The sequence below is a fragment of the Pantoea sp. Tr-811 genome, assembly GCF_011752535.1.
Classification (GTDB): domain Bacteria; phylum Pseudomonadota; class Gammaproteobacteria; order Pseudomonadales; family Pseudomonadaceae; genus Aquipseudomonas.
In genome coordinates this window covers 1-113440 of the sequence record NZ_VWXJ01000003.1, presented here as the reverse complement: position 1 = coordinate 113440, position 113440 = coordinate 1, and the positions used below count along the sequence as shown (strand labels likewise).

The 113440-nt window shown below is 64.9% G+C and carries 99 protein-coding genes (1 of these 99 cut by a window edge); 39 read left to right on the top strand and 60 right to left on the bottom strand.

Features of this window, described 5'->3' with window-relative positions; all coding sequences use genetic code 11:
• From lon to F3J44_RS05440, 4 genes are all read right to left on the bottom strand, one after another.
• Positions 1–1422 carry the 5' portion of an endopeptidase La gene (gene lon, locus F3J44_RS05455; RefSeq protein WP_167061908.1) on the bottom strand. It extends 999 nt beyond the left edge of the window, so the window shows 1422 of its 2421 coding nt (coding positions 1–1422); the start codon lies at positions 1420–1422; the stop codon falls past the left edge of the window.
• A 178-nt stretch (positions 1423–1600) separates the two neighbouring features.
• A complete protein-coding gene (locus F3J44_RS05450) occupies positions 1601–4012 on the bottom strand; it encodes a glucose/quinate/shikimate family membrane-bound PQQ-dependent dehydrogenase (protein WP_167061911.1) in 2412 nt (803 codons plus the stop codon).
• Positions 4013–4039: 27 nt separating this feature from the next.
• On the bottom strand, positions 4040–5386 hold the full coding sequence (locus tag F3J44_RS05445; RefSeq protein WP_167271031.1) for a carbohydrate porin: 1347 nt from the start codon (positions 5384–5386) through the stop codon (positions 4040–4042).
• 289 nt (positions 5387–5675) lie between these two features.
• Positions 5676–7679, bottom strand: a complete 2004-nt coding sequence (locus tag F3J44_RS05440; RefSeq protein ID WP_167271029.1) for a TonB-dependent receptor — start codon at positions 7677–7679, stop codon at positions 5676–5678.
• Positions 7680–7844: 165 nt separating this feature from the next.
• Here F3J44_RS05440 and F3J44_RS05435 point away from each other — a divergent pair, with 165 nt between their 5' ends.
• A complete protein-coding gene (locus F3J44_RS05435; protein WP_023378991.1) occupies positions 7845–8066 on the top strand; it encodes a VF530 family DNA-binding protein in 222 nt (73 codons plus the stop codon).
• 1 nt (position 8067) lies between these two features.
• Complete coding sequence (locus F3J44_RS05430) at positions 8068–8703, top strand: Pr6Pr family membrane protein (protein WP_167271027.1); 636 nt, start codon at positions 8068–8070, stop codon at positions 8701–8703.
• Positions 8704–8803: 100 nt separating this feature from the next.
• Here F3J44_RS05430 and F3J44_RS05425 read toward each other — a convergent pair whose 3' ends face one another.
• The 4 genes from F3J44_RS05425 to F3J44_RS05410 all read right to left on the bottom strand — a co-directional run bounded on the left by F3J44_RS05425 (position 8804) and on the right by F3J44_RS05410 (position 14698).
• On the bottom strand, positions 8804–9562 hold the full coding sequence (locus F3J44_RS05425) for a siderophore-interacting protein (protein WP_167271025.1): 759 nt from the start codon (positions 9560–9562) through the stop codon (positions 8804–8806).
• Complete coding sequence (locus F3J44_RS05420; protein ID WP_167061927.1) at positions 9555–10100, bottom strand: PadR family transcriptional regulator; 546 nt, start codon at positions 10098–10100, stop codon at positions 9555–9557. The genes F3J44_RS05425 and F3J44_RS05420 overlap by 8 nt, the downstream gene beginning before the upstream one ends.
• Positions 10101–10186: 86 nt before the next feature.
• Positions 10187–13342 (bottom strand): transglycosylase domain-containing protein, encoded by a 3156-nt coding sequence (locus F3J44_RS05415; RefSeq protein ID WP_167271023.1) that lies wholly within the window; start codon positions 13340–13342, stop codon positions 10187–10189.
• A gap of 234 nt (positions 13343–13576) precedes the next feature.
• Complete coding sequence (locus F3J44_RS05410) at positions 13577–14698, bottom strand: OpgC domain-containing protein (protein ID WP_167271021.1); 1122 nt, start codon at positions 14696–14698, stop codon at positions 13577–13579.
• 212 nt (positions 14699–14910) lie between these two features.
• Between F3J44_RS05410 and F3J44_RS05405 the strand changes: the two genes are divergently transcribed.
• Positions 14911–15873: a glycosyltransferase family 2 protein gene (locus F3J44_RS05405; protein ID WP_167271019.1), complete on the top strand. Its 963-nt coding sequence runs from the start codon at positions 14911–14913 to the stop codon at positions 15871–15873.
• A gap of 17 nt (positions 15874–15890) precedes the next feature.
• On the opposite strand, the gene F3J44_RS05400 is transcribed toward F3J44_RS05405, so the two are convergent.
• Positions 15891–17501: an FMN-binding glutamate synthase family protein gene (locus F3J44_RS05400; protein WP_167271017.1), complete on the bottom strand. Its 1611-nt coding sequence runs from the start codon at positions 17499–17501 to the stop codon at positions 15891–15893.
• 267 nt (positions 17502–17768) lie between these two features.
• Positions 17769–22049 (bottom strand): DEAD/DEAH box helicase, encoded by a 4281-nt coding sequence (locus F3J44_RS05395; protein WP_167271015.1) that lies wholly within the window; start codon positions 22047–22049, stop codon positions 17769–17771.
• 222 nt (positions 22050–22271) lie between these two features.
• Between F3J44_RS05395 and F3J44_RS05390 the strand changes: the two genes are divergently transcribed.
• Positions 22272–22685 carry an NUDIX domain-containing protein gene (locus F3J44_RS05390; protein ID WP_167070861.1) on the top strand — a complete coding sequence of 138 codons (414 nt, stop codon included), beginning with the start codon at positions 22272–22274 and terminating at the stop codon, positions 22683–22685.
• Here the strand turns inward: F3J44_RS05390 and metR are convergent.
• Positions 22669–23586, bottom strand: a complete 918-nt coding sequence (gene metR / locus F3J44_RS05385) for a transcriptional regulator MetR (RefSeq protein WP_167271013.1) — start codon at positions 23584–23586, stop codon at positions 22669–22671. The two genes, F3J44_RS05390 and metR, sit on opposite strands and share 17 nt — an antisense overlap.
• Positions 23587–23783: 197 nt before the next feature.
• Between metR and F3J44_RS05380 the strand changes: the two genes are divergently transcribed.
• Positions 23784–24779 carry an alpha/beta fold hydrolase gene (locus F3J44_RS05380; protein WP_167070859.1) on the top strand — a complete coding sequence of 332 codons (996 nt, stop codon included), beginning with the start codon at positions 23784–23786 and terminating at the stop codon, positions 24777–24779.
• Positions 24780–25270: 491 nt separating this feature from the next.
• Here F3J44_RS05380 and F3J44_RS05375 read toward each other — a convergent pair whose 3' ends face one another.
• The 6 genes from F3J44_RS05375 to F3J44_RS05350 form a co-directional block, all read right to left on the bottom strand.
• Entirely contained in the window at positions 25271–26599 is a 1329-nt protein-coding gene (locus F3J44_RS05375) for a sigma-54 dependent transcriptional regulator (protein ID WP_167070459.1), read from the bottom strand.
• Positions 26596–28458: an ATP-binding protein gene (locus tag F3J44_RS05370; protein WP_205299706.1), complete on the bottom strand. Its 1863-nt coding sequence runs from the start codon at positions 28456–28458 to the stop codon at positions 26596–26598. The genes F3J44_RS05375 and F3J44_RS05370 overlap by 4 nt, the downstream gene beginning before the upstream one ends.
• A gap of 111 nt (positions 28459–28569) precedes the next feature.
• Positions 28570–29304: an amino acid ABC transporter ATP-binding protein gene (locus tag F3J44_RS05365; RefSeq protein ID WP_167070454.1), complete on the bottom strand. Its 735-nt coding sequence runs from the start codon at positions 29302–29304 to the stop codon at positions 28570–28572.
• Complete coding sequence (locus F3J44_RS05360) at positions 29301–29972, bottom strand: amino acid ABC transporter permease (RefSeq protein ID WP_167070452.1); 672 nt, start codon at positions 29970–29972, stop codon at positions 29301–29303. The genes F3J44_RS05365 and F3J44_RS05360 overlap by 4 nt, the downstream gene beginning before the upstream one ends.
• Positions 29973–30719, bottom strand: a complete 747-nt coding sequence (locus F3J44_RS05355) for an amino acid ABC transporter permease (RefSeq protein ID WP_167070450.1) — start codon at positions 30717–30719, stop codon at positions 29973–29975.
• A gap of 142 nt (positions 30720–30861) precedes the next feature.
• Positions 30862–31779 (bottom strand): glutamate/aspartate ABC transporter substrate-binding protein, encoded by a 918-nt coding sequence (locus F3J44_RS05350; protein ID WP_167271011.1) that lies wholly within the window; start codon positions 31777–31779, stop codon positions 30862–30864.
• A 355-nt stretch (positions 31780–32134) separates the two neighbouring features.
• Here F3J44_RS05350 and F3J44_RS05345 point away from each other — a divergent pair, with 355 nt between their 5' ends.
• Entirely contained in the window at positions 32135–36235 is a 4101-nt protein-coding gene (locus F3J44_RS05345; protein WP_167271009.1) for an NEL-type E3 ubiquitin ligase domain-containing protein, read from the top strand.
• 39 nt (positions 36236–36274) lie between these two features.
• Here the strand turns inward: F3J44_RS05345 and glpD are convergent, their stop codons facing one another.
• The 4 genes from glpD to F3J44_RS05325 all read right to left on the bottom strand — a co-directional run bounded on the left by glpD (position 36275) and on the right by F3J44_RS05325 (position 41456).
• Positions 36275–37801 (bottom strand): glycerol-3-phosphate dehydrogenase, encoded by a 1527-nt coding sequence (gene glpD, locus F3J44_RS05340; RefSeq protein ID WP_167271007.1) that lies wholly within the window; start codon positions 37799–37801, stop codon positions 36275–36277.
• Between the two features lie 325 nt (positions 37802–38126).
• Positions 38127–38882: a DNA-binding transcriptional repressor GlpR gene (gene glpR, locus F3J44_RS05335; RefSeq protein ID WP_167070442.1), complete on the bottom strand. Its 756-nt coding sequence runs from the start codon at positions 38880–38882 to the stop codon at positions 38127–38129.
• A 180-nt stretch (positions 38883–39062) separates the two neighbouring features.
• On the bottom strand, positions 39063–40562 hold the full coding sequence (gene glpK, locus F3J44_RS05330; RefSeq protein WP_167271005.1) for a glycerol kinase GlpK: 1500 nt from the start codon (positions 40560–40562) through the stop codon (positions 39063–39065).
• Positions 40563–40604: 42 nt separating this feature from the next.
• Positions 40605–41456, bottom strand: a complete 852-nt coding sequence (locus F3J44_RS05325) for an MIP/aquaporin family protein (protein ID WP_167271003.1) — start codon at positions 41454–41456, stop codon at positions 40605–40607.
• A gap of 302 nt (positions 41457–41758) precedes the next feature.
• On the opposite strand from F3J44_RS05325, the gene ybaK reads away from it, so the two are divergent.
• Positions 41759–42229, top strand: a complete 471-nt coding sequence (gene ybaK / locus F3J44_RS05320) for a Cys-tRNA(Pro) deacylase (protein WP_167070436.1) — start codon at positions 41759–41761, stop codon at positions 42227–42229.
• 122 nt (positions 42230–42351) lie between these two features.
• Here the strand turns inward: ybaK and F3J44_RS05315 are convergent, their stop codons facing one another.
• On the bottom strand, positions 42352–43461 hold the full coding sequence (locus F3J44_RS05315; protein WP_167070434.1) for an ABC transporter ATP-binding protein: 1110 nt from the start codon (positions 43459–43461) through the stop codon (positions 42352–42354).
• Positions 43458–44378 (bottom strand): ornithine carbamoyltransferase, encoded by a 921-nt coding sequence (argF, locus tag F3J44_RS05310; protein ID WP_167070433.1) that lies wholly within the window; start codon positions 44376–44378, stop codon positions 43458–43460. The genes F3J44_RS05315 and argF overlap by 4 nt, the downstream gene beginning before the upstream one ends.
• A gap of 385 nt (positions 44379–44763) precedes the next feature.
• Here argF and F3J44_RS05305 point away from each other — a divergent pair, with 385 nt between their 5' ends.
• Positions 44764–46872: a molybdopterin-dependent oxidoreductase gene (locus F3J44_RS05305; RefSeq protein ID WP_167271001.1), complete on the top strand. Its 2109-nt coding sequence runs from the start codon at positions 44764–44766 to the stop codon at positions 46870–46872.
• A gap of 91 nt (positions 46873–46963) precedes the next feature.
• Positions 46964–47299, top strand: coding sequence for a Grx4 family monothiol glutaredoxin (gene grxD, locus F3J44_RS05300; RefSeq protein ID WP_016713741.1), 336 nt, complete (start codon positions 46964–46966; stop codon positions 47297–47299).
• Between the two features lie 69 nt (positions 47300–47368).
• Here grxD and bfr read toward each other — a convergent pair whose 3' ends face one another.
• Together bfr and F3J44_RS05290 are read right to left on the bottom strand one after the other, a co-directional pair.
• Positions 47369–47842 carry a bacterioferritin gene (gene bfr / locus F3J44_RS05295; protein ID WP_167070429.1) on the bottom strand — a complete coding sequence of 158 codons (474 nt, stop codon included), beginning with the start codon at positions 47840–47842 and terminating at the stop codon, positions 47369–47371.
• Between the two features lie 201 nt (positions 47843–48043).
• The gene (locus F3J44_RS05290) at positions 48044–48265 is read right to left on the bottom strand and encodes a bacterioferritin-associated ferredoxin (RefSeq protein ID WP_027918972.1); all 222 of its coding nucleotides are present in this window, start codon (positions 48263–48265) and stop codon (positions 48044–48046) included.
• 212 nt (positions 48266–48477) lie between these two features.
• On the opposite strand from F3J44_RS05290, the gene F3J44_RS05285 reads away from it, so the two are divergent.
• The gene (locus tag F3J44_RS05285; protein ID WP_027918971.1) at positions 48478–49080 is read left to right on the top strand and encodes a peroxiredoxin; all 603 of its coding nucleotides are present in this window, start codon (positions 48478–48480) and stop codon (positions 49078–49080) included.
• Positions 49081–49301: 221 nt separating this feature from the next.
• On the opposite strand, the gene rnt is transcribed toward F3J44_RS05285, so the two are convergent.
• Together rnt and pyrC are read right to left on the bottom strand one after the other, a co-directional pair.
• On the bottom strand, positions 49302–49913 hold the full coding sequence (gene rnt / locus F3J44_RS05280) for a ribonuclease T (protein WP_240158258.1): 612 nt from the start codon (positions 49911–49913) through the stop codon (positions 49302–49304).
• 59 nt (positions 49914–49972) lie between these two features.
• Positions 49973–51019, bottom strand: coding sequence for a dihydroorotase (pyrC, locus tag F3J44_RS05275; protein WP_060484000.1), 1047 nt, complete (start codon positions 51017–51019; stop codon positions 49973–49975).
• 130 nt (positions 51020–51149) lie between these two features.
• Between pyrC and F3J44_RS05270 the strand changes: the two genes are divergently transcribed.
• Positions 51150–52115: an OmpA family protein gene (locus F3J44_RS05270; RefSeq protein ID WP_167270997.1), complete on the top strand. Its 966-nt coding sequence runs from the start codon at positions 51150–51152 to the stop codon at positions 52113–52115.
• A gap of 470 nt (positions 52116–52585) precedes the next feature.
• A complete protein-coding gene (locus F3J44_RS05265) occupies positions 52586–53803 on the top strand; it encodes an argininosuccinate synthase (protein WP_167070421.1) in 1218 nt (405 codons plus the stop codon).
• A gap of 77 nt (positions 53804–53880) precedes the next feature.
• Here the strand turns inward: F3J44_RS05265 and F3J44_RS05260 are convergent, their stop codons facing one another.
• On the bottom strand, positions 53881–54294 hold the full coding sequence (locus F3J44_RS05260; RefSeq protein ID WP_167270995.1) for a hypothetical protein: 414 nt from the start codon (positions 54292–54294) through the stop codon (positions 53881–53883).
• Positions 54295–54617: 323 nt separating this feature from the next.
• Between F3J44_RS05260 and F3J44_RS05255 the strand changes: the two genes are divergently transcribed.
• Entirely contained in the window at positions 54618–55244 is a 627-nt protein-coding gene (locus F3J44_RS05255) for a response regulator transcription factor (protein WP_167070417.1), read from the top strand.
• 45 nt (positions 55245–55289) lie between these two features.
• Here the strand turns inward: F3J44_RS05255 and F3J44_RS05250 are convergent, their stop codons facing one another.
• From F3J44_RS05250 to metG, 7 genes are all read right to left on the bottom strand, one after another.
• Positions 55290–55466, bottom strand: a complete 177-nt coding sequence (locus tag F3J44_RS05250) for a PA3496 family putative envelope integrity protein (RefSeq protein ID WP_167070416.1) — start codon at positions 55464–55466, stop codon at positions 55290–55292.
• Between the two features lie 104 nt (positions 55467–55570).
• Positions 55571–56209 (bottom strand): endonuclease III, encoded by a 639-nt coding sequence (nth, locus tag F3J44_RS05245; protein ID WP_167070415.1) that lies wholly within the window; start codon positions 56207–56209, stop codon positions 55571–55573.
• 4 nt (positions 56210–56213) lie between these two features.
• Complete coding sequence (locus F3J44_RS05240) at positions 56214–56738, bottom strand: Rnf-Nqr domain containing protein (protein WP_167270993.1); 525 nt, start codon at positions 56736–56738, stop codon at positions 56214–56216.
• Positions 56731–57333 carry an RnfABCDGE type electron transport complex subunit G gene (locus F3J44_RS05235; protein WP_167270991.1) on the bottom strand — a complete coding sequence of 201 codons (603 nt, stop codon included), beginning with the start codon at positions 57331–57333 and terminating at the stop codon, positions 56731–56733. The genes F3J44_RS05240 and F3J44_RS05235 overlap by 8 nt, the downstream gene beginning before the upstream one ends.
• Positions 57330–58301: an RnfABCDGE type electron transport complex subunit D gene (locus tag F3J44_RS05230; RefSeq protein WP_167270989.1), complete on the bottom strand. Its 972-nt coding sequence runs from the start codon at positions 58299–58301 to the stop codon at positions 57330–57332. The genes F3J44_RS05235 and F3J44_RS05230 overlap by 4 nt, the downstream gene beginning before the upstream one ends.
• On the bottom strand, positions 58298–58831 hold the full coding sequence (locus F3J44_RS05225) for an Rnf-Nqr domain containing protein (RefSeq protein ID WP_167270987.1): 534 nt from the start codon (positions 58829–58831) through the stop codon (positions 58298–58300). Before F3J44_RS05225 ends, F3J44_RS05230 begins: the two co-directional genes overlap by 4 nt.
• Before the next feature lie 191 nt (positions 58832–59022).
• The gene (metG, locus tag F3J44_RS05220; protein ID WP_167270985.1) at positions 59023–61065 is read right to left on the bottom strand and encodes a methionine--tRNA ligase; all 2043 of its coding nucleotides are present in this window, start codon (positions 61063–61065) and stop codon (positions 59023–59025) included.
• Between the two features lie 156 nt (positions 61066–61221).
• Between metG and apbC the strand changes: the two genes are divergently transcribed.
• Positions 61222–62316 (top strand): iron-sulfur cluster carrier protein ApbC, encoded by a 1095-nt coding sequence (apbC, locus tag F3J44_RS05215; protein WP_167270977.1) that lies wholly within the window; start codon positions 61222–61224, stop codon positions 62314–62316.
• 157 nt (positions 62317–62473) lie between these two features.
• On the opposite strand, the gene F3J44_RS05210 is transcribed toward apbC, so the two are convergent.
• Entirely contained in the window at positions 62474–62683 is a 210-nt protein-coding gene (locus tag F3J44_RS05210; protein WP_016488765.1) for a cold-shock protein, read from the bottom strand.
• Positions 62684–63010: 327 nt separating this feature from the next.
• On the opposite strand from F3J44_RS05210, the gene dcd reads away from it, so the two are divergent.
• Positions 63011–63577: a dCTP deaminase gene (gene dcd, locus F3J44_RS05205; protein ID WP_003258001.1), complete on the top strand. Its 567-nt coding sequence runs from the start codon at positions 63011–63013 to the stop codon at positions 63575–63577.
• A 98-nt stretch (positions 63578–63675) separates the two neighbouring features.
• Entirely contained in the window at positions 63676–63903 is a 228-nt protein-coding gene (locus F3J44_RS05200; RefSeq protein ID WP_167070401.1) for a hypothetical protein, read from the top strand.
• Here F3J44_RS05200 and pdeM read toward each other — a convergent pair whose 3' ends face one another.
• From pdeM to F3J44_RS05150, 10 genes are all read right to left on the bottom strand, one after another.
• Positions 63904–64563 carry a ligase-associated DNA damage response endonuclease PdeM gene (gene pdeM / locus F3J44_RS05195; RefSeq protein WP_167270975.1) on the bottom strand — a complete coding sequence of 220 codons (660 nt, stop codon included), beginning with the start codon at positions 64561–64563 and terminating at the stop codon, positions 63904–63906. It abuts the gene before it with no gap.
• Positions 64560–67010 (bottom strand): ligase-associated DNA damage response DEXH box helicase, encoded by a 2451-nt coding sequence (locus tag F3J44_RS05190; protein WP_167270973.1) that lies wholly within the window; start codon positions 67008–67010, stop codon positions 64560–64562. The genes pdeM and F3J44_RS05190 overlap by 4 nt, the downstream gene beginning before the upstream one ends.
• A 68-nt stretch (positions 67011–67078) precedes the next feature.
• Positions 67079–68194: a succinylglutamate desuccinylase/aspartoacylase family protein gene (locus F3J44_RS05185; RefSeq protein WP_167270971.1), complete on the bottom strand. Its 1116-nt coding sequence runs from the start codon at positions 68192–68194 to the stop codon at positions 67079–67081.
• Positions 68195–68289: 95 nt separating this feature from the next.
• On the bottom strand, positions 68290–69942 hold the full coding sequence (locus tag F3J44_RS05180) for an ATP-dependent DNA ligase (protein ID WP_167270970.1): 1653 nt from the start codon (positions 69940–69942) through the stop codon (positions 68290–68292).
• On the bottom strand, positions 69939–70955 hold the full coding sequence (locus F3J44_RS05175; protein WP_167270969.1) for a ligase-associated DNA damage response exonuclease: 1017 nt from the start codon (positions 70953–70955) through the stop codon (positions 69939–69941). The genes F3J44_RS05180 and F3J44_RS05175 overlap by 4 nt, the downstream gene beginning before the upstream one ends.
• A 292-nt stretch (positions 70956–71247) precedes the next feature.
• Positions 71248–73692, bottom strand: coding sequence for a penicillin acylase family protein (locus F3J44_RS05170; protein ID WP_167270967.1), 2445 nt, complete (start codon positions 73690–73692; stop codon positions 71248–71250).
• 244 nt (positions 73693–73936) lie between these two features.
• Complete coding sequence (locus F3J44_RS05165) at positions 73937–74140, bottom strand: SEC-C metal-binding domain-containing protein (RefSeq protein WP_012313055.1); 204 nt, start codon at positions 74138–74140, stop codon at positions 73937–73939.
• A gap of 7 nt (positions 74141–74147) precedes the next feature.
• Positions 74148–74624, bottom strand: a complete 477-nt coding sequence (locus tag F3J44_RS05160) for an LEA type 2 family protein (protein ID WP_167270966.1) — start codon at positions 74622–74624, stop codon at positions 74148–74150.
• 2 nt (positions 74625–74626) lie between these two features.
• Complete coding sequence (locus F3J44_RS05155; protein ID WP_167270964.1) at positions 74627–75103, bottom strand: YchJ family protein; 477 nt, start codon at positions 75101–75103, stop codon at positions 74627–74629.
• Between the two features lie 2 nt (positions 75104–75105).
• Positions 75106–75600, bottom strand: coding sequence for a DUF6231 family protein (locus F3J44_RS05150; RefSeq protein WP_167070547.1), 495 nt, complete (start codon positions 75598–75600; stop codon positions 75106–75108).
• Positions 75601–75759: 159 nt separating this feature from the next.
• On the opposite strand from F3J44_RS05150, the gene F3J44_RS05145 reads away from it, so the two are divergent.
• The 4 genes from F3J44_RS05145 to F3J44_RS05130 all read left to right on the top strand — a co-directional run bounded on the left by F3J44_RS05145 (position 75760) and on the right by F3J44_RS05130 (position 78387).
• Complete coding sequence (locus F3J44_RS05145; protein WP_167070549.1) at positions 75760–76455, top strand: OmpA family protein; 696 nt, start codon at positions 75760–75762, stop codon at positions 76453–76455.
• Between the two features lie 60 nt (positions 76456–76515).
• Positions 76516–77262, top strand: a complete 747-nt coding sequence (locus F3J44_RS30215) for an OmpA family protein (protein ID WP_205299702.1) — start codon at positions 76516–76518, stop codon at positions 77260–77262.
• A gap of 98 nt (positions 77263–77360) precedes the next feature.
• The gene (locus tag F3J44_RS05135) at positions 77361–77636 is read left to right on the top strand and encodes a DUF1145 domain-containing protein (RefSeq protein ID WP_167070553.1); all 276 of its coding nucleotides are present in this window, start codon (positions 77361–77363) and stop codon (positions 77634–77636) included.
• The gene (locus F3J44_RS05130) at positions 77629–78387 is read left to right on the top strand and encodes a collagen-like protein (RefSeq protein ID WP_167270960.1); all 759 of its coding nucleotides are present in this window, start codon (positions 77629–77631) and stop codon (positions 78385–78387) included. The genes F3J44_RS05135 and F3J44_RS05130 overlap by 8 nt, the downstream gene beginning before the upstream one ends.
• A 93-nt stretch (positions 78388–78480) precedes the next feature.
• Here the strand turns inward: F3J44_RS05130 and F3J44_RS05125 are convergent, their stop codons facing one another.
• Positions 78481–78945 carry a CopD family protein gene (locus F3J44_RS05125; RefSeq protein WP_167070557.1) on the bottom strand — a complete coding sequence of 155 codons (465 nt, stop codon included), beginning with the start codon at positions 78943–78945 and terminating at the stop codon, positions 78481–78483.
• A gap of 98 nt (positions 78946–79043) precedes the next feature.
• On the opposite strand from F3J44_RS05125, the gene dinG reads away from it, so the two are divergent.
• From dinG to F3J44_RS05095, 6 genes are all read left to right on the top strand, one after another.
• The gene (gene dinG / locus F3J44_RS05120) at positions 79044–81188 is read left to right on the top strand and encodes an ATP-dependent DNA helicase DinG (protein WP_167070559.1); all 2145 of its coding nucleotides are present in this window, start codon (positions 79044–79046) and stop codon (positions 81186–81188) included.
• 81 nt (positions 81189–81269) lie between these two features.
• Positions 81270–83513: a beta-galactosidase gene (locus tag F3J44_RS05115; protein ID WP_167270958.1), complete on the top strand. Its 2244-nt coding sequence runs from the start codon at positions 81270–81272 to the stop codon at positions 83511–83513.
• A gap of 167 nt (positions 83514–83680) precedes the next feature.
• A complete protein-coding gene (locus F3J44_RS05110; RefSeq protein ID WP_167070563.1) occupies positions 83681–84826 on the top strand; it encodes a serine hydrolase domain-containing protein in 1146 nt (381 codons plus the stop codon).
• Positions 84827–84925: 99 nt separating this feature from the next.
• A complete protein-coding gene (locus tag F3J44_RS05105) occupies positions 84926–85900 on the top strand; it encodes an OmpA family protein (protein ID WP_167270956.1) in 975 nt (324 codons plus the stop codon).
• A 19-nt stretch (positions 85901–85919) separates the two neighbouring features.
• Entirely contained in the window at positions 85920–86567 is a 648-nt protein-coding gene (gene pdxH, locus F3J44_RS05100) for a pyridoxamine 5'-phosphate oxidase (RefSeq protein ID WP_167270954.1), read from the top strand.
• 225 nt (positions 86568–86792) lie between these two features.
• Positions 86793–87257, top strand: coding sequence for a glycine zipper 2TM domain-containing protein (locus tag F3J44_RS05095; protein WP_167070569.1), 465 nt, complete (start codon positions 86793–86795; stop codon positions 87255–87257).
• Positions 87258–87483: 226 nt separating this feature from the next.
• Here the strand turns inward: F3J44_RS05095 and F3J44_RS05090 are convergent, their stop codons facing one another.
• From F3J44_RS05090 to F3J44_RS05060, 7 genes are all read right to left on the bottom strand, one after another.
• Positions 87484–89091 (bottom strand): NAD(P)/FAD-dependent oxidoreductase, encoded by a 1608-nt coding sequence (locus F3J44_RS05090; RefSeq protein WP_167270952.1) that lies wholly within the window; start codon positions 89089–89091, stop codon positions 87484–87486.
• Positions 89092–89194: 103 nt separating this feature from the next.
• Entirely contained in the window at positions 89195–89869 is a 675-nt protein-coding gene (locus F3J44_RS05085) for a COG3650 family protein (protein WP_167070571.1), read from the bottom strand.
• Between the two features lie 277 nt (positions 89870–90146).
• Entirely contained in the window at positions 90147–90848 is a 702-nt protein-coding gene (locus tag F3J44_RS05080; RefSeq protein WP_054899483.1) for an ABC transporter ATP-binding protein, read from the bottom strand.
• Complete coding sequence (gene livG / locus F3J44_RS05075; protein ID WP_008097486.1) at positions 90849–91616, bottom strand: high-affinity branched-chain amino acid ABC transporter ATP-binding protein LivG; 768 nt, start codon at positions 91614–91616, stop codon at positions 90849–90851.
• A complete protein-coding gene (locus F3J44_RS05070) occupies positions 91613–92869 on the bottom strand; it encodes a high-affinity branched-chain amino acid ABC transporter permease LivM (protein WP_167270950.1) in 1257 nt (418 codons plus the stop codon). Before F3J44_RS05070 ends, livG begins: the two co-directional genes overlap by 4 nt.
• Positions 92866–93789: a high-affinity branched-chain amino acid ABC transporter permease LivH gene (gene livH, locus F3J44_RS05065; protein ID WP_167070573.1), complete on the bottom strand. Its 924-nt coding sequence runs from the start codon at positions 93787–93789 to the stop codon at positions 92866–92868. The genes F3J44_RS05070 and livH overlap by 4 nt, the downstream gene beginning before the upstream one ends.
• Before the next feature lie 187 nt (positions 93790–93976).
• Entirely contained in the window at positions 93977–95089 is a 1113-nt protein-coding gene (locus F3J44_RS05060; protein ID WP_370526710.1) for a branched-chain amino acid ABC transporter substrate-binding protein, read from the bottom strand.
• Positions 95090–95450: 361 nt separating this feature from the next.
• Between F3J44_RS05060 and F3J44_RS05055 the strand changes: the two genes are divergently transcribed.
• Both F3J44_RS05055 and F3J44_RS05050 read left to right on the top strand, forming a co-directional pair.
• Complete coding sequence (locus tag F3J44_RS05055; RefSeq protein ID WP_167070575.1) at positions 95451–95756, top strand: DUF2288 domain-containing protein; 306 nt, start codon at positions 95451–95453, stop codon at positions 95754–95756.
• Positions 95757–95925: 169 nt separating this feature from the next.
• Positions 95926–96813: an NAD(P)-dependent oxidoreductase gene (locus tag F3J44_RS05050; RefSeq protein ID WP_167270946.1), complete on the top strand. Its 888-nt coding sequence runs from the start codon at positions 95926–95928 to the stop codon at positions 96811–96813.
• On the opposite strand, the gene F3J44_RS05045 is transcribed toward F3J44_RS05050, so the two are convergent.
• Positions 96713–98977: a bifunctional diguanylate cyclase/phosphodiesterase gene (locus tag F3J44_RS05045; protein WP_167270944.1), complete on the bottom strand. Its 2265-nt coding sequence runs from the start codon at positions 98975–98977 to the stop codon at positions 96713–96715. The two genes, F3J44_RS05050 and F3J44_RS05045, sit on opposite strands and share 101 nt — an antisense overlap.
• A gap of 215 nt (positions 98978–99192) precedes the next feature.
• Positions 99193–102039, bottom strand: a complete 2847-nt coding sequence (rapA, locus tag F3J44_RS05040) for an RNA polymerase-associated protein RapA (RefSeq protein WP_167270942.1) — start codon at positions 102037–102039, stop codon at positions 99193–99195.
• A 132-nt stretch (positions 102040–102171) separates the two neighbouring features.
• Here rapA and F3J44_RS05035 point away from each other — a divergent pair, with 132 nt between their 5' ends.
• The 7 genes from F3J44_RS05035 (at position 102172) to F3J44_RS05010 (ending at position 107112) form a co-directional block, all read left to right on the top strand.
• Entirely contained in the window at positions 102172–102867 is a 696-nt protein-coding gene (locus F3J44_RS05035) for a M949_RS01915 family surface polysaccharide biosynthesis protein (RefSeq protein ID WP_167270940.1), read from the top strand.
• Between the two features lie 100 nt (positions 102868–102967).
• On the top strand, positions 102968–103300 hold the full coding sequence (locus F3J44_RS05030) for an aspartate-semialdehyde dehydrogenase (RefSeq protein ID WP_167070579.1): 333 nt from the start codon (positions 102968–102970) through the stop codon (positions 103298–103300).
• 67 nt (positions 103301–103367) lie between these two features.
• Positions 103368–103529, top strand: a complete 162-nt coding sequence (locus F3J44_RS05025) for a hypothetical protein (protein WP_165837386.1) — start codon at positions 103368–103370, stop codon at positions 103527–103529.
• 135 nt (positions 103530–103664) lie between these two features.
• Positions 103665–103781 (top strand): cytochrome c oxidase subunit CcoM, encoded by a 117-nt coding sequence (gene ccoM, locus F3J44_RS30210; protein WP_027918924.1) that lies wholly within the window; start codon positions 103665–103667, stop codon positions 103779–103781.
• Positions 103782–104058: 277 nt separating this feature from the next.
• Positions 104059–106047 (top strand): FUSC family protein, encoded by a 1989-nt coding sequence (locus F3J44_RS05020; RefSeq protein WP_167270938.1) that lies wholly within the window; start codon positions 104059–104061, stop codon positions 106045–106047.
• A complete protein-coding gene (locus F3J44_RS05015) occupies positions 106034–106240 on the top strand; it encodes a DUF1656 domain-containing protein (protein ID WP_167070581.1) in 207 nt (68 codons plus the stop codon). Before F3J44_RS05020 ends, F3J44_RS05015 begins: the two co-directional genes overlap by 14 nt.
• A gap of 11 nt (positions 106241–106251) precedes the next feature.
• Entirely contained in the window at positions 106252–107112 is an 861-nt protein-coding gene (locus F3J44_RS05010) for an HlyD family secretion protein (RefSeq protein WP_167270935.1), read from the top strand.
• A 31-nt stretch (positions 107113–107143) separates the two neighbouring features.
• On the opposite strand, the gene F3J44_RS05005 is transcribed toward F3J44_RS05010, so the two are convergent.
• On the bottom strand, positions 107144–107902 hold the full coding sequence (locus tag F3J44_RS05005) for an SDR family NAD(P)-dependent oxidoreductase (RefSeq protein WP_167270933.1): 759 nt from the start codon (positions 107900–107902) through the stop codon (positions 107144–107146).
• Positions 107903–108015: 113 nt separating this feature from the next.
• Here F3J44_RS05005 and F3J44_RS05000 point away from each other — a divergent pair, with 113 nt between their 5' ends.
• The 3 genes from F3J44_RS05000 (at position 108016) to F3J44_RS29565 (ending at position 109737) form a co-directional block, all read left to right on the top strand.
• Positions 108016–108963: a LysR family transcriptional regulator gene (locus tag F3J44_RS05000; RefSeq protein ID WP_167270931.1), complete on the top strand. Its 948-nt coding sequence runs from the start codon at positions 108016–108018 to the stop codon at positions 108961–108963.
• 81 nt (positions 108964–109044) lie between these two features.
• Complete coding sequence (locus F3J44_RS04995) at positions 109045–109365, top strand: DUF2025 family protein (RefSeq protein ID WP_167070585.1); 321 nt, start codon at positions 109045–109047, stop codon at positions 109363–109365.
• Positions 109366–109524: 159 nt separating this feature from the next.
• Complete coding sequence (locus F3J44_RS29565; protein ID WP_205299701.1) at positions 109525–109737, top strand: hypothetical protein; 213 nt, start codon at positions 109525–109527, stop codon at positions 109735–109737.
• Positions 109738–109822: 85 nt separating this feature from the next.
• Here F3J44_RS29565 and F3J44_RS04985 read toward each other — a convergent pair whose 3' ends face one another.
• A complete protein-coding gene (locus tag F3J44_RS04985; RefSeq protein WP_205299700.1) occupies positions 109823–110899 on the bottom strand; it encodes a diguanylate cyclase in 1077 nt (358 codons plus the stop codon).
• 127 nt (positions 110900–111026) lie between these two features.
• Here F3J44_RS04985 and F3J44_RS04980 point away from each other — a divergent pair, with 127 nt between their 5' ends.
• Positions 111027–112121 (top strand): MBL fold metallo-hydrolase, encoded by a 1095-nt coding sequence (locus tag F3J44_RS04980; RefSeq protein WP_167270929.1) that lies wholly within the window; start codon positions 111027–111029, stop codon positions 112119–112121.
• A 3-nt stretch (positions 112122–112124) separates the two neighbouring features.
• Here F3J44_RS04980 and F3J44_RS04975 read toward each other — a convergent pair whose 3' ends face one another.
• Positions 112125–113000 (bottom strand): formate/nitrite transporter family protein, encoded by an 876-nt coding sequence (locus F3J44_RS04975; protein ID WP_167270927.1) that lies wholly within the window; start codon positions 112998–113000, stop codon positions 112125–112127.
• A 128-nt stretch (positions 113001–113128) separates the two neighbouring features.
• On the bottom strand, positions 113129–113440 hold a 312-nt coding region (locus tag F3J44_RS29560), incomplete at its 5' end, for a hypothetical protein (protein ID WP_205299699.1).

Genomic DNA, 113440 nt, shown 5'->3' with positions numbered 1-113440 from the left:
CGAGGCCGGGTCGCCCTGGTAGCTCTGGCCCATCTTGTCGATCTCGTCGAGCATGATCACCGGGTTCATCACCTCGACCTCCTTCAGCGCCTGCACCAGCTTGCCCGGCTGGGCGCCGATGTAGGTGCGGCGGTGGCCCTTGATCTCGGCCTCATCGCGCATGCCGCCGACGCTGAAACGGTAGAACGGCCGGCCAAGCGACTCGGCGATGGACTTGCCGATGCTGGTCTTGCCCACCCCGGGCGGGCCGACCAGCAGCACGATGGAGCCGCTGATTTCACCCTTCCAGGCGCCCACGGCGAGGAATTCGAGGATGCGTTCCTTGATGTCGTCCAGGCCTGCATGGTGTTGGTCCAGCACTTTGCGCGCATGCTTGAGGTCGAGCTTGTCCTTGCCGTACACGCCCCAGGGCAGGGCGGTGGCCCATTCCAGGTAGTTGCGGGTAACGGCGTACTCAGGCGAGCCGGTTTCGAGGATGGCCAGCTTGCCCATTTCCTCGTCGATGCGCTTTTTCGCCTGGTCGGGCAGGGTCTTGCCTTGCAGGCGCTGCTGGAATTGTTCCAGGTCGGCGCTGCGGTCGTCCTTGGTCAGGCCCAGCTCCTGCTGGATGACCTTGAGTTGTTCCTTGAGGAAGAATTCGCGCTGGTGCTCGCCGATCTGCCGGTTCACCTCGGCGGAAATCTCGTTCTGCAGGCGCGCCACTTCGACTTCCTTGCGCAGCATCGGCAGCACTTTTTCCATGCGCTTGAGCATGGGCACGCAGTCGAGCACTTCCTGCAGCTGGTTGCCGGTGGCGGAGGTAAGCGCGGCGGCGAAGTCGGTGAGCGGCGATGGGTCGTTGGGGCTGAAGCGGTTGAGGTAGTTCTTCAGCTCTTCGCTGTACAGCGGGTTGAGCGGTAGCAGCTCCTTGATCGCGTTGATCAGGGCCATGCCGTAGGCCTTCACTTCGTCGGTGGGCTCGGCAGGCTGGCGCGGGTACTCGACTTCGACCAGGTACGGTGGGCGGTGGTGCTTGAGCCAGGTGCGGATGCGCACGCGGGTCAGGCCCTGGGCGACGAACTGCAGCTTGCCGTTCTCGCGGCTGGCGTGGTGCACCTTGACCAGGGTGCCGTATTCCGGCAGCGCCTTGGTGTCGAAGTGGCGGTGGTCTTCTGGCGGCGTGTCCATGAAGAACAGCGCCAGCGAGTGGTGCTCGGTCTTGGCCACCAGGTCGAGGGTTTCGGCCCAGGGCTCTTCATTGACGATCACCGGCAGCACTTGCGCGGGGAAGAACGGGCGGTTGTGAATCGGGATCACATAGACCTTGTCCGGCAGCTGTTGGCCGGGCAGGGCGAGGGCGTGGCCGGTATCGGCCTTGGCATCGAGGTGTTCGACTTCGCTGTGTTCGTCGGGTTGTTCCGGGAAATCCTGCTGGTCGCTCATGGGGCACCTGCGTGAATGACTATGGTGCTTAGATGGGGCGGGGGGGGATGGGTTTCAATGGTAGATGAAGGGCGCGGGGAGGGTTTCATCTTTGCTGGCCAGTGCCGGCCCTTCGCGGGGCAAGCCCGCTCCTACAGAGGTACGCGATCCTCTGTCGGCGCGGGCTTGCCGGTGGATGTTACTCGGCCAATTTGTAAGCGATGATGTAATCGCCCATCTTGGTGCCCAGCGAGCCGTGGCCGCCGGCGACGATCAGCACGTACTGCTTGCCGTCCTTGCCGGTGTAGGTCATCGGCGTGGCCTGGCCACCCGCTGGCAGGCGGGCCTTCCACAATTCCTTGCCGTTGTTCACGTCATAGGCACGCAGGTACTGGTCGAGGGTGCCGCTGAGGAAGCCGACGCCGCCTGCGGTGACGATCGAGCCGCCCATGCTCGGTACGCCCACTGGCATGCCGATCGGCACCGGGGTGCTGTCACGGGTGGTGCCGTTCTTGCGCTTCCACACCACCTTGTTGGTGAACAGGTCGATGGCGGCCACGTAGCCCCAGGCCGGCGCCTGGCACGGAATGCCGATGGGCGACATGAACGGGTGCATGATGACCGCGTAGGGTGCGCCAGTGTTCGGCTGCACGCCGCTGGTTTCGCTTTCGCGCTTGCTGCCGGCGGCAACCTGTTCGCGTGGCACCATCTTCGACACGAAGGCCATGTAGTTGGGCGAGGTGAACAGCAGTTGGCGCACCGGGTCGACCGACACGCTGCCCCAGTTGAACACGCCGACGTTGCCTGGGTAGACCAATGAGCCCTGCTCGGACGGCGGGGTGTACTGGCCTTCGTAACGCAGTTCGCGGAACTGGATGCGGCACAGCATCTGGTCGAACGGCGTGGCGCCCCACATGGCCTGTTCGGTCAGGTCCGGGCCCAGCAGGTTGAGGTCGGAACGGGCCTGGGTCGGTGCGGTGTGGTCACCCTTGACCGCGCCTTGCGGGGTGGGGATTTCACGAATCGGCACGATCGGCGTGCCGTCGCGGCGGTCGAGCACGTACAGGCTGCCCTGCTTGGTCGGCACGATGATCGCAGGCTTCACGCCGTCCTTGGTTTTCAGGTGTACCAGGGTCGGTTGGCTGCCAACGTCCATGTCCCACAGGTCGTGGTGGGTGAACTGGTAGTTCCAGCGGGCCTTGCCGGTGGCCAGGTCCAGGGCGACCACGCCTGCGCTGTATTTTTCGGCGCCTGGGGTGCGGTCGGCGCCCCATTGGTCGGGGGTCTGGTTGCCCAGCGGCAGGTAGACCATCCCCAAGTCTTCGTCGACGCTGGCCAGCGACCACATGTTGGCCGAGTTGCGGCTGTACTGCTTGCCCGGTGCCAGTGGCTTGGTGTCGTCTGGGTTGTTGCTGTCCCAGTTCCACACCAGGCGGCCATCGTGCACGTCGTAGGCGCGGATCACGCCGGACGGCTCGTTGGTCGACTCGTTGTCGGTGACGTGGCCACCGATGATGACCAGGCTGCGGGTGATGGCCACCGGCGAGGTGGAGTAGTAGCCGCCTGCGGTGAACGGGCCGATGCCGGTGGTCAGGTCGATTGCGCCCTGGTTGGCGAAGCCTTCGCAGACCTTGCCGGTGTCGGCGTTGATGGCGATCAGGCGGGCATCGGCGGTGGGCAGGTAGAGGCGGCGCGGGCAGGCCTGGGCCACGGCCTGGCCTGCATCGGTTACCTTCGGCGCCGGGCTGCCGTCACGGCTGACGTAGCTGTTCTCGTCGTAGTACGAGACGCCGCGGCAGGTCATGTGGGCGAAGCCCTTGAAGGTGCCGACCGGGGTCTTGATCTGCGGGTCGTAGCGCCAGATTTCGGCGCCGGTGTCCGGGTCCAGGGCCAGCACCTTGCTGTGGGCGGTGCAGGCATAGAGCATGCCGTTGGCCTTGAGCGGGGTGTTCTCGTTGGTGAGCTCCACCGGGTCGTTGGCGGTGGGCAGGTCACCGGTGCGAATGCGCCAGGCCTCTTCAAGGCGGTAGGCGTTCTGCGGGGTGATCTGGCGCAGCGGCGAATAGCGGTCGCCGTGCTCGGTGCGGCCGTAGGCCTGCCAGTCGCCGTCCGGCATGGCCGGCGCGGCGCTGCCCATTTCGCTGTTGTCGCGGCCCAGTTCGCCGAACACTTCACCGGGGTGGGTGAACTGGCTGCCCACGGCGCTGGCGCCAGAGGCCAGCACGGCAACGCTCAACAGTGCGGTGTTGAGCCCGGCTGCCGGGCCGATCAGCGGGCGCCGTGCCCAGGGCAGCAGCAAGACCACGCCGATGGCGAACCAGATGGCCAGGCGCGGCACCAGTTGCCACCAGTCCAGGCCCACCTCCATCAGGGCCCACGCAGTGCTGCCCAGCAGCACCAGGCCGTACAGGCCCAGGGCGAGGCGACGCTGGGCCACCAGCAGGGCGCCCGCCACGGCAAAGCCGATCCCGGCGACCAGGTAGTACAGCGATCCGCCCAGCTGGCTCAGCTTGATGCCGCCGGCCAGCAGGGCCAGGCCCATCAGCAACAGCAACACGCCCATCAGGCGGGGTAGCCAGCGGGTTCCAGGGTTGGCACCGTCAGTGCTCATCTTAGGTTCTCCGTTCAGTGCAAGGGGTTAGAAAGTGCTTTGGATCTTCAGGCCGCCGACCACGGCGTCGTCGACCTGCGACACCCCGCCCGGATGGCGGATGTACTGCAGGTTCGGGCGCACCGTGAGCCAGTCGGCCAGGTGAATGCCGTAATAAAGTTCGGCGCTGTACTCGGTGTCTTGCACCGGCAGGTAGCCCGGGTTGTCGTAGTCGTCCAGGCCGGCCGCCTGGTTGGCCAGGCGGGCGTTCTTGCGGTAGGCGGGGTTGGCGTGCACGCGGGCGACGGCAAAGCCGATATCGTCCTTGGCGCGGGCATCGAAGGGGCCTTTGTACACCAGCCCTGCCTGTAGGTAGTTGTCGATGACATTGGTCTTCTTGTCATGCACCGTGGCGTTGGCGAAAAGGCTCAGGCCGCGGGACTGGTCGGAGGCCTGCGAGGTCACCTGCTGCTGCGCGCCGAGCCACATGCCGTGCTTGCTCGAACTGCTGCGGTAGGCGGCGCCGCTGATGGCTGCCGGTTGGCCGTTGCTGTCCTTGAGAACATCCTGTGCCTTGGCATTACTGTAGTAGTAGCCGGCGCGATATTCCCCTTTCAGACCTTGGATGCGCGGGCTCCATACCAGTTCGATCGGCATCACCGCGCCCTGGGTGCCACTGCCGCTGAGCTTGAAGCCGTTGCCGGACTCAAGGTTGGAGGGGTTCTGCTCGTACACGCCAACCTGGGCGTACAGCTCGGGGCTGAGGTTGTACTTGGCCCGCAGGGCCCACTGGCTGACCGGCCAGTTGTACCAGATGCCACCCACCCAGTTGCCCACCTGGGAGCCGCAGAAGGCCAGGTTCTGGAAGTCGCAGGGGAAGCTGTTGAAGTCCTCGCCTTCGCCGAAGCGGCCGAATTTCACATCCAGGGCGCCGTCGAAGTATGTCTGCTTGATCCACAGCTGGGTCAGCCGCCAGGTTTCGCCACGGCCCCAGACTTCCTGGGCAGAGGTGAAGCCGCCGACGCGCGGGTCGTTGATGCGGTCGTTGCTGATGTTGTCGCCATGGCGCTCGGTGACCGTCAGCTGGAACTCGGTGGCATCCCAACCCAGGATTTTCTGCAGGTCCAGGTGGCTGCCAAAGGTGAACTGGTCGCTGTAGCGCGCGGTGCGGTCATGGTCGTAGCCGCCGTGCAGGTTGCTGCCCATCTCGCCGGTGTAGCCGAGGGTGAAGTCGTAGCCTTTTTCCAGCAGGGCGGTGCGGTTGCCGCCCCAGTCGCCGAACATCCAGGGGGAATCCTTGGCGAAGGGTTCGCTTGCACTGGCAGTGTTCGGCAGGCTGGTGGCGAGGGCGATCAATGCCAGGCCGGTGTAGCGGGTTTTGGGCAGTTGGAACATGAGATAGCGCTATCTTCTGATTATTGAGCAAATGCCTAGCGCACCGGGGAGCGGGCTCTTCGGTGGAAATGGCAAAAGGGAATGCTGGGTGAAGCGATTCAGCTTGCGGCGGGGAGGATATAGCGGACGTTGAAATAAAAAAAGACAAATTGTCGCAGGGGATTGTTGCAGGTTTGGCAACAGTGGTTATCCCTTCGCGGGCAAGCCCGCTCCCACAGGGTACTGCACAGGTTTCAATGGCAGTGCAGTAGCGCTGGGAGCGGGCTTGCCCGCGAAGGACAAAAACCCATCAGAAGGTTGTACGCAGCCCTACTTCAACGCTACGCCCTGGCGCCGGGGCGATGTCGCGCAGGATCGAGCTGGCATAGCGCACGGTCTGGTCGGTCAGGTTCTCCCCGCGCACGAACGCCAGCCACTGGCTCTGGCCGATGTCGAAGCGGTAGCCGACACTGGCCCCCAGGGTGGTGTAGCCATCGGTGCTGGTTTCGTTTTCAGGCTTGCGGTGCTGCGCCGCGGCATGTTCCACCTCGACCCGTGCCTGCCAGCGGTCCAGTTCCCAGACCAAGGCGCTGTTCAGGCGCAGTGGCGCGATACGAGGCAGCGGCTCGCCGCTGTCGAGGTTCTTGGCCCGGGTGTAGTCGCCCGAAAGCTCCAGGGCAAAGCTGCCGTAGCGGTTCTCCACCAGCTTCCAGCGGTCCTGCGCCTCGATGCCGTAGAAGCGTGCACGCACGCCCTCGTAGCGGTATTCGGGGATGTCGCCGTCCTCGCCTTCGCGCAGGTTGCCCGTGCCGATCAGGCCGATGTAGTTGTTGAAGTGGCTGTAGAACACCCCCACGCTGCCCTTGTGGGTGCCATTGTCGAAACGCAGGGCCAGGTCGCTGGAAATGGCCTTTTCCTTGTTCAGGCTGGCATCACCCAGCTCGAAGGCGCCGGTGGCCACGTGGGCACCGTTGGCATACAGCTCATAGAAGGTGGGGGCCCGCTCGGTGTAGCCCAGGTTGGCGGCCAGCGACCAGATCGGGTCAAGTTGATACACCGCTCCCGAAGACAGGCTGAACGCGTTGAAGCTGCTGGCGCTGTCGGCGTCGACGAAGTTCTCGTTGCCCTTGGCGTCGGGGTCGACACGGGTGTGTTCGATGCGCGCGCCCAGGCTCAGGTTCAGGCGCTCGGTGGCTTGCCACTGTTCAAGCATGAACAGCGCCAGGCTGTCGGTGTCGGTTTGCGGCACGAAGGCTTCTTCGCCCAGGGCCGAGAATTCGTTGCGGCTGACCTGCGCACCGATCACCCCTTCCAGCGGGCCCAGCGGCTGGTGGCGGGCTTCGATACGGGCCTCGTAGCCTTTGTTCTTGAACGTGGTGCCGACTTCGCCGTCCTCGATTTCGCGGTGCTCGTAGTCGGTGTAGCCGGCGTCGAGTTTCACCGAGCTGAATGGGCCGTCCAGGTCACGGATTTCCGAGGCGAAGGCGTAGTGGTCCTGTTTCATGTCCAGGCGCACGCCGGACTCGGCCACCGAGCCGTAGTTGCTGTCGTAACGGCTGTACGACAGGCCGGCATAGCCATGCTCCCAGTTGTAGGAACCGCCGATTGCGCCCCCGTCCTGGCGGCCGTCGCTGTTTTCCAGGCGATGGCGGCTGCCCGGCTCGTCGGCATCGCGCACCTTGCTGCTGCGGGCGTAGCCAGGGATGCGCAGGTCGTTGAACTGGCGGCTGTTGGCGTCCAGGTGCAAGGCGAAGGTGCCGTCGCCGGCTTCGAGCTTGCCGGCGCTGCTGCGGGTGGTGTCGGCGCCGCCGTAGCGCAGTTCACCGGCCCCGTGGATGCCGTCGATGGGCGAATCGGGGATGCGGTTGTCGAAGGTGTTGATGACGCCGCCGATGGCATTGCCGCCGTACAGCAACGCGGCCGGGCCACGCACGATCTCGACCCGGTCGACGTTGACCGGGTCCAGCGGTACGGCATGGTCGTAGGACAGCGACGAGGCATCCAGGGCGCCGACGCCGTTGCGCAGGATGCGGATACGGTCGCCATCCAGGCCACGGATCACCGGGCGGCTGGCGCCTGGGCCGAACCAGGTGGAACTGATGCCGGGCTGCTTGTTCAGGGTTTCACCCAGGCTGCCGTGCTGCTGTTGCAGCAGGTCGTCACCTTCGAGCACGGTGCTGGGCGCGGCCAGCTGGCTATTGCCCAGCGGGTTGGCGGTAATGACCTGGGGGTCGAGTTCCACTGCCTGGCTGGGCGAGGAGGCCAGCCACAGGGCGATGGCGAGGGGGGAGAGGCGAAGCGGAATGTGCAACATGGGGATGAGGCGTTCCTTGGCAGATGCTTTTGTGTTGTTACTGTATAACATCACTATTTCATCACAGAGGTTTTGCGCCTGGCCAGTGCTTTTTCCGAAGGCTTCACCCATCCCACCTGCCACTACACTCGTGTAAGGTGCGCATCTTTCCTACGGAGCACTGGCATGAGCACGGCCCAACACAACGCGCTGCACGGCAAAACCCTCGAACAGATCCTTACCGAGCTGGTGGCGCACTACCAATGGCAGGGCCTGGCCGAGCGCGTGGACGTGCGCTGCTTCAAGAGCAACCCGAGCATCAAGTCGAGCCTGACCTTCCTGCGCAAAACGCCCTGGGCGCGGGAAAAGGTCGAGCAGCTGTACGTGAAGCTGCAGCGCCAGGCCTGAGATGGCCCAGCGTCCATGGCTGAGCGCAATGGCGCTGCTGGGCTGGTTCGCCCTGGCGGTGCAGGTTTACCTGGTGCTGCTGGCGCGCTGGCAGGAGCAGGCCAGCTTGATCGGTGGGCTGGTGAACGTGTTCGGCTATTTCACCGTGCTGACCAATACCCTGGTGGCAACGGTGCTCAGCTATGCCGCATTTGGCCGCGAGTCCGGCGCCCGGCGTTTCTTCCTGTCGCCGTCGGTGAGTTCGGCGGTGGCTGCCAGCATCGTGCTGGTGGCGCTGGCCTACAGTGTGCTGCTGCGCCACCTGTGGCAGCCGCAGGGCTGGCAGTGGTTGGCCGATGAGCTACTGCACGACGTGATGCCGGCGTTGTTCGTGCTGTACTGGTGGTTCGAGGTGCCCAAGGGCAGCCTGCGCATGTGGCACCTGGTGTTGTGGGCGCTGTACCCGCTGGTGTATTTCGCCTATGCGCTGTGGCGGGGGAATGAGATCGGGTTGTATGCCTACCCGTTCATCGATGTGGCGCGCCTTGGGTATGGGCAGGTGATGCTCAATGCCTTGGGGGTGTTGGCGGGGTTCTGGGGGATCGGGCTGGTGCTGCTGGGGTTGGATCGGTGGCGGGGGCGTTGGAGGTTGGGGTGACCTGGGCCGGCCCTTTCGCGGGGCAAGCCCGCTCCTACAAGCGCATTCCTTTGTAGGAGCGGGCTTGCCCCGCGAAAGGGCCGGCCCAGGAAAGCGCCGATCACTCGTCGTCGGCAGTTCCATCGGCGCGCCAATAGGCCGCCGCTTTCAACGCATCCTCTGCCACGCCCTTGTCCAGCAACAGCGCCTTGGCCTGGCGGGTCAGCGACTTCTCCAGCGCTACCCAGCTGTACAGCTTGCCCGATGGCAATGCCAACCCTTGCAGCAACGCCAGCAGGTCTTCATCGCGCTTGACCCAGCGCACTTCCACTTCGGCCTTGCTCGGCAGTGGCTGGCGCTCCTGTTCATCTTCGATCTGGATCACCGCCAGCACCCGCCGCCCGGCTGGCAGTTCCTCAAGGCGCCGGCCAATGGCCGGAATGGCCGTTTCATCACCCACCAGCAGGTAGCTGTCGAAAATATCCGGCACCACCAGCGACGCCCGCGGCCCGGCGATGTTCAGGGTGTGCCCCGGCGCCGCCTGGGCGGCCCAGGTGGAGGCAGGGCCGTCGCCGTGCAGCACGAAGTCGATGTCCAGTTCGTTGTTCACCAGGTCGATGCGCCGTGGCGTGTACTCGCGCATGGTTGGCCGGGCGCCGCCATCGCGGCCCAGGTTGCGGGCGTCGATGGCCTGCTGCTGTTCGGCGGTTTCGGCGAACAGCAACTTGACGTGGTCGTCGCTGCCCACGCTGGTGAAGCCCTGCAGTTCCTCACCGCCAAGGGTGATGCGGCGCATGCGTGGTGTCAGGTCGGTCACCCGCAGCACGTGCAGGCGACGTTGGCGGATTTCGTGGTTGACGCGGTGGATGGTGTCACTCATGGGGATTCTCCCTGACTGGATCGGCCGGCCCGCAGGCGATGGCCTTGGCAGTGTCGTTGAGCAGGTTGCGTACCCGTTCGATTTCTTCCGGTGTCCAGCGCCCGCTGTGCATGTGCAGGGCGTGGCGCAGGTTGCCGACGGCTTCGTGGATTTCAGGTGGCCGGTCATGGCCGCGCAGGGCGCGCTTGCTCACTTCGATGCGCATGCGCACACCGTCGAGGGCGACCGCCTGGTCGTCCAGCGCCTTGCGGCCGGCGGCGGTGATGGCGTACAGGCGCTTGCTGCCGTGAACCTGCCCGGCGATCAGCTCGGCTTCCTCAAGGAAGTTGAGGGTGGGGTAGATCACGCCCGGGCTTGGGCTGTAACTGCCGTCGAACAGGCCTTCGATCTGGCGGATCAGGTCGTAGCCGTGGCCCGGTTGCTCGGCCAGCATCGACAGCATCAGCAGCTTCAGGTCGCCCGGGGCGAAAACCCGTGGGCCGCGCTCGCCGCGGGCGGGGCGACGGTCGAAGGGGTCATGGTGGGAATGGTCGCGCATCAGCAGGCTCCCTGTGTTTAGATATATCGAAAGATATTACTCAAGATATATCTAAACACAAGCCTCTAAATGCCGATGATTATCATCTACGTTTTAGATGAGTCGCTTCCGGCCTCGGGCCCAGGTGCGGGCATGGCCACTTCCGGCGGCTTGCACTCGTTCGGGTTGCCCGGCTGCAGGTACGGCATCAGGATCGGCGCCATGCCCTTGAGCACCTGCACCGGCAGCGCCGAGGTGAACTTGAAGGCCTCGGCCGAGCGCCCGGGCACGAACGCGGTCAGGGTGCCGAAATGGTTCTCGCCAAGGAAGAACACGAAGGTGGCCGTGCGGTTCAGCGAGCGCGAGCCGATCAACCGGCCGCCGGCGCCAAAGCTCTCGATGCGGTTGTCGCCGGTCCCGGTCTTGCCGCCCATCACCAGGGGCGTGCCGTCGTTGAGCTTGAAGCTGCCGGAAATGCGCCGCGCGGTGCCGGCATCGACCACCTGCGACATGGCCCCCTTGAGCGCCCGCGCCACTTCCACCGGCAAGATCCGCACGCCCCGGTCCGGGTCGCTGACCAGCTTGGTTTCGTAGGGCGTGTTGGCGGCAAAGTGCAGGGTGTCGATCCGCAGGGTAGGCAGGCGCACGCCATCGTTCTGGATGATGCCCACCAGCTCCGACAATGCGGCCGGGCGGTCGCCGGAACTGCCGATGGCCGTGGCCAGCGACGGCACCAGGTGGTCGAACGGGTAGCCCACGCGCTTCCAGCGCTGGTGAATGTCCAGAAACGCCTCGATCTCGACCATGGTGCGAATGCGGCTGTCACGCGCGCCCTGGTAGCGGCTCTTGAACAGCCAGCCATACACCTCCTGGCGTTCGAAGCGGCTGGCGTTGACCATTTCGGTCAAGGTCGAAGACGGGTTCCTCAGCAGGTAGCCGAGCAGCCACAGGTCCAGCGGGTGAACCTTGGCGATATAGCCCTGGTCGGGCAGGTCGTATTTACCGGGGCCGTAGGCCTCGTACATTTCCGCCAGCTTGCCATCGGTGAGTTTGCCCACGGCCAGCTTGTCATCCTTGCTGTGGGCGCGCACGAAGGCGTTGAAGGTTTCCTGCCCAGCCTCCGGGAACAGGTAGCGGTGCACCGCGGCCAGGCGTTGCGGGGTGGCGCGCATGCTGTCGAGGAAGGTATCCAGGCGCTGCTGCGAGGTTTTGCGCTGGTATTTCTTCCAGAAACGCATCAGGTAGCTGGTGCCTTCCTTGTCGGCGAAGCGCGCCAGGTACTCCTGGCGGCGCGGGTCGTTGTCGTCCTTGAGCAGCGGCACCCGGTTGAACGGCTGCTGGTAGGTGAAGTACCGCACCAGGTCACGCATCAGGCGAATGAACGGCAGGTTGATCGACTCGCGCAGGGCGTCCTTGAGGGTTGGATTGCGGTTGTTGTCTTCCTTGCGGAAGTTGTTGAACACGTGCATGCCGCCGCCGGTGAAGAAGGCCTCGCCGGTATTGGCCGAATACTTGCGCTCCAAGGCGGCGTCGAGCATGGCGTCGAGGCTCTGGTTCTTGCTGTTCTGCTCCAGCCATTCCAGCGACCACTGGGTGATGCGGTCGAGTTCGGCGACGTCGACCTTCTTCAGTTCGGCAGCAGGCTTGCCGGCATACTTGTCGTGCAGTTCGGCGATGATTTCCAGGTAGGTAGTCAGCACCCGCAGTTTGGCCGTCGAGCCCAACTCCAGCTTGCTGCCTTCGTTGATATCGAAGGGCTGGTTGGTGCTGTCGGTCTGCACCCGCACCCGCGAGCCATCGGCGGTGCGTTCGAACAGGGTAAAGCTGTAGCTGACCTGGTCGGTGGTCTTGGCGGTGAGCAGGCGCTCGCCGATCAGGCCGATCTTCGCCGCGAATTCCGGGTCGGCCAGGTTTTTCAGGTACTGGCTCACCTGCACCTGCAGGTCGGCCTGCAAGGTGCTGGTGGCCGAAACGTCCAGGCGGTCCAGGTCGTACAGCGGGCGGTTGAGCATCGCCGCCAGGCGGTTGCGCGCCAGGCTGATGCCCTTGTTGGTGATGATCGGCACGATGGTCGGCTGCGCCACCCAGTCGCGGTACACCGCCTTGCTGGCCAGCGCCGCGTCGGCCAGCGGCTGGTCGATGACCTTGTTCGCGGCCAGCACGCGGATGTGCGAGTCGGTGAGTTCGGCCAGCTCGACCCGGCCCTTGGACAGGTAATGCGATGGCCGCCGCTGGGCGATCATCAGCGACAGTACCTGGCGCAGGGCCAGGCCCCGCGCGGCCATGCTGTCGGGGTCGCTGGTAGTGGCCGTCAAGGCCTGGTTGACCTGGTCGAAATCAGCGCCGTACCACACCCGCAGGCCTTCGGCCATGCCATGCACCTCACCATGCCCAGGCACGGCCGAGAGCGGCACGCTGTTGAGGTAGTCACGCACGATCCGCTCACGCGCCTCGGTGGTGTCCGGGCCGCCCTGGTAGGCGCGCACGCTGGCCGAAATCATCTGGCGGATCTTCTCGGCGCCAGACACGGTCAGCCCGTCGGGCGAGTGGCGGTACTTTTCCAGCTGGGTGGCCAAGGTACTGCCGCCAGCGGATTGGCCGGGCAGGGCCAGGTACTTGGCCACCTGGCTGTAGGCGGCCTTGGCGAAACGCGGCCAGTCCACGGCCGGGTTGTTCTTCGGGTCCTGGGTGTCGAGCAGGTCGCGGTTCTCGATGAACAGCAGGCTGTTGACCATCACCGGTGGGATCGAGGCGAAATCGGGGTACAGGTGTTGCGGGTAGTTGTATTGATACAGCGTATCGCCCCGGCAATCGGTGATCGACAGGCCCGCCTGGATCTTCTCGATATAGGGCACGAACAGGCCATGTTCGGCGTAACTCATCAGTGCCGGGGAAAACTGCACTTGCTGGCTGATGAGGTAGTCGCGCTTGAGCAGGCGCGGCAGGAATTCGCCCAGGGCGCTGTAGCCCAGGCGCTTGTCGAACGGGCCGTCGCCCGGGTAGACGATGGCGTCGCTGGGGCCGGCGTTCAGCGAGTAGGTGAGGGTGGTGGCCAGCTTGCTGAATTCACGCGATTGCAGGTTGGAAGTGCGGAACTCGTCATAGGCGGCGAAGCCGATGGCAACCAGTGCCACCAGCAGGATCAGGATGATCAGCCGCCACCAGAGCCTGCGCTGACGGGGGGACTTGGCGGGTGGCGTCTCGGCCGGTGGTACCTCGGGTGCTTCCGTTCTGGTTGGTTCCGATTGCCACAGTGCGCCCATAGTCTTCTTTCCGGCCAGGTATTTTCGTGTTGCTTGCCTGAAGCTTAGACGTTGACGGGATGGGGTGAAAAATTTGTAGAAAGCGGGCCGCGCAGGAGATCACCCAACCCTCCCGCACCGCAATCCTTTGTAGGAGCGGGCTTGCCCCGCGAAGCAGGCGACGCGGTGTATGGCACCGGCTTCGCCGGTGTTCGCGGGGCAAGCCCGCTCCTACAGGGGGTTGCAACGCGCCCCCTACACCGCAACCACAGGCACCGCCTGCCCCAGCCGCTTGTTCCAGTCCAACCACCCCGCCAGCATCAGCATCGCCAGCAGCCCGCCCAGCGCGGTCAGCAGTTGCACCGGCCAGTGGTCGCCGCCCTGGGCATTGAGTACATCGGCAAGCGGCGCCAGCAGCACGCCCAGGCAGAACACCTCCAGCGAATAGCGCCCCATCCGGCAAACCTGCCGGGCCAGCCAGCCGTGCAGCCATGGCCCGCTGCCCACCAGCCTGGCGGTGCAGTAGGCCAGCGCCAGGAACTGCACCAGGCGCAAGGGCGACAGGTTGGTCTTGTCGATCGGGTAGATCCATTCCCCCAGCCAGCGCGGGATCAGCACATCGTGCACGGCCGGCCAACGCCACGCCAGCGCCACCACTGCGCTGGCCAGCACCACGCCGGTGGCGGCCACGAACAACGGCTGGCGCCAGGCCGGGCTGGGCCTGGCAGTGGCCGTGCGCTGCCCAAGCAGGGCCATCGCGCCCCCCAGCACGAACAGCAACTGCCAGGCGAACGGGTTGAAATACCACACCCCGCCTGCCTGGGCCGGCAGGTTCCACTTGAACACCTGCACCAGCCCATAAAGCCCCAGGGACAAGCCCACCGCCAACGCCAGGCGGTGCATCAGCAGCGGCAATGCCACGGGCAAACCAAGCAGCAGCAGGATATACAGCGGCAACGGGTCCATCAGGTTGGGCTTGAAGCGCAGCATCAGCTCGTCCACCAGCGCCTGCTGCGGGTCGTTGAGGAAATAGGTCAGCCCCATGCCCTCGATCATGTCCCGCTGGGCGTGGTGGTTGGCCACGAACACCATGCCCATCAGCAGCACCAGCAGGAAGATATGCGCCACGTACAGCACCCACACCCGGCGCAGAATGCGCACGCTGGCCACCAGCCAGCCGTCACGCCGGGCGACCTTGCCATAGGCCAGCACGGCGGCGTAGCCAGCGAGAAACACGAAGATTTCCGCCGCGTCGCTGAAGCCGATGTTGCGCACGGTGAGGTTGCCCAGCGGGTTGTCGGGAATGTGGTCCCAGAAGATGAACACCAGGGCCAGGCCACGGAAGAAGTCGATGCGAAGGTCGCGGCCTGGGTTCATGGTCATTGCCCCTGTCTGGAAGTATCACAGAAGATCGCCCACGGCCGGGGCGGGTTCCTTGCCGTCTCCGGCGGGTAGACCACCGGTACGCCGCTTGGCCCCTGCAGCGCTGCCTGGCGGCGTCAACTGGCATTTCTGTCAGTGGTGGGGCCCTGGGGTTTCTCCTACGTTGGTATTAATACTAACGCGATGTTGGTAACGGAGCCGCGCAGATGGACATTTCCCTGATCGTGCCAGTGTTCAATGAAGAGAAGGCCATCCGGCCTTTTTATGATGCCGTTCGCCGGGCACTGGCCAACGAGGCCGATCAGGTCGAGCTGTTGTTCGTCAACGATGGCAGCCAGGATGAAACGGAAAAGCAGATTCGCCAGCTCATTGCCGGCGACCCCGACGTCGCGCTGGTGGACCTTTCACGCAATTTCGGCAAGGAGGCTGCGCTGTTCGCTGGGCTGGAGCAAGCCAGTGGCGATGCGGTCATCCCCATCGACGTCGACCTGCAAGACCCGGTCGAGGTGATCCCGCTGCTGATCGAGCAATGGCGGGCAGGCTTTGACGTGGTGCTGGCCAAGCGCCGTGACCGGTCCTGCGAGAGCCGTTTGAAGCGCTGCACGGCGGCGGGTTTCTACTTTCTGCTCAACCGTATCTCGCAGATCCGCATCGAGGAGAACGTCGGCGACTTCCGCCTGCTCGACCGCAAGGTGGTGGAAGTGATCAAGTCGATGCCCGAGCAGCAACTGTTCATGAAAGGCATGTTGTCCTGGGCGGGGTTCAGGACCACGCTGGTCGAGTACGACCGCTGCGCACGCACGGCCGGCAAAAGCCGTTTCAATGGCTGGCGCCTGTGGAACCTGGCGCTGGACGGCATCACCTCGTTCAGTACCGTGCCGCTGCGCTTGTGGACCTACCTCGGCGGCAGCATCGCCCTGGCCGCGCTGGGCTACGCGCTGTGGCAGGTCATGGACAAATGGCTGTTCGGCAACGCGGTGCCCGGTTACCCCTCGTTGATGGCCGCCATCTTGTTCCTGGGCGGCGTGCAGCTGATCGGCATCGGCGTGCTGGGCGAATACGTCGGGCGCATCTACATGGAAGCCAAGCACCGCCCGCGCTATGTCATACGGGCCGTCGCCGGGCACCGGGCCCGCCAGCAGCAGCGCTCTACCTTCAAGGAAGACTGAAAGCCGATTCAAGGCATTCAGGCTGCCTGCGGCTCGAAACTGTCGGCCCGCGCCATTTGCCACATGCGTGAATAGAACTGCCCGTTGACCTCGCCGGTGAGCAATTCCCCAGGCTTGAGGAACACGTGCATCTGCGAGAACAGCTTGATCTCGGTGGCCGATATGCGCCGCACCAGGTGCCTGGCTTCCAGTTGCTCAGGGTGGGTCAGGCCCGCGGCGGCCAGCATCTCGGCCAAGGCGCGCAGGGTGTTATGGTGGAAGTTCAGCACCCGCTGGGCCTTGTCTGGCACCACCAGGGCGCGTTGGCGCAGCGGGTCCTGGGTGGCGACGCCGGTCGGGCACTTGTTGGTGTGGCAGCTTTGCGACTGGATGCAGCCGATGGCGAACATGAAGCCACGCGCCGAGTTGGCCCAGTCGGCGCCGATTGCCAGCACGCTGGCGATGTCGAAGGCACTGACGATCTTGCCGCTGGCGCCGAGCTTGATCTTGTCGCGCAGGTTCAGGCCAACCAGGGTGTTGTGCACGAACAGCAAGCCTTCACGCAGCGGTACGCCGATATGGTCGGTGAATTCCACCGGCGCCGCGCCGGTGCCGCCTTCCTTGCCGTCGACGACGATGAAGTCGGGCAGGATGCCGGTTTCCAGCATGGCCTTGGCGATGCCCATGAACTCCCACGGGTGGCCCAGGCAGAACTTGAAGCCCACCGGCTTGCCACCGGACAGCTCGCGCAGCTGGGCGATGAACTGCATCATTTCGATCGGGGTGGAGAAGGCGCTGTGGCGCGATGGCGAGATGCAGTCCTCGCCCATCAGCACACCACGGGTTTCGGCAATTTCCCGGGTCACCTTGTGCTTGGGCAGAATGCCTCCGTGGCCGGGCTTGGCGCCCTGGCTCATCTTGATTTCGATCATCCGCACTTGCGGGCTTCGCGCCTGGGCGGCGAAGCGCTCGGGGTCGAAGCGGCCATCGGCGGTGCGGCAGCCAAAGTAGCCACTGCCCAGTTCCCACACCAGGTCGCCGCCGTGCTCACGGTGGTAGGGGCTGATGCTGCCTTCGCCGGTGTCGTGGTGGAAGTTGCCCAGCTTGGCGCCCTTGTTCAGCGCGCGGATGGCGTTGGCGCTGAGCGAGCCGAAGCTCATGGCGGAAATGTTGAAGATCGACGCCGAGTAGGGTTGGGTGCATTGCGGGCCGCCGACGATGATGCGAAAGCTTGCCGGGTCGGTCAGCGGCGCCGGGCGCATGGAGTGGCCGATGAACTCGAAGCCGGACTCGTACACGTCGATCAGGGTGCCGAAGGGCTTGTCCGAGGCCTCGTTCTTGGCCCGGGCGTACACCAGCGAGCGCTGGGCGCGGGAGAAGGGCAGGGCGTCGCTGTCGGCTTCCAGCAGGTACTGGCGAATTTCCGGGCGAATGCCCTCGACCAGGTAGCGGATGTTGCCCAGGATCGGGTAGTTGCGGCGCACGGCGTGGCGTTGCTGCAGCAGGTCGAATATGCCTATCAGGCTGAGCACGCCCGTGACCAGGGTAAACGGCCACAGCCATTCATGGTGCAGGAACGGCAGGCTGGCCAGGGTGAACAGGACGCAGGCGGAGAAGAAGGCATAGCGGCTGAGAAGTGACAGGCTCATACGGGATCCTTGCGATGGCGCGGTCAGGCTCAGGGCCTGGTGCAAACCCCGACCATAGCCAAGTTGTGTGGCAGTGCAAATTAAAATCGGGGTAGCGAAAATCATTCTCGCTTGGGCCTCTCGGGCTGCGCTGTCGCGCAGTCACATTGCCCGTAAGCGCGTCACCATCCCCTGTAGGAGCGGGCTTGCCCCGCGAACACCGGCGAAGCCGGTGCCATGCACCGCGTCGCCTGCTTCGCGGGGCAAGCCCGCTCCTACAGGCGTGCGTCACGCACTACCGCGCAGCAGCTTCTGCCGCCAACCTTCCTGTTCCTGGGCCGCTGCCTCGACCAGGTACGCATATCGTCCGGCGATCCGTGTCGCCACCGGCACCCCATCGCGATACAACAGCCGGTTGCCACTCACCGCCGGCACCTTCGCCCCCGGCAACAACGTACCGATCACATTCAGCGGATCGCTGGCGCTGACCATCACCAGCGCGCCCTCGGGCGCCCGCCGCCTGACCTGGCGTAGCAGGCCGACCGCTTCGGGCAGGGCGAACTGCTCACCGGCAAGCCCGGCAATGAAGCGCCCACCGCGAATCTCCCCGCGTGCCTCCAGGCGGTGATAGCAGCGCAGCAACTCCCGCCAGGGCGGCAGCACATCGCTTTCCCGTTCCAGCAAGCGCCAGCAGATCACCCCATAGCGGCGCAGCAGCGCCCGGGCGACCTGCTCCAGGCGCTGCTGCTCGTCGACATCGCCGCTGCCCCGGCGCAACAACGCCCAGCGCCCGGCGTGGGCCATGCTGCTGGACATCGGCGGGTGGCCACGGCGGCTGTTGCGTGACGGGCGTTTCGCCGCTGGGGTAATCAGGCTGCGCAGGCCAGTGAAACTGTCGGCGCCCACCAGGCCTGCCCCCACCAGTTCCTGCAGAGCCGTTTCCAACTCGCTGGGCAGTAGATGGGCCTCGTCGGTCAGTTCATCGAAGAACAGCGCGCCTTGCCCCTGCAACGCTTCATGCACACGCTGGGCCCGCGCGCCGAGGCTATCTTGGGCCGGCACCGGCGCCAGGCTGCGCCACAGGCCGAGGTGTTCGCGGGGTAGCAGCACCAGCGGCGTGCTGGCCAAGGTGGTGCTGGCCACCGTCGCCGCCAGTCGGCTCCAGGCGAACTGCCCGCTGCGGCAGGCATCGTCGAGCCAGTGCGGGCTGTAGTCGTGGATGCGCGCGGGCAGCAACTCGGCCTCCCAGGCACCGGCTGCGCTGGGGAAACCCTGCAACTGGCCCAGTACCTCGGCCACCGCCTGCGGGCCGCGCAGGCGCTCATCCGCGGCCAGGTGCTGCCAGTCGAACAGGAACCGCATGAAGTCCTGCAGGCTGACCGGTTCGATTTCCCGGCGCAGGCGCTTGACCGTGTAGCGATGGATGCGCGCCAGCAGGTGCCGTTCACACCATTGCAACGCCTGCTCGCCGGGGCTGAAGTGGCCGCGCAGCACAAGGCCCTCGGCTTCCAGGCGGGCGAGGGCCTGTTCAACGTCGACGGCGGGCTTGCCCAGGGGCCCGGCGACCTCGGCCAGGGTCAACGGGCCATGGCCGCTCAGGCGGGCGCGCAGCAGTTCGGCCAGGGCAGTGTCCGGGTCGATGGGCTGGTCAAAGCCCGGGAGCGTGCCCAGCTCAGGCGCCAGGCGCGAGCCTGGGTACAGCACCTGCAGCAGGTTCAGGCGTTCGCGCGCCAGCCACAGGCGTTCATCGGCCAAGCGCAGTGCCCGGCCAGCCTTGGCCAACTGCTGCAGCAGCATGTCCCAGCCAACATTGGCCTGAACCTCGTCCTGGCTGATGGCGCCAAGGCCCATCAAGGCTTCGTGCATTTCGTCAGCATTGCCTGGCGCAGGCCAGGCCTCGGCCCTTACGGCAGCGATGGCATCGGCGTCCAGCGCGCCCAGGTCATCGGTGTTGGCCACGTCGTTCCAGCGCCGGTTCAGCACGGCCTGGGTGCGCCGTTCTTCGAGGGGCGCATCGTCGAGGAAGCTGTAGGGCCGGGCATTGAGAATCGCCGCCGCCAGGGGCGAGGGCGCTGGCAGGTCGCGGCACAGCAGGCGCACCTGGCCGCTTTCCATGCGCTGCAACAGGGCCAGCCAGCCTTCGCTATCCATCGCCTCGTGCAAGCAGTCATCGAGGGTTTGTTCAACCAGCGGGTGGTCGGGAATCTGCCGTTCGCCCACGATGTTCTCAAGGCAAGCGATCTGGTCGGGAAACACGGCGGCGATCAGGTCTTCGCTTTTCATCCGCTGGATTTGCGGCGCCACCTTGCGCCCGCCAACGAAACGCGGCAAGGCCAGGGCGGCGCTGGCGTTCCAGCGCCAGCGCACGCCGAACAGCGGCGCTTCGAGCAGGGCCTGAACCAGGATCTGCTCGGCGCTGCGGCTGTTCAGGTAGCGCCACACCTCGTCCAGTTCGAAGCTGTGGCTGGTCGACAGCGACAGCACGATGGCGTCCTCGCTGGCGGCGGCTTGCAGTTCGAAGTTGAAGGTGCGGCAGAAGCGCTTGCGCAAGGCCAGGCCCCAGGCGCGGTTGATGCGGCTGCCATAGGGCGAATGGATAATCAGCTGGGTGCCGCCCGACTCGTCGAAGAAGCGCTCCATCACCAGCGTCTGCTGCGAGGGCAGGGCGCCAAGCACCTCGCGGGTGCGGCCAAGGTAGTCGAGCAACTGGCTGGCGCAGGCGGGGGTCAGCTCGAAGGTGGCCTGGAGCCATTGTTGCACGGCCGTCAGCTCGCCCCGGTTCAGCGCCAGCTGCGCATCCAGGCGGGCTTGCAGGCGGGCGACGGCGGCGGACAGCTCGTCACTGCGCCCCGGCGCCTCCCCTAGCCAGAATGGGATGGTCGGCGGCAGGCCCTGGGCGTCCTCGACCCGCACCCGGCCAGGTTCGACCCGCAGGATTCGGTAGGAGGCATTGCCCAGTTGGAAGATATCCCCGGCGATGCTTTCCACGGCGAAGTCTTCGTTGACGCTGCCAATGCTCAAGGCCTGGGGTTCGAGCAGCACAGCGTAGTCGGCGGTTTCCGGAATGGTGCCGCCGCTGGTCAGCGCTGTCAGCTGGCTACCGCGCCGCCCGCGCACGGTGCCAGTGACCGCATCGCGGTGCAGGTAGGCGCTGCGCACGCCCTGGCGGCCGTTGTAGCCCTCGGCAAGCATGCGCAGCAGTGCCTGGTAATGGGCGGCATCGAGTGCGGCGTAGGGCGTGGCCTGGCGCAGGCAGTGGAACAGCGCGGTTTCCTCCCAGGCCTGGTTGCTGGCCTCGGCGACGATCTGCTGGGCCAGCACGTCCAGCGGCGCCCTGGGAATGTGCACCTCGTCGAGTTCGCCGTGGCGCACGCAGTCCAGCAGCGCCACGCATTCGGTCAGGTCATCGCGTGAGGTGGCGAACAGGCGGCCCTTGGGGATGCCGTCCACCTGGTGCCCGGAGCGGCCAACCCGCTGCAGCAAGGCGGCGATGGAACCGGGCGATTCGATCTGGCAAACCAGGTCGACATCACCGATGTCGATGCCCAGTTCCAGCGAGGCCGTGGCCACCAGCACCTGCAACTGGCCGCGCTTGAGGCGTTGCTCGGCCTCCAGGCGCAGCTCCTTGGCCAGGCTGCCGTGGTGCGCGGCAACAGCGCCCTTGCCCAGGCGGTCACCGAGGTGGCGGGTAAGGCGTTCGGCCAGGCGCCGGGTGTTGACGAATACCAGGGTGGTGCGGTGTTCACGGGCAAGGTCCGCCAAGCGGTCGTAGACCAGCCCCCAGACATCGGTGGCCATCACCGCACCGAGGGGCACCGGCGGCACTTCGATGGCCAGGTCGCGCTGGCGCGCATGGCCGACATCGACGATCGCGCAGGGGCGGCCATGGCCGACTAGAAACTGCGCCACGCGCTCCACCGGGCGCTGTGTAGCCGACAGGCCGATACGCCGTAGCGGGCGAGCACATAACGCCTGCAGGCGCTCCAGGGTCAACGCCAGGTGGGCGCCGCGCTTGTTACCCGCCAGGGCGTGGATCTCGTCGACGATCACCGTGTGCACGCTGGCAAGCCCAGCGCGGCCCGAGGCCGAGCCCATCAGCACGTACAGCGACTCGGGTGTGGTCACCAGGATGTGCGGGGCCCGCTTGCGCATGGCGGCGCGGTCTTTTTGCGGGGTGTCGCCGGTGCGCACGGCGCTGGTGATGCATGGGGCCTGCAGCCCTTGGTCTTCGAGGGCCTGGCGGATGCCTTCGAGCGGTGCCTGCAGGTTCAGGCGGATGTCGTTGGACAGGGCTTTGAGGGGGGAAACGTAGACGATCTGGGTGTGCGCTGGAAGTTCGCCAGCGTGCTCCAGGCCCTGGCGAAACAGCTCGTCGAGCACCGCGAGGAAGGCGCTCAAGGTTTTCCCGGAACCGGTGGGGGCCGCGAGCAGCATCGACTGGCCAGCGTGGATCAGCGGCCAGGCACGGGCCTGGGCATCGGTGACCGTGGCGAAGTGCTGGCGGAACCAGGTGCCGATGGCCGGGTGGAACAGATCGAGCACGGGGTGCTGGTGGGCGGGCAGGTTCATGTGTTGGTTATGGCGGGTCGGCAGCGGGTTGGCAAGGGGCCGTTCGTCTGCAACCTGTGCCGGCCCTTTCGCGGGGCAAGCCCGCTCCTACAAGCGTGACCCCCGCGTATTCTTTGTAGGAGCGGGCTTGCCCCGCGAAAGGGCCGGCACAGGAAACACAGACCTTGTCAGCCCAAAGATGCCCATGGGATCCTCCCAGGCCTTTGCCAAACGAGCCCCCCCATGCCCAACACCATCCGCATCGCCGCCGCCCTGCTGATCGACCCGCAAGGCCGCACCCTGCTGGTACGCAAGCGCGGCACCCAGGCGTTCATGCAGCCCGGCGGCAAGATCGATGCCGGGGAATCGCCCGTCCAGGCCCTGGTGCGTGAACTGCAAGAGGAACTGGGCCTGCACATCGACCCTAACCAGGCCGAACACCTGGGCCAGTTCAGTGCCCCGGCGGCCAACGAGCCCGGTTTTGTGGTGCAGGCCGAGTTGTTTCGCGTCGACAGCGCCGAGGCCGTGAGCCCAGCGGCGGAAATCGAAGAAGTGCAGTGGCTGGCCGCCGACCAGGCGCCGGCCCTGGAGCTGGCACCCCTGACCCGCGACCTGATCCTGCCGCTGTACCGCCAGGTGCTCAACGCACCGCGCTGACCCCATCGAGGGTGGCGAAGGAAGTGTCCTTGGCGGTCAGCAGGAAGTCGCGCATATAGGGCGCATCGAGCATGTCGGTGCGCACCGCCGCGTACAGCGTGGCGAACAGGCCCTTCTCGCCCAGGCGCTTGCCCTTCACGTAGCCGCGCGAGCTGTATTCGTGCAGCGCCCAGTGGGGCATCCCGCACACACCGCGGCCGCTGGCCACCAGTTGCATCATCATCACCGTCAGCTCCGAGGTGCGTACCGCGGCCGGTTCGATGTCGGCCGGTTCCAGGAAGCGGGTGAAGATGTCCAGGCGGTCGCGCTCCACCGGGTAGGTGATCAGGGTCTGGTCGAGCAGGTCCTGGGGCACCATGTAGGGTTTGTTGGCCAGCGGGTGCTGGTTGGCCACGGCCAGCATGGCTTCGTAGGTGAACAGCGGCACGTAGGTGATACCTGCCAGGTCCAGCGGGTCGGAGGTCACCACCAGGTCGAGGTCGCCGCGGGCCAACGCGGGGAGCGGGGCGAAGGCAAACCCCGAGGCGAGGTCCAGCTCCACTTCCGGCCAGGCGTCGCGAAACTGGTCGATGGTCGGCATCAGCCACTGGAAGCAGCTGTGGCATTCGATGGCCATGTGCAGGCGCCCGGCTGTGCCGCCCGCCAGTCGAGCGATGTCGCGCTCGGCGCCGCGCAGCAGCGGCAGGGTGGCATCGGCCAGTTGCAGCAGGCGCAAGCCGGCGCTGGTGAAGCGAATGGGCTTGGTCTTGCGCACGAACAGGGGCAAGCCCAGGCGTTCCTCCAGCTCCTTGAACTGGTGCGACAGTGCCGACTGGGTCAGGTGCAGGCGCTCGGCGGCTTCCACCAAACTGTCGGCTTCACGCAGGGCATGAAGGGTTTTCAGGTGACGGATCTCCAGCACTGCTGACTCCGGGGGTGAATTTTCAGGAAACAGGGAATGAGTTGAGTTTCGCTCATGTTACCCCTGCCTGTCGACTGGACCATCGGCCGCACCGCTCGGCAGGGTTCATCAAACTGTCACTGAACTGTGGCAGCGCGCCCGAACGAAATTCATCAGACTCGCGCTCTACTGGGGATCTGCATTCTGGTGTTTCTTTCATGCGGGCTTTTTTGCTGTTTTTCTTCTTTATGTTCAGCGCATCGGCAAGCTTCGCCGAACCGCGTTGCGACGCCCACGTGCCGGTGCAACGGGCCGAACTTGGCGAGGTAAGCTTGGTTTACCAGAGCGTCGGTGCGCCGCGTGACCCGGCCTTGTTGCTGGTCATGGGCCTGGGTGGGCAACTGATCCATTGGCCGGACGACGTGGTCGAGGCCTTGTGCCGTCAGGGCTTTCGGGTCATCCGCTATGACAACCGCGATGTCGGCTTGTCTCGCTGGAACCAGCTGCCGCCTTCGGCCAACCTCACCGTCGAGCTGCTGCGTTACAAGCTGGGCCTGCCGGTGGCCGCGCCTTACTCGCTGACCGACATGGCCGGCGACGGCTTGCACCTGATGGATGCCTTGGGCATTGGCCAGTTCCACGTGCTGGGGGTGAGCATGGGCGGGATGATCGCCCAGCACCTGGCGGCCATGGCGCCGGGGCGGGTGCGCAGCCTGACCCTGGTGATGTCCAGTTCCGGCGCTGCCGGGCTGCCGGCGCCGGACCCGGCGCTGGTGCAACTGCTGGCCCGGCGCAGTGCACCGAACCGCGAGGTGGCGATCGAGCAGCAGGCTGACCTGTTGGCGGCACTGGGCAGCCCGCAGGTGCACGATGACCGGGCGACGCTGCTGCACCAGGCGGCGGTGGCCTATGACCGGGCGTACAACCCGGATGGGGCGAAGCGCCAGATCATGGCGATCCTGGCTGAGCCGAGCCGGGTGCAGTTGCTCAATGAGCTGCGGGTGCCGACGTTGGTGGTGCATGGCACGGCCGACCCGTTGTTGCCGGTGATGCATGGGGTGCACCTGGCGGCGCATATCCAGGGCAGCCAGTTGCGGCTGATTCCGGGCCTGGCGCACCGCTTCCAGGAGCCGTTCAAGGCGCCGTTGCTGGCGGCGGTGCTGCCGTACCTGCAATCGCATCGGCAGGATGTCACGCATATTGCCGGGCTTTGAATCATGGCCCTGCGCGGCTCTGGTAGGAGCTCGCGATGCGGTCTCAAGGCCGGGTCGATCCCTTGAACGCTGTTGCACCTGCCAGATCGCATCGCGAGCTTTGCTCGCTCCTACCGGCGACATCGCTCCTTGGTAGGAGCGAGCGCAGCTCGCGATGCGGTCTCAAGGCCGGGTCGACCCCTTGAACCCTGTTGCACCTGCCAGATCGCATCGCGAGCTTTGCTCGCTCCTACCGGTGACTTCACTCCTTGGTAGGAGCGAGCGCAGCTCGCGATGCGGTCTCAAGGCCGGGTCGACCCCTTGAACCCTGTTGCACCTGCCAGATCGCATCGCGAGCTTTGCTCGCTCCTACCGGTGACATCGCTCCTTGGTAGGAGCGAGCGCAGCTCGCGATGCGGTCTCAAGGCCGGGTCGATCCCTTGAACGCTGTTGCGCCTGCCAGATCGCCTCGCGAGCTTTGCTCGCTCCTACCAGGCAGGGGACGTTGGTGCTTAGCCGAGCCCGTATTTCTTGACCTTGTCGAACAAGGTGGTCTTGGCCATGCCCAGCTCCTGGCTGGCCTGGCTCAGGTTGCCACCGGTGCGCTGCAAGGCATCGCTGAGCAGGTTGCGCTCGAACGCTTCCACTGCCTCGGCAAACCCCACCCCCTGGCTGGCACCGCTGGCCGGCCCTTTCTTGAACGCCGGCAACCCCAGGGCATAACGCTCGGCCACGTTGCGCAACTCACGCACGTTGCCCGGCCAGTCGTGGGCCATCAGGCGCGACAAGGTCTGGCTGTCCAGCGTCGGCGCCTCGCGGTCGAAGCGCAGCGCCGACTGCTGCAGAAAATGCTCGAACAGTTGCAGGATGTCTTCCCGGCGCTCGCGCAGCGGCGGCAGCTCCAGGGTCACCACGTTCAGCCGGTAATACAAGTCGCTGCGAAACTGCCCGGCCTGGCCGAGCGCGTCGAGGTCGGACTTGGTGGCCGCAATCACCCGGCAGTCCACCGGGATGCTCTGGTTCGAGCCCAGGCGTTCCAAGGTGCGCTCCTGCAGCACGCGCAGCAGCTTGATCTGCAGGTTGAGCGGCATGCTTTCTACCTCATCGAGGAACAGCGTACCGCCATTGGCGTGCTCGATCTTGCCGATCCGACGCTTGCCGGCCCCGGTGAAGGCGTTGGCTTCGTGGCCAAAAATCTCGCTTTCGAACAGGTTTTCCGGCAGGCCACCGCAGTTCAGGGCGACGAAGGGCCGGCCCTGGCGCCGGCTGAAATCGTGCAGGCAGCGCGCGACCAGTTCCTTGCCGGTGCCGGTTTCACCCTCGATCAGCACGTTGGCCGAGGTATCGGCGACGTTCACGATCAGCTCGCGCAGCTGCTCCATGGCCGCCGAGCGGCCAATGATGCGGCCTTCCAGGCTGTTCTGTTCGGCCAGTTGCCGGCGCAGGGCCACCACTTCACGCGACAACCCGCGCTGCTCCAGGGCGCGGCGCACCACGTCGACCAGACGCTCGGGCGAGAAGGGTTTTTCCATGAAGTCGTAGGCGCCGTTGCGCATGGCACCCACGGCCATGTCGATATCGCCGTGGCCGGTGATCAGCACCACCGGCAGGCTGCGGTCGCGGGCCTTGAGGCGGTTGAGCAGTTCCAGGCCGTCGATGCCGGGCAGGCGGATATCGCTGACGACGATGCCGGCAAAATCGTCGCCAATGCGCTCAAGGGCCTGTTCGGCGCTGCCGACCCCCTCGCAGGCAATGTCTTCCAGGGCCAGTGCCTGTTGGCAGCCGAGCAGCACATGCGGGTCGTCTTCGACGATCAGGACGGTAAGAGGCGCTTGGTTCATGGTTGCTCTGCCGATTCGCTGGGGGGCTTGACCAGGGGCAGGGCGAGGACGAAGGCAGTGCCGCCACTGGCGGGGTGCTCGACGTTCAGGCTGCCCTTGGCAGCGGCCGCAAGGCTCGCTGAAAGGGTCAGCCCCAGGCCCAGGCCATGTTCGCCCGGTTTGGTGGTGAAGAAAGGTTCGAACAGGTGCTTGCGGGTTTCGGCGTCGATGCCATGGCCGTTGTCGCGCACCCGCAGGCGGTACTTGTCGCCTTGCAGCTCGCCTTCGAGCCACAGCTCGGGCAGCGGCTGGGTGGCCATGGCGTCAAGAGCGTTGCCGATCAGGTTGACCAAAATCTGTTCCAGGCGGGTCTGGTCGATGGCCAGTGGCTGGTCGTCGAATTGGCTGTGCAGCTGCAGGTGGCAAGCGCTGATGCGGTTGCCCAGCACCTGCAGGCTGGCCTCCACTGCCTTGGCCAGCGAAGCCTGGCCACTGTCGTCGCCACGCCGGGCGAACGAACGCAGGCTGGCGGTGATACGCCCCATGCGGTCAATCAGGTCGTTCATGGTGCGCAGGTTGGTGCTGGCGGTTTCCAGCGCGCCGCGTTCGAGGAAGCGCACGGTGTTGCCAGACAACGTGCGCAGCGCCGCCAGGGGCTGGTTGAGCTCGTGGGCGATGCTGGTGGACATCTGCCCGATGGCGGCCAGCTTGCCGGCCTGCACCAGTTCGTCCTGGGCGCGGCGCAGGGTTTCTTCGGCGTGGCGGCGCTCGCGAATCTGGCCCTTGAGCCGTTCGTTGCTGGCGCGCAGGTCGGCGGTGCGCTCGGTGATGCGCCGCTCCAGCTGGCTGTTGGCTTCTTCCAGCGCTTCACGGGCGGCCAGGCGGGTGGCGATCACCTTGCGCCGCTCGTTCCAGGCAATGCCAAGGATCGCCAGCAGGGCGAAGGCCACCCCCACCAGGATGCCCTGCACCATGGACTCGCGGCGCAGGTCCTGCAGTGGCGTGAGCAGGGTGAAGTGCCAGGGCGTGTCGGCCAGGCGCCGGGTTTGCGCCAGGTAGGCCACCTCATGGGGCTTGCCCTGGGCCGTTTCGCTGTTGGCCGGGAAGGTCAGTTTTTCCACGCCATCGGCCAGGGTTTCCCGGGCCAGTGGCTGCAGCTCGTTCAGCGGCCACCAGTAGTATTGCAGGCTGCGCGCCAGGCGCTCCTTGATCTGCGGCGTCAGCGGGCGCACCGATTTCAGGCGCCGGGCCGGGTCGCTGGAGAGGATGATGATGCCGTTCTCGTCGCTGACGAAGGCTTCCAGGCGGGCCCGCTGCCAGCGCTCTTCGAGGGTGTCCAGGCGCACCTTGATCACCGCCACGCCAATGATCTTGCCGTGTTCCTCCAGGCCGTGGGCCAGGTAGTAGCCAGCCTCGCCGGTGGTGCTGCCAATGCCGTAGAAGCGCCCCGGTTCGCCGCGCACGGCGTTCTGGAAATAGGCCCGGAACGACAGGTCTTCACCGAGGAACGAGTCGGCATCGCGCCAGTTGCTGGAGGCCTGCACCCGGCCATTGGTGTCGAGCACGAAAATCGCCCGGCTGCGGCTGCGGCGGTTCAGGCCTTCGAGGTATTCGTTGACGGCCTGGCGGTTGGCACCGTCAGGGTCGGTCAGCAGCTGCGAGACGCTGTCTTCGAGTTCCAGCAGGCTTGGCAGGTAGGTGTACTTGCTGATTTCGCTTTCCACGGTGCGCGCGTGCAACTCCAGCGCACGCTCGCCGCTCTCGCTGAGGGTGCGGATACCGTTGCTCTCGCTGATCAGAAAGCCGACCAGCCCCAGGCCGACCATCAACAGGATGATCAGGGGCGGTAGCAGCAATTGGCGGATCAGGCGGGATTTCACGGCGGGCTTGGCAGGGAGAAGAAGCGAAGGGTCGCATTTCATCACAGTGGCCTTGTCACGGCCAGCACCCGCTGCCGGGCCAAGCCCTGCAGCGGTGCCGTTGTTGCCGAATCAGTGTTGCAGGATCTTGCTGAGGAAATGCTGGGTGCGTTCGTGACGGCCACCGGGGTTGCCGAAGAAGTCTTCCTTCTGGCAGTCCTCGATGATGTTGCCCTTGTCCATGAAGATCACGCGGTTGGCCACTTTGCGGGCGAAGCCCATTTCGTGGGTCACGCACATCATGGTCATGCCTTCGTGGGCCAGCTCCACCATCACGTCCAGCACTTCGTTGACCATTTCCGGGTCCAGCGCCGAAGTCGGTTCGTCGAACAGCATGACGATCGGGTCCATCGACAGGGCGCGGGCGATGGCCACGCGCTGCTGCTGGCCACCGGACAGCTGGCCGGGGTGCTTCTTGGCGTGGGCACCAAGGCCTACGCGGTCGAGCAGGGCCAGGCCCTTCTTGGTCGCTTCCGCCTCGCTGCGGCCAAGCACCTTGCGCTGGGCGATGGTCAGGTTCTCGGTGATGCTCAGGTGCGGGAACAGCTCGAAGTGCTGGAACACCATGCCCACCCGCGAGCGCAGCTTGGGCAGGTTGGTTTTCGGGTCGGCGATCGAGGTGCCGTCGACCACGATGTCGCCTTTCTGGAACGGCTCCAGGGCGTTGACGCACTTGATCAGGGTGGATTTGCCCGAGCCCGACGGGCCGCACACCACCACCACTTCACCTTTCTTCACTTCGGTGCTGCAGTCGGTCAGCACCTGGAAGTCCCCGTACCACTTGTTGACGTTCTTGATGGAAATCATACGGTGATCCTTTTTTGCAGGCGCTTGACCAGCCACGAAGCGGAGAAGCTGATAACGAAGTACACGGCCCCGGCGAAGATCAGGAACTCATGGGAGCGCCCGATGATGTCGCCGTTGGCACGTGCCGAATTGAGAAAGTCCACCAGGCCCACGGTATACACCAGCGAGGTGTCCTGGAACAGGATGATGCTCTGTTGCAGCAGCAGCGGGGTCATCTTGCGAAATGCCTGGGGCAGGATGATCAGGCGCATGGTTTGGCCATAGTTCATGCCCAGGGCCTGGGCGGCGCCCATCTGGCCCTTGGAAATCGACTGCACGCCCGCGCGCACGATTTCGCAGAAGTAGGCGGCCTCGAACATCATGAACGCCACCACGCAGGAGGTGAAGGCACCCACCGGGGTGTCCTCGCCGGTGATCCAGCGCAGCACGAACGGCACCGCCAGGTAGAACCAGGTAATCACCAGCAGCAGCGGAATCGAACGGAAGTAGTTGACGTAGGCACCGGCCACCCGCGACAGCAGCTTGCTCGACGACAGGCGCATCAGCGCCAGGATCGTGCCCAGCACGATGCCGCCGACCACCCCCATCACCATCAGCTGCAGGGTCATGACCATGCCGTCCCACAGGGCTGGCAGGGCCGGGATGATTTCAGTGAAATCCATGTCCATTTACTTGCCCCCCACGGAGATCAGGCCAGGCACGGCGACTTTCTTCTCGACCATGCGCATCAGCAGCATCAGGCCCATGTTCAGGGTGAAGTAGATCAGCGTGGCCAGGGTGAAGGCCTCGAACAGGTTGGCCGAGAACTCGGCGGTCTGCTTGGTCTGCGCGAGCAGTTCCATCAGGCCGATCAGCGAGGCCACCGAGGAGTTCTTGAACACGTTCAGGAACTCTGAGGTAAGCGGCGGAATGATGATCCGGTAGGCTTGCGGCAGCAATACGTTGTTGTAGATCTGCGGCAGGCTGAAGCCCATGGCGCGGGCGGCGGCTTCCTGGCCGCGGGGCAGCGCCTGGATACCGGTGCGCACCTGCTCGCACACCCGCGCGGCGGTGAACAGGCCCAGGCAGATGACCACGCTGATCAGCGCCGAGGTGGTCGGGTTGAGGTCTTGCTTGAACCATTCCTGCAGGCCTTCGGGCAGCAGGTCGGGCACCAGGAAGTACCAGATGAACAGCTGCACCAGCAGCGGCACGTTGCGGAACAGCTCCACGTAAGCGGTGGCGATGCCCGCTACCAGGCGGTTGGGCACGGTGCGCATGACGCCGAGGACCGACCCCAGCAGCAGTGCGATGACCCAGGCGGAGATGGCGATGGCGATGGTCCAGCCCAGACCGGTGATGTACCAGTCCAGATACGTCTCGCTGCCCACGCCGGTGGACTTGAAGAACACGCCCCAGTCCCAGTTGTAATTCATCGGGATTTCCCCTCAGACGGTTGTTTCACGGGCACCTTCGAGCATCCGAGGGCGGCAACCGCCCTCGGATGAAAGGTTAGACACTAATGAGTGGCCTGCAGAATTGATTCGTGCTGTTGAGCACCAGGCCACTATCTGAAGGTCAGGACTTCTTCTCGTCCGCAGCCTTGTCGGTTGGCTCGGCGATCAGTTTCTTCAACTCGTCGCTCATCTTGAAGTTCAGGTTCAGGCCTTTCGGTGGGATCGGCTGGGTGAACCACTTGTCGAAGCTCTTGTTGACTTCGCCCGACTTGAAGTAGGCAACGATGGCGTCATCGACCGCTTTCTTGAACGCCGGGTCATCCTTGCGCACCATGCAGCCGTAGATTTCGTACGACTGCGGGGTGCCGGTGATGACCCAGTCGCTTGGCTTCTTGGCCTTGGCCATTTCGCCGGCGAGCAGGGCGTCGTCCATCATGAAGGCCACGGCGCGGCCGGTTTCGAGCATGTTGAAGGCTTCACCGTGGTCCTTGGCGGAAATCACGTTCATCTTCATCTGCTTGTCGGCGTTCATGGCCTTGAGCAGGCGCTCGGAAGTGGTGCCGGCGGTGGTCACGACGTTCTTGCCGGCCAGGTCAGGGAAGTCTTTGTAGGACGGCTGGCCGTCCTTGACCTTGGTCAGCAGGCGGGTGCCGACTTCGAAGATGCCGACCGAGAAGTCAACCTGCTGTTGGCGCTCGACGTTGTTGGTGGTGGAGCCGCACTCCAGGTCCACGGTGCCGTTCTGCACCAGCGGGATGCGGGTCTGGGAGGTGACGAGGTTGTACTTGACCTTGATGTCGGTGCCCAGTTGCTTCTTCAGGGCGTCGACCACGGCCAGCTGGATGTCGTGGGAGTAGCCTACGGGCGTTTGACCGCCGGCCAGGTAGGAAAATGGAATGGACGAGTCGCGGTGACCCAGGGTGATGGTGCCCGAATCCTTGATTTTCTTCAGGGTGCCGGTCAGGTCTTCGGCCATGGCTGGCGAAGCGATGATCGCCGCAGCGATAGTGGCGCCCAACAGATGACGAACGATACGCATCAAATTTTCCTCGACGTGTTTGTTTTTTTTATGGAGCCGTTGGCGGACTCTTTCGTTCAACGAATACAGCAAGAAGCGAGTGCATTCGGCTACCAAGTGTAGAGCATGAGTCGTGCCAAGCTCTGGCATTGATCATAACGCTGTGAAAATGCTGGGGATTAAGGTTTTCTTACTTCTTATTTCCGAATTTCTTCGTCCGGCTTTCCGAATGAATGGCCAAAAAGGGTTCGGCTATCCGAATGGTCGGGTGCGGCGGGCTGTGGCATTCATGTACAGCCCGTGCGGTGCGATGAGGGGGTGTACTGCAGGGCCTTTTTCAGAGGCCGTGACCATGCCTGCCACTAACCCCCCTGCGATGACACCCGGATCCATCGATGAGCTGCTGGCCAGCCATCTGCCTGCCTGGTTGAGCCAGGCACCTGTCGACCGCCTGAACGCCTTGCGCCGTGCCCTGCGGCGGCAGGAAACCGCCACCGGGCGCCTGGCCCCCGTGTTGGCAGCCATTGCTACACCGCAAGCCTTCGCCGCGCCGCTGCTTGAAACCTTGCTGCGCAATGCCGGCTTGGGCCAGCTCGACAGCCGCCGCGTGTGGGTGCGTATCGAGCAGGAAGTGGAGCTGCCCACGGCCGCGCCACAGCTGCCCAGGCCGCGCTACACCCATGTGTCGCGCCAGAGCCTGCTGGCTGCAACGCTGCACAACTTTCATATCGGCGAGACGCGGCCGTCGATCCTGCGCAAAGCGCAGTTGCAGGACGCCAGCGGCAATCGCCTGGCGCTGGGCTTCGAACGCTTCGCCGGGCTGTGCCGGGCGCTGGATGTCGGGGGCCGCTACCAGGTGCACCTCACGGGCCTCTTGCGCCCAGCGGCGGACCCTGCCCGTAGCGAACAGGTTCAGCGCGGGTTCGAAGAGGCCCTGCAGGCGCACATGGACGTGGCGGTGCGCATGGCTGCGCTCAAGGGTGAGCTGGACGAGCAAGGCTATTTGCAGCTGTTGCCGCTGATTTCCGCCAAACCCATCGTTGCCCCGGCACCGGGCGTGGTCACGCCACGCCAGCTGTACCTGCTGGGCAAGTGCATACGTGGGGTGGTTGCTGTCGAGGTGCGTGCAGCGGTTGGCGGCCCCGTGCAATCGGTGATCGCCTACTTGCCGGGGCAGACGGTCACGCGGCATGCCTCCTGGCAAGCGTTGTACGACCGCTTGGCCGAGCGCTTGCGTGAACAGCCGTATCGCCGCTACTTCGCCCGCTTCATCAGTGAGCGTGACCGGGCGGGCTTCGCTGTTGCGCTGAAGGCACAACTCGACGCGGCCGGTGACGGCGTGGCGCAACTCGATGGCCGGCATCTACCGATCGACGGGAACCTGTGGGTTTACCTGGCGAGCCAGCAACTGGACAAGATGATCGATGATGCCCGGGTGCTCGTGGTGCCCACCGGTGACGAAGATGAACAGCAAAGGCGGGGGCGCCTGGATGGCTACACGTCACTGGGCCTGGAACTGCTCAACCTGGCCAGTTTGTTCGTGCCGGTGCTGGGCGAAGTTATGCTGACGGTTGCCGCCGTGCAGTTGGCCGCCGAGGTCTATGAAGGCTACACCGCCTGGGCGATCGGCGACCGCCAGGCCGCGTTCGATCACCTGTTCAACGTCGCCGAAAACGTCGCCATCGGTGTGCTGGCGGCCAAGGGCGGCAATGTGGTGCGCAACCAGTTGCAGCGTGTCGCGTTCGTCGACGAACTGGTGCCGATCGCCTCGGCCGATGGCCGTATCCGCTTGGGCACGGCTGGCGCGGCAGACTGGGTGGAACCGCAGCACTGGGCTGAGGATGGCCAGCTGCTGCGCGGGTTCAGCAGCCGCCTTGAAGACGTGAGCGATGAAATGGCTACCGAGCTGATGCAGATGACCGGTTTTAACGCCGACCGCCTGCGCCACCTGCACCTGGCGGGTGAAAACCTGCCGGCGCGGGTCTACGACGCCCTGGAGTACTACCAGCTGCACGAGCTGCACCCGTTGGAGCACGGCGAGGCCCTGGAGCAACGCTTCAGCGATCGCCAGACCGAAGCCACCGGTGACGAGGCGCTGCTCAAACGCGACTTTCCAGGGCTGACCACCCGTGGCCTGCAGGAAGTGTTCAGCCAGGCCAGCAGCGCCGAACTCGACAGCCTGGTACAGGCGCAGCGGGTGCCGTTGGCCATGGCCGAGCGCGCCCGTTGGTATGTGCGCGAGTATCGCCTGGACCGTGCCAGTGCGGGGCTGCGCCTGGCCAGGGCGGCCAATGAAGACAGCGAATGCCTGGCGTTCGGTGTTCTTCAGGCGCTGGCGCCCCCGGCGCCCAGCCGACGGTTGGAATTGCGCGAGGGGCATGCGGGCGGCCGGCTGATCGCATCGATGGGCCAGGAGGCCGCCGAGGATGTCGAGCATGTGCTGCGTGTTGCCCAGGGTTACCAGCTCGACGGCGCCCAAGGGCCCGCGCAAGGGTTGCTGCAGGTATTGCTCGCCACATTGGACGATGAACAGCAAGCGCGCTTGGGCAGTGCGAGTTCACTCACCGCCGAAGGCCTGGCAGGGCAATTGCTCGCGGCGGCAAGCAGGGACCGTGAGCAGGTGGCGGGCATCCTGGGCATGCCACCCATCGGTGCCGGCCTGCGCCCTCCGAGCCGGTTGGGTGACGGGCGTGTGGGCTTCCTGCTGAGCGGGCGCGGCGGCGGTAGCCAGCGCTCGATCAGGCGGGGGTTCCAGCGCATCTACCCGTTGCTCACCGAAGACCAGATGGAGGCCTACCTGCTGGATGTGCTGGAGCATGGCGAAAGCCTGTGGGACCACTATGGCCATGTCCAGGCTCAACTGACACGCCTGCGCCACGCCTTGAACACCTGGCAAAGCCAGGCCAGCGGCGTGCGCGACAGCTTGCGGCGACGGCGCGTGGCCACCCAGTTTCGGCGTGCCTGGCGGCGCAAGGTTTCGAACGTTGCCGATGAATTCGTGTTGGTCATCGATGGCGAGCCGGTCGGTTCCCTGCCGAGCCTTCCGCGCACGGTGCGCTACAGCCATATCCAGCGCCTGACCTTGAGCAACATGGACCTGGCCGAGCTGGACGAGGATTTCATCTTGCGCTTCGACATGCTGGTCGAGCTTGACCTGCGGGGTAACCAGTTGAGCGCCGTGCCCCGTGGTGTGGAGCAGCTACGCAACCTGCGCCAGCTGCACCTGGGCAACAACCAGATCGTCATGGACGCGGCCAGCCAGCGGCGCCTGGCTGGCCTGGCACGCCTGCAGGTGCTCGACCTGTCGATGAACCCGCTCGGCTATGCGCCAGACCTGCGCAACTTGCGTAACCTGCGCACCATCCGGCTCAACGGTGCCGCCCTGGATGCGGTGCCTGAGAATACGGTGTGGCGGGCGCAAATGGACCTGCGCGAGAACAATATCAGCCGGATTCGCATGAGCCTGGACGACCTGCGTAGCCGGGTGGACCAGCTATCGCTGCACGACAACCCGCTGGACGCTGCCAGCGAGCAGTTGTTGGATGAAGCCGCAGGCGGGGTGCAACCAAGCGCCCGTGGCAGTGCCAGCCACCGCCACCGCCGGGTGAATGAGGCCTTGCTCGAGCGATGGCTGGGCGAGGACGCCGGGGTGATGCGTGAGGAGCGTCGCAAACTGTGGCGTGCGCTGCGCCGGGAGCACGGTTCATCGGCGCTGTTCGTCTACCTGGCTGATTTCGTCGATTCCGAAGACTTCCAGCAGCACCCCGGCCACTACCGGGCCAGGGTGTGGCGGGTGCTGGAGCTGTGCGCCGAACACACCAGCTTGCGTGAGCGGTTGTTCCTGCAGATGGCGGGCCCGCGCACCTGCGAGGACCGCTTGTTGCTGATTCTCGGCCAGCTGGAACTGGGCGTGCTGGTCGAGAAGTACACCGCCAACGCGAGGCCGGCGCAGGTGGAAGAAAAAATGCTGGAGCTGGCGCGCGCGCTGTTTCGCCTCGATGAAGTCGACCATCAGGCGACGCTGCATATCCAGCGCATGGAGGCGGCAAATAGCCCGCACATCGATGAAATCGAAGTGCAGCTGTTCTATCGCCTGAAACTGGCGGAGGCCCTGGAGTTGCCGATCGAGTTGGATTCGATGCATTACGAGGCATTCGCTCATGTCAGCACCCGTGACCTGATCAACGCGCAGGAGCAGGTGCTCAGGGCCGAAACGCCCGAGGCGATCGTCGAGTCCCTGGCCCAGCGGCCCTTCTGGGAGGCCCATGCCCGCGAGCGTTATGCCGACCGGTTCAGCGCTGAAGCCGAGCGCGTTCAGACACTGCTGGAGGAGAGTGAAGCGGAACTCAAGCGTGGCGAAATCGACGAGTGGCTGTTCAACCGGCGCAGCATCAGTTTCATGCATGAGTACGAGGCGGCGGAACGCCGGCTGATCCAGACCCTGGCCAGGGAGGTCTACCAGCGTCTCAACCCCTGAGCGCTCAGCGCCCCCATCAGGGTGGGGGCGCGGTTTGGCTCAGGCGGCACGCACCTGGGGTTGCTGTTTGAGGTAGTCATCCAGCGCCTGGCGTTCGGCGGCGCTGGTGAACAGGCCAAGCTTGGTGCGGCGCCAAAGAATGTCGTCGGCACTGCGGGCCCACTCTTCGCTGCACAGGTAGTCCACCTCACGGCTGAACAGCCCGGCGCCAATCGGCTGGCCAAGGCCTTCCGGGCCGTTTACACCCTCCAGCAGGCGCCACACCCGCTCACCGTAGGTGGTTGCCCAGCGCTTGGCGATGTCGGCTGCCAGCCAGCGGCAACGGGCCAGCAGCTGCTCGACCAGCACCTGCGCCGACTGCATGTTCTCACCGCCCGGCAGGGGGGCAGCGGCGGTCCAGCTGCCTTTCATCTGCGGGAAGTGTGGCTTGAGCTCGGCCATGGCCGACTCGGCCAGCTTGCGATAGGTGGTCAGCTTGCCGCCGAACACCGACAACAGCGGCGCCTGCTGCGCACCGGCCGACAATGCCAGGGTGTAGTCGCGGGTGACGGCCGACGGGTTGTCCGACTCATCGTTGCACAGCGGGCGAACACCCGAGTAGGTGTGCAGGATGTCGCCACGCTCGATCTGGTGATTGAAGTGCCCGTTGACCACCTTGAGCAGGTAGTCGGTTTCCTGTTCGGTGATTGCTACCTGGGCCGGGTCGCCGCTGTATTCGCGGTCGGTGGTGCCGATCAGGGTGAAGCGTTCCAGGTACGGGATGCAGAAGACGATGCGCTGGTCTTCGTTCTGCAGGATGTAGGCATGTTCGCCTTCGTACAGGCGCGGCACGATCAGGTGGCTGCCCTGGATCAGGCGGATGCCGTAGGGCGCATCGAGCTTGAGGTCGTCCTTGATGAAGCTGGCCACCCACGGGCCTGCGGCGTTGACCAGGGCACGGGCACGAATGGTCTGCAGGCTGCCGTCGGCATGTTGCAGTTCGACTTGCCACAGGCCATCGACGCGCTCGGCGCGCAGGCAGCGGGTACGGGTGTGAATGTGCGCGCCGTGTTCACGGGCGGCCATGGCGTTGAGCACCACTAGGCGGGCATCGTCCACGGCGCAGTCGGCGTATTCGAAGCCTCGGGTGATGGCTGGCTTGAGCGGGTAGCCCGGGCCGAAGCGCAGGCTGCGCGAGGCGCCCAGGCGCTTGCGCTTACCCAGGTGGTCGTAGAGGAACAGGCCGGCGCGGATCATCCAGGCCGGGCGCAGGTGCGGGCGGTGCGGCAGCACGAAACGCATTGGCTTGACGATGTGCGGGGCCTTGGCCAGCAACACTTCGCGTTCTGCCAGGGCTTCGCGCACCAGGCGGAACTCGTAGTGTTCCAGGTAGCGCAGGCCGCCGTGGATCAGTTTGCTGCTGGCCGAGGAGGTGTGCTGGGCCAGGTCGTCCTTTTCGCAAAGGAACACTTTCAGGCCGCGCCCGGCGGCGTCGGCAGCGATGCCCACGCCATTGATGCCACCGCCGATCACGGCGAGGTCATAGCAGTCGGCGGGGCTGGGCTGGGACGAAACGGGCTGGGACACGGGCAAGGCCTCCTGGGGCTGTTCGCAGCGAAAGTGAACATTGATGTTCGTTTGCGAAAATACTAGCGCAACAGAAAGCCGGTCGCCAGTCAGTTTCTATAGAAAAAACGGATTGGATGACAGGAAAGTGAACATTTACGAAAATTGCGTGAACGGTTTTAACCGAGTGGCGCATCCAAGGCGAACAAACAAGGCGGTCGCGCGCGATGGCGCAGGCGATACTGGCCCGAAACAAACGTAGGAGCGAGCGCAGCTCGCGATGCGCCGCGCGGGCGGCGCTCGATCTCCCAGGCAATACAAGGCCAATGCCGGACCTCCGAGGCCCTCAAACCACCTCAAGCCGAATCTTGTTCTGGTTCAACAACTGCGTCAGCCCCGGTGCAGGCGCCTGGTCGGTCACCAAACAATCCACCAGGCTGATCGACCCCAGCCGCACCATGGCATTGCGCCCGAACTTGCTGGAGTCGGCAGCCAGTACCACTTGCCGTGCATTGGCGATGATCGCCTGGGACACCCGCACTTCCTGGTAATCGAAATCCAGCAGGCTGCCGTCCTCATCGATGCCACTGATGCCCACCAGGGCGAAATCCACCTTGAACTGGTTGATGAAGTCGACGCTGGCCTGGCCCACCACACCGCCGTCACGGCGCACCGTGCCACCGGCCACCAGCACTTCGAAATCATCCTTGGCGGCAAGGATCGCGGCCACGTGCAGGTTGTTGGTAATCACCTTGAGGTGGCTGTGGTTGAGCAGCGCCCGGGCAATCGATTCGGTGGTGGTGCCGATGTTGATGAACAGCGAGGCATGGTCGGGAATCTGCCGGGCCACGGCTTCGGCGATGCGCTGCTTCTCGTCACGCATCTGGTCGGCGCGCATGGCATAGGCGGTGTTCTCGACGCTCGAATCGTAGGCGGCGCCACCGTGGTAGCGGCGCAGCAGGTTGAGCTCGGCGAGCTGGTTGATGTCGCGTCGGATGGTTTGCGGGGTGACGACGAACAGCTGCGCCATTTCCTCGATACTGACGTAGCCGCGGTCGCGGACCAGTTCGAGGATTTGTTGTTGGCGTGGGGGCAGATTCATGGGCGGTCCTTTGGGGCTGCCGGACAAATGCTGCAATGATGCCGTAGGACAGGCCCTACGGCCAGTGGACCATTGGGCTGGTGTAGGAGCGGGCTTGCCCCGCGAACACCGGCGCAGCCGGTGCCATGCACCGCGGTGCTTGCTTCGCGGGTCTAGCCCGCTCCTACAACCGATGCTGGCTTAGACGTCGTGATCTTCCCAGTCACGGGTGCGCTCGACGGCCTTTTTCCAGCCGGCATACAGCTTCTCTTTCTGCGCCTCGTCCAGCTGCGGGCTGAATTCACGCTCGATGATCGCCTTGTCGCGCAACTCTTCCAGGCCGCTCCAGAAACCACAGGCCAGGCCTGCGAGGTAAGCCGCGCCCAAGGCAGTGGTTTCACGCATTTTCGGGCGCTCCACGCAGGTGCCGAGAATGTCGGCCTGGAACTGCATGAGGAAGTTGTTGGCCACCGCGCCACCGTCCACGCGCAGCTCCGACAGGCGCTGGCCACAGTCCTGCTGCATGGCGTCGAGCACATCGCGGGTCTGGAAGGCGATCGACTCCAAGGCTGCACGGATGATGTGGTCCACCTTCACGCCACGGGTCAGGCCAAACAGCGCGCCACGGGCATAGGGGTCCCAGTAGGGGGCGCCGAGGCCGGTGAAGGCCGGCACCAGGTACACGCCGTTGCTGTCCTTGACCTTGCTGGCGAAGTACTCGGTGTCCAGCGCGTCGTTGACGATTTTCAGCTCGTCACGCAGCCATTGCACGGTGGAGCCGCCATTGAACACTGCGCCTTCCAGGGCATAAGCCACCTCGCCACGCGGGCCGCAGGCGATGGTGGTGAGCAGGCCGTGGGACGACTTCACCGCCTGCTCGCCGGTGTTCATCAGCAGGAAGCAGCCGGTGCCATAGGTGTTCTTGGCCTGGCCCGGCTCCACGCACATCTGGCCGAACAGCGCCGATTGCTGGTCGCCGGCGATACCGGCGATGGCGATGCCGCTCTTGGTGTGGCCGTACACCTCTGAGGACGGGCGCACTTCAGGCAGCATCTGCCGTGGGATACCGAGGATTTCCAGCAGCTTGTCGTCCCACTGCAGGCTGTGGATGTTGAACATCAGCGTGCGCGAGGCGTTGGTGTAGTCGGTGACGTGTACCTTGCCGCCGGAGAATTTCCAGATCAACCAGGTGTCGACGGTGCCGAACAGCAGCTCGCCGCGCTCGGCGCGTTCGCGGGCGCCCTCAACGTTGTCGAGGATCCACTTGAGCTTGGTGCCGGAGAAGTACGGGTCGGTGACCAGGCCTGTGGTTTCGCGAATGTAGTCTTCATGGCCATCGCGCTTGAGCTGGGCACAGATCTCGGTGCTGCGGCGGCACTGCCAGACGATGGCGTTGTACACCGGGCGGCCGGTTTCCTTGTCCCACACCACGGTGGTTTCGCGCTGGTTGGTGATGCCCAGCGCCGCCACCTGGGCATGGCTGATGCCTGCCTGGGCCAGGGCCTCGACCATGGTCGCGCTCTGGGTGGCGAAGATTTCCATCGGATCGTGTTCGACCCAGCCGGCCTGCGGGTAGTGTTGGGCGAATTCACGCTGGGACGTACCCACCACGTTGGCATCGCGGTCGAAGATGATCGCGCGCGAGCTGGTGGTGCCCTGGTCCAGGGCGATGATGTAGTTCTTATCCTGGGTGTCTGTCATGGTCGTAGGCCTTGCATAAAAGGGGAGGTCAGGGCGCCAGCATCACTGGGCTTGAGTATCGCCCTGGCGATTGTCGTTTGTCTCTGGGGCCGCGCCTGGCGTTGCGGGCAGGTTGCGGGCAATCAGGCCGCGATAGGTCGCCGCGCCCAGGCAAGCGCCGAGGATCGGTGCGAACACCGGCACCAGGAAGTACGGAATATCCCGGCCGCCAGTGAAGGCGATTTCGCCCCAGCCGGCCAGGAAGGTCATCAGTTTGGGCCCGAAATCCCGGGCCGGGTTCATCGCAAAGCCGGTCAGCGGGCCCATGGCGCTACCGATCACGGCGATCAGCAGGCCGATCAGCAGCGGGGCCATGGCGCCGCGCGGCAGGCCGTTGTTGTCGTCGGTCAGGGCCATGATCACACCCATCAAGATGGCGGTAATGACGACTTCGACCAGAAATGCCTGGCCGGTGGAGAGCGATGGATGGGGGTAGGTGGAGAACACCGACGCCAGTTCCAGGCTGTCGGCGCTGCCGCGCAGCATGCTGTGGGCCTGTTCGAAATCGAAGAACAGGCTGCTGTAGAGGGTGTAGACCAGCGCCGCGCCGCAGAACGCGCCGAACACCTGGGCCACGGCATAGAACGGCAGCTTGCGCTTGTCGAAGCCGGCGAACAGGGTGAGGGCGATGCTCACCGCCGGGTTCAGGTGCGCGCCGGAGATGCCGGCGGTGAGGTAGATCGCCATGCTCACGCCGACCCCCCAGATGATGCTGATTTCCCACAGGCCGAAGCTGGCGCCTGCCACCTTCAGGGCGGCGACGCAGCCGGTGCCGAAGAAGATCAGCAGCGCGGTGCCGAGGAATTCGGCCAGGCACTGGCTGGACAGTGTGGGTTCGCGTTGAGCAGTCGTCATGTATGACCTCGTTGTTTTTGTTGTGAGGCGCTAGGCGCTCGACAGCAAAGCCTGTGGTCGATCCCCATTGACCACGGGCGGATGTAAGAAATGCACCTTAAAAGGGCACCATTTATTCAGAAACGAAAAAATATAGACAAGAAACGCTTATGTCAAAGGTCGAAAGTGAACGGCCAGTCACGTTTTGGACGCTGTTTTTCCGGGGTGATGCCCGTGGTAGAGGGGCGCGTCAGCCCTATGCTGGCTGTGTTGTAGGAATTGCCCTAAAGTAGCCGCCGACCTGTCCCAGACCGGAGCACTGCATGACCCCCGCCCTCGACCTGTTGAAAAAAGCCCGTGCCGAACACCGCGTGCACAGTTACGAACATGACCCGAAATCGGCGTCTTATGGTTTGGAAGCGGCGGAAAAGCTCGGGCTCGATCCGCAGCAGGTGTTCAAGACTTTGCTTGCGAGCAGCGAGAAAGGTGAGTTGTTGGTGGCGGTGGTACCGGTGGTGGGCACCCTCGACCTCAAGGCCTTGGCCCATGCGGCGGGGGTGAAGAAGTGCGAGATGGCCGACCCGGCGGCGGCGCAGCGGGCCACGGGGTATCTGGTTGGGGGGATCAGCCCGTTGGGGCAGAAGAAGCGCCTGCGTACCTTTATCGATGATTCGGCGCAGCAGTTTGCAACCATCCATGTCAGTGCCGGGAGGCGGGGACTGGAGGTGGAATTGGCGGCGGCGGTGTTGGCCGAGCATACCCAGGGTAAATTTGCCGGGATCGGTCGCGGCTGAGGTGGTTGGGGCTGCGTTGCAGCCCATCGCGACCTCTGGTCGCTCCTACCAGGAAAAACGCATTCCGGTAGGCGCGACCAAAGGTCGCGATGGGCCGCAAGGCGGCCCCAACCCATCAGCGATCAGGTCGCCGAACTGTACCGGCGCACCCCACTTTCCTGGCGCGGCAACTGCGCTGCGACACTGCCCGGCACCGGGAACAGCACCAGGTGGTCGGCCTTCACCGCGATCCCCACATCCTCACCCAGCTGATGGTCGACATGGCTCGGGAAAATCGCTTCCAGCTGGCTGCCGGTGGGCAATTGCAGGCGGTACAGCGTCGAAGCCCCCAGGAAGCTCTTGCCAACGATGTTCGCCTGCAGCGCGCTGCCCGGTGCCGGCACGATGTCGTCGGGGCGCAGCAGCACGTCCACTGCGCTGCCAGGGGCCAGGGTGTAGGCGCGGTTGCCACGCAGCTCGCCAAGCTCGGTGTTGACCGCCTCATGGCTGCTCATCTGGCCACGGATGAAGTAGCCCTGGCCGATGAAGCTGGCAACGAACGGCGTTTGCGGTTCGTGGTAGAGGTTATAGGGCGTGTCCCACTGCTCCAGCCGGCCTTCCTTGAACACCCCAACGTGGTCGCTGACGGCAAATGCCTCTTCCTGGTCATGGGTGACCAGAATCGCGCTGGTGCCACGGCTCTTGAGGATGTCGCGCACCTCGTGGCTCAGGCGCCGGCGCAGCTCCACATCCAGGTTGGAGAACGGCTCGTCGAGCAGCAGCAGTTGCGGCTCCGGCGCCAGCGCCCGGGCCAGGGCCACGCGCTGTTGCTGGCCACCGGACAGCTCGTGCGGGTAACGCCCGCCCAGGCCCGTGAGCTTGACCAGTTCGAGCATTTCCTCGATCACCTGCGCCTGGCGCGGGTGCTTGGCGATGCCGAAGGCGATGTTTTGCGCCACGGTCAGGTGCGGGAACAGGGCGTAATCCTGGAACACCATGCCGATTCGGCGTTTTTCCGGCGCCAGGGTGAAGCCGGCGCGGGAAATGACCTCGCCGGCCAGCTGGATCTCACCTTCGTGCACCGGCTCGAAGCCGGCGATGGCGCGCAGGGTGGTGGTTTTGCCGCAACCGGAGGAACCCAGCAGGCAACCGATGTCGCCTGCGTTCAGGTGCAGGTTGAGGTTCTGGACGATGCGCTGGTCGCCATAGCCGCAGGCGAGGTTGCGCAGGTTGAGCAGTAGGGGTTGACTCATGCGTGGTGGTAAGCCGGTTCGACAAGGAATTCGAGAAGGGCCTTCTGTGCATGCAAGCGGTTTTCAGCCTGGTCCCAGGCGACCGAACGAGGGTCGTCGAGCAGGTCATGGCTGATTTCCTCGCCACGGTGGGCGGGCAGGCAGTGCATGAACAGGGCGTCGGGTGCCGCCAGGTCGAGCAGTGCGCGGGTGACCTGGTAAGGCGCAAAATGCGCCAGGCGCCGTGCAGTTTCCTCTTCCTGGCCCATGGAAGTCCAGACATCGGTGGTCACCAAGTGCGCACCGCGCACGGCTTCCTGTGGGTCGCGGATGATCTGCACGCGGTCGCCACCCAGGGCCATGAAGCGTGGGTCGGGCTCGTAACCCTCCGGGCAGGCGATGCGCAGCTGGAAGTCGAACTGCCGGGCGGCCTCGATGTAGGAGTTGCACATGTTGAAGCCATCGCCGATCCAGGCCACGGTCTTGCCCTGGATCGGGCCGCGGTGTTCGAGGAAGGTCTGCATGTCGGCCAGCAGCTGGCACGGGTGCGACTCGTCGGACAGGGCATTGATCACCGGAACCCGCGACTTGGCGGCGAATTCGGTGAGGGTGCTGTGGGCGTGGGTACGGATCATCACCACGTCGAGCATGCTCGACAGCACGATGGCGCTGTCGCCGATCGGCTCGCCACGGCCCAGCTGGGTGTCGCGCGGCGACAGGAAGATGGCCTGGCCGCCGAGCTGGATCATGCCGGCTTCGAACGACACGCGGGTACGGGTGGAGGACTTCTCGAAGATCATCCCCAGCACGCGGTTCTTCAGCGGCTCGAACAGTACGCCGCGCTTGCGCAGGTCCTTCAGCTCGATGCCTCGGCGGATCACACCGAGCAATTCGTCGGTGGTGAAATCCAGCAGGGAGAGAAAGTGCCTAGCGCTCATGATTGACTACCTTATCTGCAACGGTATGCAGGTCGACCGTATGGTTTTTTTTGACAACGGGAGTGACCTGCGGCGTAAGCCGCACGGGGCGGACGAAATGGGGAAAGGCGCAATACTATAATTAAATGTCGCCTGAAACCAAGAGGGGAAACAGCGGCCTTGAGCAAAGGATGTTGCAAAGGGTGTCGCACCCCTGGGGCCAGTGCTGTTTTTTATTTGCTACAGACGGTTGTACACGGCTTGCTGGCAATTTGGCAAATGCCTGTGCTGAATCGTGCGCCTGATGTCGCGCGATTCACGCCACGAAGCACGCTGGCCGGGGCTGAGCGGCCGGCGCATAGTCGGTGCTCGAGCATTCCCTTCATCGGCAAGGTTAGAGGCGGCCATGACCAAGACCCTGCACCATCGTGCCTGTCACCTGTGCGAAGCCATCTGTGGCCTGAACATTGAAGTCAGCCATGAAGACGACGGGCGGGCGCTGATCAGTTCGATCAAGGGCGACGCCCAGGACCCGTTCAGCCGTGGCCATATCTGCCCCAAGGCCGTGGCCCTGCAGGACATCCAGAACGACCCGGACCGCCTGCGCCAGCCCCATCGCCGGGTAGGCGAGCAGTGGCTGCCCATCGGCTGGGAAGAAGCCTTCGAGCTGGCCGCCGACAAACTGTGGGCCATCCAGCAGGCCCATGGGCGTAATGCCGTGGCGGTGTACCAAGGCAACCCCAGCGTGCACAACTATGGGTTGATGACCCACAGCAATTACTTCCTCGGCCTGCTCAAGACCCGCAACCGGTTTTCCGCCACCTCGGTCGACCAGTTGCCCCAGCACCTGACCAGCCACCTGATGTACGGCCATGGCCTGCTGCTGCCGATTCCAGACATCGACCACACCGGCTTCATGCTGATTCTCGGCGGCAACCCACTGGCCTCCAATGGCAGCATCATGACCGTGCCGGATGTGGAAAAGCGCCTGAAGGCCCTGCGTGGGCGCGGCGGGCGGTTGGTGGTGGTCGACCCGCGGCGCAGCGAAACGGCAGCCATGGCCGATACCCACCTGTTCATTCGCCCCGGTGGCGACGCCGCCTTGCTGTGTGGCCTGCTCAACACCCTGTTCGACGAAGGCCTGGCCCGCGGTTCGCATTTGCCGGTGAATGGGCTGCAACAGGTGCGTGAAGCCATTGCCCCGTTCAGCGCCGAGGCCATGAGCGCACACTGCGCCATTCCAGCCGCGGTAATCCGCCAGTTGGCGCGCGACTTCGCTGCTGCCGACAAGGCCGTCTGCTATGGCCGCATGGGGGTGTCCACCCAGGCCTTCGGCAGCCTCTGCCATTGGCTGGTGCAACTGCTCAACCTGGTGACCGGCAACCTGGACCGCGAAGGCGGTGCATTGTGCACCGAGCCTGCCGTGGACCTGGTGGCAACCACCTCGGGCGGCCACTTCAATGCCTGGCAGAGCCGCGTATCGGGCTTGCCCGAATACGGCGGCGAGCTGCCGGTGGCGGCCCTGGCCGAAGAAATGCTGACCCCAGGCGAGGGCCAGGTGCGCGCCCTGGTGACCGTGGCCGGCAACCCGGTGCTGTCCACGCCCAATGGCCGCCAGCTGGACGCAGCACTGGAGGGGCTGGCGTTCATGCTCAGCATCGACCTCTACATCAACGAGACTACCCGCCACGCCGACCTGATCCTGCCGTCCACCTCGGCGCTGGAGAACGATCACTACGACAGCACCTTCAACCTGCTGGCGGTGCGCAACGTCACGCGCTTCAACCGGGCGATTCTGGCCAAGCCGGAGGGCGCCCTGCATGACTGGGAGATCTTCGTCGGCCTGGCCCAGGCTTTTGCCCGGCGTGCCGAGCTGGAACTCAAGCCCACCTGGCCGCCGGCACAGATGATCGACCTGGCCTTGCGCAAGGGGCGCTATGGCGAGGCGTCTGCCTGGAAGCTGTCGCTGCAGGCGCTGGACGAACACCCCCACGGCCTTGACCTGGGGCCATTGCGGGCGAACCTGGGCGCGCGCCTGGCCACCCCCAGCCAGGCGGTCGAGGCCGCGCCTGCGGTACTGCTCGACGACCTGCAGCGCCTGGCACGCCAGGCGCTGCCCATGCCCGGCGAGCTGCTGCTGATTGGCCGGCGCCACGTGCGCAGCAACAATTCGTGGATGCACAACTTTCATCGGCTGGTCAAAGGCAAGCCGCGCCACCAACTGCTGATGCACCCCCAGGACCTGCAGCAGCGCCAGCTCCAGGATGGCCAGCGGGTACGCATTCGTTCGCGCACCGGCAGCCTGGAAGTGGAAGTGCTGGCCAGTGACGAGATGATGCCCGGCGTGGTCAGCCTGCCCCATGGTTTCGGCCATGGCCGCCAGGGCGTGCAACTGCAGGTGGCCCAAGGGCAGGCCGGAGTCAGCGCCAATGACCTCACCGATGAATGCCTGCGCGATCAGGTTTCCGGCAACGCTGCGCTCAATGGTGTGCCGGTGCAGGTGGAGGCCGCGTGAGCGACGGTAAGGCCGAGCATGCTGCTCGGCTTTCCGATACAATGCGTCACCGTGCCGACGACCGCGTCGGAAAGTTCAGCTGAGGTGCTACATGGATATCATCGATACGATCAAAGAGCAGATTGCCAACAACACCATTCTGCTTTACATGAAAGGCTCGCCGAATGCCCCGCAGTGCGGGTTCTCGGCCAAGGCATCGCAGGCTGTGATGGGTTGCGGCGAGAAGTTCGCTTACGTCGACATCCTGCAGAACCCGGAAATCCGCGCCAACCTGCCAAAGTACGCCAACTGGCCGACTTTCCCGCAACTGTGGGTCGCCGGTGAGCTGGTTGGCGGTAGCGACATCATGCTGGAAATGTTCGAGAAGGGTGAGCTGCAAACCCTGATCAAGGAAGCGGCCGCCAAGGCCAAGGCTTCCGAAGCCTGATTATCAGGCAGCCATGAAAAAACCCGCTCAAGGCGGGTTTTTTTATGGGGCGGCGTTTTAGCGCGCGGCTTACTCTTCGCCCATCTGCGATTGCAGGTAGTTCTCGATGCCGATCTTGTCGATCAGGCTCAGCTGGGTTTCCAGCCAGTCGATGTGCTCTTCCTCGGACTCGAGGATATCTTCGAGCATGTCACGGGAACCGAAGTCGCCGGCCGTTTCGCAGTGAGCAATGGCGGCTTTCAGGTCGACCAGGCCTTTCTGTTCGATCTTCAGGTCGCACTCCAGCATTTCCTTGGTGTGCTCGCCGATCAGCAGCTTGCCCAGGTCCTGGACGTTGGGAATGCCTTCGAGGAAGAGAATACGCTTGATCAGTTTGTCAGCGTGCTTCATCTCGTCGATGGATTCCTTGTACTCGTGCTTGCCGAGTTTGTTCAGGCCCCAATCTTCGTACATGCGTGCGTGCAGGAAGTACTGGTTGATTGCGACCAGCTCGTTTCCGAGGATCTTGTTGAGATGCTGGATGACGCTTACGTCGCCTTTCATGACGGGTTCCTGCCCTGTTGAAGTGTGCCAATACAGGGAAGTTTGAGCCTGCATGAAAGGGCTGTCAAACCTAAGTTGTTGAATAATAAGTGAAAATTAATAGGAATAAGAATGTTTGTGAACCGCGTTGGCACGCTAACTTATTGATATACAGGCATAAAAAAACCGGACACGAGGTCCGGTTCTTTGAAATAGGGGGGGTCAAGCGGCTGTAAATTCTACCGGGTAGGGCAGGGCGGCATGCTGGCTCACCTGCAATTCGGTGAGGGTTTCACGAACCACCTGCTTGGCCAGGCAGGCGCATTTACCACATTGGCTGGCGACGTTGGTCGCAGCGCGGACTTCCTTGTAACTGCAGCATCCTTCATAGATCGCATCGCGGATCTGTCCGTCGGTGACGCCGACACAGAGACACACATACATAAGGGCTGACCATCGCTGTTGAGTCGATGGGTTGGAGCTTAATGTTAATGAGAATGCTTGTCAAAGGGCTTTGCGAAAGGGCCGTGCTTGAGCGACCGACGGTTGCATTCGGCCTGTCACCACAAGCCGTGTATGATGGTCGGCCTTTGTTTGATGCCGGGCAAGCCTGCTGGGCCCTGCAAACGGTTTTCCACCCTCACTAGGAGATTACAATGAGCGTACTCGTTGGCAAACAAGCCCCCGACTTCACCGTACCTGCCGTCCTGGGCAACGGCGAAATCGTCGACAGCTTCAACCTGGCTTCGGCCATCAAGGGCAAGTACGGCCTGGTGTTCTTCTACCCACTGGACTTCACCTTCGTCTGCCCGTCCGAGCTGATCGCCCTGGACAACCGCATTCCAGACTTCCAGGCCCGCAACGTGGAAGTGATCGGCGTTTCGATCGACTCGCACTTCACCCACAACGCCTGGCGTAACACCCCGGTCAACGCCGGCGGTATCGGCCAGGTCAAATACACCCTGGCGGCCGACATCACCCACGAAATCTGCAAGGCCTACGACGTTGAGTCCGAAGGCGGCGTGGCCTTCCGTGGCGCGTTCCTGATCGACACCAACGGTGTCGTGCGTTCGCAGATCGTCAACGACCTGCCGCTGGGCCGCAACATGGACGAGCTGCTGCGCCTGGTAGACGCCCTGCAATTCCACGAAGAGCACGGCGAAGTCTGCCCTGCCAACTGGAAGAAAGGCGACCAGGGCATGACCGCTTCGCCAGAAGGCGTTGCTGCTTACCTGAGCGAGAACGCTGGCAAGCTGTAATTGCCACGCGCATGAAAAAACCGGCCCAAGTGGCCGGTTTTTTTGTGCCGTTGCGTACCGCCGCTTCCACGGAGCTGCACCTGTGAGCTGCGCTGTCGCGATCCCCTGTAGGAGCGGGCTTGCCCCGCGAACACCGGCGAAGCCGGTGCCACGCACCGCGTCGCCGGCTTCGCGGGTCAAGTCCGCTCCTACAGATATCCGTTAAATCAGAATTTTTCGGCTCAGTCGTTGAAATCGCGCCAGCCGCCCATTTCCTTCCAGCGGTTGACGATACCGCAGAACAGCTCGGCCGTTTTCTCGGTGTCGTACCGCGCCGAATGCGCCTCACGCCCGTCGAAGTCGATGTCGGCGCTCTGGCAGGCCCGCGCCAGCACGGTCTGGCCGTAGGCCAGGCCCGCCAGGGAGGCGGTGTCGAAGCTGGAGAACGGGTGGAACGGGTTGCGCTTGATGTCGTTGCGCGCCACCGCGGCGTTGAGGAAGCCCAGGTCGAAGCTGCTGTTGTGGCCAACCAGGATCGCCCGTTTGCAGCCATTGGCCTTCAGCGCCTTGCGCACACCACGGAAGATGTCGGTGAGCGCACTTTCTTCGCTCACCGCCATGCGCAGCGGGTGGTCCAGCTTGATGCCAGTGAATTCCAGCGCCGCCGCCTCGATGTTCGCCCCTTCGAACGGCTCTACCCGGAAGAAGTAGGTGTGCTCGGGGAACAGGAAGCCTTTCTCGTCCATGCCGATGGTAACGGCGGCGATTTCCAGCAGGGCGTCGGTGGCGCTGTTGAAGCCACCGGTTTCGACGTCCACCACCACCGGCAGGTAGCCACGGAAGCGTTCGGCCATGGGGTGACGCGAACCGCTGTTGCCCTGGCCGTCCTGGTCGTCTTCGTAGAGGTCTTCGCTCACGCGTTGTCCTCCAGCAGGCGCCAGCGCAGTTTCTCGCCAGCGCGCAGCGGGATCACGGTTTGCTCGCCAAACGGCAGGCTATCGGGGGCCGTCCATTCCTCGCGCACCAGGGTGATGGTGTCGGTGTTCGCCGGCAGGCCATAGAAGGCCGGGCCATGCAGGCTGGCAAAGCCTTCCAGTTTGTCCAGCGCGTTGCGCTGCTCGAAGGCCTCGGCATACATCTCGATGGCCGCATAGGCGGTATAGCAACCGGCGCAGCCGCAGGCCGCTTCCTTGGCGTGGCGGGCGTGGGGGGCCGAGTCGGTGCCGAGGAAGAACTTCGGGTTGCCGCTGGTGGCAGCGTCCAGCAGCGCCACCTGGTGGGTGTTGCGCTTGAGGATCGGCAGGCAATAGAAGTGCGGGCGAATACCGCCAACCAGCATGTGGTTGCGGTTGTACAGCAGGTGCTGGGCAGTGATGGTGGCGCCGACGTTGGCCGGGGCCTCGGTGACGAACTGCGCGGCATCGCCGGTGGTGATGTGCTCGAACACCACTTTCAGGGTGGGGAAACGCTCGACCAGGCGGCGCATGTGCTCGTCGATGAAGCGCTTCTCGCGGTCGAAGACGTCGATCTCGCTGCGCGTCACTTCACCGTGCACCAACAGGGGCATGCCGACTTCGGCCAGCGCCTCGATGGCCGGGAAAATGTTGTCGATGCTGGTCACGCCCGAATCGGAGTTGGTGGTAGCGCCGGCCGGGTAGAGCTTGGCGGCGTACACGATGCCGCTGGCCTTGGCCGCGCGGATGTCCTCGGGGCTGGTACGGTCGGTGAGGTACAGCACCATCAGCGGTTCGAAGCGGCTGCCGGCGGGGCGGGCGGCGAGGATGCGCTCACGGTAGGCGCTGGCCTCGACGGCATTGCGTACCGGTGGAACCAGGTTAGGCATGATGATGGCACGGGCGAAGGTACGCGCCACGTCGCCAACGGTGTGGGGCAGGACGGCACCATCGCGCAGATGGATGTGCCAGTCGTCGGGACGCAGGAGGGTCAGGCGATCGGACATTGGGAATTCCAGGCGGGTCGAACTCAGGCCCCAATGCTACCGGAAAACCCCGGGCCGAGCACGGCTATCAAGTTTTCCGCGAAGCGCCCGATAGCCTGCCTGTAAGCCGTCAGAATTTTTGGAGCCGACCGTGCGCCAGCGTTACCTAGCCCTGTTGACCCTGTTCGCCAGCCTGCCGGCCGGTGCACTGACTTTCCAGACCCGCATGGAGAATGTCGCCTGGAAAGTCGAGGGTGACCAGTTCGAATGCCGCCTGATCCAGCCGATCGACGGTTTTGGCAGCGGCGAGTTCGTGCGCAAGGCCGGGGAGCTGCCGGTGTTCCGCCTGCGTTCGGACAGCAATGTGCTGGGCGCAGGTTCCGCCACCTTGCTGGCGGCCGCGGCGCCGTGGCAACCCGGGCGTGGCGATGTCAACCTGGGGGCGGTGCGCATGGCCCGTAGCGGCGTGCTGTTCAGCTCGTCGCAGAGCCAGGCTACCCGCCTGATCAACGGCTTGCTCGATGGCCGCGCCACGGTGGTGCGCAACTACACCGGCGAAGGTGGGCGGGTGATGGAAGTGCGGGTATTGCCGGTGAGCTTCGCCAAGGCCTACAGCGATTACCAGGCCTGTGCAGGCAAGATGTTGGCGATGAACTATGACCAGGTGCGCCAGACCCAGGTCGGTTTCCCCAGCGGTGGCGTGGACCTGGATGCCGACGCGCGGGCGCGGCTGGATGTGATTCTCGACTATCTGAAGGCCGACCCAACGGTTAACCACATCGAGCTCAACGGCCATTCCGACAACAGCGGCAACCGTTTGACCAACCGCGACGCCTCGCGCCGCCGTGCCCTGGCGGTGGCGGACTACTTCAAGGCCCATGGGGTGCCGGAGGAGCAGATTGATGTGCGCTTCCACGGTGAGCGTTATCCGCTGGTGAAGAACAACAGCCCGGCCAACCGTGCGCGTAATCGGCGGGTGAATATCGAGCTGGACCGGGTGGCGGTGGTGGAGAAACCGGGGGGGGCGGCGGCAGCGGCGGCACCGGCACCGGCACCGGCACCGGCACCGGCACCGGCACCGGCACCAGCACCGGCAGCACCCGCCAAGGCGCCCTGATATAGAGGCGTCAGGGCCACCATGAGCATGCCGCAACCTCTTTGGCGCCTGTGAGATCGAGCGCCGCCCGCGCGGCGCTTCGCGAGCTTTGCTCGCTCCTACGTTTGTTTCGGGCCAGTGAGTCCTGGGGGATTTGCGCGCGAACGCCTTGGCGCATGGCGCGATACCTCGCCTGCCACAGGCGTTACTGGCCCAAAACAAACGTAGGAGCGAGCGCAGCTCGCGATGCGCCGCGCGGGCGGCGCTCGATCTCACCGGCGCCGAAAATGTAACGGCATGCGCCTGGCTGCCCCCACCCAACCTCCCCACCCAACACCGCCACCACGCCCCCACCCAACATCCCCGCGACCCCACGTCGCGCCCCTGAATGTTCTTGTCGCTTTGTCGTCAGAAGCTGTCGCCCCACTGTAAATTTATCCGCAACGCCGGTAGAATCGATCCCTTTCCGTACAACCCCGTGGAGTGATGGCATGGCGGACGTAAAAAAGGTCGTACTGGCGTATTCCGGCGGCCTTGATACTTCGGTGATTCTCAAGTGGCTGCAGGATACCTACGACTGCGAAGTGGTGACCTTCACCGCTGACCTGGGTCAGGGCGAAGAAGTCGAGCCGGCTCGCGCCAAAGCCCAGGCAATGGGCGTCAAAGAGATCTACATCGACGACCTGCGCGAAGAATTCGTGCGTGATTTCGTCTTCCCGATGTTCCGCGCCAACACCGTCTACGAAGGCGAGTACCTGCTGGGTACTTCCATCGCTCGTCCGCTGATCGCCAAGCGCCTGATCGAAATCGCCAACGAAACCGGCGCCGACGCCATTTCCCATGGCGCCACCGGCAAGGGCAACGACCAGGTTCGCTTCGAGCTGGGCGCCTACGCCCTCAAGCCTGGCGTCAAGGTCATCGCCCCATGGCGCGAGTGGGACCTGCTGTCTCGCGAGAAGCTGATGGACTACGCCGAGAAGCACGGCATTCCAATCGAGCGCCACGGCAAGAAGAAGTCGCCGTACTCGATGGACGCCAACCTGCTGCACATCTCCTACGAAGGCGGTGTCCTGGAAGATACCTGGACCGAGCACGAGGAAGACATGTGGCGCTGGAGCGTCTCGCCAGAGAACGCCCCCGACCAGGCCACCTACCTGGAACTGACCTACCGCAACGGTGACATCGTCGCCATCGACGGCGTCGACATGAGCCCGGCCACCGTGCTGGCCGAGCTGAACCGCATCGGCGGCGCCAACGGCATTGGCCGCCTGGACATCGTCGAGAACCGTTACGTCGGCATGAAGTCCCGTGGCTGCTACGAAACCCCGGGCGGCACCATTATGCTCAAGGCCCACCGCGCCATCGAGTCGATCACCCTGGACCGCGAAGTCGCTCACCTCAAAGACGAGTTGATGCCCAAGTACGCCAGCCTGATCTACACCGGCTACTGGTGGAGCCCGGAGCGTCTGATGCTGCAACAGATGATCGACGCCTCCCAGGTCAACGTGAATGGCGTGGTTCGCCTGAAACTCTACAAGGGCAACGTCATCGTGGTTGGCCGCAAGTCGGACGATTCGCTGTTCGATGCCAACATCGCCACCTTCGAAGAAGATGGCGGCGCCTACAACCAGGCCGATGCGGCGGGCTTCATCAAGCTCAATGCACTGCGCATGCGCATTGCTGCGAACAAAGGCCGCGGGATGCTCTAAGCCCCCGCAGGCGACAAAAAGCCCCGGCCTTGGCCGGGGTTTTTTTTCGCCTGGGGCAAGGCCCGCAGCGGCAAATGCTATGCGCTGATCTTGCCGATCGAAAGCTCGACACGCTGGGCGCGGTCGACATTGCAAAAGCACCAGCGGCGCTCTGCGCCCACCGGTTGTGCAATGGCCTGCAGCACGTGCTGCTCCAGCAGTTCCCCTGCGCTTGGGCCTGACAGCAGAACGGTGACCGGCTCTGCTGCGGCCATCACTGGCTCGGCCGCAAGCGGCGCTTCGGGCCCGGGTGAGTAGAAGGACTTGGCATTGAAGTTCAGCGTCAGGAAGAACAGTGCAGTGAGGAAAAACGGGAAGCCCACCAGGAACCAGGTATAGAGGGTCTGGCTTTTCTCACCGAGAAAGGGCAGTGCTGCCAGCGCCGATGCCTCGATGATGCCTGCGAAGATCGCAATGATTGTCAGCGGGCTAACGGCTTTGTGATCGACCATGATGATTACCTCCCTGCGGTCCCGCTAACCTGAACGCTCGCCTGGCCTTTGTGAACGGTGGAGTATTTCCGGCGCGGGAAGATTACCCCCCAAGGCATTTCCCTTCGTTCGCGCCAACCGCGTTGCCGGGGATGCATGCAACTCATTGCGCTGGGTCATGAGCGCGGCGGTGTCGATGCTGTACAAAGTCACCTGTAGGACAATTCCTAAACATGGGTAAGGCTCATCTATTCAGCCAAATACGGGGGAGATGGACACGCAATCCCGCGTTCTGCTCGGTTATGGTGGCGCATCGTCAATGCTGAATAATGAATGGATATCGCATGAATAAAGTCCTTATCGTGGATGATCATCCGGTCATACGCCTTGCAGTGCGCATGCTGATGGAGCGGCATGGCTACGACGTGGTGGCCGAAACCGACAACGGCGTGACCGCCCTGCAACTCACCCGTGAACACCTGCCGGACATCGTGGTGCTGGATATCGGCATCCCCAAGCTTGATGGGCTCGAAGTCATCGCCCGCATGGCCACGGCGAGCCCGGGAAGCCGGGTACTGGTGCTCACCTCGCAAACGCCGGGGCATTTTTCCATGCGCTGCATGCAGGCGGGGGCCTCGGGCTACGTGTGCAAGCAGCAGGAACTGACCGAACTGCTCAGCGCCATCAAGGCCGTGCTCTCTGGCTACAGCTATTTCCCCAACCAGGCCTTGCACAAGTCGCGCGGGCGGGTAGGCGGGGTTTCGGAAAAGGAAATGGTCGAGCGCCTGTCGGCGCGGGAAATGATGGTGCTGCAGCAACTGGCTCGGGGGCGCTCCAACAAGGAAATCGCCGACAGCATGTTCCTGAGCAACAAGACCGTCAGTACCTACAAGACACGCTTGCTGCTCAAGCTCAATGCCCACTCCCTGGTGGACCTGATCGAACTGGCCCGGCGCCACGGCATCAACTGATCCGCACAGGCGCAAAGCCTCCGCAATGGAGGCTTTGGTCAATGGCTACAGGTCGTAGTCGAAGTCGGCAAGTTGCCGTTGCAGGCGGCGCTCTTCGAGGAGGTTGTCAATGGTGCGGCGTTTGCTCAGGTTGGTCTTGGCGGTTTCCACCTGGGGTTCGGCGTCGTCGTCAGCGGTGGCAAAGTCATCTTCGATCGACAGGTCGTCTTTATCGGTACTCATGAGTCGCTCCAAGCCAAAGGGCCATTGGCCGTCCTTATAACGGGAAAGCGAAGTCCGGTAAAAAAGATTTTTTCAATCGAAATGTAGCGGTTTTTGCTATTGCCTCAATCGTCGGAAGTCTTCTGCTTGTACTCGCACAGGTCCTCGATGCGGCAACTGCCACAGCGCGGCTTGCGGGCCTGGCACACGTAGCGCCCGTGCAGGATCAACCAGTGGTGGGCGTCCAGCAGGTAATCCTTGGGTACAAATTTCATCAACTTCTTCTCGACCTCAAGCACATTCTTGCCGGGTGCGATGCCGGTGCGGTTGCTGACGCGGAAAATGTGCGTATCCACGGCCATGGCCGGTTGCCGGAACGCCGTGTTGAGCACCACGTTGGCGGTCTTGCGGCCTACCCCGGGCAGCGCTTCGAGCGCTTCGCGGGTTTGCGGGACCACGCCGTCGTGGCGTTCGATCAACAGGCGGCAGGCTTCGATGACGTTCTTGGCCTTGCTGTTGTACAGGCCGATGGTCTTGATGTACGCACTCAGCCCCTCCACCCCCAGCGCATAAATGGCCTGGGGCGTATTGGCCACCGGAAACAGGCGCGCGGTGGCCTTGTTCACACCCACATCGGTGGATTGCGCAGAGAGCGTAACGGCGACCAGCAGTTCAAACGGGGTGGTGTAAGCCAGTTCTGTCTTCGGGTCGGGGTTGTCTTCGTGCAGCCTGCGAAAAATCTCCAGGCGTTTGGCAGCATTCATGGGGTCAACGCGTTCCTTGACGACGTGAGGGGGCAGGGCCCGGACGCAGGCCATTGTACAAGGCCAGCAGCAGTCCGAGCAGTAGCAGTGCGCCGGCGGGGTGGCTGGCCAGTTGCACCCCGAGGCCTTCGGCCAGCCCTTGGCGCACGCCACCAAGCACCAGGCAGGCCAGGATCAGCCCGGTATTCTGCACCAGCAGGGCTCGCCAGCGGCCCTCAGCCGGCAAATGCTGATCGACGGCAAGGCACTGCAGGCACACAAGCGCCGGAAAATACCCGAGCGACAAGGCCAGGGGCAAGGCCCAGGCGCGCAGTGAAAGCTGCAGGCAACTGGCCAGGGCCGCAAGCAGCAGCAGGCTCGCCGCCCAGTAGGGTGGGCCGCTGAGCCTGGCGCGCACAGGGCTCAGCAAGGCCTGGTGGGCAAGGTTCATGGTCAGCATGCAGGCGGCGATGGTGCCCGCCTGGGTGAGGGTTTGGGTGGCACCGAGCAGCGCGGGCAGGCTGGCGATCAGCAAGGTGTTTCTATTCATGCGCGGGAGCCCCGAGCCACTGCAGGCGATGCCGGTCGAAATACGCCAGCGCCTCGTGTTGTGCTTCGATCACCGCGCGGGAGGTGACGGTAGCGCCTGCCAGCTGGTCGAAGTCGCCGTGGTCACGGCGGATTGCCCAGCGGTCAGTCAGGCTACGCTGGGCAAATTGGGCCAGCCAGTTAGCTTGCGGGTCGTCCAGGCGGCCACCCAGGCCTGGGGTTTCCCGTTGTTCGATCACCTCGGTGCCAACCAGCCTGCCATCGGCGGCGATGGCCATCACCAGCGTGATTGGCGCTGCGTAGCCCTGTACCTGGCTGACCAGCACCACGGCGGTCACCGAAGTCCCCAGTAGCGCACGATAGGCAGCGTTTATTCGGCTGTGGGCCGGTTGTTCGGCAGGTAGCTGCAGGGGCGTGTCCAACGGCTGGTTGTCGTAGCTGTGCGCGGGCAGCACAGCCAGCAGCTGCCGGGCTTGCAGCTGCCGCTCGGCATCGCTGATCGCGGTGTGGGTCCATCCGCGCCAGGCGAGCGTGGCAGCCAGGGCCAGCGCGCTGATCAGCGCCAGCAGCAGGCCGCTGCGCAGTTGCCGGGTCATGGCGTGCCCTGCACTCGGCGCAAGGCCAACCGGTCGAGGGCGGGCACGGCCAGGTTCAGCAGCAGGATGACGAATGCCGTGCCGTCCGGGTAGCTGCCCCAGGTGCGAACCAGGTAGATCAGCGCCCCGGCGATAAGCCCGAACAGCAGCCGGCCCTGGTCGGTTCTGGGGCCGGAAACCGGCTCGGTGGCGATGAAGAAGGCGGCCAGCATGGTCGAGCCGGAAAACAGGTGCAGCAGCGGCGAGCCATGGGAGTCCGAGCCGGAACCATTCCAGGCCAGCAGGCTGCACAGGAACAGGCCAGCCAGCAGGCCCACCGGCGCCTGCCAGCCGTACACCTTGCGCTGCAGCAGAAACAGCCCGCCGAGCAGGAACGCCAGGTTGATCCACTCACTGGCTCGCCCACCAACGCTGCCAAAGCCTGGGTGGCTGGCGAACAGTTCGTCGAGGGTCAGGCTGCGGTTGTGGCGCAGGCTGTCGAGTGCCGTGGGCTGGGCCCAGGCGTCGATCTGGCCAGCGTCGGTAAACACCCCCTGCAGGCTTTCGAGCAAGCCGGGGGGCTGGCCGGGCCAGTGGTTCATTTGCAGGGGAAAGCTCAACAGTACAGCGGCATAGCCGAGCATTGCCGGGTTGAACAGGTTGCGCCCGACGCCGCCGAACGCGTGCTTGCCGAGGGTAATGGCGATGCTGGTGGCCGCCACCGGCAGCCACCAGGGCGCCAGGGTGGGCAGGGCGAGTGCCAGCAGCACACTGCTCACCAGCGCGCTGGCGTCGTTCAAACCCGCCCGTACCGGCTGGCCACGCCATGCCAGCAGCGCAGCCTCGCAGCACAGGGCGCTGGCGGCGCACAGCAGCAGGTTGAACAGTAGCCCCCAGCCATGAAACCAGAACGCTGTCATCACCCCGGGCATGCAGGCCAGCAGCACCAGGCCCATGGCGGTGCGCAGCCGTGCATCGGCGGCGCTCATTGCGTGAACAGCCCATTCAAGCCCGAGCACGCCATGGCCATGATGCCTGCGCCGATCAAGGCGATGGGCAGGCCACGCAGTGCGCGGGGCAGCTGTTCATGCTCGGTGCGCTGTTGCAGGTCGGCAAACAGGGTAAGCGCCAGCCAGAAGCCCAGCCCGGCGCCGATGCCCCAGCCCAGGGTTGCCAGCCATGGCGTGTGCTCGGCCATGGCCGGCAGCGCCAAGCCGAGCACCAAGGCATTGCCCAGGATCGGCGTGCCAAGGCCCTGGGAGATCATGCCTGGGCGAAGCCTGGCCAGCAGCAGCGGCCCGGCCCAGGCGAGCACTGCCAGCCAGGGTAGCAGCAGGAACAGGCGCAGGTCTTCGAGTTGCCAGGGGGCTATCAGCCAGTGCTCGATCAACCGCCCGCCGCACACGCCCAGCGCGGTCGTCACGGCGCATGCCAGGCCGAAACCGGGCAAGCGGCTGGGTGGCAGCAGCACATGGCTGACCAGCGCGGCGCCGAGCAGCGTCAGGACGTAGTCGTTCATGCACAAGAAGATAGCCGGGAATCGCCATGGGCGTGGGCCCCGGTAGGAGCGAGCGAAGCTCGCGATGCTTTCAGGGCCGATTGGTGCGTTGCCTGGGCTGGCCCTATCGCGAGCTGCGCTCGCTCCTACGGGGTAGGGCGGCGGGGGAAGAAGGCAAAAAAATACCCCGGCGGGGCGCCGGGGTATGGGGGTTACTTGATGCGCTGGCCTGGCTTGGCGCCGCTGTCCGGGCTCAGCAGGTAGATTTCTTCACCGCCCGGGCCGGCCGCCATGACCATGCCCTCGGATACGCCAAAGCGCATTTTCCGTGGCTTGAGGTTGGCCACCATCATGGTCAGGCGCCCTTCGAGCTTGGACGGGTCCGGGTAGGCCGACTTGATGCCGGAGAACACATTGCGGCGCTCGTCACCAATGTCCAAGGTCAACTGCAGCAGTTTGTCTGCGCCCGGCACCGCCTCGGCCTTGACGATCAGCGCCACGCGCAGGTCGACGGCAGCGAAGGTGTCGAACTCGATTTCCGCCGACAGCGGGTCTTTGCCCAGCTCGCCGTTGCCGGCCGGTGCTTGCTGGGCCTCGGCGGCCAGCAGGTCTTCCTTGCTGGCGGCGACCATGGCTTCGACCTTGGCCGGCTCGATGCGGCTCATCAGCGCCTTGAACGGGTTCAGCTGGTGGTTTTCCAGGCGCGACTGGTGGTCGTTCCAGGCCAGCGGGGCCACATTGAGGAAGGCCTCGGCGTCGGCGGCCAGCAGCGGCAGCACCGGCTTGAGGAAGATCACCAGCTGGCGGAACAGGTTGATGCCTTGGGCGCAGATGGCCTGAACCTCGTCCTGCTTGCCTTCCTGCTTGGCCAGCGACCACGGCGCCTTGTCGGCGATCCAGGCGTTGGCACGGTCGGCCAGGGCCATGATTTCCCGCATGGCGCGGCCAAAGTCGCGGCCTTCATAGGCTTCGGCGATCGATGGGGCCGCGGCCAGGAAGGCTTCGGTCAGCTCCGGTGCGGCATCGCCGGCCACCATCACACCGCCATTGCCTTTGTGGATGAAGCCTGCGCAGCGGCTGGCGATGTTGACCACCTTGCCCACCAGGTCGGAATTCACCTTCTGCACGAAGTCTTCGAGGTTCAGGTCGAGGTCGTCGACGCCACGGCCGAGCTTGGCCGCGTAGTAGTAGCGCAGGTATTCCGGCTGCAGGTGGTCGAGGTAGGTGCGGGCCTTGATGAAGGTGCCGCGCGACTTCGACATTTTTGCGCCGTTCACGGTCAGGTAACCGTGCACGTTGACGGCGGTTGGCTTGCGGAACCCGGCGCCTTCGAGCATGGCTGGCCAGAACAGGGCGTGGAAGTTGACGATGTCCTTGCCGATGAAGTGGTACAGCTCGGCCTTGGAGCCTTGGTTCCAGAAGGCGTCGAAGTCCAGCTCCGGGCGGCGGGCACAGAGGTTCTTGAAGCTGGCCATGTAGCCAATCGGCGCATCCAGCCACACGTAGAAATACTTGCCCGGCTCGCCTGGAATCTCGAAGCCGAAGTACGGCGCATCACGCGAGATGTCCCACTCCTGAAGGCCCGAATCCAGCCATTCGGCGAGCTTGTTGGCCACCGCGTCCTGCAGGGTGCCGCTGCGGGTCCACTGCTGCAGCATGGCCTGGAAGTCGGGCAGCTTGAAGAAGAAGTGCTGGGAGTCGCGCAGCACCGGGGTGGCGCCGGAGATCGCCGACTTGGGGTTCTTCAGCTCAGTGGGGGCGTAGGTGGCGCCGCATTTTTCGCAGTTGTCGCCGTACTGGTCTTCGGCGGCGCACTTCGGGCAGGTGCCCTTGATGAAACGGTCGGCCAGGAACATGCCCTTTTCAGGGTCGAAATACTGGGTCACCGAACGGGTGGCGATGTGCCCGGCGTCGCGCAGGCGCGAGTAGATCAGGCTCGACAGCTCGCGGTTTTCTTCGCTGTGGGTGGAGTGGAAGTTGTCGAAGTCCACCAGGAAATCGGAGAAGTCGCTGCTGTGCTCGGCCTGGACGTTGGCGATCAGCTGTTCCGGGGTGATGCCTTCCTTTTCCGCGCGCAGCATGATGGCCGAGCCGTGGGCGTCGTCGGCGCAGACGTAGACGCACTGGTTACCGCGCAGCTTCTGGAAGCGCACCCACATGTCCGTCTGGATGTACTCCAGCATATGGCCAAGGTGGATGGATCCGTTGGCATAGGGCAGGGCGCTGGTGACGAGAATCTGACGTGGCTCGGACATGGTGGCTCGGCTACTTATCTGGCTCGGGTAAAAATGAGGGTGATCGGCCACTATAAAGGGCCGGGAAATATATTTCACCCCGCGCGCGCATCTGCTGACGATTGACGGGTTAGGATAGGCGCCTGTTTCGCATTCAGTTTGCCAATGGGAGTGTCCATGAGTGCCGTCACCCGTGCCGCCGTCGAAGGTGTGCTTCGCCAGTACAACGACCCCTACCTGAACCAGGACCCGGTCAGCGCCGGTTGCGTGCGCGCCATCGACATCCAGGGCGGGCAGGTCAGTGTGCAGTTGCAGCTGGGGTATGCCGCCGGCCTGTTCAAGAACGGCTGGGCCCAGGTGCTGCAAACCGCCCTGGAGAACCTCGACGGGGTCAGCGCTGCCCAGGTGTCGATCGATTGCGTGGTGGCCGCGCACAAGGCCCAGGCCCAGGTGCCGGCCATGGCCAACGTCAAGAACATCGTCGCCGTGGCCTCGGGCAAGGGCGGGGTGGGTAAGTCCACCACCGCTGCCAACCTGGCCCTGGCGCTGGCCCGTGAAGGTGCCCGGGTTGGGATTCTCGACGCCGACATCTATGGCCCCAGCCAGGGCGTGATGTTCGGCATCAAGGAGGGCACCCGCCCACAAATCCGCGACCAGAAGTGGTTCGTACCGATCAAGGCCCATGGCGTGGAAGTGATGTCCATGGCCTTTCTCACCGACGACAACACGCCGATGGTATGGCGTGGCCCGATGGTTTCCGGCGCGCTGCTGCAACTGGTGACCCAAACCGCCTGGGACGACCTCGACTACCTGGTGATCGACATGCCACCGGGCACTGGCGATATCCAGCTGACCCTGGCGCAGAAAGTGCCGGTGGCCGGCTCGGTGATCGTCACCACCCCGCAGGACCTGGCCCTGCTGGATGCCAAGAAGGGCGTTGAGATGTTCCGCAAGGTCAACATCCCGGTGCTGGGCGTGGTGGAGAACATGGCTGTGCACATCTGCTCCAACTGCGGCCATGCCGAGCACCTGTTCGGCGAGGGGGGCGGCGAGAAGCTGGCGGCCCAATATGGCGTCGAGCTGCTGGCCTCGCTGCCACTGTCGATGCTGATTCGCGAGCAGGCCGACAGCGGCAAGCCGACGGCGATTGCCGAGCCGGACAGCCAGATTGCCCTGGTTTACCAGGAACTGGCCCGCCAGGTAGGTGCGCGTATCGTGCTGCAGGAAGCGGCGGCGCCGGCGATGCCGAGCATTACCATTAGCGAGGACTGAAGACCGCGTGGGCTTCTTCGCGGGGCAAGCCCGCTCCTACAGGAGCGGGTTTGGCGAGGCGTCGAACCGCCGCGAAGCAGGCGACTCGGTGTTTCGATCAGGCATAAAAAAACCCGCCAGAGGCGGGTTTTTTTGAAAGCTAGGAAGCTAAATCGACTTAGGCGATTTGAACTTCTTCAGCCTGCATGCCTTTCTGGCCGCGGGTAGCGACGAAAGTAACAGCCTGGCCTTCTTTCAGGGTTTTGAAGCCGTCAGCTTGGATGGCTTTGAAGTGCACGAACAGGTCATCGCCCGACTGAGGGGTGATGAAGCCGTAGCCTTTCTCATCGTTGAACCACTTAACGGTACCGGATTGACGGTTGGACATTTTTCTGTCTCCTTGGACAATTTGATAACGGTCAGGAAAAACCCTGGCCGGGACTGAGCGCAAAGAGAGCAGAAAATTCAGCGATGGGCCGATCAGGATCGTGCATCAAACTAGAGATTCTCGGTGTCACGTGCAGCACAGTGGCGCCACCTTACCCCACTTTCCGCGAGCTGCCAATGGTCTTGGGGCGCTTTACGCAAATTCGGATCGGCGGCCGCTGCAAGCCCCGTCTGGCGCGGGATGTGGCACGGAACTTTAACCCAGGCGCCGGGACCGGTAATATGCGCGTCTGGATTTTCCCCTCGCAACTCTTCAGGACACCCCGCCATGAGCATCAAATCGGACAAGTGGATTCGCCGCATGGCGCAGGAACACGGCATGATCGAACCGTTCGTCGAGCGCCAGGTGCGCGGCGAGCAAGACAGCCGGGTCATCTCCTTCGGCGTTTCCAGCTACGGCTACGACGTGCGCTGCGCCGACGAATTCAAGGTGTTCACCAACATCAATTCGGCCACCGTCGACCCGAAGAACTTCGATGCCGGCAGCTTCGTCGACATCAAGAGCGACGTGTGCATCATTCCGCCAAACTCCTTCGCCCTGGCCCGCACCGTCGAATACTTCCGTATTCCGCGTGACGTGCTGACCATCTGCCTGGGCAAGAGCACCTACGCCCGGTGCGGCATCATCGTCAACGTCACCCCGCTTGAGCCGGAATGGGAAGGCCACGTGACCCTGGAGTTCTCCAACACCACCACGCTGCCGGCCAAGATCTACGCCAACGAAGGCGTGGCGCAGATGCTGTTCCTGCAGTCCGACGAAGAATGCGAAGTGTCGTACAAGGACCGTGGCGGCAAGTACCAGGGCCAGCGCGGCGTCACCCTGCCACGCACCTGAGCCGACAAGCGCGGGGAATTTGTTTCGCCATTGCCACTCCAACGTTGTGAACAGTGCCGGTACGCCCGATGCGTATCGGCCCTCGACAGGAGCTGCCAATGAAACTCGACCCCGCCATCACTGCAAAGCTGGCTGTGTTGCAGCCCAACCAGATCGGCTTGCTGGCATGGTCACTGCTGGCCCACCCGATGCCCTTGCAGGCAGGCGGTGTGCCGCACCAGCCAGGCCCCGATACGCCCCAGCCCGCCCAGCCTGGCGACACGCCACCGATGGAGCCGGGTGAGCCTACCCTGCCAGACGAACCCCCACCGTCTCCTGTGGCCTGATTACTCGGCCAGCGCCCACACCTGCTCGCCGCCCACGGCGTACACCCGTGTGCCCGCAGCGGGCGCCACCACCCAGCCGCCGGTAAACTCCCCGAACGCAGGCAGCAAACTGACCTGCTCATCGATCAGGAAGCAGGGCAGGCGCAGGCGCTGGCGGGCTCGCCCGCGCAGCACGAACACCGGATGCACATGGCCTGCCAGCACAGGGTGTTGCGGGTGGGCCTTGGGCTCATGCTGCAAGGCAAAGGGCGCCAGCAGCAGGGGTTCGTCGCGCACCTCGATGCCCAGCTGCGCCGGTGGGTCGCCGGCATGGCGGTCATGGTTGCCGCGCACCAGCACCAGCTTTACCTGGGGCCAGCGCATTCTCCAGGCCATCAGCCTGGCCAGGGTGGCCGGCGCGTGCGCGGCGCGTGCGTGAAGAAAATCGCCCAGGATGATCACCTGCTGGCAGTCATGGGCGGCCAGCAGGCGGTCTAGGCGGTCCAATGTCGCGCGGGTGGTGCCGCGTGGCACCGGCTGGTGCAGGGCGCGGTAGCTGGCCGCCTTGCCAATGTGCACGTCAGCCAGCAGCAGGGTGCGCCGGGCGGGCCAGTAGATGGCCTTGTCGGCCAGCAGCCAGAGGCGTTCGCCGCAGTGGTCGATCGGCAGGTGGCTGTTCATGAGCGGTTCGCGGCTTTTTCAAGGTCCGCCACCATGCGGGCAATGCGGTCGGCGAGTTTTTCAGTGCTCAGGGTTTCGCGCATGCCTTCGACCAGCAAGGCGAAGGCCAGTGGCCCGGGGCGCTGCAAGGCCTGAAGGTTGAGGCGCAGGCCCTGCATCTTGCGCAGCTGCTGGTGCAGGCGCTCGATCTCCAGCTCCTGGCTGAGCACTTCATCGCGCGCCTGGCCCAGCAGCAGGTTGCCGGCATCATGCTTGCGGAACACCTCGTAGAACAGCCCGCTGGAGGCCTGGATCTGCCGCGTGCTTTTCTGCGCGGCCGGGTAGCCGCCGAACACCAGCCCGGCGATCTGGGCAATTTCGCGAAAACGCCGCAAGGCCATTTCACCGGCATTGAGGCTGGCCAGCACGTCTTCGAGCAGGTTGTCGGCCGACAGTGCGCCGGGCAGGCAGCTTGCCCAGTCCACCTCGCTGGGGCTGAGCAGTTCGAAGCCATAGTCGCTGACCGCGATGGACACCGACAGCGGCTGCGTGCGGCTGGCCCGCCAGGCAATCAGGTTGGCCAGGCCCAGGTTGGCCATGCGCCCGGCAAAGGGGTAGAGGAACAGGTGCGAGCCCTGGCGTGAGGTGAAGGTTTCGGCCAGCAGCGTGTCGCCGGTGGGCAGCGCCGACCACTGCGCCTGCAATTCAAGCAGTGGCCGCACGGCCTGCATTTCCGGCCCGCGATACTGGCCGTGGGCGGCGGCATCGAGTTGCCCCACCAAGGCGTCGGCGAGCTCGCTGGAAAGCGGCATGCGCCCGCCGTTCCAGCGCGCCACGGCGGCCTTGCGCGCGGTGCTGCGGCGCACGTAGGCGGTCATGCCCTCGACCCGCACCAGTTCCAGGATGCGCCCGGCGAACACCAGGGTGTCACCGGGGCGCAGGCGGGCGATGAACGCCTCCTCGACGCTGCCCAGGTGCTTGCCACCGCCGCCCTTGCTCCAATATTTGAGCTGCAGGCTGGCTTCACTGACGATGGTGCCGATGCCCATGCGGTGGCGCCGCGCCAAGCGCTCGCTGGCCACCCGCCAGATACCGTCGGCGTGGGCTTCGACCCGTTGATAGTCGGGGTAGGCGGTCAGTGCGTGGCCGCCGTGGCTGACGAAATCCAGTGCCCACTGCCACTGGCTGTCGCGCAGGCCTTTGAACGCCCAGGTACTGCGCACCTCGGCCAGCAGCTGCGAGGGCTGAAAGCCACTGCCAAGGGCCATGCTGACCAGGTGCTGCACCAGTACATCCATGCACAGGCGGGGCGACTGGCGCGCCTCAATATGCCCCGCCGCCAGCGCCGCGCGGGCGGCGGCGGCCTCCACCAGTTCCAGGCTGTGGGTCGGCACCAGGGTAATACGCGAGCGGCGCCCGGGGGCATGCCCGGAGCGCCCGGCACGTTGCATCAGGCGGGCGATGCCCTTGGCCGAGCCAATCTGCAGCACGCGCTCGACGGGCAGAAAGTCCACGCCCAGGTCGAGGCTGGATGTGCAGACCACCGCTTTGAGTGTGCCCTGCTTGAGGCTTTGCTCCACCCAGTCGCGGGTCGCCCGCGCCAGCGAAGCGTGATGCAAGGCGATCTGCCCGGCCCAGTCGGGGCGCGCATCGAGCAGGGCCTGGTACCAGAGTTCGGCCTGGGCCCGGGTATTGGTGAACACCAGGCTGCTGGTGCTGGCATCCAGCTCGGCGGCCACCTGGGCGAGCATTTTCAGGCCCATGTGCCCGGCCCAGGGGAAGCGCTCGATGGCCGGGGGCAGCAGGGTGTCGACCTGCAGTTGCTTGTCTTGCCGGCCTTCGACCAGCTGGCCCCCTTGGGGCAGCAGCACGTCCAGGGCGTGCGGCAAGTTGCCCAGGGTGGCCGACAGGCCCCAGGTGACCAACTTCGGCTGCCAACGGCGCAGGCGCGCCAGGGCCAGTTGCAGCTGTACGCCGCGTTTGTTGCCGAGCAGTTCGTGCCATTCGTCCACCACCACCAGGCGCAGGCTGGCGAAGTCCTCGGCGGCCGAGGCGCGGGTCAGCAGCAGGGTCAGGCTTTCCGGTGTGGTGATCAGCACGCTGGGCAGGCGCCTGGCCTGGCGGGCGCGCTCGCTGCTGTTGGTGTCGCCGCTGCGCACACCGACGTTCCAGTTCAGCGCACAGTCGTCCAGCGGCGCTTGCAGTGCGCGTGCAGTATCGGCCGCCAGTGCGCGCATGGGCGTGATCCACAGCACCTGCAGCGGTGCCGGCTGGCGCCCAGCAGCGGCTTTGGCGTAGGCGCGCAGGGCGCCCAGCCACACGGCGTAGGTTTTCCCCGCGCCGGTACTGGCATGCAGCAGCCCCGATTCACCGCGCCCGATCGCCGCCCAGACCTGGCGTTGGAAGGCAAAGGGTTTCCAGCCGCGGGCGGCGAACCAGGCATTGGCGAGGTCGGGGGAAGTAGGCATGCGCGGCGAGGGTCCTGCAGAGGCTGTGTTTCTACAGACCGCTGGCCGGGCACTTTGGTTTTAACCGATCAGTTGGCCAGCAGGTAACCGCTGCGGCACACCTGTTCGCCGGCGACATGGGCGATGACCATGCCTGCCGTGGCCATGCGCCGCACGCTGCGGGCGTAGAGCAAGCCGCCCTGCTGGCTGCGCACGGCCGTCACGCGGTCGCTGAGTGGGTCGATCACTTCGGCGATCAGCTGGCCGGCCTGCACGGCCTGGCCGGGGCGGGCGTGGTACACCAGCAGCCCGCCCAGTGGCGCGCTCACCGGTTCCACGGCGGCCAATGGGGTGGCCGGGCGGGGCAGCGGGGGCTGCTCGGCGGCGCGGCCTTCGATGACTCCAAGGTGGGTCAGGTAGTCGAGAATGGCCTGGCAGTCCTGGCTTGCCAGCTCATGGCTGACGTCGGCCTGGCCGCGCAGTTCCACGGTCACCGCGACGCTGCCCAGCGGGATCGGGAAGCGCTTGCCGAAGCGCTGCTGCAACTGCCACCAGACCAGGCTGAAGCATTCATCGAACGACTGCCCGCCGGAATCGGTGGCCAGCAGGCTGGCCTGTGCCCCCAGGTAGCGGGCCAGTGGCTCGACCTGCGGCCAGGCTTCTGGCGTGGTGTAGAGGTGTTCGACGGCCTCGAAGTCGCAGTGCAGGTCCAGCACCAGGTCGGCATCGCAGGCCAGCCGCTGCAGGGCCAGGCGCTGGGACTGCAGCGGCGTGTGCGCCGGGTGGGCATCCAGGCCGCGGCGCAGGTATTCGCGGATCAAGGCCAGGTTGTGGGCCGGGTCCTGGGTCAGGTGGCCTTCGATCTGGTCGCCGATGCTGTCGGACAGGTCGACGAAATTGCGGTTGAAGTTCTCGCCGCTCTGCAACGCGAAACGGCCCAACGGTGCGTCCAGCACCACTTGCTCAAGGCCCACCGGGTTGGCCACCGGCACCAGAATCACCTCGCGGCGCAGCAGCCCCTGTTGCTCAATCTCGGCCAGGCGGCGCTTGAGGTGCCAGGCCACCAGCATGCCCGGCAGCTCGTCGGCATGCAGCGAGGCCTGGATATACACCTTGGCGCCCCCGCGCGGGCCGAAGTGGAAGCTGTGCAGTTGGCGCGAGATGCCCGGTACGGGAGAGAGCAGGTCGTGGGTTGAATGGTGCATGGTAATCCTGGTGGCGTGCGAAAACGGTCTGCGACCCAAAATAGAAGCATAATTTTCGCCACCGTGCTGGCTTCTTCGCGGGTAAACCCGGTCAATTAGGCCAACAACGCCTGCAATGCCGCCAAGTCATCCGCTTCTTCCACCGGCTTGTCCAACCGCCAGCGCAACATGCGCGGAAAGCGCACGGCGATTCCGCTCTTGTGCCGCTTGGACAGGGCGATACCCTCGAACCCCAACTCGAATACCAGGGTTGGGGTGACGCTGCGCACCGGCCCGAAGGTTTCCACCGTGGTCTTGCGAATGATCGCATCGACCTTGCGCATTTCTTCGTCGCTAAGCCCTGAGTAGGCCTTGGCAAAAGGCACCAGGGCGCGTTCGGGCGTACCGGGTGGCGCATTCCACACCGCAAAGGTGTAGTCGCTGTAAAGGCTGGCGCGCCGGCCATGGCCGCGCTGGGCATAGACCAGCACGGCATCGACGCTGAACGGGTCGATCTTCCACTTCCACCACACGCCCATGTCCTTGGTCCGGCCTACGCCGTACAAGGCCTCGCGCTGCTTGAGCATCAGCCCCTCGACGCCCAGGCTGCGCGACTGTTCACGCAGGCTGGCGAGCGCCTGCCAGGTCTGGCCCGCCAGCAGCGGCGACAGTTGCAACGGCGCCAGTGGGGCGTCTTCCACCACCTGTTGCAACTGCTGGCGGCGGGTATGCTGCGGGCGGTTGCGCCAGTCTTCGCCGTGCCATTCCAGCAGGTCGTAGGCCAGCAGGACCACGGGCGCTTCGGCGAGCAGCTTCTTGCCCAAGGTCTTGCGCCCGATGCGTTGCTGCAGCACGGCGAAAGGCTGCACGGCCGGCCCATCGGCCTCGGGCTTCCAGACCACGATTTCGCCATCGAGCACGGTGCCGTCCGGCAGGCTGGCGGCCAGGCCGTGCAGCTCGGGGAAGCGCTCGGTGACCAGTTCCTCGCCGCGTGACCATATCCACAGCTGCCCCTCGCGCTTGACCACCTGGGCGCGGATACCGTCCCATTTCCATTCGACCTGCCAGGCGCCGGGCGGCCCGAGCAGGTCGTCGAACTGCTCGGTGGGCGCCTGCAGCGCATGGGCCAGAAAAAACGGGTACGGCTGGCCGCCGCGCTGGCGGTGTTCATCGGCCGATTCCTCGGCTACCAGCATCTGGTAACTGGCCGCTGTGGGGCGATGGCCGATGTCGGTGTAGCCCACCAGGCGCTGGGCTACGCGCTTGGCGTCCAACCCGGCCAACTGCGCCAGGGCGCGGGTGACCAGCAGCTTGGACACGCCCACGCGAAAACTGCCGGTGATCAGCTTCAGGCACAGCATCAGGCTGGGCCGGTCCAGTTGGGCCCATAACGGTGGCAGGCGTTGCTGGATGTGCTCTGGGGGCAAGCCGCGCAGGGGCAGCAAGTGGCACTCCAGCCACTCGGCCAGGCTTGCATCGCTGGCATGGGCGCTTGGCGGCAATACCAGGGAAATGGTTTCTGCCAGGTCGCCAACAGCCTGGTAACTTTCCTCAAACAGCCAGTCGGGCAGCCCCGCCAAGGTCGTGGCCAGTTCGCGCAGGACGCGCGTAGGCACCAGTTGCCGGGGGCGGCCGCCGGCAAGGAAGTACACGGCCCAGGCCGCATCCTCCGGTGCTGCGCTGCTGAAGTAGTCGCGCAGGGCGTCGAGCTTGGCGTTGCTGGAGGTGGTGCCGTCCAGGCGCAGGTACAGCTCGGCGAAGGCCTTCATGCCGGGGCCTGCGTAGCGGGTGTGTCGTCCTCGTCGCCGTATTCGGTGACGAAGGCGCGGGCATCCAGGCCTTGCTCGTTGAGGTAGCGCACCAGCACGTTGACCGAGCCGTGGGTGACCATCACCCGTTGCGCGCCGGTCTGGCCGATGGCCCACAGCAGCCCCGGCCAGTCGGCATGGTCGGAGAGCACGAAGCCGCGGTCTACCCCGCGCCGGCGGCGGGTGCCGCGCAGTAGCATCCAGCCGCTGGCAAAGGCGTCGCTGTAGTCGCCGAAGCGGCGCATCCAGCTGCTGCCGGCAGCGGACGGCGGTGCCAGCACCAGCGCCTGGCGCAGCAGGGGGTCGTTGCGGGCGATATCACCGGCATAACGGGTGGGCGGCAGGTGCACGCCGGCCTCGCGGTATACCCGGTTCAGCGGCTCTACCGCACCGTGGACCAGGATCGGCCCGATGGCCGGGTTCAGCCCATGGAGAATCCGCTGGGCCTTGCCGAAGGCATAGCAGAACAGCACGCTGGCCTTGCCCTGGGCGGCGTTGGCCTGCCACCAGGCATTGATGCCGACGAACACCTCTGCCTGGCTGGGCCAGCGGTAGATGGGCAGGCCGAAGGTCGATTCGGTAATGAAGGTATCGCAGCGCACCGGCTCGAACGCGGCGCAGGTGCCATCGGGTTCGATCTTGTAGTCCCCCGAGGCCACCCAGACTTCGCCCTGGTGCTCCAGGCGTACCTGCGCCGAACCGAGCACATGGCCGGCCGGGTGCAGGCTCAGGGTGACGCCGTGGTGCTGGATGCGCTCACCGTAGGGCAGGGCCTGCAGGGCGATGTCCTGGCCCAGCCGGCTGCGCAGGATGCCGGCGCCGGGGGCGGCGGTCAGGTAGTGGCGGTTGCCGCTGCGGGCATGGTCGCCGTGGCCGTGGGTGATCACGGCACGCTCCACTGGGCGCCAGGGGTCGATGTAGAAGTCACCGGGCGGGCAGTACAGGCCTTCGGGGCGGGCGATGACGAGGTCCATGGGCGGTGTGCGCTGGTTGGGGGTTACCAGTTAGGAGCCGTGGTGGGGTAGGGAAGTTCGGATGGGATTGGCGGTGGATTTCCAGGGCCTGTTAGAACGAGCGCCGCTCGCGCGGCGCATCGCGAGCTGCGCTCGCTCCTACATCTGTTTCGATATCGAGGCATGCGCCAAGGGGCCGCGTGCGCAGGCAACATGAACACTGGCCCGAAACAAACGTAGGAGCGAGCGCAGCTCGCGAAGCGCCGCGCGGGCGGCGCTCGATCTCACAGGCGCCAAACATCCCAAACCGTACCTACCGCCCCGGCACCAATGTCAACCGCTGGCTACCATAAGCCCGGGCAAAATTCTGCGGCTGCAACGGCAAGCTCATGAAGCCCCCCTTGAACCAGGCATCCAGCCCGTCGCTGTAATGCCCGCTGGCTGGGTTGCCCGACTGGCCGGAGCTGGTCAGCACCTGCAGCGGCTCGGCCTGGCCGAAATCGACGATCATCCGCGCCGAGGCCGGCAGGCGGGTGTCGAAGTCGCTGCCCCAGGCATACGGGGTCAGGGCCAGAGTGGTGAAGTCGCCACCGGCAGCCATCGGCGAATGGCTCAGTGCATCGCCCAGGCCATGGTAGGCCGGTGCCGGCCAGCGGTACTGGTGCAGCTTGCCCCACTGCCAGGCGCGCATGTCACCGCCCAACTGCGCGGTGCCGGCATCCACGGCGGCAGCCAGGCTGCGGGCGAGGATGGCGGGCTTGTCTTCCTTCTGCGGCGTGGTGCGGTCATCCCAGAACGGGCTGTCCTCGCGGCCGAGCAGGTGGTCGGCCTGGGCCGAGTACGACAACCGGGCATTGCTGACGAAGGCCTGCCAGGCCGGGCTGGACTCGGGGCCCAGTTCGTCAAGGAAGGTTTGTTTGGCAAAGGCCTGGAGGAACAGCTCGTACAGCGCCGCATCCGCCGACACCGGGCTCAGGCGGCCATCGAAGGCCTTGAGCCGGGCCAGGGCGTCACGCGCCTTGTCGCGCTGGCCGGCGGGCAGCGCATCGATGGCCTGCTTGAGCGGCTGGGCCATGCCCGGGGCGTCGAACATTTGCTTGAGCTTGCCGGCCAGCAGGGTCACCTGGTCATTTTGCAGGGCCATCAGGCTGCGGCTGTCGTGGCGGCCGTTGCCGGCCAGCTGGCCCAGGCGTTCGGCACGCTCGGGGTAGTACCAGGTGTTGGACAGCTGCATGCCATAACCGCGTGGCAGGCTGCGCTGGTTGGCGTGGCCGATCCAACCCGAGGGCGGGTCCTGGTCATAGGGGTGCAGCATCGCATCGGCGAAACCGTCCCAGTCGTAGCGCCCGTCCCAGCCCGGCGAGGGCAGCAGGCCCTGGCCTTCACGGCGGTTGGGGTAGCGGCCGCTGACCTGCCAGCCGATGTGCTCGGGTTCGGCGAACACGAAGTTCAACGCGGCGGCGCCAATTTCGCGGGTGGTGTCGAAGGCTCGCTCCACATTTTGCGCACGGGTCAGGTCGAATAGCGCGTCCAGGCTGCGGTCACCCTTGAGTTGCGGCAGGTTCAGGGCCAGGCCAAGGCTGGGGTTGCCGGGCTGGGGCAGCAACGTGCCATGGCGGGTGTCGTACATCACCTCGCGCAGCGGGCGCTGGCCGCGCACGAAGAAGGTTTCGCTGCGCGCGCGCGCCGCTTGCCACTTGCCATCGGCCAGGTAGCTGACTTGGCTGCCGCTGTGGCGCAGTTGTTCCAGGTACAGGTCCTGGTTGTCGGCCATCACCGCGCTGCTGCTCCAGGCCAGTTTGCCGTTGTAGCCGGCCAGCACGATGGGCAGGCCCGGCAGCGACAGGCCGGCAACCTGATACTTGCCGGTGTGGATCTGCACCGGGCTCAGGGCCCAGGCGGCGCGGCTGTCGCTGGCCAGCAGGCTTTTGCCGCTGCGGCTGCGCTGTGGGCCCAGGGCCAGGTTGGCCGAGCCCGGGCTGCCGAGCAGGTCCAGGTCGGCAAGCTTCTGGCTGGCGGCGGCCAGGGCGGCCAGGCCCGGCAGTTGGCTGCTCAGGTTCAGGCCCTTGAGCTTTTCAGCTTCGCCTTCGGCCAGCGGTTCGTCTGGCGCGCCGGGCAGCAGCCAGGCGAGTTTGTCGCTGCCGGCTTTCTGCGCCAGGGTCAGGGCGCTGAGTTCTTCCTGCAGGTTTACCGACTGGCTGAAGGCATACAGGCTGAAGATCAGCGCCGAGTCCTCGGGCTTCCAGTATTCCGGGCGGTAGCCACTGCTGGCGAGGTCGGCGGGCAGTTTGTCGCGGTAGCGGAACAGGTAGGCGTTGACCCCACGGGCATACACCTCGAAAAAGCGCTTGAGCCGTGGCGAGGCGTCGGCGTACTGCTGGGCGGCGGTTTGCTTGAGGTTGGCGGCGCGCATCAGCCGGTCGATGTCCAGCGCTTCGCTGCCGGCCAGCTCCGCCAGGCGGCCCTGGGCGAGCAGGCGCATGGCGAGCATCTGCTCGATGCGGTCGCCCGCATGCACGTAGCCGAGGCTGAACAGGGCGTCGTGGAAGCTGCTGCTTTCGATCAGCGGCGCACCCATGGCATTGCGCCGCACCGACACGTTCTGCGCCAGGCCCTTGAGCGGCTGCACGCCGGTGGTCGGCGGCACGCTGTCCTGGTAACCGCCCATCTGGCAGCCGGCGAGCCCGAGCATGCCGAGCAACGTGGCGGCGGCGGTGGCGAACCGCGGGCGGAAGGGAGGAAGGACGGGGGCGGCCATGACAGGGGCTCCTGCGAGATGTGGCGGGGTTGGAAGGCGGTAAAGGTAGCATGCCGGTGTGGGGGGCGGCGTGCTTGGCGTGAGGGTTGTGTGAGGCGCAAATCGAGCGCCGCCTGCGCGGCGTATCGCAGGCAAGTCGGGTCGCCGCACCGCTGCTCCTACAGCGAAACAGATGTAGGAGCGAGCGCAGCTCGCGATGCGCCGCACGCGCGGCGCTCGATCTTCCAGGCGCTACAGGGCGCCCTCAGGCACCGTGGCACTTCTTGAATTTCTTCTCGCTGCCGCACGGGCATGGGTCGTTGCGGCCAACGTCCTTCAGGGCGTTGCGCACCGGCTCCTGGTGGCCGTGGTTGCAGTGCGGGCCGTGCACATGGCCGTGGTCGTGATCGTGGTGGTGATCGTGACCGTGGTTGCAGTCAGGGCCATGAACATGGGGTTGTTGGGTCATTGCAGGGTTACTCCGGTATGAAATCGCCGGGGATTATCTCACCACTGCGCGACAAGTGCAGGTCCCGATGGATGAGCAGCCCGGTTTCCAGCTCGCCCTGCAGCCGGTACTGCAGCGGTTGCCCACTCTTGAGCAGCTTGGCCAGCGGCTTGAGGTGCTGCCACAGGTTGGTCCGGGCGGTGACCTTGAAGGTGCGCCGGGCATGCCCGCCGACACTGCGCCAGACGCTGACCTCGTCCTCGGCCAGGCGCAGGTCGTTGAGCCACAGGGTGTAGTTCAGGCTGCGGATGAACAGGCGGCTGTCGTTGGGGTTGTCGATGCGCAGGTGCAGCACGAACTCCTGTTGCAGCAGGCGCGCCTTGACCGTTTCGATTTCTACCAGGTGCACCTGGGGCTCGCGCCAGTCGTCGCTGCCCCAGCTCGCGCAGCCCGCCAGCAGTGCCAGCAAAGCGCTGAGCAGGAGCAGGCGGGGGGCGCTTGGCATGTTCAGTTACCGACGTAGCTGGCGCAGCATTTCTTGAACTTCTGCCCGCTGGCGCAGGGGCAGGGGTCGTTGCGGCCGGCCTTGAGCCCTACGGTGGGGTCGATGAAGTACCAGCGCTGGCCGTGCTGGACGAACGCCGAGCGCTCGCGGTGCCGGTGGTCGCCTTCCTGGTCGTGCCAGCGTGCGGTGAAGGTGACGAACGCATGTTCGGGCTGGCCGCCGAGCACCTCGGCGCCTTCCACTTCAAGGCCGAGCCAGGTGCTTTGCGCGCTCCAGGCCGCCATGGCGGCGCGGTCCAGGCCTGGCTGCTGGGCGGGCAGGGTGGTGGCCACCAGGTAGTCGACCAGGCCCAGCACATAGGCGCTGTAGCGCGAGCGCATCAGCGTTTGCGCGTCTGGCGCCGGGGTGCCGGCGTGGTAGTGCCCGCAGCAGGCGTCGAGCAGGTTGCCGCTGCCACAAGGGCAGACCGAGACACTCATCATCACCACCAATACTTGCCAAAGTTTTCAGGGTTGGCCCAGAACCTGGCGTTGAGCCAGTCCGGGACTTGCTTGTAGTCATGTAGATCATAGGTGAACAGGCTCAACACCTGCTCGTCGCGGCGGAATTTCTCGCTGGCCGACAGGGCCAGGGCGAAGAAGTCGGTGTCCTGCCAGCCGCTGGCCGCCAAGTCGGCCAGCACCGCGACACGGCTGGCATTGAGGTTGCGGATGCCACCGAGCAATTCGAGGCCACTGCGCTTGGGCAGGTGCTCCAGGCAATCGACCAGCAACGCCAGGTCGAAGCGCTGGGCCGCCAACGCTGGCGGGAGCGGCCCTGGCTCGCAGGTTTCGAGGGTGGCCTGGGGGTGCGCCTGGGCAAAGGCCTCCAGGGCGGGAAAACGGGTGCCTACCAGCAACAGGCGTTGCGGGGCGAAGCGGTCGAGCAGGGCCGCCAGGGCCTGCTGCGGGGTGCGTTGGGAAAAACCGTCGGTCATTGCCAGTCCTCGTTCAGGTCTTCCAAGACTAGCGGGCCGGCGCGCGCGGGCAAAGGGGCATGTGGCCCCGTCATGGCTTATCGCTGGCAGGGATGGATGGCGCGGTCTTTACTCCCTCAGATCGGCCTTATGCCGATTCCCCCTAGGAGACGCAACGAAATGAGCATAGTTCGCACAGCAATCCCCCTGGTACTGCTCACCAGCGTGTTGACTGGATGTGCAGGTTTGCAAAAAACCGACTGGCCGAAGTGTGCGGCCGTCGGGGGCGTCGGCGGCGCCGCGTTGGGTGCCATCGAGAGCTCCAGCTGGGCCGGCTGGGGCGCGCTGCTGGGCGGTGGCCTGGCGGCGGGCTACTGCTGGGCCCATGGCGATGGCGACGACGACGGCGACGGCGTGTTGAACAGCCGCGACAAGTGCCCGGGCACGCCACACGGGGTGAAAGTCGATGCCACCGGCTGCCCGCTGCCACCCCCACCACCGGTGGTGGAGGAAGTGGTGGTGCAGAAGGAAGAAGTGATCGTCATCCGTGACGTGCACTTCGAGTTCAACTCCGCCCGCCTGACCGGCACCGACAAGCAGCGCCTGAGCACCGTGGCCACGCGCCTGAAACAGGAAGCGCCCAGCGCGCGCCTGACGGTCACTGGCCACACCGACAGCGTCGGCTCCGACCACTACAACCAGAAACTGTCCGAGCGCCGCGCCCATTCGGTCACCGACTACCTGATCGAGAGCGGCGTGCCGCGTGCCAGCTTCGTTTCGGTGGTAGGTGCCGGGGAAACCCAGCCGGTGGCCGACAACGCCACGGCCGAGGGGCGCGCCATGAACCGTCGCACGGAGATCAAGATTCAGCGCTGACGATGTACGCCCGCGCCTTGAGAAGTGGCGCGGGCGCGTCTTTACTCCAGCGAGCCGTTCATGGCCGCGGACAAAGGAGCATTCATGATGAGTGTGATGTCGAAGGCAGCGTTGCCGTTGCTGGTGGCAGCTAGCCTGCTTACAGGTTGCGCCACCCACAGCGATGGCAGTGCGCCGCTTAATCAAAGGACCTGGCCCCTGTGCAGCCTGATCGGCGGCGTGGTCGGTGGTGGCCTTGGCGCCATCGAGAGTTCCAGCTGGGCTGCAGGCGGCGGTGCCCTGGGCCTGATCGCCGGTGGCCTGATCTGCTACGCCCACGACGGCGACGAGGATGGCGACGGCGTGTTCGACCGCCGCGACCGCTGCCCCGACACCCCCGCCAACACCCCGGTCGACCACATGGGTTGCCCGTTGCCCAACTACCCGCCGTCCCAACCTGCCCCCGAACCTGAAGCCAAGGCCGAGGTCATCAGCCTCGACGACCAGGGTCAGGTGATGTTCGCCTTCAACTCCGCCGACCTCAGCATGCCCGCCCAGCAGCGCCTGCAAAGCCTGTTGCCGCGCCTCAATGAGCTGGGCGTGAACAAGATCAAGGTGGTGGGCCACACCGACAGCGTAGGCTCCGATGCCTACAACCAGAAACTCTCCGAACGCCGCGCCGCCAGTGTCGCCGAGTACCTGATCAGCCAGGGCCTGGCGCCGCAGAAGGTGACCAGCGAAGGCCGTGGCAAGAGCGAACCGGTGGCCGACAACGACACCGAGGAAGGCCGGGCCCACAACCGACGGGTGGACCTGCACCTGAACTGACCTGCGCTGGCGTGTTCTGCGCCAGGCAGGTACTGTTGGCGCGCGGCCCACGGGCGTGGGCCGCGTGGTCACAACAATAAAGCAGTAGGGGCGGGGTTATGAAGGTGATCCTGGGCCTGGGCAAGGTCCTGACTGTGGCTTTCTGGGGCGTGGCGCTGTTCAACCTGCTGATGCCACAGCCATTGCCGTTCAACCTGTTGCTCAATGCCATCGGCGCCTTCCTGCTCGGCCTGCACCTGCTTGAAGTGCTGTTTTTCAATGGCAGCCTGCGTGGGCGCAGCCACCGCTGGTTCGACCGTTTGCAGATCCTGCTCACGGGTATCTTTCATGTCATGTCCATTCCGCGTCCGCAGGAGGCGCCCCGCCGTGCGTAAATTGATGTTGATGGCGGCATTGGCCGCTCCGCTGGCCCAGGCCCAGAGCCTGGAGGTGGCCAGCCATTCCATGCTGCGCCTGCCCAACAAGTCGGCCAGCGTGCACCTGGAGCAACTGCGCGTGGCCGACTCAGCCACCTTGCTGTTGCCGGCTTCGCTCGCTGAATTGAAGATCGACCACCTGGAACTGGGCCGCGACGCGCGTATCGCCATTGCCCCTTCGGACACGCCGCTGCGCATCGAGGCGCGCGCTGCCACATTGGCCGAGGGCAGTGAGTTCAGCGCCCCGGGCGCCCCTGGCAGCTATGAGCGCCCGGCACGCTCGGGCCGCAGCCTGGAGCTTCGGTTCGTTGAAGTGGAGGCCGAGCGCCTGGCCATCGACGCCCGCGGTGGTGCGGGTGCGCCTGGCTATGTGGGCCTCGACGGTGCCAACGGCCAGGCCGGGGGCTGCACCTGGGGCCAGGCCAGCCGCGGCGCCAATGGTGATGACGGTGGCAATGGCCACGATGGTGCGCCCGGTGGGCGGATTCGCCTGAGCGTGCCGCAAGGTTTTCCGCAGGAGCGCATCGCTGTGCGCCTGGATGGCGGGGCGCCGGGCAAGGCCGGGGCTGCGGGCAAGGCCGGCAAAGGTGGGGCGAGCAAAGGGTGCCTGGTTTATCGTACCGATGCCGGGGCCAATGGCAGGCCGGGGCAGGCGGGGCAACCGGGGCTGGCAGGGGCCGAGGGGGAGTTGATTCTGCAGCGCTTGTGAGTTCCTGGCTTTGGAGGTGTGGGGGCTGTGAGATCGAGCGCCGCGCGGGCGGCGCTCGATCTCACTGGCGCCAAAAATCCCCCGCCTTACCCCTCACACCACCAACCGCGAACTGGCCACCGCCACCACCGCCAACCCCAGGAGCAAATTCACCCCCACCATCCGTCGGATCCGCCCCAGCACCGCCGCACCCGTCGGCCAATCCTCGGCCTGCACCGCCGCCTTCAGCTCCGGCAGCAACAACGCCTGGATGCGCATGAACAGGGCAAACATGGCGATCCCGCCGCCGATCATCACATGCACGTACTTGGGCGCTGTCTCGAAGCCGCTGAAGCGCAGGTGCAACATGCCGATACCACTTATCGCCAGAATCGCCACCGCCAGCCAGACCCAGACGAAAAAGCGTCGGAAAACTTCCACCCACAGGCGCAGGCGGGCAGGCCCTTCAAGGGCTGCAACCGTTGCCGGCCGTAGCACCAGCCAGGCGAAGAACATGCCGCCGACCCAAACCAGGGCGGCAACAACATGCAGTGTGTAGGGCAGGGCAAAGGCAAGCATCCGGATCTCCATGCGGCACAAAGGGCAATAGCGGGGTATGATAGCCGCCCCATGCGAAACACTGAAAATATATCCAGCCCTCCGGGCGCCTGCAGACCATGATCAGCAACGAACTCAAAGCCACCATCCAGGGCGCCTATTCGCGTTTTCTCGAAGCCAAGAGCCTCAAGCCACGCTATGGCCAGCGCCTGATGATCGCCGAAGTGGCCAAGGTGCTGGGCGACATCGCCTGCGACGACGAAGGCCGCCGTGCCGGTGAGCCTGCCGTGGTGGCGGTGGAGGCGGGCACCGGTACCGGCAAGACGGTCGCCTACAGCCTGGCCGCCATTCCGGCCGCCAAGGCGGCTGGCAAGCGCCTGGTGATCGCCACCGCGACCGTGGCCCTGCAGGAACAGATCGTGTTCAAGGACCTGCCCGACCTGATGCGCAACAGCGGCCTGAACTTCAGCTTCGCCCTGGCCAAGGGCCGTGGCCGCTACCTGTGCCTGTCCAAGCTCGACATCCTGCTGCAGGAAGGCCATGCCCAGTCGGCCACCGCCCAGCTGTTCGAGGAAGAAGGCTTCCGTATCGAAGTCGACGAGCGCAGCCAGAAGCTGTTCAACAGCATGATCGAGAAGCTGGCCGGCAACCGCTGGGACGGTGACCGAGACAGCTGGTCCGAGGCCATCGAGGACCAGGACTGGGCGCGCCTGACCACCGACCACAGCCAGTGCACCGGCCGCCATTGCCCGAACTTCCAGCAGTGCGTGTTCTACAAGGCCCGCGAAGGCATGGGCAAGGTCGACGTGATCGTCACCAACCACGACATGGTCCTGGCCGACCTGGCCCTGGGCGGCGGCGCGGTGCTGCCCGACCCGCGCGACACGGTGTACGTGTTCGACGAAGGCCACCACCTGCCGGACAAGGCCATCGGCCACTTCGCCCACTATTCGCGCCTGCGCTCCACCGCCGACTGGCTGGAGCAGACGGCCAAGAACCTGACCAAGCTGCTGGCCCAGCACCCGTTGCCGGGCGACCTGGGCAAGTACATCGAGCAGGTGCCGGAGCTGGCCCGGGAAGTGCGTACCCAGCAGCAGTTCATGTTCACCCTGTGCGAACAGATTGCAGATTTTCGCCCCACCGAGGACACCGAAGGCCGCGAACGCCCGCGCTACCGCTTCGAAGGCGGCGTGGTGCCCGAGCAAATCCGCGAGGTGGGCATCGAGCTGAAAAAGGGCTTCGCCCGCCTCAACGACCTGTTCACCCGCCTGGCCGACCTGCTCAAGGAAGGCATGGACGGCGAGGTCAATATCGGCATCGCCAGCCACCAGGCCGAAGAGTGGTACCCGCTGTTCGGCAGCCTGGTCACCCGTGCCCAGGGCAACTGGGAGCTGTGGACCGCCTTCACCGCCGAAGACCCGCAAGACAGCCCGCCCATGGCGCGCTGGCTGACCCTGGCCGAAAGCGGCGCGCTGTTCGACATCGAGGTCAATGCCAGCCCCATCCTCGCCGCCGAGATGCTGCGCCGCAGCCTGTGGAGCGTGGCCCATGGCGCCCTGGTCACCTCGGCAACGCTCACCGCATTGGGCAAGTTCGACCGCTTCCGCATGCGCTCGGGTTTACCGCGTGATGCCGTGACCTGCGTGGTGCCAAGCCCGTTCGTGCACGGCGACGCCGGCTTGCTGCGAGTGCCCGACCTCAAGGCCGACCCCCGCGATGCGGCGGCGCACACGGCCGCGATCATCCGCGAGCTGCCGAACATCGTCGAGGACGCCCGCGGCGCGTTGGTGCTGTTCTCCTCGCGCAAGCAGATGCAGGATGTGTTCGATGGCCTGGACCGGGACTGGCGCAAGCTGGTGCTGATCCAGGGCAACCTGTCCAAGCAGGAAACGCTGAACAAGCACAAGGCGCGCGTCGATGACGGCCAGCACAGCGTACTGTTCGGCCTGGCCAGCTTCGCCGAGGGTGTCGACCTGCCGGGTGCCTATTGCGAGCACGTGGTCATCGCCAAGATTCCCTTCTCGGTTCCCGACGACCCGGTCGAGGCGGCGTTGGCGGAATGGATCGAGGCCCGTGGCGGCAACCCGTTCATGGAAATTGCCGTGCCCGACGCTTCGCTGAAGCTGATCCAGGCCTGTGGCCGGCTGCTGCGTACCGAACAGGACCGCGGCGTCATCACCTTGCTGGACCGGCGCCTGGTCACGCAGCGCTACGGCAAGGCTATCCTCAATGCGCTGCCGCCATTTCGGCGGGAGATTTCCTGACGGCCGGAGCATGATGCGCCGGCCCGTTGTCCACTACTCAGTCGCGGGCTCATGAGGGTCCGGAAGGAGAACCCCAGCCCTATGATCCGCCGCACCCTGCCCGCCGTAATCACCCTGTTGTTCTGCTCGCCACTGCTGGCCGGGCAACAGACGCTGTTCAGTTTCGTGCGCCCGGCATCGGTGGTTGCAGTGGCCACCGAAGGCACCGGCATGCCCCAGTACAACGCCGAGCAGACAGCCGAGGGCGAGGTGCTGCGGCGGGTGGTGTTCAACCCTGTGGAACGGCCCACCCTGCGCCTGAGCCCACAGGGCGGGGCGGGGGCGTGGGATTGGTCCGCCGGGCAGTTTCTGACCTTGCGCATGCAAAGTGCCCAGGACTGGGCCTTGACCGTCGACGTCACGGTGCAAGGCAGCGACGGGCGCACCCTCACCAGCCGCATCGACCTGCCGGCCGGCCCTGCGCAAACCGTGATGGTGCCGCTCAAGGCCCGCTCGCCGCTGAGCCAGGGCATGCGGGCTGGCCCACCGATGCCGTGGGCCTACGAGGGGCAGCGGGTGTTGTTGACCAGCAGCGTGGGTGAAGTGGACCTCAAGCAGGTGGCCTCGGTCAGCTTGAGCATTCCCAGCCCGAAAGCCGCGCAGAACCTGTTGATCGAGAAGGTCGGCCTGCAGGATGACGACCAGGCCTACCAGGCCGCCTACCGCGAGCTGATCGACGGCTATGGCCAGTCCACCCGCGGGCACTGGCCTGAAAAAATCGCCAGCGACGAACAACTCAAGGCCGCCGACAACCGCGAACAGCAGCAGCTCAAGGGCTGGCTGGCCGAGCGCCAGAAGTTGCAACTGGACAGCTACGGTGGCGTGGTGGTTGGGCAGCCGTTCGCCGCCAAGGGTTTTTTCCGCACCGAAAAGCGTGACGGGCACTGGTTCCTGGTCACCCCCGAAGGCCATCCGTTCTTCTCGCTGGGGGTCAACGCCGTGGCTGATGACGGCGGGCGCACCTACATCGAGGGCCGCGAGGCCATGTTCAAAGCCCTGCCAGGCGCAGCCGATGGCCTGTCGGCCTTCTACGGCGAGGGCAACAACGACGACGGCAACGCCTCCTCGCAAGGCCGCGGGTTCAAGAAAGGGCGCTGGTTCGACTTCTACGCTGCCAATATCCAGCGTACCTATGGTCAACCTTGCCCGCCCGCCGTGCAAGGCCAGGCCGCAGCACCGTGCCCGGCACCGGCGCTGGATGCCGAGCGCTGGCAGGCCCACGCCCTGGACCGCCTGCAGGGCTGGGGTTTCAACACCCTGGGCAACTGGAGCGACCCGGCCCTGGCCCAGGCCAAGCGCATGCCCTACACCCTGCCGCTGTCGATCGTCGGCGACTATGCCAGCATCAGCACGGGCATGGACTGGTGGGGGCGCATGCCCGACCCGTTCGACCCGCGTTTCGCCATGGCCACCGAGCGCGCCGTGGCCATCGCGGCGCGCGACCACCGCGACGACCCGTGGCTGATCGGCTATTTCGCCGACAACGAGTTGGCCTGGGCCGCCCCCGGCAACGACCCCAAGGCCCGCTACGGCCTGGCCTACGGCACCCTGCGCCTGACCACCGACGTGCCGGCCAAGCGCGCCTTCCTCAAGCAGCTGCGTGACAAGTACCGCAACCAGGAGGGGCTGTCCAAGGCCTGGGGTATCGAGCTGCCGGCCTGGGAATTGATGGAAGACCCGGGCTTCGAGGCGCCGCTGCCTAACCCGGAGCACCCGGAAATCGAACGGGACTATCAATATTTCCAGCAGGTGTTCGCCGAAACCTACTTCAAGACCATTGCCGATGCACTGAAGTGGCATGCGCCCAACCACCTGCTGCTGGGTGGGCGCTATGCCGTGAGCACGCCGGAAGCGGTCAAGGCCTGCGCCGAGTTCTGCGATGTGCTGAGTTTCAACTTCTATACCCTCAAGCCCGAGGACGGTTACGACTTCGCCCGCCTGGCCGAGCTGGACAAGCCGGTGCTGGTGTCCGAATTCCAGTTCGGTTCCCGCGACCGTGGGCCATTCTGGCCGGGGCCGCTGGAGGTGGCGCATGAAGAAGACCGCGGGCCGGCCTATGGCAATTTCCTCAAGGCGGCGCTGGCGCAACCGATGATCGTCGGCGCGCACTGGTTCCAGTACCTCGACCAACCGGCCAGCGGGCGCCTGCTCGATGGGGAGAACGGCCACCTGGGCTTGGTGGCGATCACCGATGTGCCGTACCCAGGGTTCGTCGAGGCCGTGCGCAAGGGCAACCTGCAAGCCATTGGTCAGTTGCGCAGCCAACTGGAAAAAAGCAAGCCTTGAGCGCGGCAAGCTCCCTGTGCAAGCGGCCTCACTCGCGAACAGGCCGCAAGATCCCTCCACAGAGGGGGATTTTCATCGCGACCACACAGCTATAGCCAGTTTGCAAAACCGCCAACTACTGAAACAATGCACGCCTTTGTCAGCCAGGCAGTACGGAGAACAGGCGGGTGCAGATCCAGGGTCACTATGAGCTGAAGTTCGAAGCCGTGCGCGAAGCGTTCGCGGCGTTGTTCGACGATCCCCAGGAGCGTGGCGCGGCGCTGTGCATCCAGGTTGGCGGCGAAACCGTCGTCGACCTCTGGGCCGGCAGCGCCGACAAGGACGGCCAGCAGGCCTGGCACAGCGATACCATCGCCAACCTGTTCTCCTGCACCAAAACCTTCACGGCAGTCACCGCGCTGCAGCTGGTGGGCGAGGGCAAGCTGGCCCTGGATGCCCCGGTGGCGCGCTACTGGCCTGAATTCGAGCAGGCCGGCAAGGGCAGCATTACCCTGCGCCAGTTGCTCAGCCACCGCGCAGGCCTGCCGGCCATTCGCGAGCTGCTGCCCGCAGAAGCCCTGTACGACTGGCAGGCCATGGTTGCTGCGCTGGCCGCCGAAACGCCCTGGTGGGCGCCCGGTACTGAGCATGGCTATGCCGCCATCACCTACGGCTGGCTGATTGGCGAGCTGATCCGCCGCGCCGATGGCCGTGGCCCTGGCGAGTCGATCGTGGCGCGCACCGCGCGGCCGCTGGGGTTGGACTTCCACGTGGGCCTGGCCGATGAGGAATTCTACCGCGTTGCCCATATCGCCCGTGGCAAGGGCAACCCTGGCGATGCCGCCGCCCAGCGCTTGCTGCAGGTGACCATGCGCGAGCCTGAAGCGCTGTCGACCCGCGCCTTCACCAACCCGCCAGCGATCCTTACCAGCACCAACAAACCTGAATGGCGGCGCATGCAGCAGCCAGCGGCCAATGGCCACGGCAATGCCCGCAGCCTTGCAGGTTTTTACGCCGGCCTGCTCGACGGCAGCCTGCTCGAATCGGAACTGCTCGACGAGCTGACCCGCGAGCACAGCCTTGGCCAAGACCGCACCTTGCTGACCCAGACCCGTTTCGGCCTGGGCTGCATGCTCGACCAGCCTGCTGTCGCCAACGCCACCTTCGGCCTGGGCGCCCGTGCCTTCGGCCACCCAGGTGCTGGCGGTTCGGTGGGGTTCGCCGACCCGGAGCACGACGTGGCCTTCGGCTTCGTGGTCAACACCCTCGGCCCCTACGTGCTGATGGACCCCCGCGCCCAGCAGCTGGTGCGTGTACTGGGCACTTGCCTTTGATCGGGTAATGCGGGTATTACGCGACCCCTTTGACTATCCTCAATGCCAACGCCAGAAGTGCGTTGGCAAAATATCTTTCTAATTCATGGTGTATCGCTGATGTCTTCACATAAAACCTTAGCTCTTGCCCTTTGCCTGGCCGCCATGACCGGTTGCGCCAGCCATTCCCAGGACGCCTCCCAGGACAGTAGCAGCAGCTGGTGGCCCTTCGGTTCGGACAAAGTGGCCGACCAGGAAGTGAAGGCCGCTGTCACCGAGAACGTGGCCAAGGCCGATGCCAAGTCCGAGAGCGCCAGCCACTGGTGGTGGCCGTTCGGCAGTGATGAGCAGGCGGCCAAAGGGCCGGTCGTACCGAAGATCGACGAGAAGGCCACCCAGGCCTGGCTCGACCAGTACGAGCCCAAGCTGCGTGAAGCCGTCAAGGACAGCAAGCTGGAACTTGAACGCCGCGAAAACGTGCTGGTGGTGATCATTCCGGTCGACAGCTCGTACAACCCAGACCGCCCGAACATGCTGCTGCCGATGACCCTGGCACCGATCACTCGCGTGGCCAAGGCCGTCGAGGGTGACTCGAAAACCGCCGTACTGGTACTCGGCCATGCCGACAGCAGCGGCGTTGCGGCGGCCAACCAGAAACTGAGCCTGGAGCGCGCCGCCTCGGTGTCGGCCATTTTCCGCCTGAGCGGCCTGCAGCGTGACCGCCTGTCGCTCAAGGGCATGGGCTCGGAAATGCCACGTGCCGCCAACGACAGCGCCGAAGGCCGCGCCCTGAACCGCCGTGTGGAAATGCTGCTGACGCCGCAGAACACCATGCTCGCCCTGCTGGCCAAGTACCAGAAGGCTGTGCCTGTGCAAGCCCCGGCCGCAATGGTGGCGGTACAGGATGCCAAGCCCGTCGCCAAGCCCGCTGAAACCAAGAAACCAGCCGCCAAGGCTGCCGCCAAGCCTGTGGCCAAGAAAGCCGCGGCCAAGCCTGCTGCCAAGAAAAAGGCTGCGCCAGCCAAGCCCGCGGCCAAGAAAGCGGCGGCCACCGACAAGAAAGTAGCCGCCAACAGCCCTGCGAAGACCAACTGATCGTCAAGGAAACGCAGCCATGACCCAATCCCTGGCCGATATGCGCCGCGACTACACCCGTGATGGCCTGGCCGAGGCCCAGGCCCCGGGTGAGCCGTTTGCGCTGTTTCACCAGTGGTTCGCCGATGCGGTGAAAACCGAGCAACCCCCGGTGGAGGCCAATGCCCTGACCCTCGCCACCGTCGATGGCGAGGGCCGCCCGCATTGCCGCGTGCTGCTGCTCAAGGGCCTCGATGCACGCGGTTTCACCTTCTTCACCAACTACGACAGCGCCAAGGGCCAGCAACTGCTGGCCAACCCGTTCGCGGCGATGACCTTCTTCTGGCCGGCGCTGGAGCGCCAGGTACGGATCGAGGGGCGGGTGGAGAAAGTCACGGCCCAGGAGTCGGATGACTACTACCAGGTGCGCCCGCTGGGCAGCCGCCTGGGAGCCTGGGCTTCGCCGCAAAGCCGGGTGATTGCCAACCGCGAGGAGCTTGAAGGCCTGGTCAAGGCCACCGAGGCCCGCTTCGCCGATACCCAGCCGCACTGCCCGGAGCATTGGGGCGGCTACCGCCTGCTGCCTGAGCGCATCGAGTTCTGGCAAGGCCGCGCCAGCCGCCTGCATGACCGCCTGAACTACCGCCTGGTCGAGGGCCAGTGGGCCCGCGAGCGCCTGGCGCCGTAACCTCCCAAGGGGCTGCCTGGCAGCCCCTTTTTCATGCAAACGCCGCAACTTCTCGCACAACGATGAAGTAATCGGTGGCTATGCTTGGTCTGACGCTGTAATGCCCGTTTACCAGCCCATCGAGGCTGTACAAGGGCTGAATGGAAATAAATATATTGCGTCAGCGCCGTGACAGCGGTCATTGGGCGGCGTCTAATGGACACCTGTTTTCTGGAGATTGTACCCATGCGTAAATCCGCTTTGCTGGTGGCAACTTTTACCGCCATGTCGTTGCTGCTGGGGGGCTGTGCCTCCAGCCTGACCGGCGACAGCTACTCCCGTGATGAAGCCCGTCGCGTGCAGACCGTGCGCATGGGGACCATCGAATCCCTGCGCCCAGTCAAGATCGAAGGCACCAAGACCCCAATCGGCGGTGGTGCTGGCGCTATCGTCGGTGGGGTGGCCGGTAGTGCCGTGGGCGGTGGCCGTGGCAGCCTGGTGGCCGCTGTGATCGGCGCCGTGGCCGGTGGCCTGGCGGGTTCGGCTGCCGAGGAAGGCATCACCCGTACCCAGGGCGTGGAAATTACCGTGCGTGAGGATGACGGCAGCATGCGCGCCTATGTGCAGGCGGTGCAGCAGAATGAAATCTTCCGCGTTGGCGACCGTGTTCGCATCATGACCGTTGACGGTACCAGCCGCGTTTCGCACTGATTGCCGCGGTAAAACAAAACCCCGAACAGGTTTGGCCTGTTCGGGGTTTTTTGTTGGCCTGGGCCAGCTGGGTTTACGCCAGCCTGGTAGGAGCGAGCGCAGCTCGCGATGGGGGCGCGCAGCGGCCCCGGGTTTTCAGCTTCGCGGCACAGAATGCCGGGGCTGCTTTGCAGCCCATCGCGAGCTGTGCTCGCTCCTACCGGGCCACGTCGTCAGCGCGGCCTCGTTAAAGGCCGAGCATGTCGCGGGCCACGGCCTCGGCAATGCGAATGCCGTCAACACCGGCCGAGAGAATCCCCCCGGCATACCCTGCGCCTTCACCGGCCGGGAACAATCCTTTCATGTTCAGGCTCTGGAAGTCTGCGCCACGGGTAATGCGCAGCGGCGACGAGGTGCGTGTTTCGATCCCGGTCAACACCGCGTCATGCAGGTTGTAGCCCTTGATCTGCCGGTCGAACGCCGGCAGCGCCTCGCGGATGGCCTCGATGGCGAAGGCCGGCAGGCTCGGCGCCAGGTCACCCAGGGTGACCCCCGGCTTGTACGAAGGCTCGACGCTGCCCAGGGCGGTGGAGGGCTTGCCGGCGACGAAGTCGCCCACCAGCTGGGCCGGTGCCTGGTAGTTGCTGCCGCCCATCACGTAGGCATGGGCCTCCAGGCGCTCCTGCAACTCGATACCGGCCAGCGGGCCACCTGGGTAGTCACGCTCAGGGTCGATACCTACCACGATGCCGGAGTTGGCATTGCGCTCGTTACGCGAATACTGGCTCATGCCGTTGGTCACGACCCGGCCCGGTTCGCTGGTGGCGGCAACCACGGTGCCGCCTGGGCACATGCAGAAGCTGTACACCGAGCGGCCGTTCTTGGCGTGGTACACCAGCTTGTAGTCGGCTGCGCCCAGCTTCGGGTGGCCGGCGTACTTGCCCAGGCGTGCCTTGTCGATCAGCGTTTGCGGGTGCTCGATACGGAAGCCGACCGAGAACGGCTTGGCTTCCATGTACACGCCCTTGGCATGCAGCATGCGGAAGGTGTCGCGGGCGCTGTGGCCCAGGGCCAGCACCACATGGCGCGAATGCAGCTGTTCGCCGCTTTCCAGGACCACGCCGGTCAGTTGGCCGTCTTCGCACAGCAGGTCGGTAACCTTTTCCTGGAAGCGCACTTCGGCGCCCAGGGCGATCATGTCCTGGCGCATCTGCTCGACCATGCCGGTCAGGCGGAAGGTGCCGATGTGCGGCTTGTTGATGTACAGGATCTCGTCCGGCGCACCGGCCTTGACGAACTCTTCCAGGACCTTGCGGCCATGGTGGTTCGGGTCCTTGATCTGGCTGTACAGCTTGCCGTCGGAGAAGGTGCCGGCGCCGCCTTCGCCGAACTGAACGTTGGACTCGGGGTTGAGCACGCTTTTACGCCACAGGCCCCAGGTGTCCTTGGTGCGCTGGCGCACTTCCTTGCCACGTTCGAGGATGATCGGCTTGAAGCCCATCTGGGCCAGCAGCAGCCCTGCGAAAATGCCGCAGGGGCCAAAGCCCACGACGATCGGGCGCTCCTTGAGCTCGGCAGGGGCTTGGCCTACGAACTTGTAGGTAACGTCCGGGGCCAGGCCGATATTGTGGTCGTCGGCGAACCTTTGCAGCAGTTCGGCTTCGTTGCTGGCGTGCAGGTCGATGGTGTAGATGAACAGCAGTTCGCTGTTCTTCTTGCGCGCATCGTAGCTGCGCTTGAACAGGTTGAAGCTGAGCAGTTGCTCGTCGCGGATGCCCAGGCGCTGAACGATGGCTTCACGCAGCGCTTCGTCGGGATGGTCCAGGGGCAGCTTCAGTTCGGTGATTCGTAGCATGGCAGGGTCCAGTATCCCGGCCATGGGCGGCCGGCGGCTTTACACAAACCGCCAAGTATAAGCTGTTAGCCGCCCGGACTGGCAGGATAAAAGCGCCCGGCGATCAGTTGTCGCGGGCACCGCCGTAGTAGCCGCAGCCCTGCACGGTCTTGCCGTCGATACGCAGTTCGGCGCGCAGGTGGCGCACGGCACCGGTGGTGCTATCGACACAGCGCTGCGGGGCTACCCACAGTTCCACGTGCTCGCCGTTCGCTTCACTGGTGAGGGTCAGGCCGCCGCCGGGCACTTCTTCTTCGAGGAACGGCAGGGGCAGCGGTTCCTTGCCGGCGCGGTTGAGGACCATGCCCTTGCCGCTGGCCTTCACGTCCCAGTCCGGCCCGTGGCCGTTGGCTCGCAGGGTCAGCTGCTTGAAGTTGGGGTCGTCGCAGGCGTGGGTGGACGGCTCCAGGCGGTACAGGCGGCTGAGCTCCAGCTGGCCGTCGTTGTCGGCCTGCTTGGCGCCGGTGAGGCGGCCGCGCACGTCGGCGAACAGCTTGGCATTGGCGTCCTTGGCCAGGCTAGCCGACTCCTGCAGGATGCCGGTGCCGGCGGCGTCATTGATCACGAAGCGGCGTGCTTCGCTGCAGGGCTTGAACAACAGGCGCCCGCCATTGGCGCTCAGCTCGCCCTGCATGCGCGTGGTGCCGATGTTCGGGTCACGGGGTTGCTCGGCCAGCAATTGGCAGCCGGCGAACAAGGGCAGCAGGGCGCTGAGCAGCAGGGTGGGGGTGAGGCGCATGGGGCGGGCTCCGGGGAATCTTTGGCAAAGAGCTGGCCACGTTACGCAGGCTGGCGGCGGATCTCAAGTTAATGGTTGCCTGTGCAGGCCTCTTCGCGGGGCAAGCCCGCTCCTACAGGCTAAGGTGATCCCTGTAGGAGATCACCCAGCCCTGCGGGCTGCGCTGTCGCGCAGGGAACATTGCACGTCGGCGCGCCGCCATCCTTTGTAGGAGCGGGCTTGCCCCGCGAAGAGGCCGGAACAGGCAGAAAAAAAGGCCCGAAGGCCTTTTTCCCAATCAACCCCCCAGGTACGCGTCGCGCACCTTCGGGTCGGTCAGCAGCGCCTCACCGGTGCCCTGCATTACCACCCGGCCGTTCTCCAGCACATAGGCCCGGTCGGCGATCTTCAGCGCCTGGTTGGCGTTCTGCTCCACCAGGAACACCGTCACGCCGTCGCGGCGCAGTTGTTCGATGATGTCGAAGATCTGCTGGATGATGATAGGCGCCAGGCCCAGCGACGGCTCGTCGAGCAACAGCAGCTTGGGCTTGCTCATCAGCGCCCGGCCGATGGCCAGCATCTGCTGCTCGCCGCCGGACATGGTGCCGCCGCGCTGGTTGTAGCGCTCCTTGAGCCGTGGGAACAGCTGCAGGACTTTGTCCAGCTGCGCCTGATAGTCGCCCTTGTCGGTGAAGAAACCGCCCATGGCCAGGTTTTCCTCGACGGTCAGGCGGGCGAACACGCGGCGGCCTTCGGGCACGACCGCGATGCTCTTGCGCATGATGTGCGAGGACGGCTGGCCGACCAGCTCTTCACCCAGGTACTTGATGCTGCCGCTGTGCGCCTGAGGCGAGCCGCACAGGGTCATCAGCAAGGTCGACTTGCCGGCACCGTTGGCGCCGATCAGGGTGACGATCTCGCCCTGGTTGATCTCCACGTTGACGCTGTGCAGTGCCTGGATCTTGCCGTAGAAGGTGGAAACGTTCTCGAACTTCAGCATTTACGCTTCCCCCAGGTAGGCTTTGATCACATCAGGGTTGTCGCGAATTTCCTCCGGCGTGCCGTGGGCCAGGGGCGTGCCCTGGTTGATCACGACGATATGGTCGGAAATGCTCATCACCAGCTTCATGTCGTGCTCGATCAGCAGCACGGTGACGTTGTGCGACTCGCGCAGGTAGGCGATCAGCGCCTTGAGGTCTTCGGTTTCCTTCGGGTTCAGGCCAGCGGCCGGTTCGTCGAGCATGATGATGCGCGGCTGGGTCATCATGCAGCGGGCGATTTCCAGGCGGCGCTGCTGGCCGTAGGCGAGGGTGCCGGCGGTGCGGTTGGCGAATTCGGTCAGGTTGACCTTCTCCAGCCAATACTGCGCGCGCTCCATGGCCTCTTTCTCGCTGCGGCGGAAGTTCGGGGTCTTGAACAGGCCGGCGAAGAAGTTGGTGTTCAGGTGACGGTGCTGGGCGATCAGCAGGTTTTCCAGCGCGGTCATTTCCTTGAACAGGCGCACGTTCTGGAAGGTCCGCACCACGCCCTTGCGGGCGATCTGGTGGCCGGCCAGGCCCTGGATCGGCTGGCCGTCGAGCAGGATGGTGCCGCCGCTGGGCTTGTAGAAGCCGGTGAGGCAGTTGAACACCGTGGTCTTGCCGGCGCCGTTCGGGCCGATCAGCGCCACCACTTGTTTTTCCTTGACGGTCAGGGCCACGCCGTTGACCGCCAACAAGCCGCCGAAGCGCATGCTCAGGCCGCTGACTTGCAGAATTTCACGGCTCATCGATGCAGCTCCATGTGGGGGCGTTGCATAGGCAGCAAGCCTTGCGGGCGCCAGATCATCATCAACACCATCAGCGCACCGAACATCAACATGCGGTATTCGCTGAACTCACGCATCAGCTCCGGCAGCAGGATCATCACGATGGCCGCGAGAATCACGCCCAGTTGTGAGCCCATGCCGCCGAGCACGACGATGGCGAGGATGATCGCCGACTCGATGAAGGTGAACGACTCCGGCGTCACCAGGCCCTGGCGCGCAGCGAAGAAGCTGCCGGCGAAACCGGCGAAGCAGGCACCCAGGGTGAAGGCCGAGAGCTTGATCACGGTGGGGTTCAAGCCCAGTGCGCGGCAGGCGATTTCGTCTTCACGCAGCGCTTCCCAGGCACGGCCGATCGGCATGCGCAGCAGGCGGTTGATGACGAACAGTGCCAGCAGCGCCAGCAGCAGGGCCACCAGGTAGAGGAAGATGACCTTGTTGATCGAGTTGTATTCCAGCCCGAAGAACTCGTGGAAGGTCTGCATCCCCTCGGCAGCCTTGCGCTCGAAGGTCAGGCCGAAGAACTCAGGCTTGGGGATGTTGCTGATGCCGTTGGGGCCGCCGGTCCAGTCGGTGAGGTTACGCAGGAACAGGCGGATGATCTCGCCGAAGCCGAGGGTCACGATCGCCAGGTAGTCACCGCGCAGGCGCAGCACCGGGAAGCCGAGTAGGAAGCCGAAGGTGGCGGCCATCAGGCCGGCGATCGGCAGGCACACCCAGAAGCTCCAGCCCAGGTAGTGCGAGAGCATCGCGTAGCTGTAGGCGCCGACGGCATAGAAACCGACGTAGCCCAGGTCCAGCAGGCCGGCCAGGCCCACCACGATGTTCAGGCCCAGGCCCAGCAACACGTAGATCAGGATCAGCGTGGCGATGTCCACCGCACCGCGCGAGCCGAAGAACGGCCACACCAGGGCAGCGACGATCAGGCCAATGATCACGTAGCGTTGGGTTTTCGGCAGGGTCAGGTAGTTGCTCACCGCCGGCGGGATCAACGTGCGGTCCGAGCGACGGCCCATCACCGCGCTCCACTGCTTGTCGAACAGCACGCGCAGGAACATCAGCAGCGAACACACGGCAATGATGCTGAGGGTGAACGAGCCCTGGCTGTGCACCGCCAGGCTGATGCCGTCGATGCTCAGTTTCAGGCCCAGTACCGGGAAGGCCACGGCCCAGACCAGCAAGGCGCTGAAAAACGCCTGTTTGAGATTTCTGTTCATACTTTTTCAACCTCCGGGCGGCCGAGGATGCCGGTCGGCCGGAACAGCAGGACAAGAACCAACAAGCCGAATGCCACCACGTCCTTGTACTGGTCGCCGAAGATGTCGGCGCCGAAGGCTTCGGCCACGCCCAGCACCAGCCCGCCGAGCATGGCGCCCGGGATGCTGCCGATGCCGCCCAGTACCGCCGCGGTGAAGGCCTTCAGGCCCACCAGGAAACCGGCGTTGGGGTTGATGACCCCGTACTGCATGCTCAGCAGCACGGCCGCCACGGCTGCCAGCGCGGCACCGATGACGAAGGTCAGGGCGATGATGTTGTTGGTGTTGATGCCCAGCAGGTTGGCCATCTTGATGTCCTCGGCGCAGGCACGGCAGGCGCGCCCCAGGCGGGAACGGGAGATGAACAGGGTCAGGCAGGTCATGGCCACCAGGGTGACCACGAACACCAGGATCTGCATGTAGCTGATCAGGACTTCCTCGGCACCGCCTGGCCCGAAGGAGAAGGCGCCCGGGATCAGGTTGGGGATGGATTTGTCCTTCGAGTCCTGCGACAGCAGCACGGTGTTCTGCAGGAAAATCGACATGCCGATGGCGGAAATCAGCGGGATCAGGCGGTTGCTGTTGCGCAAGGGGCGGTAGGCAACCCGTTCGATGCTGTAGCCGTAGGCACTGGTAACGCAGATCGTCGCGACGAAGGCGACGGTCATCAGGATCGGCAGCGAATGGATACCCATCATGGCCAGGCCCGCCAGGGCGATGAAGGCCACGTAGGAACCGATCATGTACACCTCGCCGTGGGCGAAGTTGATCATGCCGATGATGCCGTACACCATCGTATAGCCGATGGCGATCAAGGCGTAGGTGCTGCCGATGGTCAATCCATTAACCAGTTGTTGGAAGAAATGGTAGATCTCAGGCATTACAGCGCTCCTAAAAACCTGATTTGCATTTCGCTGGCCGGGGTACGGCCAGGAAACCGCGGGTGACGGTTTTAAGATTTTCAGGTGGGTCGGCCCCCGGATCGCGGGGATCTGGCCCATGAACCTCGTAAAACAAAGCCCACTGCTCGCACAGTGGGCTTTTTACGGTCAGCTATTAGTCACGCAGTTACTGAGGGGAGACTTCGGTCTTTGGCTTGCCGAAGTGCCATTCGTAGACCACGAACTTGAAGTCTTTCAGGTCGCCTTTCTCGTCGAACGACAGCTCGCCGGTCGGGGTCTTGAACTTGCCGGCGTGGATGGCCGCGGCCACCTTGTCGGTGTCTTCGGACTTGGCTGCCTTGATGCCCTGGGCAATCAGCTCCACAGCCGAATAGGCCGGGAACACGAACGGGCCGCTTGGGTCTTTGCCGTCGGCCTTGATCTTGTCGACGATCGCCTTGTTCTCAGGGTCGGCGTCGAAGGACTTCGGCAGGGTCACCAACAGGCCTTCGGAAGCACCCTGGGCGATCTGCGAGATGGAGTCGTTACCCACGCCTTCCGGGCCCATGAACTTGGCTTTCAGGCCTTTTTCCTGGGCTTGGCGCAGGATCAGGCCCAGCTCTGGGTGGTAGCCGCCGTAGTAGACGAAGTCGACGTTGTTCTGCTTGAGTTTCTGGATGACCGAGGAGAAGTCCTTGTCACCGGCGTTCAGGCCTTCGAAGACGGCAACCTTGACGCCTTTCTTCTCCAAGGTTTGCTTGACCGCGGTAGCGATACCTTCACCGTACTGCTGCTTGTCATGCAGTACCGCGACGACCTTGGGCTTGACATGGTCGGCGATGTAGTTGCCGGCCGCTGGGCCCTGGGCGCTGTCCAGGCCGATGGTGCGGAAAATCATCTTGTAGCCACGGGCGGTGATGTCCGGCGAGGTGGCGGCCGGTGTGATCATGATCACGCCCTCGTCTTCGTAGATGTCAGACGCAGGTTGGGTAGAGCTGGAGCACAGATGGCCGATGACGAACTTGACGCCGTCATTGACCACTTTGTTGGCGATGTTCACGGCCTGTTTGGGGTCGCAGGCGTCGTCGTATTCCTTGGCCTCAAGCATCTTGCCATCGACACCGCCAGCGGCGTTGATGTCCTTGATGGCCTGGTTGGCGCCGATGAACTGCATGTCGCCGTACTGGGTCACTGGGCCGGTCTTCGGGCCTGCGATGCCGATCTTGATGGTATCGGCGGCAAACGAATGGCTGGCTACCCCGGCCAGTACCATTGCAGCGAACAGCTTGGAAATCTTGATCATAGTGCTCCACTCATTCTGTTGTAATTCTTATAGTCCTGGCGGCCAGGGCTACAGACCGGGCGGGATTTGCGGCATGGCCACGCCACGCTGCATGCCCACCTTCCCCCGGAACATGTCCCGGAACTGTACCGGTACAGTGTAGAGCGCTGTTCACGCGCTTGAAAAGCGGGCGAAAAGTGCCAACTTCCAGGGTTGTCGCTTGATCGAAAGAAAGATACAGAAAAGCGCCATCACTTTGCCTGCACTCCTGGCCCCACCCCACGTGTTCGGGGCCAATCGACCAAATTACGTATTTGAAACCGGGTTTTTCTGCAAAAATGCCTACCTTTTTTCATTGGCCGAATGTGCGTACAAACCCATGACTGATCAAACAAGCACCCTCTATGCCAAATTGCTGGGTGAGACGGCGACAATCGAGTGGAAAGCGCTGGAGCGTTTCTGGGCCAAGGGTGACCTGATTTGGGTCGACCCGAGCCTGGACCTGATCGCGGTTGCCGAGGCAATGGCCGAGAATCGCAGCGAGATCTTCGCCAAGTGGCGCAGTGATGGCACCGTCGGGCCAGTGACCACCGAGCAGGCATTGGACCTGCAAAGCCGCGACCCAGAGATCTGGGCCGTGGTGGTTTCGCCGTTCATCGTGATCCAGGCCAAGGCCGCAGAATGACTGCGCTTCATTTTGGTGCGTGAAAACGCACAGGCGCCTCATCCTGGTGCTCGATGGCGTTCAGGCGGGGTGGCGGTCGGTAACAATTTGGCGTGGCGGTAACAGTTTACGGGATGCGTAATGGGGTACCTGTAGGCTTTCAGATCATTGCAACCCTGTGGAGTCGTTGATGAGTACTGCATTACCTTCGCTTGGATTCGCCGGCATCGGCCTGATGGGCCTGCCCATGTGCCGTCGCCTGCTGGCGGCGGGCTACCCGCTGACCGTATGGAACCGCAGCCCGGAGAAATGCTCGGCGCTGGTGGCCGAAGGCGCGAAGCTGGCCACCAGCCCCGCCGAATTGAGCCGTGGCTGCGACATGGTGCTGTTGTGCCTGGCCGACACGGCGGTGGTGCGCGAGGTGGTGTTCGGTGAACAGGGCATTGCCCAGGGCGGGCGCAGCGGCCAGCTGTTGGTCGACCTGTCGAGCCTGGAGGCCACCGCCACCCGTGAAATGGCCGCCGAGCTCGCTGCCCTGTGCGGCATGGCCTGGCTGGATGCTCCGGTTTCCGGGGGCACCGCGGGGGCGCAAGCGGGCAGCCTGGCGATCATGGTCGGGGGCGAGGCCAGCGACTTGCAGCGTGCGCGGCCGGTGCTGCTGAGCCTGGGCCAGCGGGTGACGCACATGGGCGGCGTGGGCGCAGGGCAGGTGACCAAGACCTGCAACCAGATGATCGTTGCCTGCAACGCCCTGGTGATTGCCGAAGTGGTGGCCCTGGCCGAGCAGTCCGGGGTCGACGCCACCTTGATCGCCGAGGCCCTGGCGGGCGGCTTTGCCGACTCCAAGCCGTTGCAGATCCTGGCGCCGCAGATGGCCGAGAACCGTTTCGAACCGGTCAAGTGGCACGTGCGCACCCTGCTCAAGGACCTCGATGGCGCGGTTAAGCTGTCCCGCGAGCAAGGCGCGGCTACGCCGCTCAGCGGGCTCGCTGCGCAAATGATGCGCCTGCACGGTAGCCAGGGCTATCTGCAAAAAGATCCGGCGACCCTGGTCGAGCTGTATCGCAACAAGGGCTGAGCACGGCTTCCTGGCGGTCGAGCCGGTCGAGGATCGGCCGCAGGTCGGCCAGGGGCACTGGCCGGCTGAGCAGGTAACCCTGCAGGTAGTCGCAGTGGTTGGCGGCGAGGAATTCGTACTGCTCGGCCGTTTCGACGCCTTCGCTCACCACCTGCAGGTGCAGGGTGTGGGCCATGGCGATGATGGCCTGGACGATTTCCCGGTCCTTCAGGCTGCCGGGCACATCCTGCAGGAAGGTGCGGTCGATCTTCAGCACGTCCAGCGGCAGGCGCTTGAGGTAGGCCAGCGATGAGTAACCGGTGCCGAAGTCATCGATCGACAGCGCCACGCCCTGGCTGCGGATGCGCTTGAGCAGGCAAACCGTGTGCTGGATATCGCCCATCAGCGCATTCTCGGTCACTTCCAGTTCCAGGTGCTGCGGCGCCATGCCGGCGTGACGCAGCGCCATCTCCACCTCGTTGGGCAGCGCATCGTGGCCCAGGGTCACCGCCGAGCAATTGACCGTGACCTTGAGGTTGGCGAACCCGTGGCGCTGCAATTGGGCCAGGTCTTCGCAGGCGTGGCGCAGCACCCACAGGTCGAGGTCGACGATCAGGCCATTGGCCTCGGCGATGCCAATGAAACGGTCGGGCCCGAGCAGGCCGTGCTGGGGGTGTTGCCAGCGCACCAGGGCCTCCAGCTTGGCCACCTGGCCACTGCGCAGGTCGAAGATCGGCTGGTAGTGCACGCGCAGGCCGCGTTCTTCGAGCAGGGCGATGCGCAGTTCTTCTTCCAGTTGCAACTCCAGCGTGGCCCGGCTTTTCAGGCCAGCGTTGAAAAAGTGCAGGCTGTTGCGGCCACTGCCCTTGGACTGGTACAGCGCAAGGTCGGCGTGCTTGAGCAGTTCCTCGGCGCTTTGCCCGTCATCGGGAAACAGGCTGATGCCGATGCTGGTGGTCATCACCATGCGCCGGCCGCCGACGTCGATGGGGTCTTTCATTCGCTGCATGATGCGCTGGGCCAGGTGGCGCGCTTCCTCGGGGTGATGCAGGCTGGTGACCACGCAGAACTCGTCGCCGCCGAAGCGTGCCACCAGGTCCTGGCTGCGGGTGGCGGCCTTGATGTGGTCGGCGATGACCTTGAGCAATTCATCGCCTGCGGCGTGGCCGAGGCTGTCGTTGATGCGTTTGAAATGGTCGATGTCCAGGAACATCACCGCCAGGCGGTTGTGGCTGGGGTCCTGCTCGGCCAGGCGTTCGGCGAACAGCTGGTTGAAGCCGCGGCGATTGACCAGGTTGGTCAGGGCATCGTAGTGCGCCGCCTGTTGCAACGAGGCGCGGGCCTGATCGAGCTGGCTGAGCAGCAGGCCATAGCGGCGCAGGTCGTCTTCCTTGCTTTGCAGCTTCTTGTCGGCCAGTGCGGCGCTGATGCTGCTGCCACTGATCAGCAAGGTGATGAAGGCCACGGTCAGGCCCAGTTGCAGGCTGTTGTCGCCGGAGGGCAGGCGCAGTGCGGTGTCGGCAGGAATCACCAGGGTCATGGCGGCCATGCCGGTGAAGTGGGTGGCGACGATACCGCCTGCCATCAGCAGGCTGGCGCCATATTTCATGGCCTGGTGCCGGGTGCCGCTGCCGTTGCGAAAGTAGCGTGCCAGCAGCAGTGCGGCCAGGCTGGTGAGCAGGGCGATGGCGGCGCTGGCCAGTAGCAGGTTGGTTTGGTAGTACTGTTGGGCGCCGGTTTGCAGCGCCGCCATGCCCACGAAGTGCATCAGCACGATGCCCATGCCGATCAGCAGCGCGCTTTGCAGGTAGTGGTGCGGGCGCATGTAGAGGCGGTCGAGGCTGTTCATCGCAAGCCAGGCCACCAGCAGGGCAATCAGCAGGGACAGGCCGGTCAGCGGCACGTCGTAATGCATCTCCAGCGGGGCCTGGAACGCCAGCATGCTGATGAAGTGCATGGCCCAGATGCCACCGGCCAGGCAGCAGGCGCCCAATGCGCGCCATTGGCGCTGCGCGGCGGGGTGTTCACTGTGGGATTGGCGCTCGGCCATGTCGAGGGTGGCGAAGCAGGCGGCGCTGGCCACCGCAATGGCAATGAGGATCAGCAAGGGCTCGTGGCGGCAGTCGATGACGATACGCCCGTTTACCGGCAGTTGCGCGAACAGTTGCAGTCCCAGCCATTCCATAGCATGCCCTTCACTCGATTTCGCACGATCGAAAGGCAGTATAGGAAGAGGTGTTTAAACCTTCCTGAATAATGGCACTTTGGGTGTAATGATTTGGATATGAGCGTGATAGCCAGTAGCAATATGGCGCTGCCATCACGACCTACGGGTGTTCACTATCCCTGTAGGAGCGACCGCAGGTCGCGAAAAGGGGCGCCATGCGCCCCTTCGGCCGATCACCCTGCCACAAGCACGCGAATCGCTTCCAGGCGCAACGCTGCCTTGTCGAGCATCGCCAGCCCTTCCTCACGCAGTTTGCGCAGCGCCTCGATCTCGCTGTCACGCACGCTCGGGTTCACCGCTTGCAACGCGGTCAGGCGCGCCAGCTCTTCATCGGCCTCGGCGCTCAGGCGGCGCTGGGCTTCGGCCACACGCTCCACGTGGGTGGGCATGACCTTGGCCTCGCCACCACTGATGCGCGTGGCCAGCACGTCGCGCTGGGCCTGGACGAACTTGTTGGCGCTGGCCCGTGGCACGCTTTCGAGCTGGTCGTTGAGGGTTTCGAAGGCCACCCGCGAGGCCAGGTCGTTGCCATTGGCATCGAGCAGGCAGCGCAGCGCCGCCGGTGGCAGGTAACGGCCCAGTTGCAGGCTGCGCGGTGCCACCACTTCGCTGACGAACAGCAGTTCGAGCAACACGGTGCCGGGCTTGAGCGCCTTGTTCTTGATCAGCGCCACGGCGGTGTTGCCCATCGAGCCGGACAGCACCAAGTCCATGCCGCCCTGGACCATCGGGTGTTCCCAGGTCAGGAACTGCATGTCTTCGCGCGACAGTGCCTGGGCGCGGTCGTAGGTGATGGTCACGCCCTCGTCGTCGCCCAGCGGGAAGCTGGCGTCGAGCATCTTCTCGCTTGGCTTGAGGATCAGGGCGTTTTCCGAGTGGTCTTCGCTGTCGATGCCGAACGCATCGAACAGGGTTTCCATGTAGATCGGCAGGGCGAACTGGTCGTCCTGTTCAAGAATCGCCTCGACCAGGGCCTGGCCTTCACCGGCGCCGCCGGAGTTCAGTTCCAGCAGGCGGTCACGGCCGCTGTGCAGCTCGGCTTCCAGGCGCTCGCGCTCGCCACGGGCCTCGGCCACCAGTGCGCTCCAGGCCTTGGCTTCGCTGCCTTCGAGCATCGGCAACAGGCGTGGGCCGAATTGATGCTGCAGGGCGTTGCCGGTCGGGCAGGTATTGAGGAAGGCGTTGAGGCCTTCGTGGTACCACTGGAACAGGCGCTCTTGCGGGCTGTCCTGCAGGTACGGGATGTGCAGTTCGATGGTGTGCTTCTGGCCGATGCGGTCAAGGCGGCCAATACGCTGTTCGAGCAGGTCGGGGTGGGCCGGCAGGTCGAACATCACCAGGTGATGGGCGAACTGGAAGTTGCGGCCCTCGCTGCCGATTTCCGAGCAGATCAGCACCTGGGCGCCGAACTCTTCGTCGGCGAAATAGGCGGCGGCGCGGTCACGTTCGAGGATGCTCATGCCCTCGTGGAACACCGTGGCCGGGATGCCGGAGCGCACGCGCAGGGCGTCTTCCAGGTCCATCGCGGTTTCGGCGTGGGCGCAGATCACCAGCACCTTGGTGCGCTTGAGCATCTTCAGGGTGTCGATCAGCCAGTCGACCCGCGGGTCGAAGCGCCACCAGCGTTCTTCGTCACTGACCTCGTTCTGCGCCTGGAAGGCCACTTCCGGGTACAGCTCGGCACGCTCGCCAGCGGGCAGCGCCTGGTACTGCTCCGGGTTGGCCAGCGGGTAGGGGTGCAGCTGGCGCTCGGGGAAGCCCTGCACGGCGGCGCGGGTGTTGCGGAACAGCACGCGGCCGGTGCCGTGGCGGTCGAGCAGTTCGCGGATCAGGCGGGCGCTGGCCTGGGTGTCGCCGTCATTGACCGCGGCCAGCAGCGCTTCGCCCTCGGCGCCGAGGAAGCCCTGGATGGTGGCGTGGGCCTTGGGCGACAGGCGGCCTTCGTCGAGCAGTTCCTGCACCGCTTCGGCCACCGGGCGATAGTGCTCGCTTTCGGCGCGGAAGGCGGCCAGGTCGTGGAAACGGTTAGGGTCGAGCAGGCGCAGGCGTGCGAAGTGGCTGTCCTGGCCGAGCTGCTCCGGGGTGGCGGTGAGCAGCAATACGCCTGGAATCACCTGGGCCAGTTGTTCGACCAGGCCATATTCGGCGCTGACCTGGTCTTCATGCCAGACCAGGTGGTGGGCTTCGTCGACCACCATCAGGTTCCAGCCGGCGGCGAACAGGGCGTCCTGGGCCTTTTCGTCATCGACCAGCCACTCCAGGGCGACCAGCGCCAGCTGGGCATCCTCGAACGGGTTGCTGGCGTCGCTTTCGATGAAGCGCTCGGCGTCGAACAGCGCCACCTGCAGGTTGAAGCGCCGGCGCATTTCCACCAGCCACTGGTGCTGGAGGTTTTCCGGTACCAGGATCAGTACGCGGCTGGCCCGGCCAGAGAGCAGCTGGCGGTGAATCACCAGGCCCGCTTCGATGGTTTTGCCCAGGCCCACTTCGTCGGCCAGCAATACCCGTGGTGCGCTGCGGTCGGCCACTTCGCGGGCGATGTGCAGCTGGTGGGCGATCGGTTGCGCACGGCAACCACCCAGCCCCCACAGCGACGACTGCATCTGCTTGCTGGTGTGGTGCAGGGTGTTGTAGCGCAGGCTGAACCACGACAGCGGGTCGATCTGCCCGGCGAACAGGCGGTCGCTGGCCAGGCGGAACTGAATGAAGTTCGACAGCTGGGTTTCCGGCAGGGTGCGTGCCTGGTTCTGCCCGTCGAGGCCGTGGTAGACCATCAGCCCGTCGATGTCCTCGACCTCGCGCACGGTGAGTTTCCAGCCTTCGAAATGGGTGATCTGGTCACCTGGCGAGAAACGCACGCGGGTCAAGGGTGCATTGCGCAGGGAATACTGGCGGGTGTCGCCAGTGGCCGGATAGAGCACGGTCAACAGGCGGCCATCCTGCGCCAGGATGGTTCCCAGGCCGAGCTCTGCTTCGCTGTCGCTGATCCAGCGTTGCCCCGGTTGATACTGCTGCGCCATACTGCCTGAACTCCCGCGATGAAAAAGCTGGCTATGGTAACGGATAGGCCGGACGGACCATAGACCAGAAGTCCATCAGTCTAGCTGTTTCATCGCAGATTACCGTCAGGCTGACGAGGGCTACGCAACGATATGCCGCTCAAGCACCGCTGGTTGAACGTCTCCATGGCCATGGGCAGCATGCTGCTGCTGTCCGCCTGTGATCAGAAAAACTTTGAAACCCTGCCGCCCATTCCGGTCGAGCAGCTTGAAGTGCTGGGCGTGCAGACGCCGATCAAGAGCGTGCACTTCCACGACCGCGACGGCGAAGGGCTGCTGGTGCTAAGCCGCAGTGACGGCCAGGCGGTGGATGCCGAGTCCGAGCAGGAAGTCGACAAGGTGGTGCTCAAGGCCACCCTGTACGGGCGCACGTCGGCCAGTGACGCCTTCAAGCCGCGCTGGCAGATCGAGCAGGAAACCACCTGCCCGGGGCTGGACCTGGATGTCGACTTCTACAGTGATGTCAGCGACGTCACCGACCTGAACAAGGACGGTGTCGCCGAAGTGACCGTGGCCAGCCACGCCTTTTGTGGCGGCGGCATCGACCCGCACGACATCGCCATCGAAATGCGCGAAGGGCAGGCCAGCTACACCATCACCGGCCATTCGCTGATTACCCCGGCGGGTGAAGAGCCGATCGGCGGCGACCGGGAAGACAGCGCCTCGTTGAAAAACGCCCCGCAGGTGCTGCGCGATCACCTGGACGCGGTGTGGCAGCAGGTTTACAAGCGGCCCTGGAGCGAAACCAGCCCGCCGCCTGACGACGAACCGGACGACGACGCCCAATAGCGGCTGTCTATACTGGCAGGGCGTGTCCGATGGCGGGCGCGCCTGTTTCCCCTAAAGCTGGCTCAAGGATGGCCGATACAGTAGGCACAGGAGAATTTCCATGTTGCCGCCGATCATTCCGCTCAGTGCCGCCCCCGTGACCTCGCAGCAGGACCCGGTGAAACCGCCACCCGACATCAAGCCGGTGGTGCCGGTACAGCCGTCGTCCAATGAAAGTGCCATCGACCTCAAGCAGCAGCGCGACCCGCAAGAGCAGGCCTTGTTGCTGCGAGAAGAACAGCGTCGCCAGCGCCAGCGGCGCAACGGCAAGGGCGATGCCGAGCGCTACAGCGCCGTGCCGGGTGATGAAGTCAATGCTGACAATACCGTGCCGGTGGCGCCCCTGATGGGCGAGCACCCGCGCCAGGGCCTGCTGGTGGATATCGAAGTCTGACGCGGGGCTGGTCACGGCCGGCCCCTGGCTTCATCATGCAGCTCTCTGTTGATCGTCGAGCCCACCCATGAGCCAAGACAACCTCATCGATTTCGATGCCGAGCGCGCCAAGCGCATCCATGACCTCAAGGAAAAGCGCCTGAACGAAGTGCGCCAGGCCTTCGAGCAGGCCATGCCGCTGGCCACGGCGAAGAAGAAAAAGCCCAAGGGCAAGCCCAAGAAGCGCTGAAACTTGACGCAGGTCAACCCTGCGCCCGCCTCGCGTGCCCGGTCCCGGGCACCATTGATCCCGGTCAATTTTCCCCGCCCTCGAATTCGTTACCTTGCATCCATCGGACAACGGCGAACGAATCGGGAGGCCAGCATGTTCTTCGACAATGTGGTTATCGCGGGTGTGGTAACGGTCGGGTTGATGTTCGCATTCTTTGCCGGTCTGGGCATTTTCATCTGGAAGGACTCGCACAAGCGCAAGCCGCGCTGACCTTTCGGGTACACGAGCACGCAAGGCATTTAGGGCGACTTCGGTCGCCTATTTTTTTGCCTGAATGATTTGCAGGGCTGTGCCGGCCCTTTCGCGGGGCAAGCCCGCTCCTACAGGGATCGCGAGTGCCGGGGATCACGCGATCCCTGTAGGAGCGGGCTTGCCCCGCGAAAAGGCCATAGATGATTAGCTAGCTAATTATTCGTCCCCGCATTATCCTCCCCCAGGTTGTCTATCGTTTAACTAACCCTCCACCCGCAAGCGCAAGGTCCGATTCGTGCCCATCACCTTCCAGGCCCTGTTCGCACCCAGCAGCCCAGCCCTGAAGTTCGCCATCAAGACCGTGCTCGGCGGCGGCCTGGCGTTGTGGCTGGCCATGCGCTGGGGGTTGGAGCAGCCATCGTGGGCGTTGATGACCGCGTTCATCGTGGCCCAGCCGCTGTCGGGCATGGTGGTGCAGAAGGGCCTGGCGCGGCTGGCCGGCACCCTGGTCGGCACCTTCATGTCGGTGGTGTTCATCGGCCTGTTCGCCCAAACGCCTTGGCTGTTCCTGATAACCCTGGCGCTGTGGCTGGCCCTGTGCACGGCGGCCTCGACCCAACTGCGCAGTGCCTGGGCCTATGCCTTCGTGCTGGCCGGTTACACCGCCGCGATCATCGCCCTGCCATCGATCGACCACCCCCTGAACGTGTTCGACCAGGCGGTGGCCCGGTGCACCGAAATCAGCCTGGGCATCTGCTGCGCCACGGCCACCAGCGCCTTGCTCTGGCCCATGCGCGTGGAGCAGCAACTGGCCGGGCAGGCGCGCCAGGCCTGGCAGAACGGGCTACAGGCAGCCAGCGCCATGCTCGCCGGCGAGGACGAGGCGCGCAAAGGCCTGCTCGATAGCCTGGGGCGTATCGTCGCCATCGATACCCAGCGCGAGCACGCCTGGTTCGAAGGCCCGCGCGGGCGCCTGCGGGCCAAGGCCATCAGCAGCCTGAGCCAGCAACTGATGGTACTGCTGCGTATTTCGCGGTCGGTGCGCCGGCAATGGCGGCAACTGGACCCACAGCAGGCCGCGCGCCTGGCGCCGTGGCTGGACGATGTGCGCGCGCAACTGGCCAGCCCCGATTCGGCCAGCCTGCTGGTGCTGCGCCAGCGCATCTGGGACGCCGCCCAGGCCGAGCACATCAGCTCTGCCGAGCATTACTGCCTGGCCCGCATGGCCCTGCTGCTCGATTACGCCATGGCCGCGACCCAGGCCATGGACGCCGTGGAGGCGGGCAGGGCGCCCCGGGATACCGCCCAGGGCCTGGCGGTGCACCGGGACTGGTCGTTGGCGTTGCTGTTCGGTTCCCGCAGCGCGTTGGCCTTCCTGGTGATGAGCAGCTTCTGGCTGGCCACTGCCTGGCCCTCGGCGCCCGGCGGCCTGGTGCTGACCTGCGTGGTCTGCAGCCTGTTCGCCAGCCGTGAGAACGGCGCGCAGATCGGCCTGAGCTTTCTGCGCGGGATTTTCCTGGCGATTCCGGCGGCGTTCCTGGTGGGGCAGATCATCCTGCCGCAATGGAGCAGCTTCGCCTTGCTCTGCCTGGGCATGGGCGTGCCTCTGTTTCTCGGCGCCCTGGGCATGGCCCACCCGCGCACCGGGGCCACGGCGACGTCCTACTGCCTGCATTTCATCGTGCTGGTGGCACCGCTGAACCACATGAGTTTCGGCGTTGCCAGCATGCTCAACAGCGCCTTGGCCATGCTGATGGGCGTGGGCGCGGCGGTGTTGGCGTTCAGGCTGCTGGTGTTCCGCCACCCGGCCTGGCTGGGCCGGCGCCTGCGGGCAGCAACCATGGGCGACCTGGTGCGGCTTACCCGGCGCGACCTGCGCGGCGCCGACAGTTGGTTTGGCGGGCGCATGGCCGACCGCCTGATGCAGTTGGCGCGCCATGCCAGTGAATTGCCGGCCACCGAACGCAAGCGCTGGGACGATGGCCTGCACAGCCTGGACATCGGTGACGAGCTGGTACACCTGCGCATGTGCCTGGCCGTGGCCCAGGCGCCGCTGGGCGGTGCCGAGCGGGATTTCCTGCAGCAGGTGGAAGCGGTGCTGGCCAAGGGCCCGGCGGTTGGCCGCGAGCAGCGCCTGGACGGCGCCAGCGAGCAGTTCCTGGCCGCCTTGCAGCGCCAGCCGGCCAGCGACCCGTTGCGCCTGGCCCAGGGCGCGGTACTGCAATTGCGCAAGAGTTGGGGCAAATGGTGCCGTGCCCAGGAGGATGCCCATGGGGCTGCGTGAATGGGCGCTGGGCGGTGTGCTGCTCAGCCCGTTTCTGATTTATGTACTGATGGCGCTGGCGCTCACCGGGGTGTTGCGCCTGTTGGTGCAAGCCACCCCCCTGGGGCGCTGGATCTGGCATGAGGCGCTGTTCGATGCGGCGCTGTTCGTGTGTGTGCTGTACCTGGTGGTTCGCCTGCTGGGGCCTTTGTAAGGAGTGATTCGATGCGTGCCGTGGTGCGTACCCTGGTGACCCTGTGTGTGGTCGCCCTTGCCGTTCTGGCCGGCTATGAACTCTGGCGCTACTACATGCTCACGCCCTGGACGCGCGATGCGCGGGTACGCGCCGATGTGGTGGTGATTGCCCCGGACGTGTCGGGCTGGGTGCGCGAGCTCAAGGTGCAGGACAACCAGCCGGTCAAGGCGGGCGACCTGTTGATGAGTATCGACCGCGAGCGCTTCCAGGCGGCCTTCGACCAAGCCAGTGCGGTGGCCGAAACCCGCGCCCAGCAGCTGCACCTGCGCGAGCGTGAAGCCGCCCGGCGCACGGCCCTTGGGCCGGAGGCGATCAGCGCCGAGCTGCGCGAGAATGCCCAGATCAACGCCGCCATCGCCCGTGGCGACCTGCACGAGGCCGAGGCGCAGTTGCAGGTGGCCAAGATCAACCTGGCCCGCAGCGAGGTCCGCGCGCCGCGCAACGGCCATATCACCAACCTGCGCCTGGCCCAGGGCAACTACGTCAATACTGGGCAGTCGGTGATGGCCCTGGTGGACGATTCGACCTTCTATATCCAGGCCTACTTCGAGGAAACCAAGCTGCCGCGCATCCGCGTGGGTGATTCGGTGAAGGTCTGGCTGATGGGGGCGGGCGAACCGATGCAGGGGCATGTCGAGAGCATCAGCCGCGGCATCACCGACAGCAACAGCAACCCGGATGGCCAACTGTTGCCGGTGGTGGAGCCGACCTTCAACTGGGTGCGGCTGGCCCAGCGCATACCGGTGCGCATCCGCCTGGACCAGATTCCCGAGGGCATGACCCTGAGTGCAGGGATGACGGCCAGCGTGCAGGTGCATGAGGACCAATGAGGTGGCGGCCTGTGGGCGCGAGCAACAGGCCCTACAGGAACATCCCGCCAGAAACCTCCAGCCGCTGCCCGGTAATCCAGCCATTACCCTCATCCAGCAACAGGGCAATCGCTGCGCCGATGTCGTCCGGCAACCCGGCCCGCCCCAGGGCGGTATTGCTGGCGACGAAGGCATTGAGCTGGCGATTGTCACGCACGGCACCACCACCAAAGTCGGTTTCGATCGCCCCAGGTGCCAGGATGTTCACCCGAATTCCCCGCGCACCGAGTTCCTTGGCCTGGTAGCGGGTTAGCACCTCCATGGCGCCCTTCATCGCCGCATAGGCGGCGTACCCCGGCAGCGAGAACCGGGCAAGCCCGGAGGAGATGTTGACGATCCGCCCGCCATCGACCAGCAGTGGCAGCAGGTACTGGGTAAGGAAGAACGGCCCTTTGAACTGGATGTTCACCAACTGGTCGAACTGCGCCTCGCTGGTTTCGCTGAAGGGGGCATGCAGGCCGATACCGGCGTTGTTCACCAGAAAGTCAAAGTCTTTGCGGCCGAATTGCTGCTGCAGGGTGTTCCCCAAGCGTTCGGCAAAGCCGCCGAAGCTGCTGCTGTCACTGACATCGAGCTGAAGCATGGCGGCGTTCGCCCCGGCCTGTTGCAGTTGGCCGGCCACCGCCTGGGCCTCGTCGGCCTTGCTGTGGTAGGTGCCGATGATGTCGATGCCGCGGGCGGCCAGGTGCTCGGCAGCATTGCGGCCCAGGCCGCGGCTGGCGCCGGTGATCAGTGCAATCTTGCGGGTCATGGCGATATCCCTCATGGGTGGCTGTTGAGGCACAGGTTATTGGTCGCCATGGGGCTGTTAAATCCAGCCAAACCGGAAATACTGTTCCTTTAAACCGAACAATTGGGCGGCTGATGAACAAGCTTGAGCTGTTGCGTACCTTCGTTCGTGTCAGCGAGGTGAGCAGTTTTACCGTGGCGGCCGACAGCCTGGGCCTGCCGCGCTCAACGGTGTCCGAGCAGGTGAGGGCGCTGGAGCAGCTGCTTGGCACGCGCCTGTTCAACCGCACCACGCGGCGCGTTCAGGCCACCCAGGACGGGGCGTTGCTGTATGAACGCAGCAAGGACCTGCTGTCGGGCATGGACGAGATCGAGAGCCTGTTCCGCGCCGACGACGTCGAACTGACCGGCTGCCTGCGAGTGGACATGCCAACGATGATGGCCCGGCGCGTGATCATTCCAGCCCTGCCGCAGTTTCTTGAGCGCTTCCCGCGGCTGGAGGTGGAAATCAGCTGCACCGACCGCCAGGTCGACCTGCTGCGCGAGGGCTTCGACTGCGTGATGCGTATCGGTGCGCTCAGCGACCTGGACGTGGTGGCCCGGCCAGTGGGCCAACTGAGCATGCGCAACTTCGCAAGCCCGGGCTACCTGGCCCGCCACGGTGTGCCACTGGCCCTGGCGGACCTGGCCGAACACCGGCTGGTGCATTACGTGCGTAACCTGGGCGCACGCAGCGCCGGTTTCGAATACCAGCTCGATGGCCAGGTTCACTACCAGGCCATGGCCGGTGTGGTCACGGTGAACAATGCCGAGGCGTACTCGGCGGCCTGCCTTGCCGGGCTCGGGCTGATCCAGGCGCCGGCGGTGGGCGCGGCGGAGCACATTGCCCGGGGCGAACTGGTCAGCGTGCTGGACGCCTGGCAGGCGCCGGCCATGCCGGTGTCGTTGCTGTATGCCCGGCAACGCCATGTGCCGCGCCGGGTGCAGGCGTTCATGAACTGGCTGGCGGCATTGCTGGCTCCACAGGTCGACCGGCTGGCCGGTGAGGAAAAACCTTGGCTAAGCGAAGGCCATCTGCGCTAGGCTGGCACCGTGCATCGCCCATCAGAGGCGAGCGTTACCTGCCTGGCGTGCGTCACTTCCATTGAATTGCGAGGTTACGTCATGGCCATCACTTCCCAGGACATCTGCAGCGCCGCCGACCGGCTAAAAGGCTTTGTCGGTTTTCATGGCAAGCGCGGTGTTCATATCGTGCGGTTTTCCGAGGACGCGTTCGGCATGGACGTGGCGGATGACAGCATCACCCCATGCAACGAGTTCGTCTGGCGGCCCGAGCAGGGCGCGCGCATGGCGCTGTGCAGGGCGCGGCTGGGGCTGTTGCTGGAGCAGCATGTGGATGACCGGTTGAACATCGGTGAGCCGCTGCGCATTTACCTGCGCCGGGAGGATCTGCCGGAAATCGTCGCCGAACGTTCGTTGCGCTGAACCTGTGCCGGCCCTTTCGCGGGGCAAGCCCGCTCCTACAGGGTTATCAACGGCCTGTAGGAGCGGGCTTGCCCCGCGAAAGGGCCACCCCAGGCCCCGGCTGGCATTGCCCAGCCCGGCAATCGACATTCTTCTGTTCAAGTCGACCTTGCCTGCCAGGTGCTCATAGGCGGCGTCCCACACGGCGTCGCTGGACAGGAACTGGCGCGAGGCCAGCAGCCGCTGTTCCAGGGCCTGGGTGGCGTGGAAGGCGCTGCGCTGCTGTTCCTGCTGGTCGAGGGTGCTGGCAATGTTGAACAGGGCACCAAGGGTGACAAGGCAAGCCAGGCCAAACACGGCGCAGAAGCCGACAATCAAGCGGCGGACGGGTAGACGAGGGGTAGGGCTGGCGGTCCTGGCCATACGCGAGCGGCTCCGTGCTGACTGCAGTCCCTCGCCGAGTGGTCAGCCTAGGGATTCAATCAGGATAGGCCAGGCGCAGCGTAGTGACCTCGCCAGCGGCGAAATTGACCTGATCGCGGCCACGGCGCTTGGCGCTGTAGAGTGCCTGGTCGGCCTGCTCCAGCCAGTGTTCGGGCGACTGCAGCTGCGGTTGGAAGGCCGACAGGCCGATGCTCAGGCTGATGCGCAGGTGTGGCAGTTGCGGGTTGCGGTAACTGCCGACCCGCTCGCGCAGGCGCTCCATGGCCTGGCAGGCTTGGTCTTCGCGGGTGCCGGGCAGGATCACGCAGAACTCGTCGCCCCCATAGCGCCCGGCCTGGTCGCCCTCGCGCAGGTTGCGCTTGAGCTCTTCGCTGAGCTGGCGCAGTACGCAGTCGCCTACCACGTGGCCGAAAGTGTCGTTGATGGTCTTGAAGTGGTCGATGTCGATCAGGGCGATCACCGCTGCCTGCTGTTGCTGCTGGCAGGCCTGGAAGCGCAGCAGCAGCAAGTCTTTCCACGCGCCGTGGTTGAGCAGGCCGGTCAGGCTGTCGGTGAGGGTCAGGGCGCTGAGGCGGCGTTTGTGTTCGGCGAGCTTGATCGCCAGGCGAAAGCACACCCAGCCCAGGGCCAGCGGGTACAGCGTGAGCATGGGCAGGCAGGCGTACACCTGCAGTTGCGAGGTGTTCAATTGCAGGCCAGTGCCCAGCATCAGGCTGGCCAGCAGCATACCGGCCACCTGCGCCGCGGCGCCACGCAGCACCAGGCGCCGGCCACCGGCAGCTACATTGTTCATGGTCATCATCGACAGCACGGTGACGGTGGGCAGCGGGTTGAAATGCATCGCCGCCGTCCAGAAGCCGCCCATCAGCGAGTCCAGCACCAGGTTGCGTTGTTCGGCCTGGTACGGCAGCGGAGCACGCAGCGCCCATTGGTAGGCCACATGGGGCCAGAGCAGGCCGTTGAACAGCAGCAGCACCCAGGCCCACAGCGGCAGCGACAGCGGCGCAACGGCGGCGGCCACGCTGATCAGGCCGATTCCCAGGCCAATGATGCGCGGTATATAGATACGTTTGACGAAGGAAAGGCCCTTGCCGGTGCGGTTGTCCATCATGGTCGTCGTTCTTCTGCCTTGGCGCCGTTTATCGCATAACTTGCGTGAATATTGTTGAACAGTGTTTCATCTTGGAAAAATGACCTTACAAGCCAATTCACGGTTGGTGCGATCACTGTGGGGTAACATGAAGGCTTTCCTCTTGCTTGGAGTGCTGCTGATCATGGCTCCCATGGCTAACCCTGCCGGCGAATCGGCGCCACAGCGCGATGGACGTTTTCACAACCAGGCCAGCCTGCCCCAGGACGGCGTGCTGAAGAAGCTGCGCATCGGCCTGAAGTACCTGTTCCTGCGCAAGCCGCCAGAAACCCGGCCGGCCACGGCCATCAGCGTGCAACCGATGGCCCGCCAGCAGGTGCTCGATGCACCGGACCACAGCCTATGGCGCCTGGGCCATTCCACGGTACTGCTCAAGCTGCGCGGGCGCTACTTCATTACCGACCCGGTGTTCGCCGAGCGCGCCTCGCCCGTGCAATGGGCCGGGCCCCAGCGTTTCCATGCGCCACCCCTTGGGCTGGATGAACTGCCGCCGCTGGCGGCGGTGATTCTATCCCACGATCATTTCGATCATTTGGACGAGCAGGCCATTCGCCACCTGGCCACGCGTGCCGAGCGCTTCCTGGCGCCGCTTGGGGTGGGCGACCTGCTGATCGACTGGGGCGTGCCATCGGCCAACGTCACCCAGCTGGACTGGTGGCAGGAGGCAGAAGTGGGGGGGGTGCGCTTCGTCGCCACCCCGGGCCAGCACTTCTCCGGGCGCGGGTTGTTCGACAGCAACCGCACGCTTTGGGCGTCCTGGGTGATGATCGATGACCAGACCCGGGTGTTCTTCAGCGGCGATACCGGTTACTTCGAAGGCTTTCGCCAGATTGGCGAGCGTTTCGGGCCGTTCGACCTCACCCTGATCGAAACGGGGGCCTACAACGTGGCCTGGCCCAACGTGCACATGCAACCCGAGCAGAGTCTGCAGGCGCACCTGGATTTGCGCGGGCGCTGGATGCTGCCGATCCATAACGGCACCTTCGACCTGTCGACCCATACCTGGCAGGAGCCGTTCGAGCGCATCGTCGCGTTGGCGGCGGCGGCCCAGGTTCGCTTGAGCACACCGCAGATGGGCGAGCGCGTCAGCATCGACTCACCCCACGAGGGCCAGAACTGGTGGCAGCCTCGGCCGCTCAGGGAGCGGGGCAGGGCGGCCGAGCGTGCGGTAACGGCGCGCTGAGGTTCAAGGCTGCTGTTTGTCGTCACCTTTCAATAGTTGCGACGGCGGCTTGCCGCTGTCGCTGCGTACTTGGGCGTGGCTGATCAGGGCGAAGATGAAGCTGCCGCCGATGATGTTGCCGGCCAGGGTGGGCAGGGCGAATTGCAGCCAGAAGCTGCGCCAGGTTTCTTCGCCGGCCCAGACCAGGTAAGACACTTCCACCGAGCCGACGACGATATGGGTGAAGTCGCCCAGCGCCATCAGGTAGGTGATCATCAGGATGATCCAGATCTTGGCATGCTCCATGGACGGGATCATCCACACCATGGTGGCGATCATCCAGCCCGAGACAATGCCTTTGGCGAACATCTGGCTGATGTCGTTCTTCATGACCTTGCGCCCGACTTCAAGGAAGGCCACGTCGGTTTTGCCATCGAAGATCGGCAGCTCAAGCATTACCCAGGCCACCAGCAGGGTGCCAGCCAGGTTGCCGAACAGCACTACGCCCCACAGCCGCAGTAGCCGCCCGAGGTTGGCCAGGGTTGGCGTGGTCATGACCGGCAGCACGGCAGTCAGGGTGTTTTCAGTAAACAGTTGCTGGCGCGCCAGGATCACGGCAAGAAAGCCTGCGCTGTAACCGATGCTGGCGATGACCTGGGCGCTGTCGCCTTGTGGCAGGCGGGCATAGAACAGCCCCATGGCCATCAACGAAAGGCCCATGGTCAGGCCCGCCGCCAAGGCCGACCACCACAGGGCGGCGAGCGTTCGTTCCAGTTCCTGGTCGCCCTGGTAACGAATGATCTCGTGCAGTACCGCTGCCCGAGGGGGCTGGTTGTGGCTGACCTCCTTCTCCTCGGCTGCAGACAGGCCGGGGGTTTTCTCGCTCTGGGCATCGCTCATGGCCGCTTCGCTCCGCGGGTGGTTTCTCTACAGAGCAAAGGTTCATGCATTTAGTTGCCAAAGTGGCCCTGGATGAAGATTGAAAGTTTTTTCAGATCAGGGTGTTGACTCTGATTTCAAAGCGCGTATTATTCGCCTCCTCGCAGCGTTGAACGCAACGAGGCAAGCGGTAAGTTGTTGAAGTTGAACGCTTTTGAAAGAAAGCAGCTTCGAAAAAACTTCAAAATAAACGCTTGACAGCAAATAAGGAAAGCGTAGAATGCGCGCCTCGGTTGAGACGAAAAGCTCTTAACCAAACGCTCTTTAACAAATTGAATCAAGCAATTCGTGTGGGTGCTTGTGAGTACGGACTGATAGTCAAAAAGATTATCAGCATCACAAGTGGCCATGCGAGAAATCACATAGTCATTTGAGATTGCTGAGCCAAGTTTAGGGTTTCT

Coding starts and splice junctions, on each gene's coding strand:
- F3J44_RS05355 (WP_167070450.1), bottom strand. CDS start 30,719: ATGAATTACAACTGGGACTGGGGCGTGTTCTTCAAGTCCACCGGCGTG.
- F3J44_RS04985 (WP_205299700.1), bottom strand. CDS start 110,899: ATGATGGACAACCGCACCGGCAAGGGCCTTTCCTTCGTCAAACGTATC.
- F3J44_RS05085 (WP_167070571.1), bottom strand. CDS start 89,869: ATGCGCCTCACCCCCACCCTGCTGCTCAGCGCCCTGCTGCCCTTGTTC.
- F3J44_RS04975 (WP_167270927.1), bottom strand. CDS start 113,000: ATGAGCGATGCCCAGAGCGAGAAAACCCCCGGCCTGTCTGCAGCCGAG.
- argF (WP_167070433.1), bottom strand. CDS start 44,378: ATGAGCGCTAGGCACTTTCTCTCCCTGCTGGATTTCACCACCGACGAA.
- F3J44_RS05005 (WP_167270933.1), bottom strand. CDS start 107,902: ATGACCCGCAAGATTGCACTGATCACCGGCGCCAGCCGCGGCCTGGGC.
- F3J44_RS30215 (WP_205299702.1), top strand. CDS start 76,516: ATGGCCGCGGACAAAGGAGCATTCATGATGAGTGTGATGTCGAAGGCA.
- F3J44_RS05160 (WP_167270966.1), bottom strand. CDS start 74,624: ATGCCAAGCGCCCCCCGCCTGCTCCTGCTCAGCGCTTTGCTGGCACTG.
- F3J44_RS05185 (WP_167270971.1), bottom strand. CDS start 68,194: ATGCACCATTCAACCCACGACCTGCTCTCTCCCGTACCGGGCATCTCG.
- F3J44_RS05450 (WP_167061911.1), bottom strand. CDS start 4,012: ATGAGCACTGACGGTGCCAACCCTGGAACCCGCTGGCTACCCCGCCTG.
- F3J44_RS05365 (WP_167070454.1), bottom strand. CDS start 29,304: ATGATTTCCATCAAGAACGTCAACAAGTGGTACGGGGACTTCCAGGTG.
- F3J44_RS05375 (WP_167070459.1), bottom strand. CDS start 26,599: ATGAACCAAGCGCCTCTTACCGTCCTGATCGTCGAAGACGACCCGCAT.
- nth (WP_167070415.1), bottom strand. CDS start 56,209: ATGAATGCTGCCAAACGCCTGGAGATTTTTCGCAGGCTGCACGAAGAC.
- F3J44_RS05380 (WP_167070859.1), top strand. CDS start 23,784: ATGCGGGCTTTTTTGCTGTTTTTCTTCTTTATGTTCAGCGCATCGGCA.
- F3J44_RS05025 (WP_165837386.1), top strand. CDS start 103,368: ATGAGCCAAGACAACCTCATCGATTTCGATGCCGAGCGCGCCAAGCGC.
- F3J44_RS05080 (WP_054899483.1), bottom strand. CDS start 90,848: ATGCTGAAGTTCGAGAACGTTTCCACCTTCTACGGCAAGATCCAGGCA.
- F3J44_RS05240 (WP_167270993.1), bottom strand. CDS start 56,738: ATGAATAGAAACACCTTGCTGATCGCCAGCCTGCCCGCGCTGCTCGGT.
- F3J44_RS05015 (WP_167070581.1), top strand. CDS start 106,034: ATGGGGCTGCGTGAATGGGCGCTGGGCGGTGTGCTGCTCAGCCCGTTT.
- F3J44_RS05345 (WP_167271009.1), top strand. CDS start 32,135: ATGACACCCGGATCCATCGATGAGCTGCTGGCCAGCCATCTGCCTGCC.
- F3J44_RS05210 (WP_016488765.1), bottom strand. CDS start 62,683: ATGTCCAACCGTCAATCCGGTACCGTTAAGTGGTTCAACGATGAGAAA.
- F3J44_RS05070 (WP_167270950.1), bottom strand. CDS start 92,869: ATGAACAGAAATCTCAAACAGGCGTTTTTCAGCGCCTTGCTGGTCTGG.
- F3J44_RS04995 (WP_167070585.1), top strand. CDS start 109,045: ATGGCCATCACTTCCCAGGACATCTGCAGCGCCGCCGACCGGCTAAAA.
- F3J44_RS05415 (WP_167271023.1), bottom strand. CDS start 13,342: ATGGGCGCACTGTGGCAATCGGAACCAACCAGAACGGAAGCACCCGAG.
- apbC (WP_167270977.1), top strand. CDS start 61,222: ATGAGTGCCGTCACCCGTGCCGCCGTCGAAGGTGTGCTTCGCCAGTAC.
- livH (WP_167070573.1), bottom strand. CDS start 93,789: ATGCCTGAGATCTACCATTTCTTCCAACAACTGGTTAATGGATTGACC.
- F3J44_RS05265 (WP_167070421.1), top strand. CDS start 52,586: ATGGCGGACGTAAAAAAGGTCGTACTGGCGTATTCCGGCGGCCTTGAT.
- F3J44_RS05155 (WP_167270964.1), bottom strand. CDS start 75,103: ATGAGTGTCTCGGTCTGCCCTTGTGGCAGCGGCAACCTGCTCGACGCC.
- F3J44_RS05180 (WP_167270970.1), bottom strand. CDS start 69,942: ATGAAGGCCTTCGCCGAGCTGTACCTGCGCCTGGACGGCACCACCTCC.
- F3J44_RS05145 (WP_167070549.1), top strand. CDS start 75,760: ATGAGCATAGTTCGCACAGCAATCCCCCTGGTACTGCTCACCAGCGTG.
- metG (WP_167270985.1), bottom strand. CDS start 61,065: ATGTCCGAGCCACGTCAGATTCTCGTCACCAGCGCCCTGCCCTATGCC.
- pdeM (WP_167270975.1), bottom strand. CDS start 64,563: ATGAACAGCCACCTGCCGATCGACCACTGCGGCGAACGCCTCTGGCTG.
- F3J44_RS05165 (WP_012313055.1), bottom strand. CDS start 74,140: ATGACCCAACAACCCCATGTTCATGGCCCTGACTGCAACCACGGTCAC.
- F3J44_RS05255 (WP_167070417.1), top strand. CDS start 54,618: ATGAATAAAGTCCTTATCGTGGATGATCATCCGGTCATACGCCTTGCA.
- glpK (WP_167271005.1), bottom strand. CDS start 40,562: ATGACAGACACCCAGGATAAGAACTACATCATCGCCCTGGACCAGGGC.
- F3J44_RS05115 (WP_167270958.1), top strand. CDS start 81,270: ATGATCCGCCGCACCCTGCCCGCCGTAATCACCCTGTTGTTCTGCTCG.
- F3J44_RS05435 (WP_023378991.1), top strand. CDS start 7,845: ATGAGCACGGCCCAACACAACGCGCTGCACGGCAAAACCCTCGAACAG.
- F3J44_RS05200 (WP_167070401.1), top strand. CDS start 63,676: ATGAAACTCGACCCCGCCATCACTGCAAAGCTGGCTGTGTTGCAGCCC.
- F3J44_RS05045 (WP_167270944.1), bottom strand. CDS start 98,977: ATGGAATGGCTGGGACTGCAACTGTTCGCGCAACTGCCGGTAAACGGG.
- glpR (WP_167070442.1), bottom strand. CDS start 38,882: ATGAATCTGCCCCCACGCCAACAACAAATCCTCGAACTGGTCCGCGAC.
- F3J44_RS05090 (WP_167270952.1), bottom strand. CDS start 89,091: ATGCTACGAATCACCGAACTGAAGCTGCCCCTGGACCATCCCGACGAA.
- F3J44_RS05305 (WP_167271001.1), top strand. CDS start 44,764: ATGACCAAGACCCTGCACCATCGTGCCTGTCACCTGTGCGAAGCCATC.
- F3J44_RS05360 (WP_167070452.1), bottom strand. CDS start 29,972: ATGGACATGGATTTCACTGAAATCATCCCGGCCCTGCCAGCCCTGTGG.
- ccoM (WP_027918924.1), top strand. CDS start 103,665: ATGTTCTTCGACAATGTGGTTATCGCGGGTGTGGTAACGGTCGGGTTG.
- F3J44_RS05105 (WP_167270956.1), top strand. CDS start 84,926: ATGTCTTCACATAAAACCTTAGCTCTTGCCCTTTGCCTGGCCGCCATG.
- dinG (WP_167070559.1), top strand. CDS start 79,044: ATGATCAGCAACGAACTCAAAGCCACCATCCAGGGCGCCTATTCGCGT.
- F3J44_RS05010 (WP_167270935.1), top strand. CDS start 106,252: ATGCGTGCCGTGGTGCGTACCCTGGTGACCCTGTGTGTGGTCGCCCTT.
- F3J44_RS05030 (WP_167070579.1), top strand. CDS start 102,968: ATGTTGCCGCCGATCATTCCGCTCAGTGCCGCCCCCGTGACCTCGCAG.
- F3J44_RS05190 (WP_167270973.1), bottom strand. CDS start 67,010: ATGCCTACTTCCCCCGACCTCGCCAATGCCTGGTTCGCCGCCCGCGGC.
- F3J44_RS05095 (WP_167070569.1), top strand. CDS start 86,793: ATGCGTAAATCCGCTTTGCTGGTGGCAACTTTTACCGCCATGTCGTTG.
- F3J44_RS05350 (WP_167271011.1), bottom strand. CDS start 31,779: ATGCGTATCGTTCGTCATCTGTTGGGCGCCACTATCGCTGCGGCGATC.
- F3J44_RS05235 (WP_167270991.1), bottom strand. CDS start 57,333: ATGACCCGGCAACTGCGCAGCGGCCTGCTGCTGGCGCTGATCAGCGCG.
- F3J44_RS05175 (WP_167270969.1), bottom strand. CDS start 70,955: ATGGACCTCGTCATCGCCCGCCCCGAAGGCCTGTACTGCCCGCCCGGT.
- rnt (WP_240158258.1), bottom strand. CDS start 49,913: ATGGCCGAACGCTTCCGTGGCTACCTGCCGGTGGTGGTGGACGTCGAA.
- F3J44_RS05260 (WP_167270995.1), bottom strand. CDS start 54,294: ATGGTCGATCACAAAGCCGTTAGCCCGCTGACAATCATTGCGATCTTC.
- F3J44_RS05135 (WP_167070553.1), top strand. CDS start 77,361: ATGAAGGTGATCCTGGGCCTGGGCAAGGTCCTGACTGTGGCTTTCTGG.
- F3J44_RS05285 (WP_027918971.1), top strand. CDS start 48,478: ATGAGCGTACTCGTTGGCAAACAAGCCCCCGACTTCACCGTACCTGCC.
- F3J44_RS05425 (WP_167271025.1), bottom strand. CDS start 9,562: ATGAGTGACACCATCCACCGCGTCAACCACGAAATCCGCCAACGTCGC.
- F3J44_RS05230 (WP_167270989.1), bottom strand. CDS start 58,301: ATGAGCGCCGCCGATGCACGGCTGCGCACCGCCATGGGCCTGGTGCTG.
- grxD (WP_016713741.1), top strand. CDS start 46,964: ATGGATATCATCGATACGATCAAAGAGCAGATTGCCAACAACACCATT.
- rapA (WP_167270942.1), bottom strand. CDS start 102,039: ATGGCGCAGCAGTATCAACCGGGGCAACGCTGGATCAGCGACAGCGAA.
- F3J44_RS05445 (WP_167271031.1), bottom strand. CDS start 5,386: ATGTTCCAACTGCCCAAAACCCGCTACACCGGCCTGGCATTGATCGCC.
- F3J44_RS05035 (WP_167270940.1), top strand. CDS start 102,172: ATGCCGCTCAAGCACCGCTGGTTGAACGTCTCCATGGCCATGGGCAGC.
- F3J44_RS05150 (WP_167070547.1), bottom strand. CDS start 75,600: ATGACCGACGGTTTTTCCCAACGCACCCCGCAGCAGGCCCTGGCGGCC.
- pdxH (WP_167270954.1), top strand. CDS start 85,920: ATGACCCAATCCCTGGCCGATATGCGCCGCGACTACACCCGTGATGGC.
- F3J44_RS05250 (WP_167070416.1), bottom strand. CDS start 55,466: ATGAGTACCGATAAAGACGACCTGTCGATCGAAGATGACTTTGCCACC.
- ybaK (WP_167070436.1), top strand. CDS start 41,759: ATGACCCCCGCCCTCGACCTGTTGAAAAAAGCCCGTGCCGAACACCGC.
- F3J44_RS05325 (WP_167271003.1), bottom strand. CDS start 41,456: ATGACGACTGCTCAACGCGAACCCACACTGTCCAGCCAGTGCCTGGCC.
- F3J44_RS05000 (WP_167270931.1), top strand. CDS start 108,016: ATGAACAAGCTTGAGCTGTTGCGTACCTTCGTTCGTGTCAGCGAGGTG.
- dcd (WP_003258001.1), top strand. CDS start 63,011: ATGAGCATCAAATCGGACAAGTGGATTCGCCGCATGGCGCAGGAACAC.
- F3J44_RS04980 (WP_167270929.1), top strand. CDS start 111,027: ATGAAGGCTTTCCTCTTGCTTGGAGTGCTGCTGATCATGGCTCCCATG.
- F3J44_RS05170 (WP_167270967.1), bottom strand. CDS start 73,692: ATGGCCGCCCCCGTCCTTCCTCCCTTCCGCCCGCGGTTCGCCACCGCC.
- F3J44_RS05400 (WP_167271017.1), bottom strand. CDS start 17,501: ATGAGCCTGTCACTTCTCAGCCGCTATGCCTTCTTCTCCGCCTGCGTC.
- livG (WP_008097486.1), bottom strand. CDS start 91,616: ATGAGCCGTGAAATTCTGCAAGTCAGCGGCCTGAGCATGCGCTTCGGC.
- F3J44_RS05225 (WP_167270987.1), bottom strand. CDS start 58,831: ATGAACGACTACGTCCTGACGCTGCTCGGCGCCGCGCTGGTCAGCCAT.
- pyrC (WP_060484000.1), bottom strand. CDS start 51,019: ATGTCCGATCGCCTGACCCTCCTGCGTCCCGACGACTGGCACATCCAT.
- bfr (WP_167070429.1), bottom strand. CDS start 47,842: ATGAAAGGCGACGTAAGCGTCATCCAGCATCTCAACAAGATCCTCGGA.
- F3J44_RS05440 (WP_167271029.1), bottom strand. CDS start 7,679: ATGTTGCACATTCCGCTTCGCCTCTCCCCCCTCGCCATCGCCCTGTGG.
- F3J44_RS05410 (WP_167271021.1), bottom strand. CDS start 14,698: ATGAACCCAGGCCGCGACCTTCGCATCGACTTCTTCCGTGGCCTGGCC.
- F3J44_RS05315 (WP_167070434.1), bottom strand. CDS start 43,461: ATGAGTCAACCCCTACTGCTCAACCTGCGCAACCTCGCCTGCGGCTAT.
- F3J44_RS05055 (WP_167070575.1), top strand. CDS start 95,451: ATGACTGATCAAACAAGCACCCTCTATGCCAAATTGCTGGGTGAGACG.
- F3J44_RS05430 (WP_167271027.1), top strand. CDS start 8,068: ATGGCCCAGCGTCCATGGCTGAGCGCAATGGCGCTGCTGGGCTGGTTC.
- F3J44_RS05420 (WP_167061927.1), bottom strand. CDS start 10,100: ATGCGCGACCATTCCCACCATGACCCCTTCGACCGTCGCCCCGCCCGC.
- F3J44_RS05050 (WP_167270946.1), top strand. CDS start 95,926: ATGAGTACTGCATTACCTTCGCTTGGATTCGCCGGCATCGGCCTGATG.
- F3J44_RS05395 (WP_167271015.1), bottom strand. CDS start 22,049: ATGAACCTGCCCGCCCACCAGCACCCCGTGCTCGATCTGTTCCACCCG.
- F3J44_RS05390 (WP_167070861.1), top strand. CDS start 22,272: ATGCCCAACACCATCCGCATCGCCGCCGCCCTGCTGATCGACCCGCAA.
- F3J44_RS05125 (WP_167070557.1), bottom strand. CDS start 78,945: ATGCTTGCCTTTGCCCTGCCCTACACACTGCATGTTGTTGCCGCCCTG.
- F3J44_RS05405 (WP_167271019.1), top strand. CDS start 14,911: ATGGACATTTCCCTGATCGTGCCAGTGTTCAATGAAGAGAAGGCCATC.
- F3J44_RS05290 (WP_027918972.1), bottom strand. CDS start 48,265: ATGTATGTGTGTCTCTGTGTCGGCGTCACCGACGGACAGATCCGCGAT.